Raw genomic sequence first — 115343 nt, forward strand, 5'->3', positions numbered from 1 at the left:
CTGTCCTGGCTATAATGACCGCGCCGCTCATTCTGCTCGTCGCGGCCACTTCGTGGCATGTCATCGAAAAGCCAGTGCTTGCTCTGAAGCTGCGCGCCCGCTCGATAAACCAAAAAACCGTATCGCCGGAGGTGGCCGCATGACCTCCGCGTCGCATTCACTGATTGAAACATTGCTTCGGGCTCAAAGCCAATTTGAGAAGCTTATAAGCAGCGCATCTGAAAACACACCCGCAACTAAGTTTGCAGAAATGGCATTCATGACGGCCGAGGTGTGCATTCTTCTTTCTGAGGCATTTGCGAAGTCGATCGAACACCGCCGAGAAAATCTCCTCAGGGCACTACGAGCGATGGCAGGTATTTTCAGAGGCCTTGAAAGAGCCTCGCTGGAAACGACGAGCAACAGCCCGAACAGGCTCGGGACCGCGTGCGGTCAATGCGAAACAGCGATCTACGCTTTTCTTGAAGCAACCGAGCCTGACACTCAGGGGAGATTGAAATGAGCGCGGCGCCCTGGTCTGGCGCGTTGGCCATCGGGGTCGGCTGGGCCGCGCTCGACGCTCGCCTTGGCAAAAATACGGCACATGCTCATTTGGCACATCAGGTCATACTCGGGCTGGATGGCGCAGTCGTGGTGACGACAAACTCAGAGATAGTAGCCCCGACCGGCAAGGCTATTCACATCCCTGCTGGGCAGACCCATTCCATCGGTCCTGAGGGACGCCTGACGCGCTCGATCTATATCGATCCACGCTTTTCCGGAATTCGAAACGATCAGCAATGCAATCAGCCTGCCTGCCTTTCGGATGATCTATCAGCCGCTCTAGAGCACATCAGCGACATTAATCAGGCGCGCGATTGGGCGAAAAGGTTCGCGGGCCGGTTGCCTGGTTCGGCCATAGATTCACGCCTGCAAAAAGCCCTTGGCAACGTTCGCGCACTCGCCAATCCCGCCGCTCTGGCGCGTGAGCTCGCGCTGTCTCCAACTCGGCTGCGAGAGATCGTCAAGGCGGACTTCGGTGTTCCGCCCAGCAAGCTATTGCAATGGTTGCAATTGCTCGGCGCCGCCAAGGCAATGGAGGCGTCCTCCAGTCTCGCTGATGCCGCGGCGGCGGGCGGTTTTGCAGACCAGGCGCATTTCACACGCCGACTGCAACAATGGTTCGGGGTGACCCCAAAAATTGGCCTGTCGGGTTTGGAGGTGTCCGTCGATGATCTCAGCTGATCCCTCACCCAACGCGGATTGGTCGGCGCGCTTGTCTTGCTCAAGACAAGCGATGCGGGCCCTAAGTATATATACGGAGTAACCAATACCCCCTATGGGTATTAACTCATTTTCGAAGCAACGCATCGCTGTCGCACGAATTATGTGGCGGCAACAACCAAAGAGAAGGAAAACACCATGCGCCTCATCCCCACTGGGCACGCCCTATCCATTTTTCTCGCCATCACGTTTACGCTCTGTATCGCATGGGGGTTGGTCGCACCGCCTAGTCTCCACATGCACGGTGCGTGGGAACAGCTCCTACCCGGATTTGAATTCATTTCGGTTTCAAGCTTCTTCCTCGGCCTCATCGAGTCCTACGTTTACGGCTGGTATATCGCGCTTGTCTTCGTGCCGCTCTACCGGCTGTTCAATCGCCAGAAAGCCTAATGCAAGAACTCCATTAAGGATCAGCCGCCCAACCCGGGCGTTGACCTTTAAGAGTGACACTGAAGCCAAACCCCGGAGGGGCGGATATGACCAATACCGATCATAAACATCACGACCATGGACATCATGATCACCACCACGGGGATGATCATGATTGTTGCCATGGTGGCGGAGACGCCGATGCCGGCGCGGACGGCAAATATGATCTCGTCCCGCAGGGCTACTCAGGCACGGTCTATACATGTCCGATGCATCCAAACGTTCGCGACGTCCGAAACTCCGGGTGCCCGATATGCGGCATGGCACTGGAGCCCGAAGGTGTTGTTGTAGGCGAAGAAGACACCTCAGAACTCGACGATATGACCCGTAGATTCTGGATCAGCGCCATCTTCACCATCCCACTTGCCATTTACGCCATGGGTGACCTGATCCCCGGCAAACCCCTCGAAGGGCTCTTGCCCGCCGGTTGGTCCCAATGGGCTCAATTCGCGCTGGCCGTTCCTGTCGTCCTCTGGGGCGGATGGCCCTTCTTTGTACGCGGCGTTCGGTCGGTACGCACGATGAACCTCAACATGTTCACCCTCATCTCGCTTGGCGTCGGCGTGGCTTTTGTCTTCTCGCTTGTTGCAACCGCTTTGCCAGGCATTTTTCCGCACGCCTTTCGCAATGAGGCCGGCGAAGTCGCTGTATATTATGAAGCCGCTGCGGTGATCACGACGCTCGTATTGCTCGGGCAGGTTCTGGAGCTGCGAGCCCGAAGCGCGACATCGGGCGCCATCCGCGCGCTCCTTGAACTCACGCCGCCAACCGCAAACCGGATCATGGCTGACGGCCAGGAAGAAGAGGTTTCCGTCGACGATGTCCAGAGCGGCGACCGGCTACGGGTCCGGCCAGGCGAAAAAGTACCTGTCGACGGCGAAGTTGTTGAAGGGCGTTCGAATGTCGACGAGTCCATGATCACTGGAGAACCTATTCCAGTCGAGAAAGCAGCAGGGGATCCGATTACCGGCGGTACAGTTAACGGCACCGGATCACTCGTCATGGCCGCGACGCGCGTCGGCGAAGATACAATGCTATCGCAAATCGTACGCATGGTCGCCGAAGCTCAGCGCTCACGCGCGCCCATCCAGAAGCTCGCCGACACAGTGGCCGGCCTGTTTGTCCCGGCCGTCGTCGTGATCGCGATTATCACTTTCATCGTCTGGGCGATTTTTGGGCCTCACCCGGCCATGGCTTTTGCGATCGTCAACGCCGTGGCTGTGTTAATTATTGCGTGTCCCTGCGCGCTTGGCCTTGCAACGCCGATGTCAATTATGGTCGCCACAGGAAAGGGCGCACAGAGCGGCATTCTGATCAAAAATGCTGAAGCGCTCGAGACGTTTGAAAAAGTCGACACGATCGTCGTCGATAAGACCGGCACTTTGACAGAGGGCCACCCCAAACTTGTGACAGTCGAGCCTGCGAGTGGTCTCGCAGAAGCAGACTTCCTGGCTTACGCTGCCGCGATTGAACGCGGGAGCGAGCACCCTCTTGCGCAAGCCATCGTCAACGGGGCCGAAGAGCGCGGCGCAGCGCGCCTGAAGTCGACCGATTTTGAATCAGTCACCGGAGAAGGCGCGCAGGGCCGGGTCGATGGAAAGCTTTTCGCCATCGGCAACGCCAAGATGATGCGCCGGGTCGGTGCTTTTGACGAAACACTGAAAGCCCATGCTGAAACCTATCGCCGCGACGGCCAGACGGTGATGTTCGCCGCTCTGGACGGCAAACCGGCGGGCCTGATTGGTGTCGCCGATCCAATCAAAGAAACGACCCCTGAAGCCATAGCCGCCTTGCACAAGGCTGGCATGAAAGTCGTCATGCTGACAGGCGACAGCCTGGCAACAGCACAAGCGGTTGCACGCCAAATCGGCATTGATGAGGTAGAGGCCGATGTGTCACCAGAAGACAAAAACCGGATCGTGCGCGAACTCCAATCGAAAGGTGCGGTCGTCGCCATGTGCGGCGACGGCATCAATGACGCGCCTGCCCTTGCTCAAGCGGATATCGGAATAGCCATGGGAACCGGTACAGATGTGGCCATGGAGAGCGCCAGTGTCACCCTGGTCAAAGGCGATCTTCGCGGTGTCGCCCGCGCGCAGCGGCTGAGCCGCGCGACGATGGGCAATATTCGCGAAAACCTGTTCTTTGCCTTTATCTATAATTCGCTCGGCGTGCCGGTTGCTGCCGGCGTCCTCTATCCGTTCTTTGGACTGCTTCTCAGTCCAATTATCGCCGCCGCCGCGATGAGCCTCAGCTCATTCTCGGTCATCGCGAATGCGCTGCGACTTCGCTCCGTCAAACTATAATTTCGAAGGAAATTCTTATGTCAAAATGGATTCTTGGTGCCTTGGCCACCGCCCTTTTTGCGCTTGCCGCTGGGTTTTTCGTCTCGGGCGGTTTGGCGAGCCCTGCAAATGCGCAAACCATTACCGTCTATAAAACACCCTGGTGTGGATGCTGTACGGCCTGGATAAAACACCTTCAGCGCGATGGTCTTGAAGTACGTGTTATCGAACGCGAAGACCTTGCGCCTGTGCGGGCCTCGCTGAACGTGCCCGATGAGCTTGCCTCCTGCCACACTGCGTCGGTTGATGGCTACGCGATTGAGGGCCATGTCCCAGCCTCGGAAATTCGTAAGCTTCTGGAAACCCGGCCAGATGCGGCGGGGCTTTCGGTGCCCGGCATGCCAATGGGCTCTCCCGGAATGGAAACGACAAGCCCGCCTGACGCCTATGATGTCATTCTGTTTAGTGCGAAACAGCAAAGCGTATTCGCGAGCTATGTCGGCCGCTTCCCAGCTGAACAGGCGGTCGGGCAATGAAATCCGAAACCTATAAAAAAGGCTCGCTAAGTCTCGCAGGAACCATTGCGATGGGCACCGGTGTCATGATTGGCGCCGGGATCTTCGCACTGACCGGGCAAGTCGCGCAATTCTCAGGACCGGCGTTTCCGCTCGCCTTTTTGCTTGCGGCCGTGGTCAGCGGGTTCAGCGCCTACACCTACATCAAAATGTCGAACAAATATCCGTCGGCCGGCGGCATCGCGATGATCCTTCAAAAAGCCTATGGGCCAACGACAATTGCCGCCGCCAGCGCGCTGCTCATGACTATGTCGATGATTATCAATGAGAGCCTCGTCGCTCGCACATTCGGCGCCTACACATTGCAACTCTTTGATGTTTCGAAAGACAGTATTCTGGTACCCGTTCTGGCCGTCGGATTGATCGTTTTTGCGTTTATAATCAACATATCCGGAAACAAAATCATTGGCGGCGTATCCAAAATTGCTGCGGTCCTGAAAGTTGGCGGCATTCTGATCTTTGCTGGCGCGGCGCTCTGGGCCTCCGACCTTTCTTTTGAAGCAGCCTCCTCGGCCACAACAAATGAGACTGGACCTGCGGGATTCCTCGCCGGCGTCGCCCTCGCCATTCTTGCTTTTAAAGGGTTCACCACGATCACCAATAGCGGCGATGAAGTCAAAGACCCCAATAAGAATGTCGGCCGCGCGATCATTTGGTCGCTGGCGATCTGCCTTGTTGTCTACATGGCTGTCGCTCTAGCGGTCGGGTCCTCACTGACACTTGAAGAAATTGTCGCAGCCAAGGATTTCTCGCTCGCAGAAGCCTCGCGCCCGGCCTTTGGTGATTTTGGCGTGGCGTTTACCGTGATCATTGCAATCATCGCCACCGCGTCGGGACTGCTCGCCAGTGTCTTCGCGGTTTCGCGCATGCTCGCTATGCTGACGAATATGAACCTCATCCCCCACAAGCATTTTGGCATGCCCGGCGGCATCCAGAAACACACGCTTGTCTATACCGTTGTTTTGGCTGCCTTCCTGGCCGCTTTCTTCGATCTTGGGCGGATCGCTTCACTCGGCGCGATTTATTATCTCGTAATGGATATTATTATCCATTATGGCGTGCTGCGCTATTTACGCGAAGATGTCGGCGCCCGCGCCTCTATTCTAGTCGCCGCCATATTATTCGATCTGATTGCCCTTGGCGCCTTCCTGTTCATCAAAGCGACCGCAGACCCTATGATTGTCGTCATCGCGATTGGGTCAATGGCTGCAATCTTTGCTTTCGAAGCGCTCTATCTCGGCCGGATCCGCGGCAAGGAGGCGCCCGATCATGCGCACTCTCACTCGTGATGTAACTGGTCCGCCGGGGGTAAACCTGGTGGTGTTCTGTGAGCGAGCGGTGAGCAGGACTGGGATCCTTATTGGTTTAAATGCGATGGCGCATCCTATCGCGGGGCGTGTGACAACGCTTTCGCGGACCCGGCACACCGCGAGGTTCGCGCCATGATCCTGGCGATTGTCATCTCCGCAGTCACCTTCGTGCTATCCGGCGCGCTTCACTATGCGATTGTCTCAGGCGCATTCCGCCACCTCGGAGCGGCCAGCTATCATCGCGGCCGCAAACTGGTCACTGCGCTTTGCGTCTCGGGGATTGCGCATCTCGCGGCGGCCAGTCTTTACGCCCTCGCTTATGGCCTGGGCCGCGCCCTGGATATAGGTGATCTAAGCGGTGATACGCCGACGACAGCCATGGACGTCTTTTACTTTTCGCTCGTCAGTTACACCTCACTCGGTCTTGGCGACATTGTTCCAACCGGCCATTTGCGCTTCGTCGCCGGTGTCGAGGCGCTGAATGGTTTTCTGCTCATCAGTTGCTCGGCGGCGATGCTGTTTCTGTTCATGACGGAGCAGAGCGGGGAAAGCAGGCAATGAGACCCCCCACACGCGCTTCAATACAGTTACACCTGAAATGTTTGGCGCGCGCCTGCGCCTATAAGGGAAGGAACTCGGCCACGCGTATTATTGAGGAATGGGGGCACAAATGACCAATATGGTAAAACGCTATGGTCTGATCGGCATCGCCATCGTCTTCCTCGCTGCCGCGATTGTCGGCTGGACACAGCTACGCAACCCCCATGAAGAGCGCGGCCATATCGAAGTGTTCGGAAATGTCGATGTGCGCCAGGTCAATCTGGGTTTCAAAGTTCCCGGGCGCCTCGCCGAAATGATGGTCGATGAGGGCGACAAGGTCGCTGCGGGTGCAGTTGTCGCAAAACTCGAGCCGATTGACTATGAAAATGAGGTGAAACTCGCGCAAGCGCGGGTTGCGCGGTCTCAAGCTGCGCTCAACGTTTTGCTCGCCGGCTCCCGACCCCAGGAAATCGCGCAAGCTGAAGCGCAGCTCGCCGAAGCAGAAGCGGCTCTGACCGTCGCTGAAACCACCCTGTCGCGACAGGAGTTTCTTGCCGAGCGAGATATCGCCTCACACCAGGCACATGAGGAAGCCGAAGCGCGGCATGGCGCGGCCATTGCGCAGCGTGACGCCGCCGCAAAAAGCTTGGAGTTGGCGCGCATTGGACCGCGCTCTGAGGATATCGATCAGGCGCGTTCGGTGCTGGCCGCCGAACAAGCCGCTCGCGCCCTGGCTGAGCAACGCGTCGCCGATACGATGCTGACCGCCCCAAATGAAGGCATCATTTTGACACGTGTTCGCGAGCCGGGCGCAATCATCGGCGCAGGGGAAACCATTTATACCTTAACCTTGACCTCGCCGGTCTGGGTGCGCGCCTATATTGAAGAGCCAGATCTTGATTTCATCCAGGCCGGTATGGACGCTGAGGTGCGCACCGACTCCGGACGCGTCTACACAGGCCAAATCGGGTTCATTTCGCCGGTCGCCGAGTTCACGCCAAAGACGGTCGAAACCCGGTCATTGCGAACCAGCCTTGTCTACCGCGTGCGCATCATCGTTGAAGATCCAGAACACCGCCTGAAACAGGGCATGCCGGTTACAGTCATGCTCAGCCCCGACCGGGATGTTTGAGCGTGCCGGGCCCGCTGATCCAGATAGATCAACTCAGCAAGCGCTTTGATAAGGGCGCCCTTGCGGCGCTCGATTCTGTTACGGCCCATTTCAATGCAGGGGAAGTCACTGGTCTGGTTGGTCCCGATGGGGCTGGAAAAACCACATTGCTGCGTCTGATCGCAGGCTTACTGGTTCCCTCAACAGGTAAGATCACTGTCAACGGTCTGGATCCTGTCACGGATAGCGGAGCGGTTCACCGGATTGTGTCCTATATGCCCCAGCGGTTTGGGCTCTACGAAGATCTGAGCGTCCAGGAAAACCTGACGCTGTACGCTGATCTGCGGTCAGTTATAGGGTCAGACCGCGAAGAGGCCTTCGAGCGGCTTTTGGGATTTACAGGCCTCGCACCTTTTACAAACCGGCTGGCTGGAGCGCTTTCCGGCGGTATGAAGCAAAAGCTTGGCCTTGCCTGCGCCCTCATCAAGAAACCCGACTTGCTGTTGCTTGACGAACCAAGCGTTGGCGTCGATCCGATCTCCCGGCGAGAGCTTTGGCGCATGGTCTATGAACTGGTCGATCAGGGGATTGGCGTCGTCTGGAGCACGGCCTATTTAGATGAAGCTGAACAATGCGCCCGCGTGCTGCTCCTGAATGAAGGCGCCTTGCTTTATGCAGGCTCGCCGCAAGACCTCACAGACCGGGTCGCCGGTCGCACCTACCAGATCCGGCATATCGACACCGATCGCCGCGAAGTCCTAAGCGAAGCAACAAAGCTGGCAACCGTGATTGACGGCGTTATCCAGGGAAGCCGCGTGCGTCTGGTCATGGCCGAAGGTGCCGATCCGCCAAATCTCGCGCCGCTGAACGCGGGCCTAGCAGCTGAAATCTCGCAAATCCCGCCGCGGTTTGAAGATGCCTTCATGGATCTGATCGGCGGTGGATTTCGCGCGACCTCACCTTTTGCCAATCGAGAGGATAGCGCCGAACATACTATGAATCAGGTGGTCGAGGCGCGTGCGCTAACGCGGCGGTTCGGGGATTTCACAGCTGCTGATAATATCAGCTTCGAAGTGGGGCGCGGTGAAATCTTTGGCCTGATTGGACCCAATGGCGCTGGCAAGTCGACCACGTTCAAAATGCTGTGCGGTTTGCTCCAGCCGAGCGAGGGCTCGGCCCGTGTGGTTGGCCTTGATTTGCAAAACGCCCCAAGCAAGGCGCGCGGCCGGATCGGCTATATGGCTCAAAAATTCTCGCTCTATGGCGATCTTAGCGTTCAGCAGAACCTCGATTTTTTTGCTGGTGTTTATGGCCTGACAGGCAAATCCCGCAAAGACGCCATCTCTCAAATGATTGAGACGTTCGGGTTTGCTGACAGGCTGGATGTCAACGCCATGGGGCTGCCGCTTGGCTATAAACAACGCCTGGCGCTCGCCTGCGCGGTTATGCACGAACCGGATGTCCTTTTCCTTGATGAGCCGACATCCGGTGTTGATCCACGCACCCGGCGAGAGTTCTGGACCCATATCAATGCGATGGTCGCCAATGGCGTCACGATCATGGTGACAACGCACTTCCTGGATGAGGCGGAATATTGCGATCGGATGGCGCTTATTTATCGCAGCAAGATGATCGCCAGTGGCTCACCTGATGAGTTGAAAGACCGCGCCCGCGCAAGCGGCATGATGGACCCAACGCTTGAGGACGCGTTCATTGCGCTGGTTGAGCAGAGTGATCGAGAGCGCGAGGCGGGATGAAGGACCGCGAACCCCTTGCGCTGCGGTGGCGACGTCTGACCGGCCTGATCGTAAAGGAGTCGCGCCAGGTTCTGCGCGACCCGAGTTCCGTCTTGATCGCGGGCGTGATGCCGCTCTTGCTTCTCTTCCTGTTCGGCTATGGCGTAACCTTTGATCCACGCCAACTTGATGTCGCATTGGTGGTTGAGCAGCAGTCATCGGAAACTGCGAGCTTCCAAGCCTCGCTTGAAAACTCAACCCTGTTCGAGGTCGAAACGGGCCCGGATCGTCGCCTGTTCGAGCGCGCGCTGACACTTGGCGAATTGGATGGGTTAATCGTACTGCAAGCTGATTTCGCGGAGAAAGCGTTTCGGGCCGAAGGCGCGCCTATTCAGGTTATCGTGGACGGCGGTGATCCGAACACGGCATATCTGGTCAGTGGTTATGTCGAGCTCCTATGGGCCAACTGGCTGGAACAGGAATGGATCAGCCGTGGACGACCGGCCCTGGCGCCAAGTGTGCAGCTGGAACCGCAAGTCTGGTTCAATCCGGAGATTTCGAGCCGAAACTATCTCGTGCCAGGATCGATTGCGATCATTCTGACAACGATTGGCGCGCTCCTCACCGCCCTGGTCGTCGCACGCGAATGGGAGCGTGGCACGATGGAGGCATTGCTCGCGACGCCGGTTGGTATCTTGGAGCTGCTGATTGGCAAACTGGTGCCATACTTCCTGCTCGGGCTGGGCTCCATGGCGCTCGCGGTCATCACAGCCGTGCTTTTGTTCGGCGTGCCGTTTCGGGGTTCGCTCGCCGTGCTCATTCTGTCCTCATCGCTCTTCATGCTGTGCTCGCTCGGTCAGGGCCTTCTGATCTCTACCTTGACCCGCAACCAACTGGTCGCCGCGCAAACCTCAGTTTTAACCGCCTTCCTACCGGCTTTCTATTTTTCGAACTTCGTATTCGAAATTGACAGTATGCCGCTCGCATTGCGCCTGATCAGCTATGGCGTCCCCGCCCGATACTATGTCTCGACCTTGCAAACTGAGTTTCTCGCAGGCGACGTCTGGAGCGTTATCGTTCCGGATCTGATTGGGCTCGGCGTGTTTGCGCTCATCATCTTCGCTCTCACGGCGCTGACCACGCGCACGCGTCTGGAATAGCGGCATGTTTCAACGCATCTGGTCTCTCATTATCAAGGAGCTTCTCGCCAGCGCCCGCGACCCGCAAACTCGCTGGGTCGTGCTGTTTTCGCCGCCTTTCCTTCTGGTGATTTACGCCTTCGCCATCACCCAGGAAATCTCCAGCGTCACGCTCGGCGTGTACACCCAGGATCGCGGCGTCGAGGCGCGAGAACTGATCAGCAGATTCGAGGGTTCACCGACGTTTGAAGAAATTCTCTATCTGCGTCGCGACGCCGATATCGCCGCGGCAATTGATTCTCGTTCGGTCGATTTGGTCTTGAGGATCGGTCCGGACTTTTCCCGGCAATTGGAGCGCGGTGAACCAGCGAACGTACAGCTCATTCTGGATGGCCGCGCCTCCAACGCCGCCCAAATCCTTGCAGGTTATTCTGGGCGGATCGTCCAGGATTTCAACGAAGATCAAGCGACCGCGCTCGGTGTGCCGACCCTCACCAAGGTCGTGACCCGTGTTTGGTACAATCCAAATCTCGATCCGCTTTGGTCAGCCGTACCAGCGCTGTTTGCCGTCCTGACCGCGATTGTCGGGTTCATGGTCTCGGCCCTGTCCATCGCACGCGAGCGCGAACTTGGTACATTCGAGCAGCTGCTTGTGTCGCCGCTCAGGCCAACAGAGATTCTGATCGGCAAGGCGGTGCCGGCTCTGATGATCGCCCTGGCAAGCGCGACAGCAATGCTGATCCTTGGCTGGCTGGTTCTGGATGTTCCCCTGCGCGGGTCTCTGCTTCTGCTTTATGCCAGTATGATCATCTATCTCGCCGCGATCATCGGGATTGGTCTGTTTATCTCTTCGCTCGCAGCAACACAGCAACAGGCGATCATCGGTCTTTTCATCTACATGATGCCAGCTGTCCTATTGTCAGGGTATGCAACCCCGGTCGCCAATATGCCCGATTGGCTCCAAGCTTTGAACGAGTCCAATCCGATCATGCATTTCATCGTGATCAGCAAGGCCGTCTATATGAAGGACGCGCCAGCTGAACTCTTCTTCCACCATACCTGGCCCATGGCGGTTATCGCTGTCGTGACCCTTACCGCAGGCGCCTGGCTGTTTCGCAGGCGCGTGTCCTGACCCAAAATTAAGCAATCAAGAGGACCAAAAATATGTGCCTATCAGCAGAAGTCAGTTTCATCGCCGCCGCAGGGCTTATCCCGGCAGGCGCGCTTAGCATGCGCCAGGCCTGGCGGGGCGACCGGCGTTATTTGCCACTGGCAACCCTGCCACTCCTGTTCGGACTGCAACAGCTTGCTGAAGGCGTTGTCTGGGTTGCCGGCGCCGGCCAGAATACCGAGCTCATTGCCACCGCTTCACTCAGTTATATGTTCTTTTCCTGGCTCGCATGGCCTGTCTGGATCCCGGTCTCGACTTTCGCCTTGGAGCCGGCGAAGCGAAAGCCCTACTTCCTCATATTCGTGATTGTCGGCGCGATGCTCGGCGCCTTGCAATATGTGCCTTACTTCGCGCATGCGGATTGGCTCAACACGCGCTTCCTCTCGCACGTGATCATCTATGAAGGTACTGAGCTGCTGGACTTTGTTGGCCGCCGAGAAGTCACTTATGCAATCTATATATCGGTCGTGATCTTGCCGTTGTTGCTATCATCCGTGCGCGGTGTGCGTATCTTCGGTTTTCTCGCGTTTGGCGTTCTCATCACAACCTATACGTTCTTCGCATACGCCTATGTTTCGGTCTTCTGTTTCGGCGGGGCGGTCATGTCATCCTATCTGGTCTGGATGATGTACCGGGGTGACGGTTCGAAACACGGCACACGACCTCAAACAACACCTGCGTGAGCCAGAAGTGATGGCACTCGACCCATTCGCCATTGCCGGCATTGACACCGCCCGCCTGACACGCGTGAGCAGTCGTTTCGAGCCGCGTTTGGCGTCCGCAGTGTCGGCCCGTGTCGCAAAATGCAGGAAATAGGTGCATCGCTTTTTTAGAGTGGGTGAAGACCGGCGCCTTCTGAGCCCCCCTCAGAAGGATAGCTCAACGCCCATCAGGAACTCAAACGGCTTTCCCGGGCGAAGACCGGCCGGGTCTATTGAGGCAACATACACGTCGTCAAAAAGTTTCTCGGCCTTTACCCGCACGCGGATGCGATCCGTCAGGTCACTCCATATTGCAGCATCCGCCACCCAACGCGCCTCGATGAGTTGCGCCGCCTCGATTGCGCCCTGCCCGGCGCGCCCGTGCATCGGACACATAGTTTGCCGACAGATCCCTACCCCAGCGATTGGTCTCGACACCTGCGTTCCATGTCAGCTGTTTGTCGGACACATAGGGTAACTTGTCCCCAGCGGCGACATAATCCCACGGTACATAGTCGCGCTCGAAACGCCGCTGGAATTTTGCATCTGTGAGCGTATAGACGAACCCTGGCGGAAGGGCGAATTCTACCCCCAAAAGGGTTGCCGCATCACAGCTGGCAGTGGCTTACATGGACTTGCACGCTCACTTCACCGCCATTGAACGGGTCACCAAAGTACAGTCGTCGCCGAACGACGCCGTGCAGGTTCCGATAGTCGCTGACAATCCGGATACGGGACATGCTCTCTTATATGATCAGCTCAGTGCGCAGGCTCGCATCCGCAACGAGGCGCCGCTGCAATCCCGGTTCAACCTGATATGCCAGCGCGAACACATCGGGCATACGGGCGGGCTTGCCGGTGGAAAGCGCGATACAGACATATTTGGATGCGCCCAGAATCAGTGTTTGATGATCATCTGCCCGCACGACCTGGAAGTACCGATTGGCTCGCAATCTGCCATCATTGAACGTTATCCAGTTTGCGATGATGACCCCGTCGCCAAGTCGCGCAGGCCGCTGATAAACCAGCCTAGTTTCCCGAACCGCCATACCTCGGTCCAGATCGACGCACGCTTCAGCGGGCAGTCCAACCGACGCTGAATGTTCCATGGCGCAGTCATTCATCCATTTCAGATAAACTGCATTGTTCACATGGCTGAACGCATCAATGTCTGACGCAGCGACAGTCAAGCGAGATGTGAATGCGTCGGAAAACAGGAGGCCGCTCTGCTGATCGACAGGCATGACTTCTACCTCCCTCTTCGCTGAATATGATCATGTGCTTCCGCGGCGTTCAATTCGCGCGTCGAATTTCCGGTGCGGACATAATATTTCGAGGTATCCGACAAGACGAGAAAGACTGGTTCTGCGGCGCGCTCTACGAGCACCCAGCATATTGTCATGTCGTCGATCTTCAGGAACCGGCACCTGATCAGCGTGCAAGCGACACCCCCCAGATACGTCTTTACGATCCCCGTCAAGGCGCGCTCAAATTCATCAACTGACGGCTGCCGAAGCGTTTTAAGATCCTGTTCAATTCCGGTCAGCTCGCCTGCATCTGTCACGCCGATTAGGAGACGACCGCCTTCATGGTTCATCAATCCAGCGATTGTCTTGGCAATGACTTGCTCAAGACTTCTATTGGTCCTCGATTCATTGATATCCCACCGCAAAGTGGATTTGAACTCGGTGAATTCGTTCTCACCTCCGGCAATGACACTTGGCAATGCCGTTTGGAGATCCTCAAGGAGTCCCTCAGCTTTACGCAACTGAACAGAGAGTGCACGTGTCAGAACGGCAAAGACCATTCCGATTGCCGCGCCGAGTGCAGCGAAAATGCCATTCATAGCCATGAGATGGTAAACTGGCGCGCCACTCACCCGCTCCCAGGCAAATCGGCCAAAGTCAGAATATTCGGGTGAAAACAGAGCGCCATACTCCATCCACAAGACGAGCGTAATGATGGGGTGAAGAACAATGACCCCTATGATCGCGCCCATGGCGGCATAAAGAAGAAAATGCCGTACAGGACGGTAAAGTCCGATTCCTGAGCGTCCAAGAGCAAGACGGCGTGTCAAACTGATTCCTCTCTCAGGCCGCGAACCGAGTTGATGATGAGGGTGCCAGCCGCACCTGCAACAATCGCCTCGATATCCTTCAATGCACCGATCGCTGCTTTTGCGCCGCTATGGCGCACAAACGCGCAGGCAGCTCTGACTTTTGGGCCCATTGATCCTGCCGGGAACTCATACGTGTCCAGAGCATCAGGCCCCGCTTCTATAATGCGCCGCTGTGAGGGTTGCCCCCAGTCGACATAGACCGCATCGACATCGGTCGCCACGATGAAGAGATCCACTTCAAGTTCGCGGGCCAGCAACGCGCTGGCAAAATCCTTGTCGATGACGGCTTCAACTCCCTTGAGCCGACCATCTTCTCCCCGGATTGTCGGAATCCCCCCTCCACCGGCGCAGATAACAATTACGCCGCGGTCGAGCATCCATTTGATTGGATCCAGTTCAAGAATTTTCTGAGGTTTGGGCGACGCAACAACCCGGCGCCAATCCTGACCATCCGCTTTGATCTGCCATTTTTTTTCGGCCGCAAGACGTTCTGCATCAGCCCGGGAATAAACCGGTCCGACAAATTTGCTCGGCGCGTCAAACGCCGGATCAAGCGTATCGACCTCGATCATGGTGAGCAGTGTCGCGATCTCTTTGTCCCCTTGCAGGCAGTTTCGAAGCTCGCGCTCGATCACGTACCCGATCATGCCCTCGGTCTCGGCGCCGAGAACATCCAAAGGGAAGGCTTCGTCTGGCTTGTAGGCCGCCCCTTGCAGTGCCAGCAATCCGACCTGGGGCCCATTGCCATGCGTAACAATCAGTTCGTGATTCCGAGCCAGGGGGGCAAGCGCGCTTGCTGCAATTTTTACATTGGCGCGCTGGTTTTCGACCGTCAGCGCTTCACCGCGTTTCAAAAGGGCGTTTCCGCCAAGGGCAACCAGTATACGCATGGATCAACCGCCGATCGTGGCCACAAGAATGGCCTTGATCGTGTGCAGCCGGTTCTCGGCCTGTTCGAACTGGATTCCCGCGGGCGATTCAAAGACCGCGTCAGTAACTTCCATTTCGGATATCCCGAATTTCTCCAGCATGTCCCGGCCGACGTCGGTTTCTGCATTGTGGAATGCCGGCAGGCAATGCATGAATTTGGTTGTCGGCTTGCCTGTTGCCGCCATCAAATCGGCATTGACCTGATAAGGCCTGAGCAATTTGATCCGTTCTTCCCAGACCTCGGCTGGCTCGCCCATCGACACCCAGACATCAGTATTGATGAAGTCACAGTCCTTGACGGCTTCGACCGGGTCTTCGGTGATCGTCAGCCGGGCTCCATACCGGGCTGCCAGCTCTTTGGCAGGCTGCAAATAGTCGTCGCTTGGCCAGAGGCTCCCGGGCGAAGCGATGCGGACATCCATACCCATCAGACACCCGGCGATCATGAGGGAATGACCCACATTGCTATGGGCATCGCCGACAAAGGCGTAGGATATGTCGCGGAGCGGCTTGTCGGCATGTTCGTGCATCGTCATCAGGTCCGCCAGCATCTGGGTCGGGTGCCATTCATCCGTCAGACCGTTGAATACGGGCACGCCCGCATAGGCGGCAAGTTCTTCGACCTTTCCCTGCCCAAACCCGCGATATTCGATCGCATCGTACATTCGCCCAAGGACCCGAGCCGTGTCCTTCATTGATTCCTTGTGACCGATATGCGAGCCGGACGGCCCGAGATAGGTAAAGCCTGCTCCCTGATCCATGGCCGCAACTTCGAACGCACACATCGTACGCGTCGAGGCCTTCTCGAAGATCAGGCAGATATTCTTGCCTTTCAGGCTTTGGTGTTCGATGCCGGAATATTTCGCGCGTTTCAGATCACGCGACAGATCGAGAAGATAGCGCATTGCGCGCTGGTCGAAATCCAGCAGTTTCAGGAAACTGCGTCCTTGAAGATTATAGGCCATTATACGTCCTCATCATGAATATACGGGTGCCAAACGGGCACTTAAAAATCGACCGGATCGCGCCAGACCGGGCAGGTCATGCAATGGCCGCCGCCGCGGCCTCGCCCGAGTTCGGATCCACGGATCGTGATCACTTCGATACCGGCTTTGCGCAGGAGCGTGTTGGTCGATGTGTTGCGGTCGTACGCGACAACGACCCCCGGTTCGAGGGCGACGACATTGTTGCCGTCGTCCCATTGCTCGCGCTCCTGATTGTAGGCGTCGCCGCCCGTTTGAACGATGTTCAGCTTTTTGAGCCCAAGCGCCTCAGCCGCTATCACAAAAAGGTGACGGCTCTCCTTTGTGACGCATACGTGGTCGGGCTTGTCGCAGGGTTGCAATGTATAGCATTGGATCTGGTCGCAAACCTCGACAAAAGCCGTCGCGACATCCCGGTCACAATGGGAAAAGACCGTGTCCAGGTGCATCGCGCTGCGTGCGCGCGGCATCTGACAGGCGATGACACGGGTCGCGGCCCCGTTTTTAAACAAGGCGCGCGCCACTTGTCCAACCGCCTGCGGGCTGGTGCGTTCGCCCATCCCGATAAGGACAGTGCCGTTGCCCCATGGCATGACGTCGCCGCCCTCCAGCGTCGCGGGGCCGTGATCGGTATCCGGATCGCCCCACCAGACTTTGAAATCACCGTGTGCAAATGCCGGGTGAAATTTGTAGACAGCGGCGACGAGCAGCGTTTCGGGCCGCCGCGCGGGCCAGAACATCGGGTTCAATGTCAGGCCGTTGCCGATCCAGCAACTATTGTCGCGCGGGAACTGCGTGTTTGGCAGTGGCGGTATGACAAATCCGTCCGGACCCAGATAGCTGCCGAACATGTCAGTGGCCTTAAACGGCAGGTCATGAACGGCAATTCCGCCTATCAGAAACACCGCCAGTTGATAGGGGGGAAGTTCGCTCAGCCAGGCGCGCAACTCCTCCGGCATGCCGACGCCGACCTGGTCGTCGGTCACCCGCCGGTCGAGGATCCAGTTGCGGGCCTCAGGCATCGCGACAATCTCACTCAAGAGGTCATGAAATTCGTAGACTTCAACCCCGCGATTGGCCATTTTCATGCGAAAGTCGGCATGATCGGTTCTGGCTTCCTGCACCCAGAGAACATCATCGTAGAGCAACGCATCGGCGTTTGCGGGCGTTAGCCGTGAGTGCGCGAGCCCTGGCTGACAGGTAATGACTTTGCGCAGCTTGCCGATTTCAGAATGTACACCGAAGCCTGTCATTGGAGAGGTCCTTTCAAAAACACGTTGAATTGCGGTTCAGTATGCGGCGTTGAAGACTGTGCCCGCTCAGTTGATCAGGGTTGCGATCGTCAGAGACCCCATAACCAGGACGACCAGCCCGAGCAGGAGCGGCCACATGAACCGGAGCCAGCGCTGGTAGGGCACACCGCCAATCGCGAGTGCTCCCATGACGACCGCAAAGGTCGGGTTGATGAGGTTCACCAGCCCGTTCGCCGACTGATAGGCGGTCACCACAAGCGAGCGGTCAACGTCCGAGAAATCGGCAAGCGGTGCCATGATTGGCATGCTCAAGACGGCAAGACCCGAGGACGATGGTACCAGGAAGGACAATCCAAGCTCTATCCCGAACATGGTGTTGATGAACCCGATGGGCCCGAGCCCGCTCAAGGCGCCTTCGCCCGCATGCAGGATCGTGTCCGTCATCTTGCCTGCGTCCATGATCACCACGATTCCGCGTGCAATGCCGATTATGAGCGCCACGCCGAGAAGGTCTTTCGCGCCCGCCATGAAGGCGTCGATAAAGCCCTCTTCACCCATCCAGGAGGCGACCCCGACAAGGATAGATGCAGCGATGAACAGGGCCGACATCTTGTCCATCCACCAGCCTTGCGAAGATACGCCCCATATCATGATGGCGAAGGTCGCAGCGAAAATGATCAGGGTCAGGATTTGTGATCGTGAGAGCGGCGCGTCCGGATCATGGCCGTCGCTCTTGAAGCGGGCAGCGATTTCGTTTTTCTTGTCGGCGATGATCGATTTGGAGGGATCTGCTCTCACCTTGACGGCGTAGCGCATCACGTAGGCCGAACAGATCGCCCAGCCTGTTACCAGAATGAAAACCCGCAGGGTCAGCCCGTCCGTAAACGCGATGCCAGCCGCGTTTGAAGCGATAACCGTGGCGAACGGGTTTATCGTCGAACCGAGGACGCCGATCCCCGCCCCGAGCAGGATAACGGCAACGGCGACGACGGCATCAAACCGGGCGGCCAGCATGACCGGTATCAGGAGCCCATAAAAGGCGAGCGATTCTTCGGCCATGCCATAGGTCGTGCCGCCAACAGCAAAGAAGGCCATAAGGATCGGGATCATCCAGATCTCTCGCCCCCTCAAGGCCGACATGCAGCGTTCGATTGCATGATCGATGGCGCCTGTCCGGGTCACAACGCCGAGAAATCCACCGATGATGATCACGAACAGCGCGACATCGATAGCCTGCGCTTGATTGCTGTCCGGGTTATAGAACCCGCCAATCGGTGCGAGAAATACATCGACAATCCCTTGCGGGTTGGCATCAACGGTTTCGTATGTCCCTGGAATCGGTACCTCACGGCCCAGTTCCGCATTCTCCGCTCGCTGATATTGCCCTGCCGGTACAATCCATGTCCCCAACGCAACGAGGGCAATGAGCGCGAACAGGATTGTATAGGCAGTTGGAAACTTGAAGCCCTTCGATGGGGCCTGTGCATCGTCCGTTTCAATTGAGTCTGACATGTTTTCAGCCCCTCTCCTAGAATGCGACGGATGCGTAGAGCATGAAGTGAGACCAGGTCTCATCACCGCCCGTAAATTGTTTGGCGCCGTCGCCCGGCACCATCACAGCGGCTGCCGCCGACAGGAACAAGCGATCGGTCGCCTGCCAGTCGAGGAAGATATCGACTTCGTCTCCGAACGCCTCATCGTCCACACCGATCTGGCCAGGTTCATCCAGAGTGAAATTGAGCCAGGAAGCGGTCAGCGACACGGTGTCAGTCAGCGTGGCAGAGCCTTTGACCATATGGGTTTTCTGGTTGGAGTTCCCGAAAATCCAGTTGCCCGTGATCTCACCCTGATACCATTGGCCGTAATCGGTGAAGCCGTAGGCGAGCGGTACGAATTCTTCATTTTGCGGCGTCGACGGATCATCGCCTGTGACGACGGCGTAGCGATAGGTGATTGTCGGCTCAAACGGCAAGCTATCGAGCTTGTAGCGGCCTTGAAGGTAGCCGCCTTGGCCCTCATAGAAACCGGCCCCTTCCTGCAGGGCGTACTCGCCAGAAAATGTTAACCGGTCAGAGACGTCAATCGCGGCGCGCACATCGTAGGTTTTCAGTTCCTCGGCTGTGTTTGCGGTGACCGGGTCATCAAAATGGGCAACTTCGACATAGGTTGCGCCAATTGAGGCGCGCTCGGAGATGTCATACTCGGCATTGACCCCGCCGACATGCGCCTTGATACCGGCCCGGCCCGGATTGTTGCCAAGCCAGAACCCTTCCAGCAGCAGATCTCCTTGCTTCAGGCGAACGAGGCCGCTGCTGCGCGACGCCGAACGGGCACCCAGGTAGAAGCCGCCTCGGTCGCCGCCATCACGGCCACCATCCTTGATCAGGAAGCCGGTACCAATTTCATAGTCAAAATCGCCGCCGATGACCTCGAAGAAATCATCTTCGCCAAGTTCTGCCTTCCAGCCGACATAGAGCTTTTCGAGCGTCGCCTTGCCGGGGTCGCTGATCCCGGCGGCGAAACCTTCTGCGCTCTCGCCGTATGTCTTCGTCCCGACAGCAGACAGGCCGGCTGACAATTCCCCCCCAAATACATTTTTCAATGTCAGGTACAGTTGCGGCTCAACTGCGAACTCCGCCCATGTGCTTGTATCGACACCGATGTTCGCTTCGGGCTCTCCAAACCAGGGATTGCTTTGCGCAAAAACGACTGTGGCTGCGTCGAGACCAACATCAATGGCGACAACGTCACTGTCGTAGAGATTGATCTGGGCCATGGCTGGAAGGGCCGCAACGCCGAGTCCAATAATTGACAGAAGCGCTGTTCTGCAGGCAGGGCCCCGGGGACAATGCGCACGCACGTGTGAGTGAGGCGTATACGTGTCGGCCTTGAGGTTTCTCATCATCGGTGTCTCCAATGCGCATGGGACCAAGCCTGCCGCAAATGGGAGCGATCAGCCTTTATGGTGATACGGCATGGACGCCACCTTCCCTCACTCATTACACCGGGAACTTACACAGCCGCCGTTTTTCAATACAGTTGAAACATTCAATACTGGCGGGTTTGCTCCGCTCTAGGGTCGGGTGATGACCAAGTTACCAGCTCCTAACTACACGCCCGCACTCGGCCCTCATGGTTCGATAGAACTTTATGATCGCGCCATTGCTCTCCTGACCCGTGAGAAAACATGGCGAGCCAGGCTGCTCGTCGCTTTGGCCCCCAGAGGCGGAGAGACAATCATCGATATCGGCGCGGGCACTGCGAGCATGGCGTGTCTGATCAAAACAACGCAGCCTGGCATTCGCATGATCGCAATTGATCCGGACCCCGACATACGAACGATCGCCGAAGCGAAAGCGGTAAGAGCTGGAGCCGCTATCGAATTCGTAACCGCGATGGGCGACAAAAAGATTGACCACATTGTCCGGCCGGGAAGCGCGGACAAGATTCTGATCAGCCTCGTGCTCCACCAGTGCCCGGTCTCTGTTAAAACAAGTATCCTCGCAAACGCTTTTCGCCTCCTCAAACCCGGTGGCGAGTTGCTGATCGCTGATTACGGTCGGCAGCGCTCAATACCGATGAAGCTTGCTTTCAACCTGGTCCGCCTGACCGATGGCTATGCCGACACCAGAGCCAACAAGGACGGCCGGCTGCCCGAATTCATGCGGGGTGCGGGATTTACGCATGCCAAAGAGCAGAGCGTCACGCTCACGCCGACCGGATCGATCTCCATCTATTCGGGCACCAAACCCTAGGCTCACTGCCAGGCGGTTTGGCGCCGCGACGTACCGATCTTGCAACGCACACGCCTCGGTCCACGCCATCACGGTTTCAATAGAGCGCCGATCCAATACCGAGGGCGGCATTGGTCTTCGCGATGGATTTTTGTGAATCTGTCGAAAGCCCTGTCAGCGCCCTGATCGCATCAATCGTTTCCGGGATGACGATCGCCTGATTGTCGACCATATAGGCATAAAAGAGTTCATTATTCTGAATCGTAACCAGGTCTTCCCAAAGAGCGACTTCGTATAGGTTGTCATTTGGACGTTTCAGGTCGGCCATGAGTTCCTTGACACTGTTTATACCCGTCAGTCCGTCGTCCAGTCTGACCATGGCGATACGCGTCGAAGAGTGAAATGCCGCCAATACCTCCTCTCGGTCGGCGGCGCGCGACAGTTCAACGTTCCAATAATGCAGATGCGCAAGTGTTTCCGGCACCTTGACCGCCATCGTCACGACATCGAAATCCGGATCGACGCTTTGGGCATCCGGGCCTTGATGGCTTGGAATGCTTTGTTCCGGGACTAGCGTGTTCATGATGCCGCTCTGATGGCTTTCCCAGGGATCGGTGGCGCGGCGCAAAAGCGTGCCGCGCGCCTTTTTGAGCAAACCTGCCCGTTTCAGCGCGCCGAGCGTTCGAACAATCGACGTCGTGTTGCAGGAGACAATCCGCGTTTCATATCTGCCCACAGCGCTGTCAAAATTCGATTCGGCGACGAATGAGTGCTCGGTAAGGGCGTGGGGTTCGCCACCTTGTACAATGAATCTGAGCCCCCGCTTTCGGAAGAGAGCAACATTTCCGGTTGCAACATGTTTCGGTGTGCAATCGACGACAATATCTGCCTCGTCCAGGAGGTCATCCAAATTGCCTGACAGTACTATACCCGCTTTGCTCATCGATGTGTGCGCCTTTGGGGTTGCCGCAAAGACTCGATAGCCTCGCTGGTTCGCGACACGCAGCCGCCAGTCAACAGATGTATCAGCGATGCCTGCCAGCTGCATATCGTCCTGGCGTGTCACGGCATCGGCAACGCGTTTGCCGATGACACCGTAACCGTTTACGGCGACCCGGATTGACTTGTCAGACATGCTCTTGCTCCTTCAGTGACAGATTTTTCTGCGTTGCGACCAGGTTTTGCGGCTCGCCCGCTAGATACGTCTTGATGTTCTTGATTGTGGTTTCGGCAATGCGGGCGATGGCTTCTCGCGTATTGAAAGCGGAGTGAGGTGTCACGATCACATTGGGCATTCGCAATAGAACCTGGTCGGCAACCAGGGTGCGCAGATCATCTCCGTCACAATCAACCGAACAGATCAGCTCTGCCTCTTCGCGAAGCATGGGTTCATCAGGCAGGACGTCAAGTCCGGCCGCCGCCACCTTTCCGCTCTTTAAAGCCTCGATGAGCGCATGGCTATCGACCACGTCGCCGCGCGCCGTGTTGATGATTACGACACCGTCCTTCATGCGCATGAAGGCGTCCGCAGATAGGAGATGACGGGTCTGAGGCGTGGACGGCACGTGCAGGGATATTATGTCTGCGGTCGTTAGGAGGTCGTCAAAAGTCCGATAAGAAAAGCCCTCGCGCGTCGCAAAATCGGAATCCGGCACGATGTCAAATGCACAAACATGCATGCCAAACCCGTGAGCAATGCGGACAACATGCCGCCCGATGGCGCCGGTGCCCACCAGGCCTAGTGTCTTACCGGCGAGATCGAAGCCCGTCAGTCCGGCAGGAGAGAATGGCCCTGAGCGAGCGCGCTCCACCGCCTCGAGCAAGCGATGGCTGAGTGCAAGGAGGAGGGCGAAGACATGTTCGGCGACGGTATTTTCGCCATAGACCGGCACATTGCAGACACGAATGCCGCGTTCGGCGCACAGGGCGGTGTCAATGTGGTCAAATCCTGTCGATCGCGTCGCGATCAATTTGAGCGCTGGCAGCTGATCCAGAACCGCACGATCGATGGCCGAATTTATGAAGGTGGAAACAATTTCGGCATCAACGAAGGCGCCGGCATTTCCGGCCGAGAGAGCTTCATCTGTCAGTCTCAGACTGTTGCCTGGCTTCAGACTGTCAAACGTTGCCGCGTCTCGCGGCTCTATTTCGAAAAACGCAATTTGCATCACTCTGAACCATGCTCCTCGATGGCGACAACCTGTACGAAACTGAAGCCGGGCCGCCGCGGATTCAGCGCGTTCTTTCGCAGAGGCAACCCAGGCGATCGGGGGCCTTCCCGGTGCGAACTGGCTCATTTGGCTCAAAGTAAATGACGGTTTTTTCCGACGCCTGTGCTCAGCATGTTTCATGAAAGACTAATACAGATACGCGGCAGTGGTCCGGCGCACTCATACGCAGACGAAATTCTTCACGAGGCATGATGCTGCGCAGAACTGATCACCAGCCCCCATCGCGGGAAAAGCGCTCTTGGTTTCATACAACGCGAATAGTTTGCGCTTGTCAGGATACCTTGATCTATTGACGGCCTGGCCAAGGGGTGAACCCCAACCAGACGTATCTGACTGTGTGGATAAAGCCCCTTTCATTCCAGATCCGAAGGCAGCCACCGCAGACGCCGGCCATCTGCCTGCCGATTCAAGCGCGTCGACACGGCATGCTGCGCTTGCCGTTTTCGCAGCCATGTCCATCGCTTTTATCTGGGTTAATTCTCCGGCTGTTGGGACCTACGATTTTATCCATCATACGCCTTTCTCGATTCAACTCGGAGAGGTCGGGCTGTCCAAACCACTTGTCGATTGGATCAATGAGGGCCTGATGGTCTTCTTCTTCTTTGCGGTCGGGCTCGAAATCAAACGAGAAGTTTTGGTCGGCGACCTTGCATCGCCGCGCAGGATCGCCCTTCCCGCGATTGGCGCACTGGGCGGTATGCTCGCCCCTGCTGCAATCTATCTGATGTTCAATGCGGGTAATCCGGACACCGAACATGGCTGGGCGGTACCGGTCGCGACCGATATTGTACTCGCACTCGCCGTCTTGTCGGTACTTGGTGCCCGCGTTCCGGCCAGTCTGAAAGTCTTCCTGATGGCGCTCGCCGTATTCGATGATTTCGGAACGCTGGCTGTCATCGCGCTCTTCTATACTGAGGGGGTGAGCCTCGTCTCGCTGACTATGGCTGGTTTCGGCCTTGCCGTCCTGATCGGGTTCAACCGAATGCGCATTTCAAATATGACGCCCTATGTCCTGATAGGCATATTTGTGTGGGTCGCGGTTCTGGAATCAGGCGTGCATGCGACCATTGCCGGTGTCCTCGTGGCCTGGACCATTCCGCTTACAATCAATGGGCGCCCCGTACTTGCGGTCATCGAAGCGGGCATGAAGCCATGGGTCGCTTATGGGGTTGTCCCGATCTTCGCCTTTTTCAACTCCGGCATTCACTTGGCGGGCATAACGCCATCCTCCCTGCTCGGACCCGCCAGCCTCGGCGCCGGGCTGGGCCTTTTCCTTGGCAAGCCGCTTGGTGTATTTGGTGCGGCCAGCCTGGCTGTCTGGAGTGGGTTAGGCAAACGACCTTTCGGCGTCAGCTGGCTGCATTTGCTCGGCGCGTCCTTTCTGGCGGGGGTTGGGTTTACAATCAGCCTGTTCGTGGCGGCGCTCGCATTCGATAGTCCAACCGCTTTGCAAGGGGTCACTTTGAGTGTGATCATCGGGTCCACGCTTTCGGCGGTGACCGGGCTTGGCCTGCTTGCTGCCGCCAGACAAAGGCTCCAGCCACTCAGACCCGATGAGACATTCGCTCGATGATAATGTTGCTGGTGCGCCCTTACTGGCCATTTGCGGCGATGCCAATCGTGTTGCCACCCAATTGGCGTCCCCACCGATGAAGACCTCGTACGGCTGAGCCGGATGCGGTCGCAGGCGTTCAAATCGACCACACAATCACCTGAAATATTTGGACCGCTTGCAAGCCAGGATACACCGACCTGCCAGCTGGGATAGAAACGATATCCGAATATTGGGCGCAATCCTGCAATGATTCCTTAGGTGGCGTCGCCTTCGACTTGGCACGTTCACTCCGAGGGCGCGAACGGCTGCGGTCCCAGCCTCGTGAGTGAGTCTAGAATGGGTCTCGCAATGTCGCGGAAGCGCCTGCGGGCTGGACGTCTTGTTTCGTTTAGCTGCAAAAAAACTGAAACGTGTAATGCGCGGCCAAGGTCTGCGTCTGTTCGTCTTGCAGTCCTATTGGCTGCGATGTGGCTCGGACGGCGAACCACATCACAATACAGGAAAGTTTAAGATGAACTCTCACCAAAGTCCCCGCCGGCAAACTTCCGATGGCTCAAGCCACTCCTCCCACACTTTACCCAAGGTCTTGACCTGCGTCATATCCAGCCTTGGGATTGGCCTGTTTGGCGTGGGACTAGGTGCAATCGTGGCACCTTATATCGCAGAAACCGCTGCGCTGATTGCCCTTCTCGGACTGACGGTTCACCTTGTCGCCTTGATCCGCAGCGTTCGCCACAGACGCCCAGGCATATCCGATCAGCAACTTTGGCTCACAGCAATCTATCTAAGCTGCTGGACCATACTGATCGTGCTCACTTTACGCCTGTTTAAGGTTTGGTTTTGATGGATCCTGGGCAATTGATACCTCATTGAAGGAATACGGAGCGGCCATGACGAGGCGTTCAAAGTTGACGAGAAAGAGTGATTGCGCGCGTCTTTCGCTGAATGTCGCGTCTGCTTGCGGGCGGCAAAGTCCAAAAAGCGCAAGGGGATTGGTTTGAGCCAGGATATCAGGGACCGACAATATCAGGCGGATTTGACGGTAATATCGTGCAGAATATCGCCGGCATGCGCAAAGTGATCGGCCGCATTTGAGAGGTGGCGATAAATTTCCCGACGCTTGAGCGTCTCCATGACAAAGGAAACCCCTTTCAGGACAGAGTCGCAGCTCGCCTTATCGTCCGGTTCGAGCAAAGGTCGTAAATCCTCACTGAGGTCCTTGCGTCGCGCCGCCAAATCGTTGGCATAATGCTGCGGGCTGAATAATTCGGCTATCGCTCGCCGATAGACTTTCTCAACGTGACGCTCGGTCTTGCGAACAGCGTTTGCGGCGCGTTCCGCTTCCCCCGGATTGGTTTTCAGAACACTGAATCCGCGTTGCAGTGATCTGGCGCCCTGCAGCAGCAAGTCAGCCATTTCAGCCATAGGCTTGTCGGGGCTCACTCCAAGAACATCCATCTCCCACACCGAGGTTTTGGCATAGTTGAGCCCATCATCGATAGCGGTAATCGCGCGGTAGATGTCTTCACGATCATAGGGCGTTGCGAAGGAACGGTTCAGTATATCGATGTTTCTTGCTTTCAAACTGTCGCCTTCGTGTTCGAGCTGGCGAACCCTGTCGGCAGCGGCTTGGTCCCCCGTCATCATGAATTCAGCAAAAACCTCCATCCCCTGCACGACGAGTTCACATTGATCATTGAGCAACTGATGAAAATCTGGCGTGCGCGGAAACAGTCCGTTCAAAATCCGAACAAGGCTCGGAGGACGCTTAACGTCACCTGGGCGTTTCGACATCATACTTCCTTTCTCGCGTGCCCCGAGGGCGTCCTGCTAAACGATTGCGCCAAGCGCTTGCATAAGAAGATACAGCGCGATCGATATCGCGGCTGCACCGGGCATGGTAATCAGCCAGGCGCCTATGATGTGCTGCGCCGTGCCCCAGCGGACCGACTTTGGACGCTCAGATGCACCGATGCCCATTATGGACGTGCTCACGACCTGAGTGGTTGAAACCGGCGCGCCCGTCATGGACGCGGCCAGAATCAGGCTTGCCGATGCAAGCTGGGCATCAAGCGCATGAATGGGTCTGACTTTGTAGATCCCGAAGCCGAGCGTTCGAACGATCCGCCAACCACCTGAAAACGTGCCCAAAGTGATGGAAGTTGCGCTTGCGAGGATCACCCAAATCGGCACGGTGAACTCTGCATTGACGCCGCTGATCACAAGTAACATGGCGATAATCCCCATCCCCTTTTGAGCGTCATTCGTACCATGAGAAAAGGCGAGCGCTGCGGTCGCCACCCATTGAAATCCGCGCAAGTTACGATTGACGGCCGGACGAGCGCCGCGCAGCGCAAATCTTACCAAGCGGTGGATAATCCAGCCGAACAGAAATCCGAGGACTGGCGAAATAAGCAGCGCACCCAGGACCTTGGTGACGCCGCTCACGCGCCCTGCGTTCAACTCGGACATCCCCCATACGACATGCTCTGGTCCGGCAGAAACCAGCACAGCCCCAACCAGACCGCCTACGAGCGCTTGAGAAGAGGATGCTGGCAGTCCGAACCACCAGGTAATTAAATTCCACCCGATTGCGCCCCCCAAGCCTGAAAGCACAATCGTGAGCGACGCGATATTCTGTAGATCAGTGACATCAATAAAGTTGCCGATCGTATTGGCAACGGCTGTTCCACCCAGAACAGGGCCAAGAAAGGTGAATACGGACACAAGTATCGCGGCTTGTATTGGCGTTGCTGCTCGCGAGGCGACAATTGTGGCAAGCATATTCGCGGCGTCCTGGAGGCCATTGGTATAATCATAGGCCAGCACGATCAGAATTCCGGCGATCAACAAGACAAGAGTGTTGGTCATCGACCCGCCCGCAGGATTTAAGAGACTGAAGACACAGCAGCTGCGCTGCGCACACGCCACAATCGCTTCCCTGTCGCGGGTTCGTTTGGCCGGGAGAGACAGCTCATTCTGCGGCAGTCAACCGGATCTGGCGATCGTCGCAAGATCTCGATTTGGTCAGGCCGAGATCTATGCGCGCCAGTGTCCGGCGAAGTCGCACAGCTTCTGGTGTATGGCCGTCCCCGCGACGTTCCAGCTTTGCCAGTTTCTCCCGGAAGATTGGCACATAGACCATGATGACTGGTCGCCCGTCACATTGATCCTGACTGTCTGTCATCTGGCGGCCTCGTGGTCGGCGATCGACGCGGAAAACGGATTGTCGCGTCTGCGATAGGGTGATCAACATCAAACGGATGCAAACGTTTGAGTTTACTCTGATATGATACGCATATGACGCGCGAGGCCCTCATACGTTACAGTTCCAACTGTTTGGACCGAGCTGCGGCCGCATCGAAAATCAGCCGAACGGGCTGCTCTGACATTTCCATGCTGGCAAGAGTCCGGGTCGAGAGTGCGCCCCTGTTCCAGGTTACAGCGTTTAGCATCGTGTGCTGGAAGACGAAGTGAATCATCGATGCAGGGCTGCAATGGTTTTCTTTGTGGCCTGCAAGACAATTGTTTCATCGGGAACGGCCAGGGCCTTGTCCGTCTCCGGACAATCAATCGATTTGATGATATGCCGGATCGTATTCAATCGCGCCTGGCGCTTGTCGTCGGTGTGAACGGCAAACCACGGCGCGTGCGTCAAGTCCGTACGACGCAGCATGTCATCGCGCGCAGCCGTATAGTCATCCCACTTTTCGAGTGCGACCGCATCAATCGGGCTTTTCTTCCATTGTTTGAGCGGATCTTTATCACGGTCTGCGAGGCGGCGCGACTGTTCAGGCTTGCTTATGTCGAGATAGTATTTGAGAATCTGGGTTCCGTCGCCAACCAGCATTTTTTCGAACGCGCCAACATTGTCATAAAACGCTTCAACCTGGTCATCACTGGCAAATCCCATGACCCGTTCCACCCCGGCGCGATTGTACCATGACCGATTGAACAGGACGATTTCTCCATCGGCTGGCAAATGCGACGCGTAGCGTTGGAAATACCAGCTCCGCGTGTCCCGGTCTGACGGCTTTCCAAGCGCAACGACGCGCGTCTCTCGCGGACTGAGATGTTCGGTGATCCGCTTGATGATGCCGTCTTTGCCAGCCGCATCCCGTCCTTCAAATATTATTAGTATACGATGGTTATGCGCTATTGCCCGTCGCTGAATTTTGACAAGCTCAATCTGCAGGTCACGCAAGTCATGTTTGTAGACTTTCTTGGAGCGTCCTGCCTCTTTTTTGTCATCTCTGGGCATTGGCGAACGGTCTTTCATCATTTACGGGCGACACCTGTCGAAGGGGGCCACGCGCGGGCTCAGTCCGATACAGATAGTCGCGTGTCAGCGGCACAGCATCCTGGCGTTTGGCGAGTTGAAGCTGGAAGACGTTGTGGACGCCATGCCGGAATGACAATTCACTGCACACGAGGTAGAAATCCCACATACGTACAAAGCGATCATCATAGAGCGCTTTGGCCTCGTCTGCTCGCGCGAGAAACCGTGATCGCCAGGCTTTGAGGGTTTCTGCATAGTGCAGGCGCAGGATTTCAACATCGAGGACCATCAGGCCGGCTTTTTCGATCGCAGGCAGGATTTCAGATAGCGCCGGTATGTAACCGCCTGGAAAAATGTGGCGGGCGATCCATGGATTCGTCGCTCCCGGTCCTGGGGTCCGCCCAATCGTGTGAATGAGCGCCGTGCCGTTATCTTTCAGGCACGTCGCAATCTGATCGAAATATTCGCGATAGTGCGGCACACCGACATGCTCAAACATGCCTACCGAGACGATACGGTCATAACGCCCGGTCAGATTGCGATAATCCTGAAGCTCGAACTCCACTCTGTCGCTGACGCCCATGTCGTCCGCGCGCTCGCGGGCAAGGCAATGCTGCTCGCATGACAGAGTGACCCCGTGAACACGGACATTTTCACGGCCGGCAAGATGTAAGGCCAGTCCGCCCCACCCGCATCCGATATCGAGCACAGTGTCGCCCGGTTTCAGGCACAGCTTGCGTGCGACATGATCTTTCTTGAAGCGTTGTGCATCGGCCAGAGACGTCTCCGGGTCAGGGAAGTAGGCGCATGAATACTGCATGTCCTCATCGAGGAAGAGGCGGTAAAGATCGTTGCCGATATCATAATGGTGCGCGACATTTCGAGCCGAGCGTGCGCGTGGATTGAACTGCGCGACCGCCCGAAACGTCTTTCTGAGGAATGCCGGTAGCGAGGCACTCGGGCTGCCATCAGACAATATATTCGTCCAGAAAATATCCAGCAGATCATAAAGGTCGCCCGCTTCCAGCACCAGCCCCCCCTCCATATAGGCCTCGCCGAGCTGCAGTTCCGGATCGAGCAGGATGCGGCGAAGCCATGCTTCCGATTTGATTGCGATACGGATCGGGCTAACGCAGTATGAGCCGAAGAGGGACGTCGCGCCATTTGGAAACGTGACTTCCAGGCATCCTTTGCGAATAGATCGGTCAAGCCGGCTCCTGGCGATTGCACTCCAAAGGCTCATTGGGAAAATCCTTCTCGTCTGGCGCAAGCGCAACGTCCGGCGCTCACCACATACTCTGATACGGGTAAGACGGCCCGGCCCCTGAACCATTACACTCAGGGCCCAGCGCCATATTAAAAGTGACCGAAAATCCGTTCGCGCTTGAGGGCGATTCTGGCGGCGTGCGTATCACACTCCTCAAGCCCCAATATACGTGGAACCGCTTACGAATATGACGTCCGACCCAAGCCCTTCAGAACGGCGCAAACGAGCCATTGAAGCTGCGCTCATCGAGTCGCATCAGGACATGTTTCGGTTTCTGAAGCGAAAATTGCGCAACGATGCGGATGCCAAGGATGTGCTGCAAGAATTCTATGTTAAGGCGCTGACCCGGTTTAATGATCTTAAAGATGAAGACCGGCTTCGAGGCTGGTTGTCTCAGATTCTTCGTTCGACAATCGCTGATCATTTTCGAGCAATGACGCGCTCAGACAAAGCGCTGGAAACCTATGCGGCAGAGGCTGCCCTCCTGTTCGATGATGATGAGATCGACTTTGTTATTTGCGCATGCCTATACAAAATGTTGCCGACACTGAATCCCGACTACGCGGATCTGATCTGGCGGGCTGACCTTATCGGTGAAGATCGCTCTGTGATTGCTCATGATCTCGGCCTGTCTGAGAATGCGCTTCGAGTGAAACTTCACCGCGCACGCCGGGCCATGCGCCAGCGCCTGGAACAGGCCTGCCTGACCTGTATCGAACACGGCTATTTTCAATGCGCCTGTCCGGGCGCTGAAGACTTGCGAAAACGCGTTGAAGCGACCGCCTTGTCCATACCTCCGGGCCAGGTTGTTCCTTGATACGTTTTCGCAGCGGCGGGGTGTAACGCCGCTCCGGTTCGCGCGTCTTTGTTTTCAGGTCCGCAATAGGCGGTTTTTGCTTGTGCTCGCCGAGCCAGGACGAAATTGAAGAGAAGGAGATCGCCATGAACCGTGTCAAGAAAAGCGCCGTCCAAACGCCCAAAGCCAAAGTCAAACCGCCCGTCAAAAAGGGCTGTTGTTGCGCAGGCGGCTCGAAGCCGGGCCGAGGCAAGGAAAAATCGATGCCAGCGCTAAAAAGCGCTGGTGACGCAGCCTGACCCTTTCGTTCTCAATCGCCCCCTTACCGCGAAAGCCTCAAGCCATGCCAGATGATCAACGTATGACAGCTAAAAAACCCCGCAAAGCCAAACGCTCTGATCCCAAAAAGAAAGCGTCCAAGAGCGCCCGCCGGGCGCAATCAAGGCCGGAGTCCGCAAAGCCCATTCAAGCCTCGTCCCGGCCCAGCCTGCCAGACGCCGCTGCTTATGGGGTTGATCTCATGCAGAGACAAACTCTGTTCTTTGACGCGTTGCGCCAGCGCGCCAACACAATGCTCGCCCATGAGCGAGACGGCATGCCACCTGTCTTGAAGTTCAAGTATGAGCTCGTGGCGGACGCAGCGACATTTGAACCTGCGTGCAATTATCAACTTCTAAAAATACTCGAGATTGGCGATATCTGCCTCGACGATTGTCTTGATCCAGACAAACCACCCGTGATCATTATCGATCCCCGCGCGGGTCATGGCCCCGGCATTGGCGGATTCAAAGACGATTCTGAAGTCGGCATCGCTCTACATGAAGGCTACCCCGTATACTTCGTCGTGTTCACGCCTGACCCTGTTTCCGGTCAAACGCTAGCCGATGTGTTGGCGGGCCTGCGCCAGTTTGTAGAACTCGTGGCCGAGCGACATGATGGCGAGGCGCCAGTGCTCTATGGCAATTGCCAAGGCGGATGGGCGGCGGCACTTCTGGCGGCTGATTGCGAAGGCCTTGCCGGACCGATTGTGATGAACGGGTCACCGCTCTCCTATTGGGCCGGTGAACCCGGTGCCAATCCGATGCGGCTTGCGGCAGGATTCCTCGGAGGGGCCTGGATCAATCACTTCTTGTCTGATCTCGGAAATGGCCGGTTCGATGGCGCCTGGCTGGTCCAGAATTTCGAAACCCTCAAACCTGAAGGGGCAATCTTCCGGAAATATGCCGATCTGTTTGAAAACGTCGATACAGCCGCCGACAGGTTCCTGGATTTCGAGCGTTGGTGGGGCGGCTTCTACCGCCTGAGCCGCGAAGAGATTCTTGCGATTGTCGAAAACCTCTTTATCGGCAACCGGCTTGAAAAAGGTCTGGTGAAACTCGGGGCCCATTGTGAGATTGATTTAAAACAGATCCGCAATCCTCTCGTCATCTTCGCCTCACATGGCGACAATATCACCCCGCCACATCAGGCACTTGGTTGGATCCCAGCGGTTTATGAGACGACCGAGGCACTCATCGCAGCCGATCAACGCATTGTCTATCTGATCAATCAACATGCCGGGCATCTCGGCATCTTTGTATCTGCGAGTGTCGCGCGCCTCGAACATCGCGCGATGCTGGAAAACCTTTCCGATATCGAAGCGCTGGAGCCTGGGCTCTATGAAATGAGGATCGATAATCCGACCGGCGATCCTGATTGCGACCACGACCAGTACATTGTGCGGTTTGAACCCCGCCGGGTTGAGGACCTGGTATTCGAAACCCAGCCTGAGGCATTTGAGCGTGTCGGGCGTCTGTCGGCGCAATTGGAGACGGCTTATTCGAACTTCGCCAGCCCGTGGGTGCGCGCCTGGTCTAATCCGGTCACAGCAGAGCTTATGAAATGGTCTCATCCGATGCGGGTGACACGCTACATGTTCTCAGAACGGTTCAATCCAGCTATGGCGATGACCGCCGCGTTTGCACCCATGGTTCGCGCCAATCGAAAGGCTGTCAATGAGGACAATCGCTTTCGCACAGCTGAAAAGATGGGCGTCGACTGGATCGAGACCGGCCTGACCCGCATGCGCGAGTCTCGCGATGCCGCATCCGAACTGGCCTTCAGCTGGCTCTATGACTGGCCCGTATTGCCTGAACCTATAAAGGACGAGGCGGCAAAGAAATGAGCGCCCTCGACACCCCCCAGCGCGAAAGTCATCGCGTCCTCACCGTCAATAGCGGGTCTTCAAGCCTGAAAATCGCGCTCTTCCGGGTCGGAAACGACGTGGTCAAGACAATGTCGGGCGCCGTCACCGGCATTGGCGCATCAGAGGCGAGAATGTCAGCTGAGACCGCTTATGGCGACACACTTTGGGACGAACGCACCTGCTGCATCAACCACCCCGTTGCGCTGGAAACCTTCTTTCATGAGATGGCCGCTCATGTCGATCTCGGCGGCATTTCTGCGGTGGGACACCGGGTTATGCATGGAGGTCCCGACTACACAACGGCCCAGCGTCTGACTCCGAGAGTCGAAGCGGATCTGCGCGAACTGATTCCATTGGCGCCGCTGCATATGCCTGCAAACCTTGATGGCATCGTTGCCACGCGCCTGCGTTTACCGAATGCGATGCAATATGCCTGTTTTGATACGGGCTTTCATGCAGACATGCCGATCGCGGCCCAACGCACAGGACTGCCGCCTGCGATGGAAGACAGATATGTCCGCCGGTTCGGCTTTCATGGCCTCTCCTACGCATTTATTGTCTCAGATCTTGCCGCCCGCGCCGGTGAGGCGATGTCCAGGCAACGTCTGCTGGTTGCGCATCTCGGTGCGGGCGCAAGTATGGCCTCAATCGAGAATGGCCAAACCATAGATACAAGCACGGGATTTTCGGCGCTTGCGGGACTGCCCATGGCGACCCGAAGCGGCGATGTCGATCCCGGGCTGCTCTTATACCTCATACTGGAAAAAGGCTGGGCCCCATCAGTCTTGCACGACCAGCTTTATCATGGCGCAGGCTTGCTTGGGCTTTCGGGTCTGAGCGGTGATGTAAAAACTCTGCTCAAAACAGACGACCCGCGCGCGAGCGACGCGCTTGCGCAATTTGCCTATCAAGCTCGCAAGCAAGCTGGCGCACTGATCACCGCCATGGGCGGTGTTGACCGGATCATCTTTACCGGCGGCGTTGGCGAACACGCGCCCTCGATCCGCGCCGCCATCTGCGAGCCACTTAGCGATCTCTATGGAATAAATTTTGACACCCGAGCAAATGATCTGGGTGAAACGTGTATTTCAAAGCCGGACAGTTCGGTGATTGTCGAAACGGTTCACACTGACGAGGCGATGATGATCGCCCGTTACGGACGCGCGATGCTTGAAGCCACCCCAGTGCAGATAGAGCGCCGGGTCTCATGACTGGTTTTCGAGATTTTGCCGACCTCAAGACCGCTGCCGACTCAGGACCGCCCGTGAAGGTCGCCATTGTCTGTGCGGCGCAACGAGACGTCCTACTCTCGGTCGACGAAGCCGTTAAGCGCGGCTGGATCCATCCAATCCTGATCGGCGACCCTGATGCGATCAAGGCCGAAGCCGAGGCGGCAAATCTCACATTCCATCCCGATCAGGTCTTGCCCGCCTGGAATGAGGCAGAAGCAGCCCAACGCGCAGCCGGTTTACTGAAATCGGGCAGCACGCATGCCGCCATGAAAGGCCTGATCCATACCGACGTCTTGCTAAAAGAACTGCTCAACGCCAATGCTGGTCTGCGTCAGCCTGGAGCGCGGGTCAGCCATGTCTTTCTGGCGGACATTCCAGCCTATCCGAAACTGCTTGCGATTACAGATGCCGCAGTCAACATCGCCCCGGATTTGGGCGCGAAAGCCGCTATCCTGCAGCACGCTATCGATCTTATGGTTTCTATTGGTATCGACCAGCCCAAAGCCGCAATCCTTTCAGCAATTGAGACTGTCAATCCGCTGATCAGTTCCAGCCTTGATGCCGCGGCACTCTCGGTCATGTCCCTGCGCGGTCAGGTGCGCGGCGCAGTCGTTGACGGACCGCTCGCCTTTGACAACGCAATTTCGCTTAAAGCCGCGGAAATCAAAGGCATTGCCTCGCCTGTGGCTGGGGATGCCGACATTCTACTCGTCCCAGATCTCGTTTCTGGCAATATCCTCGCTAAGAATCTGGAATATATGGCTGACGCCACGCTGGCCGGTCTCGTCCTCGGGCTGAACGCACCCATCGTCTTGCCATCGCGTGCCGATCCGGTGAACGCACGGCTCGCAGGTCTGGCGCTGGCGCGCCTTAGCCTAGCCGCAAAGGACCGCAAATCCGCGACGCGAGACAAAGCCCCGGTCTGGCCGGTGCACGCAACGCGCAGCTCACCTTTACCGGAAGCGGACTGCTGCCCGCCCAGCCATCCCACGCCAACCTCCCCCACATCACTCAATGGAGACGCTCATGCCAAGTCATGACCCCGTTATCTGCGCGCCAGTGCGCACCGCCATCGGCGCCTTTGGCGGTAGTTTGAAAAACGTCCCGGCGTCCGATCTTGGCGCTATAGCGATCAAGGCCGCTCTGGAACGGGCAGGACTTGCACCGGATCGGGTCGATACCGTTATTATGGGCCAGGTTCTGCAAGCCGGCGCCGGAATGAACCCGGCGCGTCAGGCAGCGATAGGTGCGGGTCTTCCTGTCAACGTCCCCGCGATGACCGTCAACCGGGTCTGCGGATCCGGCGCGCAGGCGGTCATAACCGCCGCGCAAGACGTCATGCTTGGCCACGCGGCGTGCGCCGTCGCTGGCGGCATGGAGAATATGGACCAAGCCCCGTTTCTGCTTGGCAAAGCGCGTTACGGCTATCGTCTGGGCGACGGGGCGCTCATTGACAGTCTTCTTAGGGACGGGCTGAACGATGCCTTTTCCGGCGAGCATTCCGGCTGGCATACCGAAGACTTAGCCGAACAGAACCAAATCAGCCGTGCCGCTCAGGATGCCTGGGCGTTGCGTTCGCAAAGCCGGTTCTCGAAAGCCCAGAGTGACGGTCTTTTCGACGCCGAGATTGTGCCCGTTGAGATGAAAACCCGTAAAGGGATTTCGGTATTCGATCGGGACGAGCACAATCGCCCGGATACGACTCTAGACAGTCTTGCGCATCTGAAGCCGGCCTTCCGAGAGCATGGAACGATCACAGCCGGGAATGCTCCCGGATTGAACGCGGGCGCTGCTGCAATGATCGTTGCTGACCGGGCCTGGGCAGAGACAAACCAGCTGCAGCCTGCGGTCCGGATTGCCGGCATGGGCGTCGGCGCCGTCGAACCCGGACTGTTCGGCCTTGGTCCTGTACCTGCTGTGAAACAGGCATTGGAGCGGGCCGCCTGGCCACTTGCATCGGTGGAACGGGTCGAAATTAACGAGGCCTTCGCGGCCATTGCCGTCGCTTTGGTCGGCGAGCTGGGATTCTCCGAGGACATAGTGAATGTCGAGGGCGGCGCCATTGCACATGGCCATCCAATCGGCGCGACGGGCGCTGTTCTGTCCGTACGGCTGATCCATGCCATGCAACGAGACAATCTTAAGCGCGGCATCGTCACCCTCTGCATTGGCGGCGGACAGGGCGTCGCGCTCGCGCTCGAACGTATCCCATCCTGACCCGGCGCATCTCCCCCCAACTGCCCCGACGCCGGTTAACAGGGAACGCCGTCTCTCACGATTGCCTCCGTGAGGGACGGCGGCTTTGGCTGCGTATTATTCTGCAAGGAGCTGGATGTGAGCACACCCGATTGTGATCTTCGCGGAAAAACCGCACTGATTGTCGGCATTGCGAATAGTGATAGTCTGGCCTGGGCGGCGGCCACGTCCCTTCGCGGTGCAGGCGCGCGCCTGGCGATCACCTATTTGAACGAGAAGGCTCGCCCGCATGTTGAACCTTTAGCGAGAAAGGCAGATGCAGATCTCATTCTCGAATGCGATGTCACCAAACCTGGATCGCTGGACGCTGTCTTAGACGCGGTCGCAGCAAAATGGGATCGGCTTGATCTTGTCTTTCACGGGATTGCAAGTGCGCCAAAATCTGATCTTCAGGGGCGTTTGACAGACTGTTCGGCCGACGGTTTCGCAGCCGCCATGACGGTGTCTTGCTATTCGCTCCTTCATATGGCGCGGCGGGCTGAACCATTAATGCGACGCGGCGGCTCTCTGATCACGCTCAGTTTCTATGGCTCAGAAAAAGTCGTTGATCACTATAATGTCATGGGCCCGGTCAAAGCTGCGCTTGAAAGCGCTGTACGCTACCTTGCCCATGAGCTCGGACCCGCCGGCATCCGCGTCAATGCCATTTCCGCCGGACCCGTTGCGACAAGAGCCGCGTCTGGCCTCACCCATTTCGAAGAATTGCTAAACGAGGCCGCAGCCAAATCACCGCTGCGACGAACAATCGATGCCAGCGAAGTCGGAAAAGCGGCTTTGTTTTTGGCCAGCGATCTGTCCAGCGGCGTGACCGGTGAAATCGTTCATGTCGATGCCGGGTTCCATATCGATGGCATGATTTTTCATTGAGAAGAGAAACGATGATGACCGTAGAAGACCCTGTTTGCCGCAACACGATCCCCCTCGAAAACGCTCACGCGTCAGAGGAATATGGTGGATGGGCCTATTTCTTTTGCTCTAACCGTTGCCACACAGCTTTCAAACTAAATCCCGAACGCTATGCAGACGCGCGCATTCCCGCCGCCTTCAGCGCGCCGAGCGACGCCTCTCACCCATCCCGCAAAGCATGACTTAGCAGACAAAGACCCTCCACCATGGATCACTCCACCCACGCCCCCCCCTCTCGCCACGCGCCTCATGCCGGTCACGGACAGAAAAAAACGGACCCGCATGGCGGCCACGACCATGAAGGCATGATTGCCGATTATCGCCGGCGGTTTTGGGTTGTGCTGGTGGCCACGATCCCCATCCTCGCTTTGGCGCCGATGATCCAAGGCTGGCTTGGCCTCGAAGATGCCTTGCGGTTTCCGGGTGACCGTTATGTGCTGGCAGGGCTTTCAAGTCTTGTTTTCTTCTATGGCGGTTGGCCGTTCCTGAAAGGGTTTTTGCAAGAGATCACCGCCCGCGACATCGGTATGATGACGCTGATTTCGGTCGCGATTACGGCTGCTTACGCCTATTCCATCGGCATGGTCGCAATCGGCAGTGATGAGACCTTTTTTTGGGAGCTCGCAACCCTGATTGCGGTGATGTTGCTCGGGCACTGGATCGAGATGAAATCGGTGCTTGGCGCTGGGCGCGCCTTGGAAAAACTTGCAAGCCTGATGCCGGATGAAGCCCACCTGGTGGCGGATGACGGCAGCGTAATCGATGTGTCCGTTTCGACGCTGAAAGGCGGCGAACATCTTCTGATCAAGCCAGGCGAGAAAGTCCCAGCTGACGGGATCATTGTCAGGGGCGAGTCGTCTCTCAATGAATCCATGCTCACCGGCGAGTCCAAGCCGATTTTCAAGACCGTGGAGACCGAAGTGATCGGCGGATCAATCAATGGCGAAGGTTCGCTAACAATCCGGGTCGACAAGACCGGTGATGAGACTTTCCTGTCGAGCGTCATCAAGCTGGTTAAGGAAGCCCAAGCCAGCAAATCCAAAACCCAGGATCTCGCCAACACGGCGGCCAAGTGGCTGACTTTTATCGCACTTGGCGGAGGCCTATCGACCGTCTTGTTCTGGACCCTGTTCACCGATCAGGGATTTGGGTTTGCTATGGCGCGCGCCGTTACCGTGATGGTCATCGCCTGCCCGCACGCGCTTGGTTTGGCTGTGCCGCTTGTGGTTGCGCGCTCGACCGCGATCGCGGCCACCAATGGATTGCTCATTCGGGATCGGACGGCATTCGAAGAAGCGCGCAACATCAATGCCATCATTTTCGACAAAACCGGCACGCTGACCAAGGGCGAGTTTGGGATCACCGATACGCTTGTTTTTGATACGACATTCACTGAGAGCGATATCGTCGCCTACGCGGCGTCTATTGAAGCTCATTCTGAACACCCAATCGCCCAGGGGATCGTTCGCGATGCGCCGCAGGCATGGGGTGTCGACAAGTTTAAGGCGATCCCTGGCAAAGGTGCAGAAGGCCTCGTTAAGGACCGCGACGTGAAAGTCGTCAGCCCCGGCTATTTGCGCGACCAGGGTCTTGAAATGGATGATCCCCGGTTCGAAACCCTGAGCGCGCAGGGCAAGACAGTCGTCTTCGTGCTCATTGATGACAAGCTCGCTGGCGCAATCGCGCTGGCCGATATCATTCGTGAGGAATCCGCTAAAGCCATCCTCATGCTTCAGGCCATGGGCATTCAGTGCATCATGCTCACTGGCGACAATCAACAGGTGGCGGAATGGGTCGGCCAGGAAATCGGCCTCGACGAAGTGATTGCCGAAGTATTGCCGGAAGAAAAAGCCGCTAAAGTCCGAGAGGTTCAGTCCCGCGGTCTGATCGTGGCGATGACCGGTGACGGTGTGAACGATGCGCCGGCGCTGGCTCAAGCGAATGTCGGGATCGCAATCGGTGCTGGCACGGATGTCGCGATCGAAACCGCCGACATTATTCTTGTCCGGTCCAGCCCGTCAGATGTCGTAGCGATCATTGAACTCGCTCGCGCGACCTATAATAAAATGATGCAAAACCTCGCTTGGGCGACCGGCTACAACACGTTCGCCATTCCAGCGGCAGCGGGCGTGTTTTTCCCCTGGGGCGTAATCCTCACACCCGCGCTTGGGGCGGTGTTCATGTCGGCGAGCACCGTGATCTGCGCCATCAACGCCCAACTCCTCAAACTGTCTCGATCCCGGGTGTCGACATGACAGTGCGAGGTTTTGTTCCGGGTTTCGGATTTTTGACGCTCTGCCTCAGAGCGCTCAGCATCGGAGCCCTCCTGCTCCTGGTCCTGGTCCTGGTCCTGGTCCTGGATCATGCCGGGCATTTGAGCTGGCAAGACTGGCTGCTGATCGTTTTTATTTTTGCGGCGCAACTAACCGGTTTGAGGCCTTCAGGCCGGAGCCGCGTAACAAACCCATCATCGTCAACCCGCGGATCCCGTCCGTTCTGATCCCGCCATAGGAGCAATCGCCGTGCACAACCATTCTGATCATGACGACCATCAGCCAAAAGGCAGCCGGTTTTGGCTGCCGCTTTTGGTCTTCGCCGGAGCGATCGGGTTTCTTTTATTCTATGAACACCGCGCTCACATTCCCGCTGATGCGGTCTTCCTTGTTGGCTTCCTGCTTCTTTGCGGCGTGATGCACCTCTTCATGCATAGCGCGATGGGCGGCCATGGAGGCCACGGAAGCCATGGAGATCGGCGCCCTTCCCAACTCGATGAGGAAGATGACTGGAGGACAAGGCGATGAATGAGAACATGGCCCATTCTGAATATGGCCTCTGGTTTCTGGTGATCCTGAACTCTGCCATCTTTATCATTTTCGCGTTCAGTTTCGCCAAACCATCCAAGTCAAAAGACTGGACGTCATTTGGAGCGTTCAGCGCTTTTGTGATCGCTCTTTTTACCGAGATGTATGGATTCCCGCTTTCGATTTACTTCCTCTCTCCGTGGCTTGAATCGCAGTTTCCTGATGTCAATTGGTTCGCCCATGACTCAGGGCATTTCTGGGAGATGATTTTCGGCTGGCAAGGCAATCCGCATTTTGGCCCATTCCACTTCGCAAGCCTCGGCTTCATTTTGCTGGGCTTCAGCGTTCTGTCATGGGGGTGGCCGATCCTGCACGGGGCGCTGCGCAGCGGCAAGCTCGCCAAAACCGGCATTTATGCCCGCATGCGCCACCCGCAATATGCCGGCTTCGTGCTGATCATGTTTGGTTTCCTGCTGCAATGGCCGACCATCCTAACCCTGATCATGTTCCCGGTTCTTGTCTTCATGTATGTCCGTCTCGCTCTGAAAGAGGAGAAGGACGCCGAAGCCGCATTCGGCGGCGAGTATCGCGCCTACGCCGCGGTCACTCCGCGCTTCTGGCCGCGTTGGGGAACGCTAGCCGTGGTCGAGAACGAAAGCTGATGCTCTGGCTGTCCAAAGCAGCAGCGAAAAGGCGCAAAGGATTCTTTGTGTTCAGTTTGGCCTTTGCGTTTATACTAACAACCTTGGCGCTTGCACCGAGCGTCATGCCCGGCGCTCTGCCATTTTTGAAACCACTGACCATCGACACCGATCCGGAAAACATGCTGCCTGCGGATGCGACGGTGCGCGTACGCAATGGTGAGCTTAAAACAGTCTTTGATATTTATGATTTTGTCGTGGTTGGCGTTCTCAACGAAACGCACCCTCAAGGCGTTTTTAACGCCAAGGATCTCGCCAACGTAAAAACTCTGACAGACTATGCCAAAACGCTAAGCTACGAACAAAGGGCTGGGACGTTTGCGAACGTCATAGCCTCAGACATTATTGCGCCCTCGACCGTCGATAATATTGAAACGGAAAGTTTGGGAGCTGTTTCGTTCACCTGGCTGATGAAAACCGCCCCCTCAACCGATCAAGAGGCCGCGCTCATCCGTGATCGAATGCTCAAAATCCCTATGTACAAGGGTACGATGATCTCGGACGATGGAGCGGCGTTGGCGCTCTACTATCCGTTAAGCGAAAAAAGTATATCCCACGCCGTGGCGCAGGATCTACAAGAACTGATAGATACGTTCGAAAACACCGGCGCAGTTTATCATATTACTGGGTTGCCCGTTGCCGAAGACCGGTTTGGCTCTGAAATGTTCTTCCAGATGGCCGTATCTGCACCGCTGGCCATGCTTTTTGTTTTCGGACTTTTGTGGCTCTTCTTTGGTCACGTACGGATCATTCTGATCTCACTCCTTGCGGCGATGGCTTCTGTGATCTGCACAATGGCTTTGCTCGTTCTGTCAGGACAAACCATTCACATCATGAGCTCGATGATCCCGATATTTATCATCCCAATTGCGGTGCTCGATGACATTCATATCCTGTCTGATTTCTATGATAAATATACGCCCGAACGCGATCGACTGGAGATTGTAAATGAAGTTATGGCGGACCTTTGGCGCCCGATGTGGTATACGACGCTGACAACGGCGGTGGGGTTCGCCTCGCTCATGTTGACACCGATCCCGCCCGTTCAGGTCTTTGGATTGTTTGTGGCAATCGGTGTGTTTGTTGCCTGGTTTTTCACAGTCACACTTTTACCGGCCTATTTTATGAGCCTGCCAGACAAGGCGTTGGCAGATTTCGGCGCGCTCCAGACATCTGAGCGCGCAATTCGTGATCAAAGCTGGCTTGGACGGTTTTTACGAACCGCAGGCCCTTTTGCCGGTCACCGCGCCAAGTCCATTATTGTATTAAGCCTCGCGCTGGTCGTGTGGGCTGGCATTGGGATTGTGAATATCAGTGTCAATGACAACCCGATCAAATGGTTTGAGACGTCAGACCAGATCCGCGTGGCTGATCGCATCATTAATGAAGAGTTCGCTGGTAGTTATATGGCCTACTTGCATCTCAGTTCTGATAGTGCCGTCAACGATGAGCCTTTCAAGGCTCCAGAGACGCTTCGCTATATTGCCAAAATGAGCGCTGATCTTGAGGCTGAGAGTAACGTCATCGGCAAGGTTTCTGGATTGGATGATATTGTATCGACGGTCTATCGTGAACTATACAATGATCCTGCAGCTTACCGTATTCCCGATACCAGGCCTGCGATCGCGCAAACCCTGCTCATGTACGAGAACTCACATCGCCCAGATGATATTTGGACTTTCGTCACGCCAGACTTCCAAGATGCCGTTTTGTGGTTTCAGCTCAAAAGCGGCGACAATACAGACATGGCGCAAGTGGAGAAACTTGTCGGTGACTACCTGAACCGCAACCCTCCACCGCGCACCTTAGCGTCCGAATGGTTTGGACTGACTTATATCAATCTCGTCTGGCAAGATGAGATGGTGACCGGCATGCTCAAAGCGTTTCTGGGGAGCTTCATAGTTGTCTTGATACTCACTTCGCTTCTGTTCCGATCTTTGAGCTGGGGAATTATGGCAATGATTCCGCTCGCCCTTACCGTCGCAACGATCTACGGCGCGGTTGGATGGGCCGGTATGGACTATGATATGCCAACCGCCGTACTTTCTTCGTTGTCACTCGGGTTAGCCGTAGACTATGCAATTCACTTCCTCGCTAGGACACGAGAAATTTTCCGAAGACAGCAAGCATGGGAACCAACGCTTCGAGAGATGTTCGAGGAGCCGAGCCGGGCGATTTCTCGAAATGTCATCGTCGTCGGAGTTGGTTTCCTCCCATTGTTGGCTGCAAATCTTGTTCCCTATCAAACAGTTGGCATCTTGATTTCAAGCATCCTGATCCTCGCAGGCGCGGCGAGCCTGATCCTCTTGCCAGCTCTGATTTCTGTTTTCCAAAAACCACTCTTTCACCGCGAAAGGATAACAGAATGAATAAAGCCGCTCTGGTCTTCTTGATTATTGTAAGCGCTTTCGGACCACCAGCCCATGCGCAGAATACCGATGCGAATGACATCGCACGACAAGCGGAAAAGACTGCATTTTATCAGGGCGAAGATGGCCGTGCGCGTGTCTCTATGCAAATCATCGACAAACAGGGACGTACGAGATCGAGGGATATCACGATCCTACGCAAAGACGAAATCAACGATAATTCTGAATCAGGCGATCAGCGATTCTTTGTCTACTTTCGTGCGCCTAGCGACGTTCGCGATACTGTATTTTTGGTTTGGAAACATCCACAAGCAGATGATGATCGCTGGCTATATTTACCAGCGCTGGATCTGGTGCGCCGAATTGCGGCTGGAGACGAGAGATCAAGCTTTGTTGGATCTGACTTTTTCTATGAAGACGTATCTGGGCGAAGCGCTGAGGAAGATACACACGTTGTCCAAGATACAACTGAAACCTATTATATCTTAAAGAGCACACCAAAAGATCCAAATCGCGTGGAATTTGCCTATTATATTTCCTACATCCACAAAGAAAGCTACTTACCCGTCCAAGTCGAATATTATCAGTCTGACCATTCGAAATACCGCGAGTACACGGCAGAGGCGGTTGAAACCATTCAAGGGTTTCCAACTGTAACACGTGCAACGATGAAAGACCTCGCGGATGGAGGGCGGACAACACTTACCTATAGTGACATTCATTACGACATTGATCTTAGCGACGACATCTTCACGGAACGATATTTAAGAAATCCACCGCGGCAGTTCTTCGGCGAGAATTAAGAAATGTCACTCCGTACGATCTTTCTAATAGGCTTCCTCTTAGCCTTGACTTCGCGAGCCGGTGCGGTGCCGCCGCTACCAGAGGGGTTGAAGCCTCCAATCGAAACTGAGAGAGACGCTGCCCGAACTCAATCAGAGCCGGACTTGCCTGAAGGATTGATCAATCTCGACCTTAAAGAACCGCCGAAGGCTGACTCTGCTACCGAGGTAGCCGCGACAAAACCAGATTGGCGTCCAAGCGCGTTTATTGACACGCGCCTTGGTACCAGGTTGCGCGACCCGATCGATCAAGAACAGCTTTCGCTCGCAGAAACGCGGCTACAACTGAAGGCGGTCCGACGCTGGAGTAATATTACCGCAACAGTTGCGGTCGATATTCTCGCCGATGCAATCAGTGATTCGAATACGCCTGATTTGAATACGGGTGAAGGATTTGTCGATTTACGCGAGGCGAACGTGCTTTGGCGTCCATTATCTTGGATCGATATCAAAGCGGGCCGGCAGATATTAACTTGGGGTACTGGGGAATATTTATTCCTCAACGATCTCTTCCCGAAAGATTATAACTCATTTTTCATCGGGCGCCCCGACGCCTATTTGAAGGCACCTTCGGATGCGGTGAAGGTTTCTCTGTTCGGTGATATCGCTAATCTCGATATTGTCTATTCGCCGCAATTCGATTCCGATCGATTTGCGGATGGAGCAAGACTAAGCGTTTTTAACCCATTTCAAACTCAAGTCACTGGGAATAGATCCATAATAGAAAGCACACGACCTGCTGATGTATTTCAGGACGACGAATTGGCTGCGCGCATCTACCAAACAATTGGTGCCTATGAAGGCGCGTTGTATTTTTATAGCGGCTTTTGGAAAAGCCCGCTTGGATTTTCGTCAAATGAATCTGCGCTGCGACACAACACGCTGACATCATATGGAGGCAGCATACGCGGCCCAGCGAAGGGTGGTATCGCCAATTTAGAAGTCGCCTACTATAACAGCACAGAAGACCCAAGCGGTGACGAACCGTCAGTTCCAAATTCCCAGGTTCGGTTCCTTTTGGGGTATGAACGTGAATTGGCGAAGGACTTTACCGGTGCAGTTCAAGTCTACTTGGAACAGACAATTGATTACGGTGCTCTCACGCAATCGATACCTGTCGCGGCTCTGCGCCCAGATAAAACAAGACAGGTTGTGACGCTCCGCGCTCGAAAGGTCTGGCCTGAGAATCAAGTGACCGCTACAATCTTCGCAGCGTTCTCATCAACAGATCAAGATGGGTATATTCGCGCGAACCTCAACTGGAGTATCACCGATAACCTAACCCTGGAGGCCGGTTCCAACATCCTCTATGGCGCGCAGCAAACAACCCAGTTTGCTCAGCTCCAAAGCAATTCAAACATTTTTGTTGCCGCTCGCTATGGCTTCTAAAGCGCCGCACATTCATGACGATAGCCAAGAGGCTCAGAGAGCGAGGTCTAATAGATCATTTGGACTCGTCCTCGCGGGCGGCGGTGCGCGCGGGATGGCGCATGTTGGAGCCCGTGATCCAGCCCCGTGATCCACAAGACGTGCTCGACGAGCTTGTCTCAGCAGGTATTAATACAAGTTTCGAACACTGCGGCGTAAGGCAAGGCGTTGTTTTCGACAGCCAGACCAAGCCTCGTCGCGTGCATGGCGCACGGCCTTTGTTCTACTTGCTGAGGCGAGGTCGCGCAGACGGCAGTTTGGACCGCGCGCTTCTCGAACAAGCCCTCGCGGCTGGCGTGGAGGTTCGCTTCAATGACCGCGTAACACAAACATCCGGCGAGATGGTGCTTGCTGGAGGGCCGCGGCGCGCCGACATTATTGCAGTCGGAAAGATCTTCGATACGGATATGGCGGATGGCGCTTGGCTCGCATTGGACCCTGCGCTAGCGCCAAAAGGGTACGCCTATTTGCTTGTGCATCGGGGACGAGGGACAGTGGCAAGCTGCATGTTTACGGGCTTTCGCGACCAGGCATCACACCTTTCCGAGACATTAGCGTTCTTCGAGCGTCATGCCGGATTGTGTATGAAGAACCCTCAGCCGTTTGGCGGCTTCGGTAACACCCGCTTGCTCCGCACGGCGCTGCAGGGCGGATATCCCGTGATCGGTGAACATGCCGGCTTCCAGGATGCACTGGCCGGCTTCGGATTGCGCTACGCTATTCGGTCAGGTCGATTGGCCGCTGAAAGCATGATCCATGGAACCAGCTATAGACAGGCTTGGCGGAAAACGCTCCAGCCAACGCTTAGAACTGGCGTGGTCAATCGCTTCTTGTTCAATATCACTGGGCGTCGCGGAATCGATTTCATGCTTGGACACCTTGCCCGCGCCGACACAGGCGAGGCCCTCAGGCGAGCATACCGCCCGTCAACTCTAAAACGTCTTCTATTCCCTCTGGCGCGGCGCCGTTTTCGAGCGCCGCTCGCAGACCCCAGCTGCACCCATGAAAATTGCGACTGCATCTGGTGCGAGCATGGCACCCACAATCAGTCACCCAACTCTTGAGTGCAATTTTTTTAGCATGCCTTCGACCGGGCCTGCACGATGGAATCAAGGTCCGCGTATCTCACGAATGGCGAAGCATTGAGCTGCTGTGATATTTCGTCGAGCGTTGGGCGTGGTATTCTGTCATCCATGCGAGGGTCGTAAATCAGCAGCGCTTCACCAGAGTATGCGACTCGATCCAGCGCCAATCCGCGAAACGCTGATTTGTCTCGCGCCCAAACGCCGAATGCCTGAACAGCGCGCTCGCGCTGGGGGCGGTAAAGCGCAAGAATTTCAGCTAATCCCTCATCCGCTTTGAACTTCACGATGAACACGTAGGATCTGCCGGGATGAAGTTCAGCGCCATCGGCAGGTCCTGCCGCCAGATCAGCGCGTTGCAGCTCGCCGTGAAATTGGTTGGCATCGCCGCCGCTACGGGCCGTCCCTGAAAGACTCAAGCCCGTCAGGGCAAGCAGGCAAAGTACAAGAAAGACGATCAGGTGTGAGTTTTCCAATTGGCGTTTCATTGTCTGTCGCTCTTGGTGCCAAGCGCTCCAACTCGGTTTCTCAAATCGAGATCGTCACTAAATCATCAGTCAGATAGACATAGTCTGGGACAGGCAGATTCAGCGGTGCCGGTCCCTTTCTGATCCGCCCGGAAATGTCATAGTGCGATCCATGGCAGGGGCAGTACCACCCGCCATAATCTCCGACCGCGCCCTGATTTGGGCCTACAGGCACACAGCCAAGATGCGTACAGACGCCCGATGTAATCAATATAGCGGGGTTGAGCGTGCCATCACGGCGGGGCCTAAGACGGGCATCATCTGTTTCCGGGTCTGGCAATCGGTCGAAATTAACGGCGTTGGCAGCGGCGATCTCCGCTTCAGTGCGTCGGCGAATAAAAAACGGCTTACCGCCGATCAAAACCCGGATTTCGCCACCGACCGGAATCTTCGAAACGTCGACATCCAAGGAACTCGACGCGCGTGTGTCGCTCGCCGGATTCATTTGATCGACAAGCGGCCAGGCCGCCAGTCCCGTTCCAATAGCTGCGGCGGCAGTCGTCGCAATAAAGATAAAATCACGTCGTTCAACTTCTGTGGGAACGGAGTCTGACATAAAAATACTCCCTGAAATTCTCATCATTGGAACAGACGCCGGGCACGCTGTGTCCATTACAGGTGCAGCTGCGGCGTCCCATGCAGCGATGAATATATTGCCGCGCCCCATATTGGCTTTGGGGGGAGCATGGGACGCGGCAAGTTCAGAGCGAGATCGAGCGAGAGGGGAGGGCTAATCTCATTCTGCTTCATTGTTCGTCGAAGCGAACAATTTTTGGTCCGGGCTTTCACAGTTGGGGGGGACGTAGTGCGAAGGCCCGGGACCAAGGCGGCGGCGCCGAAGAACGACACCCGAACACGCCTTATTCTGTGGCAACCTCCTCCTCGCCCGTCATCAATGGGCAGTGCTCAGCTGGATCATGGCCCATAGCTTCATGTTTGGCCTCGCAGTCTTCCGCAGACATTGGATGATCACCAGATGCGGCATGCATTTGGTGGCCATCTGCGCCATGCTCCATCATTTTATCCATGTCCATCGCCATGCCGCCCTCGCCCATCATGGGTTTGTCGCGACCCATCATGTGATCGCCGCCATGATCCATCATATGACCTTCAGCCATCTTACCTTCCATATTGGCCATGCAGCCCTCCATACCTTCCATGCCTTCATGACCAGCCATGCAGGTTTTGGCACTGGCGGGGTCCGTCTCCGCCTCAACGGCAGGTGTTTCGCTTTGATCATGTGTCTTGTGGCCGTCTTGAGCCAAGGCCATAGGCGACAAAGCAAAAACAGCGGCGACGGTGATCCAGATCGGTTTCATGAGGGGTATCCTTTTTACAACTGTTCGAACCCAAGGGTATTGGGCACTTGCAACGTATTACGCAGCACACAGGCGGCGCCCTCATAATTGGCTCCACTCTTTCAAGTGTTTCACCGGAGCCCTGGTTTGATTGTCAGCCCCCGCATTCTCGCAGCCATCGTCATGGTCTTATGGGCCTCCTGCTATCCGCTCATCACGCTGGGGCTCGCTTATGCACCTCACCTGACCTTTGCAGCCCTGCGCGCTGTTCTGGCTGGTAGTGTTTTAATAGGTGTCGCCGCTCTGCGCCGAGCCGCGTTGCCTCGCGGGTGGACCGTTTGGGGCTGGATCACGCTTGCTGGTCTTGGAATGACCGGCATTGGCTACTTCGGGATGTTTCACGCCGCGGAGTTTGTATCACCTGGTCTTGCGACCGTGATAGAAAGTCTCCAGCCGTTGATCGCCGCCGTGCTCGCTGTCGTGTTTCTGCGCGAACGTCTTGGACCGATTGGCTGGTTTGGGCTTTGCCTCGGCGTCGGCGGCGTGGCGCTCATCGCCATACCGCGCGTACTGGCCTCGGGCGGGGGGTCAACAGCCTTCGGTCTGGTCCTGGTAATTATGGCGACGAGCGGCGTCGCTGTAGGTAACATCGCCATTAAGTCATTAGCGATGCGCGTCGATGCGGCGATGGCGATGGGGTTACAGCTTTTGGTTGGAGCGATCCCGATCTCAATTTTGGCGTTCGCGACCGAATCCCCAACGGCCATCGACTGGTCGGCGCAATTCATAATTTCACTTCTTGGACTCGCCCTGCCCGGGACGGCGCTGGCCTATTGGTTATGGCAGGTGACTTTGCAGTCGCTGGATGTATCCAAGGCGGCCGCATTTAGTTTTCTCGTTCCGATCATTGGCGTTTCGATTGGCGCGCTATTCTTCTCAGAGCCACTGACGATAAATGTCATTGGCGGCGGCGCGCTCGCTGCCATCGGGATCTATCTCGCATCGCGCCCGAGGTCCGAAACGTCGCCGCTAATGTCTGCTAAAAAAGAAGCCTAATCGAGCTTTTCGACCTGTTCCTGCAAGATTTTCCGGGCGCGGTAGACCCGTGTTTCCACCGCCTTGATGGAGACACTAAGTATTTCGGCCACTTCACTTTGGGGCATGTCTTGAAGGACCTGCAGCGTAAAGGCCTGCCTCAACTTATCTGGCAGCGCGTCCACCATTTTCGAGACACGGTTGAGCTCATCGCGGTGCTCATAATCGTCTTGAACATTTTGCGAGTGGTCCGCGATATCGGGCCGATCCGGGCTCTCCAGAGGTGCTGCTTGAAAGAAAAAGCTTCGCACGGCGCGTTTACGGCCATGATCACGAACTTTGTTGAGCGCAATGTGGTAGATCCAGGTCGAGAACTTCCGCGACGGGTCATAACGGTCAATCGAACGCCAGGCTGCGGTAAAGGCTTCCTGCAGCACATCATAGGCGTCTTCATTGCCACGCATCGAGCGTTGAACGTAGCGGTAGAGCGGTTCCTTGTAACGGCGCATAAGCTCGGTGAAAGCGCGTTCCTCGCCCCCCGCTGCGGCTACAGCAAGCTCTGCATCTGTTCGCTCTGTGTTGTGCACGTGTATATGTCTAAAGCTCCGTCAGTGCTCGAACGACTTCTGCGTCAAAGACGATCGCTTGTTCCTCGGTAAGGATCTCGCGCATCTCAAACACATGCTCGATAGTGACTTTTTGCATCTCCCCCATGGCTGTGTGGAAATCATCGATCGCCGCCTGAACAGCGGGCGAATAGGATTTGTCGGCCTCCATAGCGCCAGCAAGTGCCAAGTTGGCCGCGCGAAGCTTTTGTTCCAGCTCAGCCTTTCTGGCCGCGAAACGGTGTTCGATTAGCTCGAGTTCTGCTTCCTGATCCGCTGAGAGATCCAAGTCGTGATGGACCAGCTCATGCAAACCAGAAGCTGTTTCGACCGGATGCGTTACAGACCAGTTTCCAGCGACAAACACGCCGGTCATGCCCGCGCACAGGGCTAGGAAAACGACAATGATCCAGTGTTCTAGTTTCATTACTCCTCTTACCTCAGAAGCCCGGAAGGGGCATATGGGGCGTCAACAGAGAAGACCGAAAAATCGCTCGGCGATGACTGGCTGGGCGCCCCGAACAATCCGACCAAAAGGCCGATTGCAACGGCAAGCGCAACCGCCGCGGTTCGACTTACTGCCGGTGTCGCAAAAAGGCGTCTGTCTGTGGCAATCGCTGCGGGCGAAGCTGGGTGTCCGGCTGGGTTGCGCGCGTCAATCCGCTCCCAAACCTCGGCTTCGAGATTGTGAAGGTCGCGATCAAGGGGCGCCGCCTTCAGATCTTTGATGAGCGCGTCTAGGTCATTTTTCATGGCACTCTCCTTTCGAGAAGCAAATTTAGGGAGGACTACGTATTGTCATATACGCAGCGGCTATCGCGCTCCCTTAAAAACATTGATTAAAGTCAATATGCACCGATCGCGCGCCTGACAATGCCGATCTGCATGTGAGGGATGATACCTGTCGACACGTAGAAATTGGCAATCTGATCGCATTTTCGCAAGAGACGCCAATGACGCAAGAACTGGACATCCCGAAACCAACCACAGCTCCAAACTGGCGGTTGTTACAGTTCTTTTTCGCCTACATTCTGATTATCGCGGTCGCAAACTTGATCTGGGAAATCGCCCACGCGCCGCTTTACACGATCTGGATTGATGGGACACGCGCCGAGATCGCATTCGCGATTGCTCACTGCACATTTGGCGATGTCCTAATCGCCGGGTCTTCGCTATCGCTCGCCTGGCTCATCGCGGGGCGCCGTGGATGGCCAGACAAAAACTATTGGCGAGTCGCAGGTTTAAGCCTCCTGATCGGACTGACCTATACAGTGTTCAGCGAATGGCTGAATATTTCGATCCGCGAAAGCTGGGCCTACCGCGAAGCAATGCCGACGATCGGACCGCTCAACACCGGGCTGTCGCCGCTCTTGCAGTGGCTGATCATCCCCAGTCTGATCTTTGCCTGGCTGAAAAGCGCGATGCGTCGGTGACGGTTCGCTAAAGTGTCGCACCTCATACCCCAAGGGGGCATAAGGGGTGCCCGGTCTGGCCGCGTAACCATCCGACAACGACGCCTATTCCTCCCCCAATATTCCAGCGGCGTCCAACGCAATAAGGAGAACATCATGCGTTCCAAACTCGCCGGACTGCTCATCGCGACAAGCAGCTTGATCGCGCCCGCCGCACTCGCAGACGTTTATAATCTGGAGATCGACCAGTTTGAACGGACGGTCGATGGCAAGACGCTGACCGGCGTCAGCATCAACGGGACGAGCCCTGGCCCTCTACTGCGACTGCGTGAAGGCGAAGACGTCACCATCAATGTCACCAATACACTCGATGTAGATACCTCGCTTCACTGGCATGGGATTATCCTGGACGCTGGTATGGATGGCGTTCCGGGGATCAGTTTTGACGGCATCGCGCCGGGCGAGACCTACACTTACAACTTCACCGCCAACCAGTCAGGCACCTACTGGTACCATGGACACTCTGCGCTGCAGGAACAGGAGGGCGTCTTCGCGCCCATCATAATCGAACCGGCACAGCCGGACCCCTTCGAGTATGATCGCGAGCATGTGATCATTCTCGCCGACTGGCTGAACGACAGTCCCTACAAAGCGCTCGCCAATCTCAAGAAGCGCTCGAACTATTACAATTACAATCGCCGAACCGTTTTCGACCTCTGGCGTGATTGGACAAATGCTGATGGCGGCGAAAAGACCGACGTCATCCAGGAGCGACTGGCGTGGGGCCGGATGCGCATGGATCCAACCGACATTGTCGACATTACCGGCTACTCGTTTCTGGTGAACGGTGAAACGCCTGAAGACAATTGGAGCGGTCTTTTCGAACCGGGCGAGAAAGTCCGTCTCCGGTTCATCAATGCTGCCGCCATGACCTATTTCGACGTCAAGATTCCGGGACTCAAAATGACAGTGGTCCAGGCCGATGGTCAGAACATCGAGCCAGTCTCGGTTGATGAGTTCCCGATCGCTATCGCTGAAACCTTCGACGTTATCGTCGAGCCTGAGGCGGGACAATCATATACGATCTTCGCCGCTGCAAAGGACCGATCAGGATATGCCCGCGGCACACTCAGCGAGACACCCGGCGCCGAAGCGGCGATCCCGGAACTTGGGCCCCGGCCAGAGCTGACAATGGCAGCGATGGGCGAAGGCCATGCCAGCCACGGCGCGATGGCTGATGGTGAAGCTGCCGGCATGGATGAGATGACCATGGACATGAGTGGAGACGCCCATAGCGGACATGGCGAAATGCCTGCGATGGAGCAAGGACAGAAAGTCCTCACCTATGACGATCTCCGCGCGCTCACGCCATATACGGACCGGCGAGCTCCAGATCGCGAGGTCGAGCTTCGTCTCACAGGGAACATGGAACGGTATTTCTGGTCGATTAACGACGTGAAGTTCGGTGACGCCGGCCCGCTGGAGTTTAATTACGGCGAACGCGTTCGTATCACATTCAAGAATGAAACCATGATGGAGCACCCGATGCACCTGCATGGATTGTGGATGGATCTGGTGAATGGCGAGGGCGACATGGCGCCCCGCAAGCACACGATCACGATCCGGCCAGGTGAAACTATCTCCGCCGATGTAACCGTCGATGCCACCGGATCCTGGGCCTTCCACTGCCACATTCTCCAGCACGCCGCGACCGGCATGTTCCGGCAAGTCGACGTCATTGGCGGCGCTCAATAACAAACACCCATAAGGATAAAACAGATGAAACCCAATTTCCTGATCGTGGGTGCGCTCGCCATGGCGACCGCCCTGCCGGCCCTCGCAACCGAAGGTGACCCGGTCTACAATTACACGTTGATCGAAGCCGATATTGCCGAGATTGATGATGAAACCGTCGGTGCCTTTGATGCCCAAGGCTGGGTCGGCGGTGATTATAATCGCTTTTGGTGGAAGACTGAAGGTGAGTTTGCCGATGGCGACTTCGAGGACGCCGAGGTCCAAGCGCTGTATTCACGCTACATTTCAAAATTCTGGGATGCGCAGATTGGTGTGCGCTACGACCTTGAGCCTAAAGGCGAGACCTATGGCGTTATAGGGCTGCAAGGTCTTGCGCCCTACTTCTTCGAAGTTGATGCCGCCGCCTTTGTCTCTTCGAGTGGCGATGTCAGCGCCCGATTTGAAGCCACGGGCGAACTTTTGTTCACGCAACGCCTGATCCTCGAACCCGGCATTGCGCTAGATTTCTATGCCGAAGACGATCCGTCCCGGCAGATTGGTTCGGGATTAGCGACGGCGGAATATAGCGCTCAATTGCGCTATGAATTCACCCGTGAATTCGCACCTTATGTCGAGCTTGCCTATGAAGAAGCCTATGGCGACACCGCTGACTTTCAACGATTGGAAACCGGCAGCGCGGATGACACCGTTTTTAAAGTCGGCTTGCGAACCATGTTCTAGCGATTCTTAGGAGGCAGCGTTTCTATTGGCGACTCCGGACCGGCAATCAATCAGCAGACGGAAGCTAAGGCCCGCATCGAAGGATGCGGGCCTTGACCTGAGCCCTTCGGCTCCCTCGTTTATTTCGAGAGTCTGACCCTTTCATAGTCCAAGGTTTGATGTCTGGCGAGCGCGCCGGGAGTGGAGCCCCCGACAAGCTCGAGCGACCGGCGCGCTGCGGGCGTCAGCCCGCCCAGCGATGAGTGAGGCCGGTGATGATTGTAATCGTGCCGCCAGCGCCCCAGTACCTTTCTGGCGTGGGAGAGACTGTCGAAGACTTCCTCGTTGAGGCATTCGTCACGGAGCTTGCCATTGAAGCTCTCGACGAAGCCGTTCTGCTGCGGCTTGCCCGGCGCGATGTAGTGCCAGGCGATGCCGGTCTCGTTCTGCCATTCCAGGATGGCGCGCGAGGTCAGCTCGGTCCCATTGTCCGAGACGATGGTCTCCGGCCGGCCATAGAGGCGGATGCAGCGATCAAGCTCCCGCGCCACACGCGCGCCTGACAGGGAGGTGTCGGCCACCAGTGCCAGGCATTGCCGGGTATAGTCGTCGATCACGTTCAGCATCCGGAACCGCCGCGCCGGACCGAAGACATCAGACACAAAGTCAAGGCTCCAGCGTTTCGATGGACCGTCCGGGACAGGCATCGGCTCGCGCGTCCCGGTGGCGCGCTTGCGTCCCCGTCGTCGCTTCACCGCCAGGCCTTCCTCCCTGTAGAGGCGCCTCAGCTTCTTGTGGTTCATAACGATGCCTTCGCGTTCGAGCATCAAGCCGATGCGGCGATAGCCGAACCGGCGGCGCGTTGCCGCGATCTCGCGCATACATTTGCGGATCTCCGGATTATCCGGCTCCGCTTCTCGCCTGACAGTCTTCGGATCGACGCTGACCAGTCGGCAGGCGCGACGCTGGGAGATGTCATGATCCGACATCGCTCCGAGCGCCGCCACCCGCTTCAACTGGGGCGTCGTCAGTACTTTCCCAGCAGATCCTTCAGAACGACATTATCAAGCATCGCATCCGCCAGAAGGCGCTTCAATTTCGCGTTCTCACCCTCCAGCGTCTTCAGCCGGCGGGCATCGGACACGTCCATCCCGCCGAACTTTGCCTTCCATTTGTAGAAGGTGGCCGAGCTGACGCCATGACGCCGGCAGACATCCGCCGTCGACATGCCGCGCTCCTGTTCCGCCAGGATCGCGATGATCTGTTCTTCCGTGAATTTGCTCTTGCGCATTGTCTGTCTCCATAACGACAGACTCTCAATTCAAATGCGGGACCAATCGGGGCTCAGGTCAATACCCGCGTTGAAGCAACGCCTTAGCGACACGCTTTTCAGGCGCGGCCAATGAGCCTTGTTTTGATCGCTTAGCCATTTCAAAAAACTAGCACAGATCTCTTAAGAGTTGATTTTTTGATTTTCTTCAACTCGTCCGAGTTGCGGACGATTTGGCTAATTGAACTCAGATTGGCGCTAAATCGAGAGGCAGCGATGAGCGCCCTAGTTAGAGCGTTTGGTGTGACTTCGCACCATTATCCGAAAACGAAGCATGCCAGATCATCAGAACTGATACACCGGCGCAAACCCGCCGCCGCTGGTGCGGAAGTTGGTCGTCTGTCCCTGATAAACGCGGGCAGCCAACAGCAGTGTTTTCCCGGCATAAGTGTAAAGCCGAACGTCATACTTCAGTGTTACCGGCTCTTGGTCGACAGTTACAGCGCGCACCGTCGGCGGGACCAGGGCTTGAGCAATATAATCCCCTTCCAGGATTGCCGACCAGACGCGTTTCGTCAGCTTGTCACCACGATAAGCAGCACGGCTGCCAAAACCCGCGGCGGGTTTAAAGAAGTATCCTCGCCGCGTCGCCCAAAGCTCATCAGCGACGTCTTCGGTAACGCGCCGCGTATCGGGGATCGCCGCAAGCACCTGTCGGTCTGCGTCATCCGCGCCAAACGATTTAAGCGAATCTGGATCGCTAAGCCAAATCAGGTTTCGTTTGTTGGCATAGAGCGCGTGGTGGCGCGGCGCCGGACTGATAACCACCGCCTCGTCGAGGAGCGCGGCGCGCAGATGTGCATGACCTGGCTCGGACAGATCAAAATCCGTTAGCCGATTATAGACCATGTCGATAGCTCTTCCACCGTGCGCAAGATCGCCGTTCTCATAGGTGAGCGCCTCGGGGTCAAGGATGAGGGTTTCGATGCCGTTGCGGGCCAACAAGTCTCTCGCGAGCACCATGTCCGGATAGAGATACTGCCCAGATGCGTCCTGATCGAGAATAGCCAACCTGCCCGGACGGCCCTCCCGTCCCGTCGCCTGCCACTCAGAGATGAAGCTTTCAACAAGGACTGCATCGATTGCGTCCGAATCCGCGAGACGCGCATCTCCGCAAGCCTCAGCATGTTTCGCCGCAGCGCGCTGGAGCTCGCTGACCAGGAAGGCTCCGCCGGCATTTGTATTTATCTCAATGAGTTTGGGTCCGTCTTCAGAGATGTGAAAATCGTATCCCATGAACAGACCGCGTGCGCCGGTCTGAGCGCTGAAAATATTATCATTTGAGCGTGCCAGGGCGACCTCTTGATAAGACGTCAGGGATGCCACCGCTTCAATTGCAGACACTTGCGCCTGCATCGCCCGCAGGTCCGATGGTGAGACAAAAACGGCCGTGGCCGCAAATAGATTGGGCCGCGCCGCCAGAAGCGCCGAGAGCTCATCATTGCCGGCATGATCCAAAATGGCTTCATCAAGATCGGCCCTGCCGAGCGTCATGCAAAAGCAGGACTTGTTGAGGGAAATCAAATCACTTGCGCCAGGCAGTTCGCAGGTTTTATCGCACCGCATCAAAACCCCTTTCTGGGCGAGACTGAACCATCACACTCATCGCCTTTCTCCTGCTTATAGGCTGCGTTTCTGGACCGCGAAAGCCAGCCTGAATCCACGCAAATCTGATCGTGAGGGTTTGCCCGCCACGCGCCGTATCAAGACTGCTCACCTGATTTTTGATGCGCGAACTGGCAGGGGGATATCGACGATCATGACAGAACAATGGACCAGCGGATATGGCGTGATCGTCCATGATACCGAGACGCAGCAGCGACTTCAGAGTATCTTGCAGAACGCCGACCGCGGGCTTTTGGCGCTCACACAAACCGAGGCCGCAGACGTGTTCTCGGCGACGGACAGACTCGCGAATGCGGCAATGTGGCTCATCGCGCACATGTCATATGCACGTCGCGTCGACCTGTCTGGCGCACCCCTGAAGGCGGGGGATTTCAAACCCTCGCCAGAAGGCCATATGGGCGGATCGTTTAACATGGCGATCGCATTTGCAGGCTATCTCGCCGCCAATGCGTTGAGTGGCCATACCCGTGCTTGGACCCTTGGGCAGGGTCATTGCGTCGCTGCAATTGAAGCCATCAACGCACTCACAGGCGATGTCTCAGCCGCGCAGCAAGGGCGCTATGATCGCAGTGAAGCAGGCCTTTCCCGGCTCGTCAGTGACTTTTACGGCTATGCGATCACCCCCGATGGCCGCCCCGGCGTGCCGCTCGGCAGCCACGTCAACCCGAATACAGCTGGCGGGTTGTCGGAAGGCGGGTATCTTGGATTCACCAGCCTGCAATATATCCACATGCCATTGCTGGGCGAGCGCCTTGTCGCCTTTCTGAGCGACGGCGCTTTCGAAGAGCAGCGCGGATCCGACTGGGCGCCGCGCTGGTGGCGCGCCAGCGATAGTGGTTTCGCCGTGCCTGCGATGGTGCTGAATGGCCGGCGGATCGAACAGCGTACCGAAATCAGTCAGGAAGGCGGACTTGATTGGTTAGTCAAGCATTTGACCTTAAGCGGGTTCGACCCAATCATTGTCGATGGCCATGATCCCCTCTCTTATGCATGGGGCATATTGGAAGCGGAGGCCCGGCTTTCAAAACTGAGCGATACGGACGGCCCCTACCCCGCGCGGCTGCCTTATCTGATTGCGCCCTGCATCAAGGGTTTTGGGTTTCCAGGGGCTGGGGGAAATAGCGCGCACAATCTCCCACTGGAAGGAAATCCGCGCACCAATAAGGGCGCACGCGTGCTCTTCAATGAAGGCGTACAAGCGCTCTACACACCGCCTGACATGCTTGATGATGCGGTCCGGACCCTAAGCGTCCACAAAATACAAAACCGCATGTTGGAAAGTCAGAACGCCCTCGCCGTTCGCAAGGTTTCTGATCCCGTATTGCCTAGGTCAGACGCGCGTTCGCTCGGCACCCCCCGCCCAAATTGCGCAATGGACGCGATCGATCAGTGTTTCACCGAAATTGTGCGCGCCAATCCGCATTTGCGGGTCCGCGTTGCAAACCCTGACGAGCTTCGCAGCAACCACATGCCGCTGACGCTCGAGATGCTCAAGCATCGGGTCAATGCGCCTGAGCCCGGCACGCCTGAATCCAAAAATGGTCGCCTCATCACGGCGCTGAATGAAGAGGCTGTGATAGCTGCAGCCCTTGGCAATAAGGGCGGGCTGAATCTCGCAGTGAGCTACGAGGCCTTCGCCATGAAGATGCTCGGCGCGCTGCGCCAGGAGATTATCTTCGCGCGTCGACAGAAAGAACTCGGTCAAATTCCGGGCTGGATCAGCGTCCCGCTTATTGCAACTTCGCATACTTGGGAAAATGCCAAGAATGAACAATCCCACCAGGACCCGACACTGCCCGAAGCGCTGCTCGGAGAAATGTCGGAGACCGCTCGGGTGATCTTCCCGGTCGACGCGCCAAGCGCTGCTGAAGCGCTGCGCAACATCTATCGTGGGCGCGGCGAAATCGCCTGCCTCGTGACACCGAAACGAGATGTCCCAAACCTTCTATCCGAAGAGGAAGCCGAACACGCGCTGGAAAATGGAGCGCTCCACATCGCCGGTGATATCATGGCAGCCGACATTCAATTGGTCGCGATCGGCGCTTATCAGGCTCACGAAGCCCTCGCCGCATTCCAGCGACTCACTGAACGCGGCGTGCCATGCTGTGTCACCTTGATCCTTGAACCGGGCAGGTTCCGCATGGGACGCGACGCAATGGAGCAGGCATTCACAGCGAGCGAAGACAGGCTTGAAGCCCTTTTCCCGCGCGGGCTGGCAAGAGTGCTGCTGACGCATACGCGGCCCGAACCGATGACGGGTGTGCTGAGACGACTGGATGGCGGGCCGGAACAATTGCGCGCGCTCGGCTACATTTCTCGCGGCGGAACATTTGATGTCGCAGGCATGCTGTTCGCCAATCGCTGCACCTGGGCTCATACTGTCGATGCCGCCATGGCGTTGCTGCCGAAAAAAACTCTCGATCTCCTTTCGGAGGATGAACGGCGCGCCATTGATGGGCAAGGCGATCCATCCGCTCTCGAGCGCTCAAAACCTGTCCTGCGCCGGGAGCACGCATCATGACCCTCACCCTGACCAGTCTTGGCGGGGCTGGAACCGTGACCGGCTCACGCCATCTTCTTGAATATGAAGGTCAGCGTATACTGATCGATTGTGGTCTGTTCCAGGGCTATAAGGCGTTGCGCCAGCGCAACTGGGCGCCCTTCCCGATTGATCCAAAATCCATCGACGCCATTGTCCTCACGCACGCCCACATTGATCATAGTGGTTATCTGCCAAAACTGGTCAGAGAAGGTTATCGCGGTCCCGTTTATTGCTCGAGCGCGACCAAGGATCTTTGCGGAATCCTGCTGCGCGACAGCGCGTATATTTCAGAACGAGACGCCGAGCGGGCCAACCGCCTTCGCTACACCCGCCACAAACCGGCTCAGCCACTTTATACGATCGCCGACGCCGAAGCGGCGATTGAAAAGCTCACCCCAATCGACTTTCACCAGGACGTTCATCTCGCGATTGGGGCCGATATCTATTTACGCCGCGCCGGGCATATTCTTGGGGCATCGACCGTTGAAGTCCGTTGGGGCGGCAAAACCATTATCTTTTCTGGTGACCTTGGCCGCTATGACGACCCTTTCATGTTTGACCCTGAGCCGGTGCAAAATGCCGATTACGTCGTCATAGAGTCCACCTATGGAGATCGCACTCATCCGAAGCTCGATCCCATGGAACAGCTGGGTGACGTGATTGCACGCACCGCCAGGCGCGGCGGGACAGTGGTTATTCCAGCCTTTGCGGTCGGGCGCGCTCAACTCATTCTCTACCATATCTGGATGCTCAAAAAAGCGGGACGGCTCGAGAATGTCGCGATCTATCTCGACAGCCCAATGGCGATAAACGCAACTGAACTTCTCTGCACACACCTCGATGATCACAGATTTGCGCGGCAGGTTTGTGAAGAGACTTGCGCGATTGCGACTTATGCGCGTGACGTCGACGCTTCAAAAGCCATTACCAATGATCTGATGCCAAAGGTTGTGATCGCAGCGAGCGGTATGATCACAGGCGGCCGCGTTCTGCACCATATTCAGGCATTTGGTGGAGACCGGAAAAATACGATCCTGTTTGCTGGATATCAGGCCGGTGGCACGCGTGGAGACAAGATTCTCAAGGGCGCAAGCAAGGTCAAAATGTTCGGCCACGACGTTCATATCGGCGCCGAGATCGCCAGCCTGCCCGCTTTGTCAGCCCATGCGGATGCCGACGAGCTGATCTCCTGGCTTGGCGGCTTTGAAAAGCGTCCGGCAAAAGCATTTATTGTTCACGGCGAACCCGATGCATCAGAGGCGCTAAGCACGCGTATGCAGGATGAGCTCGGCTGGCGCACTGATGTTGTTGCCATCGAGAAGGCCTATGAGCTTGGAAGCGGCGACGAATGACGCAGGATAATCAACCCCACGCCGCCACGACCCTGTCCGCGCGACGCCTGAAATGGCATGCTCAGGACGAAGCGATCATTCTAATGCGGACCGACTGCCCGGTCTGCCGTTCAGAAGGACTGACGTCGCGCGCCCGTGTGCTGATCAGTTGCGACGGGCGGGACGTGGTCGCGACCCTGCACCAGATCGACGATGATTGGCTGGCCCTTAGCGAGGCTGGTCTTTCTGAAGCGGCTTGGAGCCGGCTTGGTGCCGAGCCCGGCGCAGATCTTAAAGTCAGCCACGCTCCAACGCTTCGGTCTCTCTCTGATGTGCGTCAACGGATGACCGGCAAACGGCTGCCAAGCGATGGATTTGACCGGATCGTGACTGATATCGCCGCCGGACTGTATTCTGATATTCATCTGGCCGCCTTTATCTCAGCCTGTTCCACGCTGAGCCTCGACATAGACGAAATCACCTCGCTGACCGGCGCCATGGTGAACGTCGGAGAGCAACTCGACTGGAATACCGACATGGTCATCGACAAACACTGCGTGGGCGGCCTACCCGGAAATCGCACGACGCCGATTGTTGTTGCGATCTTGGCCAGCCTGGGTTTGACGGTCCCAAAGACCTCCTCGCGCGCCATCACATCGCCCGCCGGAACTGCAGATACGATGGAGACGCTCACCCAAGTCGATCTGTCACTGCCAGACATCAGGCGGGTTGTTGAAACGGAAGGTGGATGCCTTGCCTGGGGCGGCGCGGTCCAGCTCAGCCCGGCCGATGATATTCTCATCCGCATTGAACGGGCCCTCGACATCGACGCCGAAGGTCAGCTGATCGCGTCTGTTTTGTCAAAGAAGATCGCCGCCGGCGCGAGCCATGTGGTGCTCGACTTGCCCGTCGGACCAACCGCTAAACTGCGTAGTGCTGCCGGTGCCCGCGCCCTTGCCCAGCACATGACGATCGTTGCACGTGGGTTTGGCCTCAAGACCCATTGCGTGTTCAGCGACGGGCTCCAACCCGTCGGGCGCGGCATCGGACCGGCGCTCGAAGCCTGGGACGTGCTCAGGGTCTTGCAAAGAAGCAAAAGCGCGCCGCCAGATCTTCGCGAACGGGCGCTGACGCTGGCTGGCGCCGCCCTTGAACTTGCGGGCCGTGCCAAACCGGATACCGGAGCGGCCATGGCTCAGGACGCGCTCGACAATGGATCTGCCTGGTCGAAGTTTCAGGCCATATGCGCCGCTCAAGGCGGTTTGCGCGAACCACCACGCGCAGCGCAAACTGCGCCCGTCGCGGCAATTCGGTCAGGGGTCTTGAAAGCAATCGATAATAGAAAGCTCTCCAGGCTCGCAAAACTTGCTGGTGCTCCCGAACGCCCGGCCGCTGGTCTGACCGTTCACAAACGCCTAGGCGAACAAATCACGATTGGTGAGCCGCTTCTCACCATCCACGCAGAGGCGTCGGGCGAGATCGACTATGCCATGAGCTACGCTCACGCCAATGCCGGCCTCTTCACCATTGAGGGTTAACCCATGACGATTTACATTCCGCTTCCCGGTAATGAAGCTATGGCTTCTGAGCTTGCCAAAATCACAAGTTCTGAACTTGGCACCCTTGAACACCGCAGATTCCCGGACGAAGAGACCTATGTGCGCCTCACCTCAGATGTCTCTGGAAAAGCAGTCGAACTGGTTTGCACGCTCGCCCGGCCTGACCCGCAATTGCCAGGACTTCTTTTTGCCGCTTATACAGCGCGCGAGCTTGGCGCCACATCGGTTGGGCTGATTGCCCCCTACCTTGCCTATATGCGTCAGGATAAGAGATTTTCAGACGGCGAGTCTGTGTCATCAGGACACTTTGCCAGATTGCTCTCAGGTGCGTTTGAAAGGGTGGTCACCGTCGATCCGCATTTGCACCGCATCCACGATCTCAATGACGTTTTTTCAATCAATACAAAGGTTGTGCACGCCGCCCCGGCACTGTCCGATTGGATCAAGGCCCATGTCGACAAGCCGCTCATCATTGGCCCGGACGCTGAGAGCGAGCAATGGGTGTCCGACGTGGCCGACCGAGCGAGCGCCCCGCATCTTGTGCTCTCCAAAGTCCGCCATGGCGACCGCAATGTAGAAGTGACAGCGCCTGGCCTTAAAAACTGGACCGGCCATCAACCCGTTCTTGTCGACGACATTGCCTCTTCCGGGCGAACCATGATGGAAGCGGCCCGCCACTTTGAGACCGCTGGCTTTGCAAAACCGGTCTGCGTGATCGTCCATCCGCTCTTTGCCGGCAATGCCTATGAGGACCTTAAGTCTGTCTCGACACGTGTCGTATCGACCAATGCGGTCCAACATGCCTCAAATGAGATTTCGATCACGCCCTTACTGATCGGCTAGCCGCTGCAAAGAGGGCGCGCAGTTTGACCGGTCCCAACGGTCTTTTTGATAGAAATCAAACCGGCAGGGTCGCCATGCTTTATCAAACAAACCGGCTTTGGAAAAAAACGCCTGACCGTGTCACGGTCAGGCCTTCATGGAGTGTGTCATGAAACACAAAGCTACACGTCTTATCTCAACCTTGCTCACCACTTCGTTACTCCTGACGAGCATTGCCGCAGCTGAAACCCCAAACCCTCAGCTGGAAAAAGAACCAGCGGCACACATGACAGAGCGCGACGGCGTTCGACTGCACCTTGGCCTACGCAGCAGGATGCAAGAACACGATCTTGACGGTGACAGTCTACTCAGCCGCGCAGAGTTTGATGCCTGGCACAGCGCGAATTTCGCGCTGATGGATGCCGATGGCGACGGTCTGACGCTTGAGGATTTTCAAGGCGCGCAGCTCGGACCAGGCCCCTATGGCGCCGGCCATCATGCGCGCCGGGCGAAAATGCGTGAGCAGGCCGACCTGCGCAAGAAAGCACGTTTCCGACTCATGGACAGCGACGGCGACGGTGTTGTGACCCTCAGCGAGCATGACGCATTCACCGAGCACGTCTTTCTGGAAGCAGACGCCGATGATGATGGGTATCTCACTTTTCAGGAGCTCCAGCAGCACAATCGCGGCATGTAAGGCATACCAATCGGTTAAGTCCTACTGACCTCGGCGACAGTATTGCCGAGGTCAGCAACCCGTTTTCAGAGCAACGCCGCTATTGAGCCCGTTTTAGCTACTCGCCTTAACACCGAATGAAGCAAGCTTAACATCGCACTAAAATCCGCAATACGCATACGCGGCCGCCAGTTCGTCCCCCTAGTGCATGATCTACATCCCGATGTTTCTTTGCATGAGTCGCATCCATTTTGCAAAAAGTCTGACAAATCAATCCACGACCCACGCGCGAACGGATGAGCGGTTAGGTTGTGCTTTTATCTTCACGCCGCCCTTCAAAACCTGTCAGTATCGTCAATTTACTTGCCACGTGTATTTCTGAGCTTAAAAGCGAGCGCTGATGAAAACGCTGGCCAGACGCTCAGTTCGGCTTGAGGAAGATAAACGGCGCTGGCTCATCCAACGCCCAAGGATATTCGTCATCACCGGCGATATCGTCCCAATATAATTCGCCGGTTTCGCAGCCTTGATGAACTGGGAAATCCCTCGTCAACTACGCATCGCTTGGGCTGGGCGATATCTATCCAACCGGACATTCACGGTTCCTGGCCGGACTGGAAACACTCAATGGTTTCCTGCTGATTTCGTGCTCGGCATCATTCATTTTCCTCCTGATGCGAAACCAAATGGATGGTCCAATTACAGGCGGAATTCAAAAATCGGATTAACTCGGAACCTGTTCACACACTTCTCCGTTAGTCGTGGAAATACCCCACCACTGTATAAGGAGGATGTTGAAAGTGGATATGAAGAACAGTTATTGGCGGTTTGGCGCAATGATCATCACATCGATGATCGTGATGTTTGGGCTGATGTACCTCAACACCTATGCGTGGGAGCATGTTCGCTGGAGCGAAACGCGCTTCTACATGGCCTTCATCATGGGCGCCGCGATGGCCGTCGTGATGCTGAGCTTCATGCTCAACATGTACAAGGACAGCCGGATCAATTTCGGCATTTTCATTGGCGCTGCGGTCGTGTTCGTCCTGGCCCTCTGGCTGGTGCGGAGCCAGAGCACTGTCGACGACCGGTCCTACATGAAAGCGATGATCCCCCACCACTCCATTGCCATCATGACAAGTGAACGCGCCGGCATCGAGGATGTCCGTGTGCGCGAGCTTGCCGACGAGATCATCACGGCGCAGCGCCGCGAGATCAAGGAAATGGAATGGCTGATTTCCGACATCGCGGAAAATGGACCGGCATCGACGGAAAGAGAGGCGGCGAGCCGCCCCGTTCCCCCCTTTGAAGGCACGCTCAATCCAGACGACGCTGCCGGGGCAGCCATCGCGGAGGACTAACGCGCCTTCCACGTCCAGTCAGACCCATTCGATCCCGAAAAGGAGCGAAACAGAATGAGACTTGAAAAGATCAAGACACAGGGCCTTGCCCACCTTTCCTACTTCCTGAGCGCCGATGGCGAAGCTGCGGTCATCGATCCGCGGCGTGACATCGACATCTATCTGGACCTCGCCCGTGAGGAAGGCTCTGTCATCAAGCACGTCTTCGAAACCCACCGGAACGAGGACCTGCTCTCAGGCGCCCCTGTCCTGAAGGAAGAGACTGGCGCAAAGGTCTGGCACGGGCCGAACCCTGAAAAGCCGATCCAGTATGCAGCCGAGACGCGGGAAGGCGACACGTTCGAGATTGGCGGCGCGCTCCTGAAGGTGCTTGAAACGCCCGGGCACACCGACGACAGCCTGTCCTACGTGCTTTATGACAAGAGCTTTGAGGAAGGCCCGGTTGGCGTGTTCACGGGCGATGCCCTGTTCATTGGCGATGTCGGGCGCACGGACTTCTATCCCGACCGCAAACGCGAAGTCGCCGGCCTGCTCTATGACAGCCTGGAGAAACTGTTGGGGCTCGGCGACCAGTGCCTCGTCTATCCCGCGCATGGCGCCGGTTCGGTCTGCGGCTCCGGCATGGCCGACCGGGAGTTTTCCTCCATCGGCCATGAAAAGCTCAACAATCCGAGCCTGCAGATCGATGACCGGGAGGCTTTCATCGACGCCAAGGTAGCCGAGAACCACTACATCCCACCATACTTCCGGCGCATGGAAGAGGGCAATATGGAAGGCACCGAAGCCGCGCCGCCGGCGCCCCGGCCCGCCTCCCCGGCCAGGTTGCTCGATCCGGGCGATGCGGTCTGCCTCGATGTTCGCGGCATTTTCGACTTTGCCGGCGGACACCGCACGGGCTCGCTCTGCATCCCGGATGACATGCTTGCCGCCTTCGCGGGCTGGTTGCTGCCAGGCGACAAACCGGTGCTGCTGGTGGCGCGCGATGACGACCAGGCGGTCGATGCGGCCACCACGCTTCAGCGGATCGGCTTCGACAATGTGAGCGGATTTGTCAGCGGCGCCATGCCCGTGGCGGTCCAGAACGGCCCGCTCGACACACTCGACTTCGTCGATACCGAAACCGTCGCCGCGCGCGTAGACAACCCGCCGGCTGGCTGGACCCTGCTCGATGTCCGGGCCATCGACGAATATGAGAGCGGCCATATCAAGGACAGCAAGCACGCTTATGTCGGCAAGCTGCCTGACGCGGCCAGTGACCTCGACCCGGACAAACCGGTCACGACCATGTGCGGGAGCGGTGCACGTGCCACGATTGCCGCCTCGCAGCTCATGCGGAAGGGGTTCTCGAACGTCGATGTCTATATCGGCTCGATGAAGGCGTGGAGCGCGGCGGGAAATGCCATTGAGTGATGACTGTCAGTCCATCTTGGGCTGAACCTTTCGTTTCTGACGCATAAAGAGACTGGAAATTGCTTCACGAGGTCCCCATATGGATACCCCGTATGGGGTATTTGCCATGAAGACTGAAACCAAAGAGGCCGCGACCCGGAGGCTTGCCCGCATCGAGGGACAAGTGCGCGGCATCACGAAGATGGTGTCCGACGATCGGTATTGTATTGATGTCATTCGTCAGGTGCAGGCTGTGAAGGCCGCGCTTGTCGGCCTCGAGGCCGTTATCCTGGATGACCATATCGCAACGTGTGTGGATCATGCCCTGACCGGAAGCAATGTCGATGACCGGCGTGAAAAGGTCGAGGAACTTGTTGCTGTGCTTGGTGGCCGCAAGAAGTAGCGGCCTCACAGTTTGTTGAAATGAAAGTTTTAATCTTTTCACGTATTTGAACAATGATGCAGTTTGTGACCCGCCTCCTGACACTGTTTGCCGCTGCCTTCATGGCGGCTCATCCGGTCATGGCGTGTCCATTGATGGTCGGGACCTCCGAAACCGCGCCGACTGAAATGAGCAGCAATCACCCCTGTCATGACATGGCGATGGAAGCCATGGCCGACACCGGGCATACAGATCAGGCATCATCGTCTGATTGCCCCGCGGGATACGACTGTGCACCCATGCTTATCCAGGCGCACAGTGACGCCAATCCAGTTGCACCTGTTGCGAATGTAGACGCAGAATTTGCTGCGGTTCTCGCTAACCCACCAAAGGCATTCCTGCCAGAGCGCGAAACGCTAAAGACCGGGCCTCCACCTCGGCTGGATATCGTCCAGCACACGCCAATATCGCTAAAGCAGCGCTTCCTGAATTGAGAGCGATGACCTGCGGCCGCCACAGCAGCCCGTCGTCATCGCTTCTCACAATTCAGAAGAGCCCGTTTTATCATGCCCCACATTTCAAGAATGCTGCTGGTCGCAGCGTTTGCCGCTGTGCCCCTGGCGGCGGTTGCCAGCGCTCAGAGCTTTGCCGAGCTTGAAGCCCGTCTCGAGGCCCATCCAAGCCTCTCCGCTCTCGGTTACGATGCCGAAGCCGACCGGGAGCGTGCCGTCGCCTCAACCGCACTCCCGGACCCCGTCGTATCCCTCGGGATCAACAACTTTCCGATTTTCGATCCCTCGTTCGACAGTTACTTGCCGACCAATAAAGCCGTTGGTATTCGGCAACAATTTCCGAGCTTCGCGGGCCGTGAAGCCCGCGCCGGTGAAGCCCGGGCGATGTCAGCACAGACCGAGGCGGTTCGCGATGCCCGTTATGCGGCCTTGCGCGCCGAACTCATCGCTTTTCTCGCTGACAAGACTAGACTGACCAGGCAGAGATCCCTCGCCGAAGCGCGAAACGCCAAATATGACGAGCTTGTCGACATTGTCGAGGCCGAGATCGATGCGGGCCGCCCGGCCGTTTACCGCCTTGCCGAAATTGAAAGCGAACGGGCAGAAGTTTCCCGGACGCTTGTTGATCTCGATCGGCAGGAAGCCGAGACCGATGCGCGCCTGATCGAACTCGTCGGACTGGTCCCTTCAACCGGCCTCCCTCCCCTGACTGAAAGAGACTGGTCCGGCGCAGCGCTTGAGTTCCACACCGTACGCATTGCCGACGCGGCCGTCCGCGTTACCGATTACGGTATCGACGTGGCCCGCGCGGCCTGGAAGCCAGAATGGGGCGCCCAGCTCACTTATCAACAGCGCGATGAAGGCGCGATGTTCGCGGGGGATGACTGGGTCTCCGGTATGGTGACTTTTACGGTTCCGCTCTGGGCCGAAAGGAAGCAGGCGCCGAACTTGCGCGCCGCAAAGGCTGAGCGGGCCGGCGCCGAGCAACGCTACCAGGCTGCCGCACGGAATGCGGCGGCCCAGTATGCGTCCCGGGACGCCATTATACGCGCGGCCGATGCCAGTATCGACGTGCTGCAGGTCAAGATTGCTGCCGTCGAAGACGAAGTCGAGGCCCAGCTGATTACTTATGAATCCGGTGTTGGCGGTTATGCGCCGATCATCGACGGCGAGATCGCTATTCTCAAACTCCGGGCGGAAATCGAAGCTGAAACGGCCCGCAAGGCCGCTGCGATCGCACGCCTGAATGCCCTCCTGGTGACACAATGAAAAAGACATTCCTGATAATGGGCACCGCATCTGCCGCCCTCTTGCTCGCCGCATGCGGCGCACCGGGCGGATCACCGGGCGGCCAGGGTGAAAAGCCGAACGCCTTGAGCGAGACGCAACAATACACCTGCTCCATGCACCCGCACTATATTTCGACCGATCCGGACGGCACCTGCCCGATCTGTGGCATGGACCTGGTGCCTGCCGACAAGACCCAGGAACCGACGAGCTCAACAGGGGAAATCCTTTACTACAAGCATCCCATGGGCAAGCCGGACACTTCGCCCGTTCCGAAACAGGATTCCATGGGCATGGATTACATCCCGGTTTATGCCGATGACACCGGATCGGGCGTGGCCGTCTCGCCGGAAATGATCCAGACCATGGGGATCCGGACAGCACCTGCCGAGACCAGGGATTTCAGCCGTGTACTGAGAGCCTTCGGCACGGTCGAGACCAATGAACGGCTCGAAAATGTTACCGCGTCGCGGCTAGAAGGCTGGATTGAGAATCTGGCGGTCAATGCCGAGGGCGACACCGTCCGCCCCGGCAGTCTCCTCTACCGGATCTACAGTCCGGACCTGATCGCCGCGCAGAAGGATTATCTGAACTCGTTCAGGATCGGCAACGAAGCGCGCATCGCGTCGGTTCGCCAGCGCCTGCGCTCCCTTGGCATGCAGAATGCGGCCATCGACCGGCTGACCGAAACCCGCCAGGTCATTGAACGTGTTCCGGTTTACGCAGAAGCCGGCGGCACGGTTGCCGAGCTCCAGGTCCGCAATGGCGACTATGTCAAACCCGGCACGCCTATATTACGCCTGCAATCCTATGCCGATGTCTGGGTCATTGCCTCGGTGCCGGAGAGCGATTTGCCTCTGGTGGAAACAGGCATGCAGGCCGAACTCGATTTTCCGAGCGCGCCCGATGCCCCCGGTAAAGGCCAGGTCGACTATATCTATCCGACAATCGACCCGAAAACCCGTACAGCCGACGTCCGGATCGAAGTGGACAATGTGTCGGGCTATCTTCGCCCGGGCGCCTATGCGGACATAAGGCTGAATATCGGCGGCCGACCGCGTCTTTCGGTTCCAAGTGAAGCCATTCTGCTTGGTAGCGAGGGCGCCCGTGTCGTCATCGCCGAAGGCAATGGCCGCTTCTCCGGACGCGCCGTGCAAACCGGGATTTCGGCCAATGGCCGGACCGAAATCCTGTCGGGTCTGGAAAGTGGCGACATGGTCGTCGCCAGCGGGCAGTTCCTGCTCGATAGCGAAGCCAACCTGAAAGAAGGTCTTGCCAAGCTGGAAGCTCCGGATGCGAGCGCGGCCAGTCCGGAAACACCGCTCTCCGATATTCCGGTGGACAGTAAAGCCCTCGCCGAAATCGATCACTTCACTGACATGGCGCTCTACTTCCACGAGGCCCTGAGAGACGGGTATGACATCGATCCGCTATTCGTGGACCCGGCGCTCGCCCTGGTGCCAGTGCTGCGGGACCGTTACGCGAACACGAAACTGGCACCGGTCATGGATGCTACGCAAACCGCTCTCGCCGCCGCGCAGGACGCCACGGACCGCGAAGACCTTGCCACACAACTCTCAGACCTGGTCGAGGCCTTGAAACCCTGGCTGCTGGAAGGCGCACCTCAGCATTACAGCGAGGCTGGTCTGGTGCTCTACCGGGACACCGCAACGGGCCGGTACTGGCTGCAGGAAGAAGCGAAACCAGCCAATCCGTACAGCGCAGATGGAGCCGAACGGATTGACTGGCCCAACCCGATGGCCGGCATGTCGATGACGACCAATGACGGCGAGACTGGCGCTGACCAGGCCCCTGGGCATTCGGGGGACAGTCATGACTGAACGAAACGACAGAAACCTCGCGGGGCAAGACCCCTCCAAATCATGGGTGGCAAAGCTGATCTCCTGGTCGGTTTCCAACCAGCTCATCGTCCTCATGCTCGCCGCTGCACTGGCTGTGACCGGGTGGATGGCGATCCAGCGCACGCCGCTCGATGCAGTGCCGGACCTGACAGATACCCAGGTCATCATTCGCACCGATTTTCCGGGCCAGAGCCCGCAGATTGTCGAGGACCTCGTCACCTATCCACTATCGACGAACCTTCTCGGTCTGCCGAAGACCAAGGACGTGCGCGGCTCCTCAATGTTCGGCACCAGTTTTGTGTATGTCATATTTGACGATGATGTTGACCTCTACTGGGCCCGCTCGCGCGTTCTCGAAGCCTTGTCCCGGCTGGGATCCGAACTCCCGGAAGGCGCCGTACCCCAGATCGGACCGGATGCAACCGGCGTTGGCTGGGTCTATCAGTATGCCTTGGTCGACAAGACCGGCAAGACCGATCTCGCCGAGCTGCGTTCACTGCAGGACTGGTTCCTGAAACTTGAACTCGCCGGAGTGGAAGGGGTCTCTGAAGTCGCTTCGGTCGGCGGTTTTGTCCGGGAATACCAGGTGCTACTCGATCCCAATCGCCTGAGAAGTTACGACCTGTCGATCACCCGTATCCGTGACGCGGTCCGCGCCGCCTCGAGCGAGGTCGGTGGCCGCGTGCTCGAACAGGGCGAAACGGAATATGTCATCCGCTCATCAGGCTATGTCGATGAGAAACTTGATCTCGAACAGGTCGTGGTCAAGGCAGAGGATGGCACCCCCGTCCAGCTGAGCCATGTCGCCCGGATTGTCGAAGGCCCGGCCCTCCGGCGCGGCATTGTCGAACTCAATGGCGAAGGCGAAACTGTGTCCGGCATCGTGGTGATGCGCGATGGCGAGAATGCGCTGTCGGTGATCGAACGTGTGAAGGAGAAACTTCATAGTCTCCAGCGCGGGCTGCCAGAAGGCGTCGAGATTGTCACTGTGTATGACCGCGCGCCTCTCATCGAGGGTTCGGTCGATTATCTGAAAGACAAGCTGATCGAGGAAGGCTTCGCGGTTGCTCTCGTCATTCTGATCTTCCTCCTCCATGTACGGTCGTCTCTGGTTGCCATCATCACCTTGCCGCTCGGAGTGCTCGGCGCGTTCCTGATCATGTCCTGGCAAGGTGTCACAGCGAACATCATGTCACTTGGCGGGATCGCCATCGCGATCGGCGCCATGGTCGACGCCTCGATTGTGCTTGTCGAGAATGCCAGCCGGAAACTGGCGGATCTGGGACCGAAACCCGATCCGAGCGTGCGCCACCAAGCGCTGGTCGAGTCGGCTCAGGAAGTCGGCCCCGGCATATTCTTTTCACTCCTCATCATCACGGTCTCCTTCCTGCCGGTCTTTGCCCTGACCGGTCAGAGCTTCAGGCTCTTCAGTCCTCTCGCCTATACCAAGACCTATGCGATGGCCTTCGCGGCCATCCTGTCGGTGACACTTGTCCCGGTTCTGATGCTGTACCTGATGCGGGGTCGGTTCCGGCGCGAGGAAGCCAATCCCCTGAACGCCTTCTTCGTCTGGGCCTACAAACCGCTGCTCCATCTAGCCCTGAGGTTCAAATGGATCACGGTCGCCCTTGCGCTCGCGCTGACGGCCACCGTCATCGTGCCGGTCCAGAGGATCGGCTCGGAATTCATGCCGGCCCTTTATGAAGGCGAGCTCCTCTACATGCCGACCACCCTGCCCGGCGTGTCATCCACCAAGATGCGGGAGATTCTTGGCCAGACAAACCGCGTCATCAAGACCGTGCCAGAAGTCGATCATGTCTTCGGCAAGGCCGGGCGCGCCGATACCGCAACCGATCCAGCGCCACTCACCATGATCGAGACCTGGATCAAGCTGAAACCGAAGGAGGATTGGCGGCCAGGTGTGACGGTCGAGGACATCACCGATGAGCTCGATGCCAAGCTGCAAATGCCCGGCCTCGTGAATTCATGGGGCTATCCGATCAAGATTCGCATGGACATGGTTTCAACAGGTGTGCGCACGCCCATTGGCATCAAGGTTACGGGCGATGATCTGACAGAGATTGAGACCATTGCCCGGGACATAGAAGCGGCCATTTCGGACGTACCCGGAACGCGCTCGGCCTTCGCCGACAGGGTCATGGGCGGCAAATATCTCGAGATCACGCCGGACAGGGGCGAACTCGCCCGGCGGAATATCGACATGGCAGCCTTCCAGTCCGTGATCCAAACCGCCTTGGGCGGCATGACGCTCTCCCAGTCTGTCGAGGGCCGGGAACGCTATGACATCATCCTGCGCTATGATCGGCCATTTCGTGAGAGCGCCACAGACCTGGAAGAGATACTCGTGCCCGCCCCGTCCGGCGCCCATATCCCTCTCAGCGAACTGGCGGACATTTCCTATACGGAAGGCCCGCCAATGATCCGATCAGAAAATGCCAGACTGACTGGCTGGGTTTTCGTCGACATCGCGGACCGGGATATGGGCAGCTATGTTGCAGACGCCAGACAGGTCATTGGCGACGCCGTCGACCTGCCTGCGGGTTATGCGGTGGAGTTCTCCGGCCAGTATGAACAGATGCAGGAAGCGAATGCGCGGCTTAGAATCGCCATTCCAGCTGCAATTGCACTGATCTTCCTGCTGCTGATGCTACATTTCGGCCGGCTCGACCGGACCCTGATCATCATGGCCAGCCTGCCTTTCGGTCTGGTCGGCGGAATGTGGGCCGTCTGGTTGGCAGGCTACAATCTGTCAGTAGCCGTCGCGGTCGGTTTCATCGCCCTGGGCGGCATCGCGGTCGAGACAGCCGTCGTGATGCTGCTCTATATCGACGCGGAAGTCCGCAAGGCGAACCCGTCTGACAGGAGCCAGCTTTTCGCAGCTGTCAGCAAGGGCGCGGCCATGCGCGTCAGGCCGAAGTTGATGACGGTCACGACCATTTTTGCAGGTCTTGCCCCGATCTTCCTGACCGACGGCCTCGGATCGGACGTCATGCGCCGGATTGCCCTGCCCATGCTTGGCGGCATGGCCTCAACCCTCATCCTCTCCCTGATCGTGATCCCGGCCATCTACTACATCCGGGTCGGGCTGCAGATTCCATCAGATTTACCCCGGGCCGAACCGGATAACCGGGCCGGCTCATTCACCCCCGAAGGAGAAAAACCATGACGAGACACCTGTTGAAAATTCCGCTTTTGTTTCCACTGCTTCTGAGTGGCGCCATGCTGCCGGCGGCCGCGCAGGATCGCTCATCAGGCAGAATGATGATCGACGGCGGCATGATGGGTGGCGGCCTGTTCGGCACGGTGTTCATGCTGCTTGCTGTGCTCCTCCTCCTGCTCGGGATCGCTGCCCTCATCAAATATCTGAGGTCGAAATAATAGTCCCGTATCCATCCACCCTATTCCCCCGTCCCGGCGCGCATCGGGGGCCTCTGTTGAAAGCCGCGCCAGACAATCAAAAAGGAAGAAAACGATGAAAACCCTCGTCAGAAAGACAGCAGTCACAGGCGCAATCCTCGGACTGGCCCTGATCGGTCCGGCGCTCGCCCAGGACGCCGGCATGAAAATGGACAGCATGAAAGACATGGACATGTCCGGCATGAGCTGCTGCGGCGACATGGCGCCCGGCTTTGGCGTCATTAACGGCGTCGATCTGGATGCCCGAACCGTCAATATTTCACACGATCCGATCAAGAAGATCGGCTGGGGTGAAATGACAATGGACTTCGAGGTCGGCGGAATGGTTGCGCTCGACAAATTCGAGAATGGCGACAACGTCCATTTCATGCTCAAGCAGGACGACAGCGACAATTATGATATCGCCATGATGATGCCGATCGGCGGCGATCCGGATGCTTTCAAGCAATCCATGATGTCGATGATGAAAGGCAAAGGCATGATGGACTGCAACATGGGCGGACAGGGATCCATGTCCGGCATGTCAGGCAAGGATCATGACGACACCGATCACTAGCCGGTCCTCTGTTTAAAGCAAAAAATTCGTAAATCAGGTTCCGGCCGCGTTCCGCGGCCGGAATGCCTGCGTCTCCCGATTAGTTCACCAGGAAATCCCAATGACTCAAAGAATTCTGATTACCGCCTTCTTGTTAGGTTCCGTTACCCTGACAGCCTGCAGTGACCCCGAAAGCCGAACGCCGCCAGCATCCGGCCCTGCGGAGCAGACCAGGCCTGAACCGTTCGAACAGGCAGATGAAGCTATGCCCGGCGATACTGGACGGGCCACGGGCAGGATCTCATCCCTTGATCGCGACGACGGCCGGGTCACCATCGACCATGGCCCTTTCGAAGGCATCGCCATGGGCGCGATGACCATGAGTTTCGCTTTAATGGGCGATGTTGAGCTGACTGACCTCTCTGAAGGCGATGACGTGATCTTCCAGGTCAAACGGGGCCGGGACGGTTCTCATCGCATCATGGAAATTTGTAGCATTCCCGCGAATGGCCCCGGCTGCCCGGATCTTGAAACGCTTCATCGGGACATCCCTCCAGGTCCGTAAGGCGGCATGCTCCGACACCGTTCTCTAACGCGTAACAGGAATGACGACAATGACAAGAACAAAAATAGCACAGACCCTGAAAGAGGATGGTTTGTCCGGCGTGGCCCGCCGCGTCCATGCCGGCCTGATTTTCAGATATCATGAGACATTCAACTCAAGGTTCGACACGATACATGCGATCGACACAAGAACCTCCGTCGCGCTCGAAACGCTTGATTTCGAGCATCAACACAAAGCGCACGCAATCGACTATGAACCGACCCCTATAAAGCTTGTCGAAGCCCTGCTTAAACCCAGTCGTGCGCGTGCCAGCTCGACGACGTTTCTGGATCTGGGCTGTGGCAAGGGACGCGTTCTGATCAAGGCGGCGGAGCTTGGATTCGATCGCCTGATCGGCGTGGAATTTGCTGGCGAAATCGCTGAAGCTGCCCGGTATAACCTCGGACAGGTTTTCAGATCATCTCCCGGGATTTCATGGACGATCATCAGTCAGGATGCGGCCACCTACAGTCCGCCCGAAAGTGACCTGATCGTTTTTCTGTATAATCCTTTCACCCAGCCCGTCATGGAAGGGGTCGTAAACTGGATAGAAGCCCATATTGATCGCGGCTATCGCGTCGAAATCATCTACTACAATTCACAGTGCCGATCCTTGTTTGATGACTGCAACCGGTTGAAAGTGACACCGTTTCCATGGCTCGTGAAACTCCAGCTGCGCTTCCTGAGCTGGCACGCCGCCGTGAAATATCTTTCCGTAGCAGGCGACAGGAATGAATCATATCGAGGAACGGAGCGACAAGTCTGATTGATCCGCCTCCCCGGAAACCCCAGGGCTGGCGAGGCCTTGTTGCGTTCAATGTCGATCTTAGCCTGCGCAGCACGAAAGTTTCGCCACGTCCTTGTCGAAGGTTTGCGCCGCCAGCTTTAGCCCTTCAACAGTTGTCAGGTATGGGAAGATCGTCTCGCCAAGCGCCTTGGTCGTCATAGCGAACTTCAACGCCATGGCGAGCGTTTGGATCGTGTCAGACCCTTCGGGTGCCGCGATCTGGCCGCCCAGCAGGCGGTCGGTCTTCGCATCCGCGACCAGCTTGATGACGCCGCGGGTATCGCGGGCGGCGGCGGCGCGTGCCACGTGGTCCAGCGTCAGCACGCTGGTCTTGACGTCATGACCGGCCGCCTTCGCCTGCACCTCGGAAAAGCCGACGCCGGCGACCTGCGGATCGGTGAACACGACCCAGGGCATGGCCCCATTGTCATAGCGCAAAGCCTCAAGACCAAGCGCATTATTGACCGCCACCTTGGCCCCATAAGCCGCCATGTAGACGAACTGATCGCGATCGGTGACATCGCCCGCCGCCCAGACGCCCGGCCGCGTCGTGGCCATGTCGGCGCCGACCTTGATCGATCCGCGCGCATCGGTCTCGATGCCGAACTCGCGCAAGCCGAGGTCTTCGGAATTGGCCACCCGGCCTGTGGTCGCCACCAGCCGCTCTGCGGTTAGGGTTTCGGGCGTTCCACCCCGTTCGATCGTCAGCGTGACGCCGCCATCGCCCTGCACCACCGAGCGGTAGGCCAGGTCAGTCTCGACCGCGATGCCCTCCGCTTTCAGCGCTTCGGTCAACACCTCGCCCACTTCCGGTTCAACGCCGGGTAAAAGACGCGAACGCGTGACCAGTGTAACCTTGACGCCCAGCCGCGACGCCATCTGCGCCAGTTCACAGCCAATATAGCCGCCGCCCAGTACCAGGATGCTTTCGGGCTGATCGGGCAGGCTGAGAAGGTCCCAGGAATCGAGCGCCTCCACGGTCTCGATCCCGTCAATTTCCGGCAAGAAAGGGCGCGAGCCGGTGGCGATCAGAACCTTCGGTGCAGCGATGATCCGCCCGCCGACCTCAATCCCGCCTTCGATCAGGCGTGCGGCACCTTTCTCAATATAGGTGATATTCTCATAGGAAGGCAGCAAATCGATATATTTTTTCTGGCGCATTTCGTCGACCAGTTCGGCCGTCCCCTTGACGACCGCTGACCAGTCCACGCTGTGCGCACAGGGCTCAATGCCCGGAAACCGTGCTGCCGATATGCCGCCATGCACCGCTTCGCCGGCCCGTATCATCGCCTTGGATGGCACGCAGCCGACATTGACGCAGGTACCGCCGATGGTGCCGTGCCCGACCATGGCCACGCGCCTGCCGGCCTCGGCCGCGCTAATCGAAGCCGAAAACCCGGCCGAGCCAGCACCTATGACGATGAGGTCATAGCTGTCGTCGCCGTTTTTATTGACGGAGCAGCAATCGCCTGTCTTTACGGTTTGATTCATTATTTCTTCCTCCGCTTGCGACCGGGCACGGCGACGCGGCCTCGATCAAGTATTCAAAATCACACCATCGACCCGATGTCGGAGGCGTGGCCGGGATCAGGTTGGGGCCGCTGTCGCCGCATTCGCCTGCGGCGAAGACCGCGGAATCGCTCGTACGCATCGATGTGTTCACCTGGATGCCCCGCCGAGTGCACTCGGCGCAGGCAGCTTCAAGGTTCAGCCTGTCCATTTTTGGTACCCGGCCGGGGCTGAGGCACATGCTCATTGATGCAAAACAAGAAGGTGTCGCAATGACGGTACCGGCCAGGCCCGTTATCAGCAGTTTTCGGTCAGTCCATTTTGACATCAAAGTGAAAGCCTTGTGTGAAAATCTGACGATGTATGCGAACATCGACTGGCAGGTGCCTCATCAGGATATTCCAGATGCTGCGTGTTCAACCGTCCGTAACGCTTGCCGGGTATCCTACATCGGTTGAAGCCGCAGCGATCAGCACAGGCGTTGTCGCCGCCGTATCGTAAACCACTTCTGCGGTCCTGGCCGCATAATCGATATCGACAGATTTAACGCCCTCGACACGCATCATCGCTTTCCTGACAGCAATCGGACATGTCGCGCAGGTCATGTTTCCGATCGTAAAACGGGCTGTCGCCTGTTCGACCTCCACCGAGGCATCCGGAGCATTCTGCGCGCCGGCGACTGCGAGCCCCCCCGCGAGTGCCAGACCTGCCAGTCCGGCGATCATCCATGTGCGTTTCATACTTGTCTCCCTGGCTAGTAAAATAACGGTGCCCATACATCGATGGTCAAGGCCGCCAGCACGACAAGCGCGCCGCTCCACAGGGCGACCTGCTTGACGACTGACGACTGCAAACGGGCGCAATAGCTACCATCCTCGCAGACACTGGTTTTTCGAAAATAGACATCCCAGAACCCAGCCGCGAGAAATCCGATCGCGACCAGAAGAAAAAGGGGCTTGTAGGGTTCCAGCGCCGTCAACTGGCCAATCCACGCTCCGGAAACACCGAGACTGATCAGCACAAGCGGCACGATGCAGCAGGATGATGCAAGGAATGCCCCCAGCATGCCACCGGCAACAAGCCACCTTGAGCGACGCTCATTTGCTGGGCTGTTTTCCGTACCTGCCATGACCAGCTGTTCCCATTGCTTTATTGATCATGATCACGTTACGCTCTGTAGTTGGTACAGACACAAGTGGGTATTTCATCATGGCCATCACATCGCCGCGAGCAGCACTCAAACGGGCTGAACTGGCCGGGCGGCTCGGCTGCAATCTTGAAACGATCCGCTATTATGAAAAGATCGAATTGCTGCCCGAACCAGCCCGCACGGCAAGTGGCCACCGGCTGTATTCGAATGAAGATCAGGTACGACTGCGTTTCATATTGCGAGCCCGCAGCCTCGGCTTCTCCGTGGAAGATGTACGCTCGCTACTTGGCATCAATGATGGCAGGCCGAGCTGCGCGGAGGTCAGGGCGCTGGCAGAAGCACATCGGGGCGATATCCGTAAACGCATCGCCGATCTGAAGCAGATGGATCGACGGCTCGGCGAGATCATGGCTGGTTGCACCGGCGCTGAAACACCCGATTGCGCACTCACCGACAAACTGTTCGAAGATAGCTGACAAAAGGGGCTCCTGCATCTGCCGGAGATGCAAATGATGGACATCCACGACACCATCACCGCTCCGCATCGCCTCAATGACGGTACCGATGTCAATGTCCGGCGGACTGCCTAGCCACAACATGTGGATCGGCCCGCCGATTTCGCGGAACGACAGGCAGAGAATGTTACCGCGATACCGATCGTCACGAACGGATCGAACAGTATTCAGTCATAGATGAGGATGAGCGCGTCGCCCGCAACCACGGCTACAGATGCGAGTGCGTCGGACAGATTGTGAAGGAGGAGCGCCCGGATATTCACGCTCCCATTCTGCACCGAATAGATCAGGAGGGCTGTAAGCTCTGCAATGACCAGCGCAACACCGCCAAGAATAACGATCGTCCAGCCACCAACGGCGGGCGGATCAGTGATCCGTATGACAGTCTTATTGACCAGATGGCAATGGAGACCCGACGATCATCGCTCGCGGGATCAAGATCGTCATGATCATGTGCGTGGCTCAGGATCGGCCTCCTCTTCCAGCACCTTGCGCTTGCACTCGAGATACGCGCGTCGCCGCGCGTGTACCGCGTTTTTTACGCGGCTCTTTGGTGGTATCAGGCCGCATTCCTCCTGCACCTTGGCCGACTGCTCACTTGAAAGGGCCCCCATCACGTTGTCGAGACTCTCGCAGCCGGCCAGGGCTGCGAGAGAAACGGACATGACCGCGAAGCGAAGTTCACGATGGATGAACATGCTCGGCCTCCAACAAGGAATGGTGCGCGTCGGGCTTTGGTGCGAACCAGCGGTGAAGGGCGGGTAGCACCAGCAAAGTTAGCACGGTCGAGGAGACCAGCCCGCCCATGACCACCGTGGCCAGTGGCCGCTGCACTTCAGCACCGACACCACTTGCGAAGAGCAGCGGCGCAAGGCCGAGCGCCGTCGTAAGGGCGGTCATCAGCACAGGACGTGCCCGCAAGCCTGCCGCCTCGACGGCAAGTTCATCGCGACCACGGCCCTCCCTGGCAAAATCATCCATGAAACTGACCAGCACCATGCCATTGCCGAGCGCGATACCGAACAGGGCAATAAAGCCGACCGTCGCAGGCACCGAGATCGGCAGGCCTGCAATCCAGAGCGCCATCGCCCCGCCGGTCAGCGCCAGCGGAATGTTGAGCAGGATCAGGATGGCCGATTTCATGCGCCCGAACGTCAATAGCAGGATCAGGAATACGATACCGAGCGTGATCGGGATCACGACCGCGAACCGCGCATTCGCTTCCTGCTGGAGTTCGAACTGTCCGCCCCATTCGACGCGATAACCAGCCGGCAGGTCGAGCTGGCTGGCGACCGATTGCTGCGCATCAGCGACATAGCTGCCAATATCGCGTCCTCTCACATTGAGCTGAACGGTGATGAATCGCTCACCATTCTCGCGCGTGATCTGACGTGGACCGACAATCTCCCTGATGTTTGCCACGCTTTCGAGTGGAACCCGTGCGCCGCTGGACGATTCCAGAATAATCCGTCCGATGGCCGCGGGCGTGTTGCGGTCCTCTTCGGCATAGCGCACGATGACGGGAAACTGGCGCACTCCCTCAAAAACGGCACCAGCCTCTGCCCCGCCGACGCCGGAACGCAAGGCATCGAGCGCCTCCTCCACGCTCAGTCCATACCGGCCGAGCGCAGGACGGTTGAGCGAGACCACAAGCTGCGGCGCGCCGGTGATCTGATCGGCCTGGACGTCGGTCGCCCCAGGAATTTCCTGAAGAATGGACTGCAAGTCCTGCGAGCCTTCGAGCAGGACCTCCGTATCCGGACCGAAGATCTTGACCGCCAGCTGCGCCTTTGTGCCGGTCAGGAGCTCATCAACCGACATGGCGATTGGCTGGCCGACATTAACCCTGACGCCTGGAAAGCCGCCGAGATTCTCGGAGATCGACGCCCGGAGTTCATCCGGGCTGATGCCATTGCGCCATTCGCTTCGGGGTTTGAGCGCCACGAAGGCCTCGATACTGTTCACCGGGTCGGCATGCGCGCCGACTTCCCCACGGCCGATCCGGCTGACAATGGAACTGATCTCGGGGAAGGCTTCAAGCAGTCTTGTCTCGATGCGGGTCGACGTTTCCTTTGCTTCGGTTAGCGAGATGGACGGCGCCATCGTCACACGCAACAGGACATCGCCTTCCTCCAGCGCAGGCGTGAACTCCGAGCCAAGGCGTGTCGCTGAGAGGCCCCCAACCAGAAGCAGGACGCCTGCTAGCCCGACCGCCGCGAGACGTCGCCGGACGAAGAAGGCCGCAAGCGGCTTGATCAGCGAAACAAGCCGGCTGTCGCTCTCCTGGCTATTGCTCTTGGGCGGACGCATGAGGCCGAGCGCCATCGCCGGAGCGATGAGCGCGGCATAGATCAGCGACCCTGTCATGGCGAGCGCGGCAGAAGCGGCGAGCGGCCGAAACGTCTTGCCTTCAGTGCCCTGTAGCGAAAAGAGCGGCAGGAAGACGATGATCACCACGGCGACGGCAGCAATTAGCGGCGCGATCACTTCGGCGCTCGCTCGCGCGACCGTCGTGCGGCTATCTTCACCCTCGCGTCGTTCGCGCAAGCCGCGATCCACGTTCTCGGCGATGACGATGGCGCCGTCGACCATCATCCCGATGGCGATCGCTACCCCGCCCAGCGTCATCAGATTGGCCCCGATGCCGAGGGCCTTCATCGCGATGAAGGCAAAGCCGACCGAGAAGGGAATAGCCATGACGACAACAAGACTTGGCCGCCAGCCGCCGAGGAACAGGAAGACGATGACGGCGACCAGGAGCGCGCCCTGCCAGAGCGCGGTCGTCACGGTCGCAGCCGCCTTTTTCACCAGCGTGCCCTGATCATAATACGGAACGGCTTTGACGCCATCCGGAAGCGACTGGTTGATCTCGTCGAAGCGCGCCTGAGCGTTCTCGATCACCTCAGACGTGTTTGTGCCATAAAGTTTCAGGACGAGACCGGCGACGGTCTCCCCTTCGCCATTGGCAGTTGCGAGCCCCTGCCGGACGCCGCCGCCGATGGCGACTTCACCGAGGTCGTTGACGCGGACGGTTCGTCCATCCACGGTCTTGACCGGCGTTTCACGCAGATCATCGAGGGAGCGAGCGAGCCCGACCCCGCGCACCGTGTACTGTTCGGCGCCAATTTCGATGAATTGCGCGCCGGCCGTCCGATTGGCGCTCTCCAGGGCGGCAATCACCTCGCCGACGCTGAGGTCATAGGATGTCAGCTGATCGGGATCGAGGCGGACCTGGTACTGCTTCTCGAAACCCCCTAGTGACAGAACCTCCGTCACCCCTTCAACCGACTGGAGCGGATACTTGATCATCCAGTCGGCAATCTCGCGCAGCTCAACCAGCGACCGCTCGCCGGTCTCATCGACGAGCCGATAGTACATGATGATACCAAGGCCGGTCGAAATCGGCCCCATCTTGGGTGTGCCGAAACCGTCGGGAATGGCGTCGGCGGCCTCGCCGAGGCGCTCACCGACGACCTGGCGGGCAAAATAGACGTCCGTGCCGTCCTCGAAATAGATATTGATGACAGACAGGCCAAAATTGGATGTCGAGCGGATCTCGTCGACCTTGGGGAGGCCGGACATGGCCGTCTCGATCGGATAGGTGACATAGCGTTCGACCTCTTCGGGCGACAGGCCTTCAGTTTCGGTGAAGACTTGGACCAGAGAAGGTGAGGGATCGGGAAAAGCGTCGACAGGCAGGCTGCGAAAGGCAAACAGCCCCCCGATCGACAGGGCGAGTGCGGCAATGGCGGCAAGCAGCCGGCCACCCGCAAGGCGGTGCATCAAATTGATCATTTTGCGGGTCTCCTAGTGTGCGTGGCCGTCGCCGAAAGCGTCTTTTTCAAGCTGCGCTTTCAGGGTGAAGGCGCCCTCGGCAACGAATGCTTCGTCGGCCTCGAGCCCGGAAATGATCTCGGTATAGCTGCCTGCACTCTCTCCTGTCCGGACCTCGCGCGGTTCGAACCCGTCATCCGTCGGGACGAAGACCGACATCCTGTCTTCAACACTGACAATCGCATCGGAGGGAACGCGCACGACGGGGCGCCCCTCTCCCGTGTCGATCCGCGCCGTTACGAACTGACCGGGCTTCAGCCTGTGTTCGGCATTGTCGACAATGACCCGCGCGGTCGCGGTGCGGGATGCCTCATTGATGACAGGCAGGACATTTGAAATTGTCCCTTCGGCCAGGACGCGGCCATCTTCCTGCTGGAAGGTCACGGTCTGGCCTTCGCTGACCTTGCCGAGATCTTCCTTGTAGACGGCGATGTCGGCCCAGACGACGCTATCATCGATGATGACAAAGATGGGCGCGCCGCCAGCCGATACGGTTTCTCCAAGAGAAACGCTCCGCTGAATCACCTCTCCGGCAAGGGGAGCCGTCACATAGGCTTGTGCAAGCGACCCATCCGCAGCCTCATTAAGCTTGTCCAGTGTGCCATGACCAATGCCGATCGCATGAAGCCTGTTTTCAGCAGCTTCCCGGCCGGCATTGGCTGCGGCGAATGCCGCACGCGCCGACTGCAGATCGGCCTCGGCGGTGATTTTCTGCTCCCAGAGGTTTTCCTCACGCTCAAGCTCGGCTTGCGCGAGGCGCTCGGCGCTCAGGGCATTCAGATAATCGGCCTTTAGGCCGGCGAGTTCACGACTGGTCAGCCGGGCAAGCGTGGCGCCGGCTTTCACGATATCGCCTTCGCCTGCATAAAGTTGGGCAACGGTGCCCTCGACCTGTGGCGAGACCCTTGCGACACGGTCCGCATCGAAACGGATCTCGGCCGGCAGTTCCAGCTGGCCCGAAACCGCTCCGGTCTGGGCTCGCCCGGTCCGGATACCGGCAGCTTCCGCCTCCTCGGCGGTCAGCTCGACATGATCGCCGCCTTCACCTTCGTGTTCGGTATGACCGCCTCCTTCTTCATGTCCCTCATGATCGTCGCCATCGGCCTCATCATGGCTTTCATGCTCCTCATCACTACCGTCTTCGTGGTCGTCATGGCCATCTTCGGCTTGTGGGGGCGTCCGGTTTGCACCAGACGAATCGGAGGCGTCATTGCCGCAAGCACTAAGATACAAAAGCGCTGGCGAAAGCAGCGCCGCATAGAATAAATTCAGTTTCATTGGATCTCTCCTTCGAACGGCGCGGCGCCAATCAGCGCACGCAACCGCAGCGTGTATGTCTGGAGCGCCAGCCGGGCATCGATAACGGCGGCGCGGGTTTCAATCAGACTGCGCCGCGCATCGAGCGTGGCGGTCAGGTCGAACTTGCCAACCCGGTAGCCCTCTGCCGCAGCTGTATAGGCTTCTTCTGCGAGCGGCAGCGCTTCGCCCTCGAGACGCTGCAAGCGGGATTTTGCGGCCCGGACCTGCGCGGCAAGACTCGCTTGCTCGGCCCGCAACCTTGCCTCAACAGTCTGTGCTGATAGCTCGGCACTCTGGGTACGTAATCCCGCCGCCCGCGTTGCGTCCTGATTGCGGTCAAAGACCGGCAAAGGAACACTGACACCCGCCAGAAACGCGCTATCGCCCGTGTCCTCAAATCTTCGGACACCAGCCGATACGGTTATATCAGGCCATGCGCCGGCGCGGGCCCGGTCCGTCGCCGCGCTACGAGCCGTCGCTCCGGCCTTAGCCGCCGCAAGTGACGGATGAACGCCAGAATCTGGTTGAGCCGACCCACCCGCCGGATCTGTTACGATTTCCGCAGTGCCAGACAAGACAAAGTCGATCTCTGGACTACCCCAAACGGACGCAAGCGCTAGCCCTTTGGCTTCGACCTGGCCCCGCGCACCATCCGCAACCGCCTGAAGCGCTGCTGCTTCAGCCCGCGCGCGCAGCAACTCAGGCGGAGCCGACGCTCCAGCGTCCACGCGGCGCTGGACGACGCCGGAGAACTCGGATGCGAGATCGGCTGAGGCCTGAGCGACCTCGGCCATGTCGTAAGCGGCACGAAGTTCCAGATAGAGTTCCCCTGCGAGTTTCTGAGCTTCCAGGCTTCGTACAGAACATTCGGCACTCGCCAATGCGGCTTCAGCTCTGGCGGCCCGCTCGGAAAGTCTTCGTTTATCGCCAAGCTGTAAGGTCTGCGCCACTACCAGGGTCGTCTCGTAGGCATTGAAGCCTTCAAGCGATCCGCTGCCGGCAAAGTTCTCGGTTTCGACAGACAGAGATGGATTAAGCCAACGGCTCGCCTGATCGGCGTCGGCCGATGAAGCTTTCGCCTCGAGAGCCGCCGTCAGAACTTCAGGCGAAGCATTGGCGGCGCGAGCAATAGCCGCGTCGAGCGTCAGTGGTCGGGATTGATCATAGTCAGTCGCGCTGACATAGACAGAACTACACCCTTGCGCATAGGCCGTACCGGCCATGACCGGCAGGGCGAGCGCGGTGATCGCGCTGCATATAAGAATTTTCATTTTTGCTGGTTTCCTCGTCCAGATTCAACGACAGCGAGGCCGTAGCCACGCAAAATAATCCTGTGTCGTTGGTCTAGGCACGAGGAGGACGGTAAAGACCGTCTGGGCGGAGGTTCTCGAGAAAAGAACCGCCAGGCAACAAATGTCTGGTCTGTACGGCAGACTTCGGAGCGCCGCTTAGATCGCCGCCGCCTATCAGATGGAAATGACAGCTTCCGCACTGATGCGCGGTATGGTCATGACCTTCATGCGATGGCTCCTTATCAGAGACATCTTGGGCTAGCTCACTCGCAGAACATTCCTCTGCGGCCTGATCGCCCGGATGCATGATATCCGCCGCAGCCGTCATCGGCGCAATAACAAAAGCTATCGCCATCACCATGACGAGCAACCTTCGTAAACACGTTATGACTTGGAACGGAAACATGATTGCTGGGCTAGCTACTTTCTATTGCGATCGGGTAAACAGGCTCACTCTCTTTTTAACACCTCCAGTCAATGGAGGGTCAAGCGCCTTTTGACGGAAGCCCTGCAAGCACCTCGGCGCCATCATGCTGTTCGTGCAAGCAATTCTCGTGCTGGCCAAGGGCAGCGAGCACAGAGCAGGATCCGATCTTGCCGCCTTCGCAAGCGCGGATCATGCGTTTGAGCTCGGCCTCGAGCGCCTCCAATTGGGTCAGCCTGCGGCGAACCTCGTCAAGCTGGCGACGTGCAATCTGGTCAACCAGGACGCACTCCCTGCCTGGCTCTACCTGCAGCGAAATCAGTTCCCTTACCGCTGAGACGGGAAACCCCAGATCCCTTGCATGACGAATAAAACGGAGACGCTCTACAGAGTCCCCTGCGTACAACCGCTGTCCGCTTGCGCTGCGTTGCGGCTCGTCGAGCAGGCCAATGGATTCATAATAGCGGATTGTCGTGACTTTTACGGCCGTCGCCCCTGACAGTTTTCCGATCGTCATCAAGGCCATGATAGCGCCCCTTGCCCCTCTAGTTACTGTAGACTGCAGGAAATAACCCTGACGGCTGAAAACACAAGCGCAGGAGGCAACATGAGTGGTGATACGACAATCCAGATACTCGGCATTGCCACAGGTGGCGCAGTTGCTGTGATTCCTATTTGGTCTGCAGCGTTCCCCGCGCAGAGAATTTGGCTCCCGCAGCGTTATTCGCGTTTCGTGGCACCAATCATCTGGAAGGGTACGATCACGAATTTCGGAGCGGCGCTGTCGATTGGGGCTTCAGGTAGGGCAACCGCTCCCGTACCCTGCTGGGCGATATTCGGCCTCGGGTTTGCCCCTCTCATCATCGCGAATATGGTGGTTTGGCGCGCAGATTTCCGGTTCGGTTTCGACAAGACACCAGGAGCCAAGGGCACACTTGCCACCACAGGGCCCTACCGCTACTCCAGCTATCCTCAATACGCTTGCAATACCAAGCTTTCTAACGGAGACGCTTCGATAAAATTCTTACGGTGCATCTCCCCTCACAGACAACGGTTGGTAAAATCATAGGATGGGTAGCGAAGACTTGAAAATCGAGACGTCAGACGAGCGCCGAACTCTTCAAATCGTACTATGGCTAAACATACTCATAGCCATTGGCTTTTTTGTCACAGGCTGGTTCGGCGACTCCAATGCCCTCCTGGCGAACGGGCTGGATAATTCCTCGGACGCGATTGTGTATGGCTTGAGCCTGCTTGCACTTACACGTTCGCAGATCTGGAAACGCAACGCCGCTCGACTGTCAGGTGGAATGCTTCTTGTATTTGCCGTCGGCGTCGCCGGCGACGCAATCCGTCGATACTTTGAAGGATCTGAACCCCTCGGTCTCATCATGCTGGCAATGGCCGCGATTGCAGGTGTTGTAAATCTGATCTGTCTCTGGCTTTTGAAAAAAATAGAAAAGAAGGATGTAAACCTGCGAGCCGCTACAACATTTAGTTTCAATGACTTCATCTCGAATGGGGGGATCATTCTCGCGGGCGTAATCGTACTGTGGACTGGGTCCAACTGGCCAGATCTGCTTGTCGGATTGGGAGTCGCGGCGATTGCGGTATATGGTGGAATCGATATTCTGCGCGATGCGCATGCTGATAAGCATCAGTCAGGATGATGCCCCAAACCCGGAATGAAACAAGTGCGTAAAACTCTCAAAATGGTCCGCGCGCAGCGTCATTGGGCCTCGCATGATGGGTTCCCAAACGTTACCGTAACAAATACCTACTCGATCAACTTTCTATTCCGGCATTGAATTTGCTTTCCCTGTTGAGTTGAATCTCTCTTGGGGAACGAGGACAAATGTCCCGGCTGGCAGATCATATAAGTGCTTATGACTACACATGGTTGTTGTCAGACAGCAGATGGGCCTGGGAGTTCCTGCGCCGAAACCGACGATTTCTTGAGGACTCGTCGCTTCCTTCTGCCAGTGAGCTTAGTTTCGCTCCCGCCTGCCATCAGATCACCCTCGTGCGCCCTAGAGCCTCTCAGGCGCTTGCTGAGCGATGGGGGCTCGCCTTCTTCCCGGATCCAGAGGATAGCGGCCTTGAAGCCGACGCCTTCTGGTCGGGAGGTCTCTATCCGAGGCGGGTTCACATGCAAGTTTCTCCGAGTGGTCCTAATGAATCCTGTGAATTCTATGATCGCACTGTTGGCATCTGCAGGATCACGCACTTCACCGACCTCGCCGGCCGCGAACAATTTCTTCTCAAGGGAAATGGCTGCGTCATTCAGGTGTTCTGCACGGGCATGTCACTTCTCGCCCGCGAACCTGTCAAGCTTAGCTTCATCATCGACAGTCTCGACGAATTCCAGGCCAAGCTGAAAACGCTCCAGCGCGCCCAGCGTGTCTATGACCCGCAAGCAGAGGCGGATATCCCGGAATGGACTCGCCATTCCTTGGCCCTTCGCAATGCACTGGTCGCACTCGATTGTCATGATGCCCAACTCTCATATTTTGAGACGGCGCGGTTTATATATGGCGAAGAACGGGCCCGCGAAGCTTGGCACAGCCCAAGCCGAGCGATGAAAGACGAGATGAGACGTGCCCTTGCCCGCGGCCGTGACCTGCGGGACGGCGGTTATGCAACGCTTCTCGGACCCGTCGAAAACGCGCTTCTTTTAGCCTGAAGTAGAATTTTGGCACCTCTTTTGCAGCACCCGCTTGTGAAGGAGGCACCTGATGAGTCCCGCCGACACACCCTCGGTCCGTATTGATCTGGATGACTACGCCTATACTTGCCGACTCTCCAGAAGTCGCTGGGCTTGGGAATTTCTTCGGCGAAATAGCGAATTCAGGCAAGCCGCCCTGCGGGCTGGCGACTCACAGATATCTGAAAAGCCAGCCTGTCACGGCATCCGGCTGCTCCGGCCGCTATGCGACCAGATCGACGCTGAGAAATTCGGCTTGGTTTTTTTTCCCGACATAGACGCGAATGGCTACGAGGCCGACGTCTTCTGGATCCCTGCCCTCTATGCTCGCGCCCTGACCATGCAGGTCGTACCGCGTCATCCGAGCGAGCGCGACGATATTTTCGATCAGACGATCAATGTGTGTGAAGTCACCCACCTCACAGATCGCGTCGGCCGGGAATACCTGATGATCCGTGGGCACGGCCACAGCATCCAAGTCGCTTGTTCTGGTCTGTCACTACTCAGCGTCGAACCCGTCCGCATGAAACTGATCATCGATAATGTGTCGAGCATGGACGAAACACTTAAAGTCATCGGCAAGGCTCAGCGTATTCTTGGCAAGGACGATCCGAGTTTCAACGACACCTGGACACGCTCATCGCTTGCGTTTCGCAATGCGCTCATTGCGCTCGATGCGCATGAGACCGGTCTAACTTATTTTGAAACCGCTGCCATCATCTATGGCGAGGATCGCGCCACCGAAGCCTGGCAGAGCCCCAGCCGGGCCATGAAAGACGAAATGCGCCGCGCCCTCGTGCGAGGACGTGAACTCCGGGATGGCGGATACAGGGACCTCCTGACTGCACAGACCTGAGCAGATCCAATTTGGCATCAGACCTTGATCCGGCGATCACCCCTCGCTGACGCGAGGGGGCTGTTTCGCGGGCGGCACGCCGCCAGCGGCCCGGCTCGTCTCCGGACCTCTGGTCTGCCCTTCCGGGCAGCCCAGCGGCATGCGGGTGTCTCGCCGGTGATCGCGCCAGCCTGCGCTTCCCACTGACAAGCAGAGGGGTCGGAGGCTGCTCGGCCTGCATGAGCATTATGAGGCCGCTGGCTCAGGGGGCGTTCGGGTCGTTCAGCCATTTCCCGAATACGGTCACATCCTGGGCTTCATAACCGAGCGCCCCGTAGAAGGCTTCGGCATCGGCATTGCCGATGCGGACCATCAACTGGACTTTTCCGACATTCCGGCTTGCGAGCCACAGCTCGGCTTCGGCCATCATTTCGCGGCCATGACCATGACCCTGTCGCTCCGGTTCGACGGCGAGATAGTAGATCCATCCCCGGTGCCCGTCATGCCCGACCATAACTGACGCGATCAGATCATCCTCCCTGTAACCCACCATCAGCGTCGCTTCGCGGCTACGCACACACAGATCGATATCGGCCGACGGATCGTTCCACGGCCGCGTCAGGGCGCAGCGTTCCCATAGCGCAATCACAGCGTCGCGGTCCTGCTCGCGATAGGTGCGGATGTGTAGGCTCATATAGTCTGTCTTGCGGGATTCGGCTCGGTTGGCGCGTCCCGCGGCCTGCAACCGTCCGCCCGGCGTCCAGGACAATCTCCCTCTCAGACGGAGGTGGGCGGACGACCGGTCTGCCCGGACCCGCCGCTTGCGCAAGGCGACGGGACTGAAGGCGTCTTGAAGCGGTCTCAGCGTCCTACCTTTCCGCCTTGCCCAACCGGCTAACAGGTCCGGCCTGCCGGCCTTCTCGCCGCCCACCCCCGCCTGATGCGGGAGGGACATTTGGGCGGGGAGACGAGACTGACGCCATGACCACACCGCAACCTTCAGCCCCCCTTGCGGCAGACGCTGCACCCACATCTCCAGACCGGCCCCGTATCTATGTGGCCTGCCTTGCCGCCTACAATAATGGCTGCCTGCACGGGCGCTGGATCGACGCGACGACACCTGATGAGGTGATGGCCGAGGTTCGCGCCATGTTGGTGACGTCGCCGCTGCCGGACGCCGAAGAGTGGGCGATCCATGACTATGAAGGCTTCGAAGGCGCGCAGCTTTCCGAATATGCGAGCTTCGGGACAGTCTGTAATCTGGCCGATTTTATTGCCGAACATGGCAGGCTCGGCGCGCTGGTCCATCGCCATTTTGGCGACGACCTTGAGCAGGCCGTGGCGGCTTTCGACGATTACGCAGGCTGCTTTTCGAGCCGGGCAGACTTCGCCGAAGAACTCCACCGCGACACCGGGACGGAAATCCCCGCAGCCCTCGAATACTATATCGACTGGTCAGCGCTCGCCCGCGACATGGAGCTGAATGGCGACATCATGGTGTTCGAGACAGGGTTCGAAGACGTTCACGTTTTCTGGACGCGTTGAACGCCATGACCTTCACCCAGCACTTCAACACCTACGCCTGCGAAGGCGATACGATCAGCTGCGAAGCCGAGGGCTTCACGGTCACGGCCCGGATTGTTGCCGACGATTGCCCCGACGCGCCGGACCAGCGGCAGGACGGATTCTGGCCCTCGCTCTACAAGGACGCGCCCGGTTTTATTGGGCCGGGAAACGGATTCCGCCAGCGCTTCGCCGAGGCGCAGGCCAAGGCCGAAGCCGTGATGGAAGCATGGCGCAAGGGCGAGTGGTTCTATTGCGGGATCGTGCTTTCGGTCGAGCGCGACGGAATCGAACTGGATCACCACGCCGCCAGCCTCTGGGGCGTCGAGTGTAATTATCCCGGCACGGACAATTGCTACCTCACCACTGTTGCGAACGAGCTGTTATCCGAGGCGCTGGACGCAGGCCGCGCCGCTGCGGCCCGGCTTGCTGCGACCGTGACGGGCTGGGCTTCGACATGAGCGTTGCCCGCACCGTCACTGAATTGCTTGGCCCAAGGCCGCGCATGACGCTCGTCATTGCCGAGGCCCAGGTCGCCGAAATCTGGGTCGAGGGCCGCGCGCCCCTGATCACGATCCGCGACTATGACTGGGGCGAGACCGACCCAGAAGCCTGCCGCGACAGCGAGGGCTTTCCCTTCACCAAGATCAACTGGAGAGGCCCTGCATGGGCGCTGGGTCTCTCGCTTCACCCGCCAGAAAAGGAGACCCCCATGGCACAGCCCGACCTTAGACACATCCCGCTCGACGAGCTTCGGATTTCAAAACTCAATATGCGTCATGGACGAAAGAAACCGGACGTGTCCGACATCCTGCCATCAATCCGCGAGAGCGGTTTGCGGCAGACTTTGCTGGTCCGCCGCGAGGGCAAGTATTATGGCGTCATCGCCGGACGCCGCCGCTTCTTCGCGTTGAAAGAAATCGCCAAGGAGACAGGCGAGACGCCGCTGGTCCCCTGCGCGATCATGACCGAGAAGGATGCGGCGTCCGCGATTGCCGCCTCCGTCATCGAGAATGTCGGACGCCTGCCAGCGACAGAAATGGAGCAATATGAAGCGTTCAAACGGCTGCATGAGGAAGGCAAGGCAGTGGAGGATATCGCCGCCTTCTTCGGCGTGACCGAGCTTATGGTGCGGCGTGTGCTCGCGCTTGCTTCGCTCGCCGAGCCGATCCGCAAGCTCTACGCCGAGGACGAGCTGGACCGTGAAACGATCCGCGCGCTGACGCTCGCCACGCCCGACCAGCAGGCCGAATGGCTTCGCCTCTTCGAGAGCGAAACCGAACGCGCCCCGATGGGCCGGTCGTGCAAGGCATGGATAACGGGCGGGACCACGATCACCACCGACAAGGCCTTGTTCGATCTTGATGCCTATGAAGGACAGGTCACTGCCGACCTCTTTGGCGAGCATGGCGTCTTTGCGGATGCGGATCAGTTCTGGCAGGCACAATCCGCCACGATTGCCGAGCGGGTCGAGGCCTACAAGGAAGACGGCTGGAGCGATGTCATCTGCCTTGAGCGCGGGGCGTATTTCCACCGCTGGGAATATGTCCAGTGCGCCAAGGAAGATGGCGGGAAGGTCTTCATCGAAATCCGCCATGACGGGACGGTCCAGCTCCACGAGGGACAGCTGACCTCCGCCGAGGCCCGTAAGCGGCAACAGGGTTCGAAAGGTGACAGCGACGCCGTTCCGGCAGCCGTTCGGCCAGAAATGTCCGGCCCGCTTGCGGAATACATCCTGCTTCATCGCCACGCTGCTGCTCAGGCGAGTTTGGCCACATCACCCGCGATTGCTCTCCGCTTGATGGTCGCGCATGCGATGGCGGGGAGCGCGCTCTGGGACGTGCGTCCTCACGAGCTTCGCGTCCGGAAAGATGAGACGCAAGCGAGCGTCGAAGGCTCGGCATCTGTGGCTGCACTCGCCGAAAAGAAGGTTCAGACTGACGCCCTGTTCAAGGCGCTGAACGTCAATCCGGCCCTTCGCCGGAACGGCGACGACTACCGCGTGTGCGAGCTTTTCACTGCGCTGCTCGCCATGTCGGATGAAGAAGTCCTGACGGTTCTGGCAAGTGTCATGGCCCGGGCGCTCGAGGCCGGGAATGGCATTGTCGAAGCCGTCCTGCATGTCTGCGGCACCGACCTTTCGGCGGCGTGGAAGCCCGACGATGTGTTCTTCGATCTCACGAAGGACAAGCGCGCCATCAATGCGATGATCGGAGATATTGCGACCCTGTCGCTCGCGGAATCGTGCCGCGCCGAGACGGGCAAGGCGCAGAAACAGGAGCTTGCGAACCGGATCAGCGGGGAGGGTTGCGAGGCCAATCCTGACTGGCGACCGGGCTGGATGCAGGTGCCACCGACCCGCCTTGTCGACGGGGCCGGATCACCGCCCGCCGATGCGTGGACACGGATTGCGAGCCTGTTCGAAGCGGGGGCGGAAAACGCGTCCGATGAGACGCCTGAGCATCAGGACGCTGCCTGAATAATCGTCTCCTGTTCAGCCAGCTTGAGGAGCCGCCCGGTGCCTGTCACCGGGCGGCTTTCCGCTTTCTGAGGCTGGGGATTGTGGCTCCGATACCTGGGCGACCCATGAAAATGCCTTCAAAAAAAATCGCGCGTCTTGAGGTCTCGATGGACAATCGAGACGCGTGTGATGAGGGGTCTGATTTCTTCCCGAAAAGCGTGTCACTGACCCCTTGTTTCCGTCTTTGCCTTGAAGACCTGGACGCGGACTGAGCGGCCATGAAACCGCCTGCGGCGAAGAAATTTCCCCGCCGCTTTGCGGCTCCTCGCGCAGCAAATTTCATCGCCCCAGGCGGTGCTCCGCATGCGCTTCGCCCCTATCGGGTTCTAGCCGCTCAGCCCCCGTCCGGGCGGTCCGGCGTCGACGGGGACAAGGGGTCCCCGGGAGACACGCCAAGGAAAGAAAAGGAGACCCCTATGGCAAACGCACTCGGATATGTCAGCGAGACCAAGTCCGGCTTTGAAGGCACCCTCGCAATGATGAACCTCTCTGCCGCAATCCGCATCGAGAAGAATGCAGAAAAGACCGAAGAAGGACATCCGGACTACCGCATCTATGCCGGTGAAACCTCGACCGAAATCGGCGGCGGCTGGATGCGCAAGTCGAAGGCATCGGGACGCGACTATGTCTCGCTGACGCTGGCAGACCCGCAGATCGGACCGCGCCGGATTTTCGCAAACCTCGCCCCGGTCAAGGGCAAGAAAGGCCGGCACGTCATTCTCTGGAACGCGCGCGACTAGGGTAGATCACAGCCTTGCCAAGCCGCTCCGGAGACACCTCCGGAGCGGTCTTCTTTCATACCGAAAGGGTCTGCAACGAAGGTGCTGATACGCCTATCAGCGCTGCATTCTAACGTGAGGGTTCTTTGGGGATTCAAGGGTGTCGCGAGCGTGTGGTGCAAGTTAGACACTCTTAATCTGAGGATGAGTTGGCAGTCTGTCAGGGCTTCGAGTTGCGTAGAGGAAAGGAGAAGCAACGCTATGACAGAGACAAATAGAAGTGGAGAGGAGCTTCGACCCAAATCAAACCTCCCAACCCCGACCGAATGGATGAACACGGATGAAACCGCTGACCATCTCGGCCTCAAACCGAAGACCCTGGTCAATATGCGTTCGCTGGGAACAGGCCCGGTTTATCACAAGATCGGCGCCAAGGTCTGGTATCGCGGCAAGGACATCATCGCTTACACCAATGGACGTAGGTTCATGGGGACAGGCCTTCGCGATGAGTCGTAGAATCGCGTTGTTAGGCATGGGATGCGGGCTAGGCCTCATGGTCTCCGCCAGCATTATCAACCGGTCCGACTTCATCTGGAACCGGACGGAAAGCATGCCCAAGGGCCTTTACTTTGTTGACCGGTCGGCGCGAATTTCGACAGGCGATCTGGTAGCGTTTGCGCCCTCGGATGAGGTTCGACATTGGCTGAACGATGAGGGAATTGTTGGCGCCGACTGGCCCTTGTTGAAGCATGTTGCGGGCCTGTCCGGTGACGAGATTTGCAGATGCGATACGCAGGTCTCCATCAACGGGATCACATCTGTTGATGCGCTCAAAGTAACCGAGTCCGGCAGCGCCCTTCCCGCCTGGCAGGGCTGTCAGACCCTCAAAGCCGGCGAAGTTTTCCTGCTCAACTCTCATCCCCTGTCAGTCGATGGACGATACTTCGGCGTTCAGGACGGCGCGCGCATCATTGGCGTCGCCAGGTCCGTATGGACTTATGGCGACCGGTCGGCTGAGGTTCAGGCGACCGTCAAAGCGATAGATAGCGGGACGGGAATGGATTCTGTGTCCCGGAGGGCAAGATTAAGGGAGTGTCACCCGGCGACACTTAACCCATTGTCTGCACATCCTTTTTTGTGTGACCCGGCGCCGGAAGACGGGTGCACGGATTTGCAATCCGCTGCGCGCTAGGAGCCATGAGCGACGATTTCGACTTCGTTCCTCGACTCGGGAAGATCAGGTCGCAGGGCAAGGTAAAGACCCAGCTGAAGCGGCTGAAACGTGTCGTCGCGAAGGGGCGGCTTGGCAGCCGTGGCCGCAAATCCCTGGCACCGGGCGCTGTGCGTCATGCAGGGCGTGGAAAAGTACAGGCCGCCCTTGCTGGCCATTGGTCAAACCAGCGGGCCCGGCGCGTAATTGTGAAAGTCCATATTGCGCGGGCAGGCCCGACCGGCGCGGCGAGTTTTACAAAGCACGTCGCCTACATCCGCCGCGAAGGTGCCGGGCGCGAGGGCGAGCGCGGAAAGCTCTATGACCGGAGCGTCGATGAGGCCGATGCTAAATCGTTTAACGAACGCGCTTCTGAAGACAGGCGGCAGTTCAGGCTGATCGTCTCTCCGGAGGATGCCGAGCGGATGAAGGATCTGACGCGGTTCACGCGGGAGTTCATGAGCCAGGTCGAGAAGGATCTCGGCCGCCGGCTCGACTGGGTGGCTGCCAACCATCACGACACAGCGCAGCCGCATGTTCATATCGTGATCCGCGGCGGCAATGCGCGAAATGGAGAGCTGCTGATGGACCGCAAGTACATCACGCACGGATTTCGGGCGCGGGCGCAGGAGCTCGTAACGCTCGAGCTTGGCCAGCGGCGGCTGCGGGAAATGGCTGCGGCGAGGTCGAACGATGCCGAACGTGAGGCGCTTACGGCGATCGATCATGACATTGCGCGGTCGCTGACCGATGGTCGTTACACACCAGAGAGTGAACGCGGCGGATTATCGAGGTTCGATGGTGCGGTCGTTAAGCGGCGTCTGCGGTTTCTGAAAACGCTCGACCTTGCGGCACGACACGAGAATGGCAGCTGGGCTATGCAAGACGGTTGGCAGGATACGCTGCGGGCCCTCGGCAGGCGCGGAGACATGGTTCGGTCGCTTGCCAATCTTGAGGGCCGGAAAATCGATGCGTCGCGTCTCCATGCCCTGTCCCGTGATCTGGATGCCGCTGGCGAAATCCTGGGAAGACTTGCGACCACTTTGCCGGGTGATGAATTGCGGAACGGCACGACGGCGCTGATCGAAGGGCTCGACGGGCGGGTCTGGTCAATCGAGATGACAGAACAGGAAGCGGTTCAATTGCCGAAGGCAGGCGGGATTGTTTCAGTCGGACGGAAGACGATCGAACCAAAGCCTGCAGATCGCACAATTGCGGCAATCGCAAAGCAGAATGGTGGGGAGTATTCTGAGGAACTGCACCAGGCCGCAGACCCGACGAGTTCGTCGGCGTTTCGGCTTGCTCACAAGCGTCGGCTGGAGGCGTTGCGGCGCCTCAGTATTGTTGAGCGAAGGAGTGATGGCAGCTGGAGCATTCCGGCGGACTTAAGGAAGCGCGCGCTGGATGCTGATGCGAGACAGCGGAGCTTTTCCATCAACGTCCGGTCGTGGTTGCAGGTCGAAGCCCTGGTTGAACGCGAAGCCGAGACCTGGTTGGACGGGATCGACAGTCAGGATATCGAAGCGTGGCGCGGGGATTTTGCACGGGAGGTGAGGTCTGCTGTTCAGGCACGATCTGCCTGGCTAGGCCGGGAAGGCCATGAATTTGGACCCGATGGGCGGCTTTCGGGTGACGCTATCGTTCGACTTCGCAGAGTGGAAATGGAGAAGATGATCGCGGCTGAGGAAACGCGTCAGGGTAAGGCATTTGTGCCGCTCGGTTCTCAGCGAGGCTTTCAGGGGGTCTACACTCGGAATGTCGACTTGGCTCAGGGACGATTTGCGGTCGTTGAAGGCACTGATGGATTTGCGCTAGCGGCATGGTCTAAGCGAAATGCGTTGTGGCGTGGCAAGGAATTGGTTTTGGAGCGGTCTGGAAGCTCGGTTCAGTGGCGGCTGGCGAAAGGACGTACAATCATTCGCTGAGTTTCTTCGTGCACAACATTTTGAGCCTGACCGAACCGGAGATGGGTACAAAGAAACAAGCTCCAGCAATTCGCGAACAACAAACCTCACGAACCAACCAATTAAGTGCATTGACGCCTGATCCGTTGGATTATCGAAGGTGATTGCAATAGTCGAGACGGACAACTATCAGCACGACTGAGAGGAGTTGCCACGGACGATTAGCATAGAAGGCAGCTAATTGAAAAAGCTATCCATCACCTCGAGCACAAACCGTGATAGCACGGTCAGAGAAACGTTGAACTCTCAGTAAAAGATCCGACGATAGCAAATGCGCTTCATTGCCGATGGACCAGACATACCCGATGATCTGCTTTGGGCGCAGGACGAAGGCCGAGTTGTTTTCTTCTGTGGAGCGGGAGTGTCCAGAGCACGCGCAGACCTGCCCGACTTCAAACGCCTTACAACCGACGTTCTGCACAGGTTGGGGGCAAAGCATGACAGTCCAGCTAGACGCCTATACGAGGTCGGTCAGTCCGTCGAAGATCAGCATAAACTATCTGGTGTCGTTACATCAGATAGGGTTTTTGGCCTGCTGGAGCGAGAGTTCACACGAACTCAGATTGAAGCCGCAGTCGCAGAAGCGCTATCGAGCGTCGGCGAAGTTGACCTCGGTGCTCATCGAACCTTGCTCAAACTGAGCACCCTGCTAACCGGACAGATTCGTATTGTAACGACGAACTTTGATCGGTTGTTTGAGACGGCCGGGAAGAACCTGATCACATCGACTCGGTCAAATCTTCCTCACATAGCTTTCAATGAGGCGGACTGGGGCATCGTACATCTTCATGGTGTCGTTGACAAAGACTATCGCGGAGCAACACAGGATGGGTTCGTCCTTTCAAGTGCTTCATTTGGCGATGCCTATCTCGCGGCGGGTTGGGCACGGGAGTTCGTTAAAAATGTACTTGATAGGCATGTCGCCGTGTTTGTCGGCTATTCTGCTGACGACCCCCCGATCCGTTACTTGCTGGAAGGACTAAGGCAATCCGATGCCTCGCAAGGACGGGCTTATGCATTTCAGGACGCGAGTGATCCTAAAGCAATCGCCGAGTGGGACGAGAAAGGCGTTGATCCCATCCTCTACGACACACACAGCGGATGCGGGCATCGTACTCTATGGGACAGTCTTGAAGTTTGGGCAAAGCGCTCAGTCAACCCATCGAAGTGGCGATCCAAAACACTAAAATCTGCGGCACGAGGACCACGAAGACTGACCCCTGCGGAGCGAGGCGCAGTTGCCCATATCGTTCGTTCGACGGCGGGAGCAAAAGCATTCGCTCAGTATAGCCCGCCGCTCCCATCTGAGTGGCTCTGCGTGTTCGACCCCGTTATTCGATATGGGGAGCCTGCACCAGAAGACGGCTCCTATGATAAAACGAAAAACATAAACCCTTTCGACCTTTACAAGCTGGATAGCGATCACCCGCCACGAAAAGAAGAACAAGGTGGGATGCGGGTAGGCCGTATTCCGCCGGAAACATGGGATGCATTCTCCCCTACGCCTAAGGATCTCCGCAGTATATCGCATGACAATGTAACTCACCTGCGTGGATACTATGCGGATGAAGTGCCACGCCTCCCGCCACGCATAGACTACTTAGCTGATTGGATAGGTCGGGTTGCATATGAACCTGCATGCGCTTGGTGGGCGGGCCAGCAGGGCAATATCCATCGTCGTGTAATGGATGGCGTCGATTTCTCACTGTTTCGCAAACAGGAGGAGGGAACCAGTCAGGCGGTTCTCGACGCCTGGCGCGCGATAAGGGAATTTCATTCTTTAAAAGCCGACAAGGATAAGGCCTATGCGCTCACGCTACACACGGGAAATACAGGATGGTACGAATCGCTTGCACGGGAATATGCGGACATATTCAGTCCATGCCTAAAACTAACAAATTACCGCCGTCGCCCCGTTCCGCCCAAACTATCCAAAAAACTTAAGACCTCCGACCTTGTGCAAGTTGAGGTGGACTATTCAGAAGGGATTCGTCAGGTCGCAGTTCCGGATGAGTATCTTCCAGCGCTACTGCCCAAGTTGAAATCTTCACTGGAGTTTGCCTGGGACCTTGAAAGTCGCCGCTCGTCGTGGGTGGACATTTGCTCTATCGAGCCTGACGAGCCGAACGAAGATGAGGGAGATTCCAGCTTTCATCGAAGCTACAAGCTCTCCGGGCACGTGATCCTCTTTACGGACCTCTTCAAACGTATGGCGGCTATCTCACCCGCGCAGGCGCTCGCCTTGCTCAGAAGTTGGCCGACTGGTGGAAGAATGTGGGAACGCTTGCGCGTTTGGGCATTCGGGAATTTGGATATTGCACCTGCAGACGAATTTGCTGACGTTTTGTTGGCGTTGAGCCGTGATGCATTCTGGCCGTTCAAAGGTGAGCGAGATTTGCTTCTCGGACTGTCAAGGCGCTGGAACGAGATTAGCATCGAGAAGCGAAAGCAAATCGAAAAGCGTATTCGTGCAGGTCGCGCGAAGACCAAGCGCGGGACAAGAGATGATCAGAAAGCCTACGTCGCTCATTCTGTTCTGCGACGACTGATATGGCTCAACACCCAAGGGTGCTCGTTCACATTTGACCTCGACAAAGAACTCGAACTTCTAAGAAAGGATGCCCCCGACTGGAGTGACACATATGCGCAAAGCGCCGCAAGTGCTCACGACGGAGGTGGTGGAATGGTCCGCATCGATACGGATTTTGGTATTTTAAAAGGCGTCGAAAGCGCAGATATCATTCCAATGCTTCTGGATATGAATCGAAGGCCTGTGGGTAAGTTGGTCGAGTACCAACCTTTTAGCGGCTTAAGCGCTGCTGAACCCCGGAGAGCACTGGATGCGCTGTGTGCACGTCTTTCAAGCGGCCATTTTGAAGAGGAGTTTTGGGACAAGTTCCTTCGGGTGGAAAATCGGAAAGGTGACACAACTGCCTTTCGCAAAGAGATTATTGCCGCTCTATGCAAGCTCTCAGCAGAACAGTTTTCAAGCCTGTCTCACTCCGCTTCATTCTGGTTTGAATCAGTGGCTCCCGCTCTCCTGAGCGATGCCCCAGAGAGCTACCAGAAACTTTGGGCGCTATTTGTTGAAACTCTGAAGCAGTGCAACACTGCTGGACAGAGTGCAATAGTCGACACAGAACGTAAGCGTGACTGGGTGAGTGCGGCGATAAATTCTTCCCCCGGAAGGCTGGCCGAAATGCTGGTGAGCGTTATTGGCGATAAGGAGTTTGAAAAAGGCGAAAAACTTCCTGCATCCTGGAAACGAAGCGCCGAACAACTTCTTGCCCTGCCTCAAGACACAAGAGCATTTTGCATTTGTGTGTTCTGCCTGCGCATTCGTTGGTTCAACTATGTTGACCCATCATGGACGCAAGACAACCTCCTTTCCGTCCTGCAAGATGGCTATGATGACTGCCGCGATGTTGAAGCATTCTGGGCTGGCGTGTTCAGTAGCGGCTCCATTCCACAAATACCTCTCTACACTACGCTCCGCCCCCACCTTGAAGCTGTTGTGCGAACACAGGAGGACGATGAGAATAGGAATTCCGAATTCCTGGCTGTTTTCTTTTTGTCGGGGTGGAAAACAACAATCGACGGAAAACGTGTGGTTTCCAACGAAGAACTACGTTCTCTGATCATCGAGGGGAGTGATCGGTTCCAGAGCAACATTCTATGGAGAATAGACCGTTTCTCACGTAAACAAGAAGAATGGTCGGAGGATTTGGTCGAATTCCTTCGCAACGTGTGGCCGAAGCAAAAATCATTGCGCACCAGTAAGATGTCAGCACGCCTTGTAGAGTTGGCTCTAGCTCAGAAAGACAAATTTCCGGAAATTGCAGAGATTGTAGCAACCCTGGTCACAAAAGTCGGCGATGATCGGCTTTTCATCCCCGAACTCCGTAAAAGCGATGAAACGATTGCCGGACAACACCCAACCGCCATGTTGACCCTGTTGTATGCGGTCCTTCCCGATGACAAGTCACGATGGCCTTATGGGGCTGAAACTGCTTTGTCAGTTCTTGCAGAAGCCGATCCCTCGTTGCGATCCGATTCTCGCCTTATCGAACTTAGTCAACGATTGTAGACGCTCTGAGATAGGCAAACGTGGCCAGGCCGCTCTTCTGCATCCGAGAGAAACAACAAGAAGACAGCGCAGGTTCATTATTGGCGGAGATACCACACTATGTTGTCTTCCGGCGGCACTTTTGACGGTGCAATCAAGGTCGGATCACGTTCGTTGTAGAGACGAGCGAACTCGGCATCGGAAACCTCTCGATCCTCGGTGTCTTTAAAGTCGAAAAAGCCGATGCCCTGAGGCAGGAAGTTGATCGAAAACATCGGGCTGACAAGCGGGCATTGGGGAAGATAATACTTCACCAGGAAGGGGTCGGCTTCACTGTCCTTCTTAATGAAACGGTTTCCTTTCGTGCCAGGCAGCATCCATCTGGCCGCCCCGTCAAATCCAAACTGTACGCGGATTATCGACGCCAAATGCTGCAAAGCGCTGAGGGCGTCTTCACGCAACGTTCGATACGTCTCAGGAGAAAAGTGAACAGAACGGTGCCGAAGTCGTTTTAAGGCGCGGAAATCGGCGGTGACGCAATCGGCTTGAAAGATATCCCAAGCCTCAAGAGTGCTGATCGCAACGTCCCAATTATCAAACGAGTTTTTCCTAGCAACCTTTCGGTATTGCTCTGTGCCACTGAACTCGTCCCTCAGGTCCAATATCATATGATTGAGCATACGCTCTCCCAAAGCACAGGCGGCCAGAAGCGCGGGATAGTAATACCCATGATAAAACGCGTACCGTGCCTGATGGTACAATGGGTTGTGATACGAAACGATGGAAAATGGTGCTGATCCGCAGTCTCTAACATTCTTCAACTTCATATCGAAGTTGTGGTCACCAAGTTCCTTGCGAAGGCTCGCCTCAAGACTCTCCCTATTTGTGCGCCATTGCGCCTTTATCTTCTCTTCCCATGAATCTTGAATTTCCGTGCGCAACAACTCGGCGCGCGTGTCAAAGTCAAACGGATAAACCAAATACCTCTTCATCTTCTTAGTTCTTAGCTGTTGTCCTGTCAGGCATATGCGACGCATCAACCCGGCGATGAATCAACGAGACCAATGACAACAAATCCGTCGCATCATCCTTGCTCATGTTCCAATTCTTGCGAGCTTCGTGCGCGGTGGGATTCCGAAACATCCCGAATGTTCCTTTGACGAGGTTGGCAAAACCCTTTTGCTCAGACCTTTCGCTTTCTGTTTTAAGCGGATTTATCGCGAGCATTGGCGGGTTACCGCATAGTGCCCGGTCAACGAGAACGCCTCCATCGTCTTGCAAGCCCGTTCTGGTACGAAGCTTGTCACCGATGCTTTTCGTCGCCTCTAGGACCGCGTGAAAGTAATTGTCCGCGAGAAGCTCTTCCTTGCAGAAAGCCAACACATCAGGATGAACACCGCGATCTTTCAGATCAGCGCGTAGATCATTTGCGCGCCGCCGGGCATCTGAGATAGTGCTTGCCGTTGTTGTTGGAACCAATTTACCCCGATCATCCACCAGCATCCCCGAGAACAGCAAAACGCCATTGAGGTTTCTGCGGAGGGTCTCAAACCTTTCCGGCGATCTCATGTATTTGACCGGCGCCATCGCTCTACGGATGAACTCAAGTACGTTAGTGCGATTTTGCTTGCGGTTCTGCACTTCAGCGAAAGCGTTATATATCCGCTTCCATTTGGTGCCCGGTCCAGGATCAACCATTCGGCACTCGACGATCAGCCGATCAATCTCGCTGTTCGTTAAGCCGTCTTCTGTATCCCCCAGAGCTTGCGCAATCGCCTCAAGTTGGGATTGGGGCAGTGTTCTGCTTTCGCTCTCTTTTGCTTGATCCATGGCCATACTTATACCCAGGCCAGAACAATTGAGGAACAACAAATTGCGTTGGACATTAAGCAATCGCTCTGAACCTAGCCAGTCCTTGCCCCGCGTCCCCGAGACCTCTGGTTCCCTGGAACTCCTCAAGCTCCATGTCGCTTGATGTAGCTTGGCGGGCAATTCTCCTACCGGTTCTCAATCGGACGGGCGGATCATGACCCCTACCAAATTCCTCTTTGGCCAATTTCTTCTGACGCTTTTCCTGATCACCTGTTCGGTGTGGATTGCGACGCAGTGGGTGGCTGGGGTTCTAGACCATCAACCTCGTTTGGGCGGAGCCTGGTTCGAAGTGGCGGGTCAGCCGGTCTACAAACCCTGGCGGCTGTTCCAGTGGTGGTATGCTTATGATGCTTATGCCCCAGACGTGTTTGCACGGGCCGGTGTGATTGCCTCGCTCGGTGGAATCGCCGGGATTGTGATGGCGATCATCGCATCGCTATGGCGGGCAAGACGCGAGAAGAATGCGACGACTTACGGCTCGGCGCGCTGGTCATCGGTTCGGGATGTTCGGCAATCTGGTCTGCTGGGTTCGTCAGGTTTGGTGCTGGGACGGTTCAAAGGGCGCTATCTCCGGCACGCTGGCGCAGAACATGTCATGGCCTTTGCGCCGACACGGTCAGGCAAGGGTGTGGGGTTGGTGATCCCTACCCTTCTTTCCTGGACCGGCAATGCCATCATTCACGACATCAAGGGAGAGAACTGGGCGCTGACCTCAAAGTGGCGATCGAGCTTCTCTCGCTGTGTCCGTTTCGATCCGACGGATTTGTCGAGTTCGCGGTTCAACCCATTGCTTGAAGTGCGGCTCGGCGCGCACGAGGTTCGCGATGCGCAGAATATTGCGGACATACTCGTCGATCCGGACGGCTCCCTGGAGCGACGTAGCCATTGGGACAAGACGGCGCATTCACTGCTTGTTGGCGCCATCCTGCATGTTCTTCACGCCGAGGACGACAAGTCGCTTGCGGGCGTGGCGACGCTGCTCTCTGATCCGACCCGGCCGATCGATGACACGCTGGAGCGAATGCTTGAAGCGAACCATCTCGGAAGCCGCGACCGGCCAATGACGCATCCGGTTGTGGCGGAAGCAGCGCGTGAGCTTTTGAACAAGTCCGAGAATGAAAAGTCGTCGGTCGTGTCGACGGCGGTTTCATTTCTGGGACTCTACCGCGACCCAATCGTTCAGCGGGCGACATCCGGTTCGGATTGGCAGATTGAGGATCTTTTTCGGAGTGGGAAACCTGCGTCATTGTACTTGGTTGTTCCGCCCTCTGATCTCTCGCGAACCAAGCCCTTGATGCGGTTGATCCTCAATCAGATTGCACGGCGGCTTTGTGAAGAGTTGCCCGATGGGCAAGATCGCCGGCAGACGCTGCTTATGCTGGATGAGTTTCCGGCGCTCGGACGGCTCGACTTCTTCGAGAGCTCGCTCGCCTTCATGGCGGGCTATGGGATCCGCGCCTTCCTGATTGCTCAGTCTCTGAACCAGGTAGAGAAGGCATACGGGCAGAACAATTCGATCCTCGATAATTGCCATGTCCGGATCGCGTTCGCGACGAATGACGAGCGCACCGCCAAGCGTATTTCCGACATGCTCGGAACCACGACGGAGCAGCGAAACCAGAAGAATTATACTGGTCACCGGCTCGCGCCCTGGCTCAGTCATGTCATGGTCTCGCAGCAGGAAACACAGCGTCCGCTCCTGACACCCGGCGAAGTGATGCAGATGCCGGCCGATGACGCGCTGATCTTTCTGGCGAGCCATCCACCGATCCGCGCGAAGAAACTCCGCTACTATGAAGACCGGAATTTCACCGAGCGGGTCGGTGCTCTGCCGAGTGTGGCTGCCAGTGCCAATACATCGTGGTTTGGCGGATATCATCAGTCTGGTCCGTCGCCCTCTAACGACGATGCAGGTGGGCTGGCGCGGTCCGTAGGCCCTGACATCGGCGATGAGGATGAGGCCACGCAGGATATTGCGGCGGAGGAAGAACGCGCACCGCAGCAGCGTGGTAGCATCCAAGACCAGATTGCGCGCTACTACCTGCATGCCCAGGAAAATGGCGGACGGGAGATCTAGGACATGGCGCGCAATCCCAGGCTTCATATCCGCGTCTCCGAGACGAACCATCGCAAGGTGAAGCAGTTCTCTGCAGAGCATGGCGTCCACGTCGGCACCTTGATAGATGAGGCGCTGACCCTGCTGTTCACGCCGCCTGAAGATCGGCCCGATGCGGCGATCATCCAGCGGCTGGAGCGCGTTGAAGACCAGATCGAGAAGCTGGAGACCGGAACAGCGTTCCAGACGGACCTCTTGGTCGAATTCATCTTCGAATGGCTGAGGCAGCGGCCGGGCAATAACCCGTTCGAAACGCCGGCGGATGCAGCTCGTGCGCGAAGCGAGCTCGAAGCGCTGACCAAACGCGTCGTCGACCGCTCCAACCCGCATATCTGGAACTAATCGTTGCAGGACCGGCTAGCTTGCATACTCGCGCTTAACCTGGAACTGTTCCCGTAAGTGCCGCGCCGAGCCAGGGGAACGGATCATGACGCCCATTTCTTGGTGTGGCCGCGCATTCGAGGTATCGGCGGATAGCCAATTGAGGCTGGTTATGATCCCATGATCGTCATCGCGCAGGAGCATCTTCGCATGTACTCTTGGAGAGTAAACGGGGGTGATACTGACGCCCTCGCCCTGGTAGCCATTCCGCACCTCTTGTGAGTCTTCGCTGCTTACAGGCCCGCTTGCTTTTGAATAGAACAGGTTTGTCTGTATACCCCTTGCCCGTGTCGCTGACACCATGGGCAGGATAATTGCTGGCACGGCTGTGACGCCAAGCCTGTGACTAATGACGTCGACTTGCCGCTGCGCATTGTCCCTAGCATCAAGCACGCAATCATCGTGCTCTTCCCCAATCAAGATCTTTACCTCGGAGGTCCCATTCCTAGGTGAGCGGATCGCGAGCGTTCGGGCGAGTTGTAGAAAATTGACGCCAATATCGGTAAAGTCCCGATTTGACGTTCGCACCATTTCAGCCAGCTCGAATAACACATCCGAGACCAGTCGCGGGTCGCGCAAGATAACGGACGCTTCAAAGCTGTCGAAACCGGAATACAGCCAGTTGCACGATCCGATCGTAGCGGTAAAATCACCGCTGCCGTCATCGGCTAAGAGTATCTTGGCGTGAGAATTGGTCGAAGCGTTGTGAATTGTTATGTTGGAATTTAACCCCCAGTTCCCTAACTGTATGCGTAACCTTTCCGCTTCGGCCCTCGAACTGGCGGCCTCCGTAGCGCTGTCACCCTGCCCCCAGAACACATGGATCTTTGCACCGCGATTCACTGCTGCCCTGAAATCCTCTTGGAGGGCGAGGAAAGCCCCCTCGCGCAGGAACGTGGTATGAATAACCACTAGTTTCCGAGCCTTGCGCAGCGTCCGTTGTATTAGGCTACGGTGATCAGCTCCGCCTAGGACATAATCCGCATGCCTCACCGCCGTATGACGGACCGGCCGGACTTGTTCCTTGTCCGGTGCAATTATCTTGACCTGTTTGGCCGCCCCATCTGCTTTTGCCTCGCTTGGCACTCTACTGGCTGCTTCAAGTATCGAACCATTCAGTCCGGCTGCATCTCTGGGCAAGCCTTCAACATTATCCCCCCGCACGAGGAATACTGCCAGCCTATCCAAAGGAGGATGGACTGATGGCTTTATTCGAACGACATCTTCATCTTCCCGAACCAACGCCCGGATCAGTGGCGCTGTATGGCCAAAATCAGTATTGCTGATATCTGGCTTGGAGACTTCAACTGCAACTTTCGCTTCTGCAAATTCGCGCCATTCATCGGGTCGCATGAGCTTGAGTTCGCGCTTGTTGAGGACTTTGCCCGACACTAGATCCACTGCAAAGCTCAGCCGCCTGGTTTTCGTTTCTGTCGTGAATGGCAGATCTTCATACATTGCTACAGTCCGTCCGCGGTCCGTCGCGGAAAAGTGGACTTCGCTTGCAGCTTGGCTCAACTCGACCCATCCGGCCCTCATTAGCCGGATGAGTGCTTCGAGTGCGACCCGCCGAGGCATGTTGCCCGCCCGCGACATATCGCCGGCGGACTGGGCCTTCTGGCAAATCGCTTGGAGGATTAGGTGCTCGACTGCATTCCAGCGCCGACCGCTCTCAAGTTCAAACTCGTATGACTGCTGCAACATGGGCATCGCAACATAGACGGGCCGTTTCATGCCTTGATATCCTCGATCCGGACGTCCCTCACCCTGTGCTGTCCGCTTTTGCCCAACTTGCCGGTCACTTCCAGGTAGGTTCTCAGGAAGGCAGCGTCCTGCCTGGATTCCAATCCCAAAGGTTCTGAGATTGTCTTCAGGAACTCACGGCTTCCCACAAAAACTAGGCGCTCCCGGGCTCGGCTGAGTAGGACATTGAACCGGCGCTCATCAGCTATGAATCCCAACGCACGGCGGATTGTTGCTGCCCGGTTGTTCCTCACAAGTGAGAATACGACCACGTCTGCTTCGTTCCCTTGAAAACTATCGACAGTTGCCACCCAACCACCATCTGGCAAGACTGACCGGAATTGCTTGAGGGATTGCTTGGCATTTTCCGAGTCGTTGATTTCGCGACGAATTAAACGGACCTGCTCCAAGTAAGGGGTCAGCACCACAAGCGAGGGTAATCCCAGCCGGTGCTCCTGGACCGAAAGGTTTGCGATAGCTTCAAGGACGACTTGACATTCCGAGGGGTTTGTAAATCTCGGCTCATGTTCAAACCGGCCCGCACCGATTTCCGTCCTTTCATATGGCATATTGAGTGAGACAATAGGTGCAGATGGCAACTTCGACGGGTCCTTGGTTCCGATCCAAGACTCATTTCGCTTCGCTGAGACCTCCCTTCGCCCAGACGTCACGAGCTTGTTATCATAGAAACACTTCGACACGACTTCACAGATCGCAGGGTGCATCCTGTGCTGTTCCGTCAGCGCCCCTCCGGTCTTCCGGCCCGGCCTCCCTGTTGATTGCCGGTCGATCTCGTCCAACAGGATAGACTTGAACAGCGAAAAGGCTTGAGCGGCCTGTCCGCAGGTTTTCTCCATTTCTTCGACTGAATTCCCAAGGCGTACTTCAATCTCGTCGTCAAGGAGGTGGGCCACGCTGCGGTCCAAGAGCGAAGGCAGGGATACAACTATTTCTTTCAGCCTGGAGGGGTCGCCCAGCAACCTGTCCACTTCGCGCGTGCCGAATGGCGGGAGTTGCTTGTGGTCACCAATTAGCAAGCGCCGGTGGGACAACATCATTGGTGAAAGAAGCTCACTTCCGGTGGCCTTTGCAGCTTCCTCAATGATTGCCCAATCGAACTGGGCATGCTCATCCAACAGCGTCGCCAAGCTTTCAGAGTTGGTGGTTGCCAAGACGATGTTCGCAGACCTGAGAATAAGCGCCTCAAGCGCACGTCCTTCCCGCTCGCCGCTCCCCGATCCCGACGCACAGTCCTGCAGGCGCTGCTCGACTTGACCGGAAGCAACACTGATCAAGCTGGAAGACGTAATACCAGTCGCCAATTTTTTTCGCACACTGTCAATATCGTAGTCGGAGGGAGGACTCCGGTTGAAACGAGACTTGCACCTGACAGTAAGCGGCTGTTCTTCACCAGATTCCTGCCAACCCGAATGGAACTCATGCAGCAAATGATCTAGCGCGTGATTGCCTTGGGAGCTCACCAATAGCCTCGAAGTCTGGTCGCCCCTGAAGCGGCGTTCCAAGAGATCTCTCAGCAGGAAAGTCTTCCCAACCCCCGGCGGCCCCTGGAGCGTGAACAAGGGCAATACCGAGAGGATATCCTCGAGAGCCCTTTGTTTGGGTAGATCCAGTTCTTGGAATGAACTGTCCTTTTTCACCCGCTCATGCGTATCCGAGATACGGCTCCTGGGATCAACCAGGGTTCCAACTAGCTCGGTGTGCTCGCTTAAGAGTTGCAGCGCCTTGGAGCGCCTTTGCAACTGCGTAAAGGTCCCGACCAGGTCCAAGGGTTGCAGGTACCCTTTCCGGCCTGGAATATTGACCCCCAACTGTTCCGTAAATGTATATAGCGGATCATCAGCCGGCTCTTCAGAGAGATGCGCAAATTCGAGTTCAATGTTTGATTGGCTGGTACGCCCAATATTGAGCGACTCACTGAGAATCCAACCATCACTGCTGTCCAATTCCTCTTCGGCAAGCGCTTGCGCGAGGCGTTCAGCAGGATGTTCCATACCCAGGGCGCTTGAGAGCCGCTCAAGCGACGAATCGCGCCTGTATTTTAGGCTGATAGTTCGCTCTTGGGATTGGTGGGATACAATTTCGACTGGAAATGCGAGAGTGGCGGCAAGCGCCACATCGATCGCGTGCAATAAATGGAATCCGGTTACCAGGCGGTCGGATGGACTCGAGAAGTCCTTGTCCGAGCTGTTGAGGGTCGAAAACAGCGTCTCCCAATCCGGTGCCTTGTCGATCACCCTGTCAAACGCTTCATGTGCTTTCCCGATATCAAACAGCCTCAACGCATCTACGCGAATTGGCACTTCGACTTCGGACGGCTTTATGAGTTCTCCTTTCGGAATGCCTTTTGACACAAACGCCATGCGCCAGCTCGGGGTTCGCTTCCTCGAATCGAATTGGCGCAATTCAAAGGCAAGCTCCCTGCCCTTGAGCCAGAAGCGCTTACGACCATCATGCTCCGTGGAAACAAGCATTGCACTCGGGGACAGATCGTCGCTGATCCATCTCAGCTGTCCATCCTTGTCGTCCATTTCCACTTCCTGCGACGACGCTTCCCTCACTGTCCTTGAGAGAGGGCTTGTTTGCGACAAGTTGAAGACAAGGAGCCAGGACGCTTCATTCGCGACCGAGAAGGCTTGAAGGTTAGTAATTATTTCCTTGATGCGTTGCCGGACTTGGGAGCTATTGAAATTGTCGAACAGGCCGGGGGCTCGCATGTCCCTCAGCAGGCGCACTTCGGCGGCTGTTATGTGCTCATGGACACGATGGTCGGCGATCTTGGGGTCACCGAGTCGCTGCTCTTCAATGTTGAACAGGCGGGCAATCAAGAGCGCCAAGTCATGCCAATCCCTAGCAAAGGAAATTACGCCACTATCACCCAATAAATCGTCAAGCTTCTTGTCAGTAGTGCTGCTCAGCCTGAGGGACCATTCGAAACCAGTCAGCTGGAAGTCGGGTTCATCCCCTGCGGACGTCAAGATAGCCCATTCGTCTAGGTTGCGATGAACTATTCCCTCTTTGTGGAGGATCCCGATCCCATCCACGATACAAAGAACATTTTTCCAAATGCGGATGCGGTTTTGGGGTTGGGAGAGCCCGCGCAACCACGCGGCGCGTGAACTTGTACTTTCAAGGAACACTTTCAGTGGGCGGCGTTGGGACGGGCTAAGAACAATATAATAAGAGTCCTTGTCAAATCCGGCTGCAGCAACCTGGCAAATCAGTTCGCTAGCCCCCGGATAGCCGGCGAGCCGATAGAGCTGCCGGAGCTCGTGTTTCCAAATCTCCACGAGATCTTCGTCACCGGCTTTTCGTCGCCACTCGCGAACAATGACTTCATCTCCAGCCGGTGAAAACCCTTCCAGTATTCCCGCTCGGCCACTTCTTGCGTCGGGCGGGACGAGGTATGTCTCGCCAAGCTGGTACCTGTCGAGAAACTCAATTTTTTTCCTTCGCTTTGACGCCGCTTTAGCCAATGAAAGTCGCCTTTGTTGTTTCAACCCCTAGGTACCAAGATTCTCCCGGGTATTCTTCAACTCATTTTCCACAACGCCACAGCGTTGGCAAAACTTCGGCGTAGATACTGGCCCGTTTGGGCTCCTTCCCTATCCTTCCCCATCCTTCGGTCCCCTTCTAGCCCATCTGTGCAGCGACCGGCAACGACGTGATCTTGGTCTCATCAGCGATGAGGACCACGCCCTGCCATGTCTGCCATGCCCCAGCCCAGCGAGACCGAGACCCGCCGCACGGCGATGCTCCGCACCGCCTTTGATGGGCCGGTTGGGGCAGCACTCGCAGCGCCCGATACAATCGAGATCCTCGCCAATCCCGATGGTTCAGTCTGGGTCGAAAAGGCGGGTTTTGGTTTGCGCCGTGCATCCGAGACGCTCGGCCGCGCTGAACGCGAGCGGATCATCCGGCTTGTCGCCTCCTCTGTCGGGGAGGCCTGCGACCGGGCCTCACCCATTGTGTCGGCCGAACTGCCAGGCTCCGGCGAACGGTTCGAAGGCATCCTGCCGCCAATTGCCGAAGCGCCCTGCTTTGCGATCCGCAAACCTGCCGGTTGTCCGATTGCTCTTGATACATATGTCGAGACCGGCGCGCTGACACCCGCTCTCTGCGCCGGACTGCGCCAGGCGCTGGAAGACCGGCTTAACATTGTTGTCGCGGGCGGAACCTCGTCGGGCAAGACGACCTTCACCAATGCGCTCCTGTCTGAGCCCGCTCTGGCAGACGACCGGATTGTCATCCTGGAGGACACCCGCGAACTCCGTTGCTCAGCAGAGGACGTGACTCAGCTCAGGACGCACCGGTCCGGCATCACACTCCGCGATCTCGTGCGCTCAACCATGCGGCTCCGACCTGACCGGATCATCGTCGGCGAGGTGCGCGGCGGCGAGGCGCTCGATCTCCTCAAGGCCTGGAATACCGGCCATCCGGGCGGGATCACCACGCTTCATGCAAACTCAGCCTCCGGCGCACTCACGCGGCTCGAACAGCTGGTCGAGGAAGCGACGACTGCCCTTCCCCATGCCCTGATTGGCGAAGCGGTCGACGTGGTCGTCTTCATGTCCCGCGCGAGCGGCGCGCGCCGCGTCGAGCAGGCACTCCGGATTACCGGCTTTGACGGCGCCGAATACCGGACCGAGCCGCTGGCTGCCCCTTTTCTCAACATTGTCAATTAAGGAGACCGACCGATGTTCTACGACCAGATAAAGGCCCTCAACCGATCGCTTCACGCCGGCGTACTGCTGGCTTCGGTGAGCGTGTTATCGCTCCCCGCCCATGCCGCGGGCACGGGCATGCCCTGGGAAGGCCCACTCGACCAGATCCTGTAATCGATCGAAGGCCCTGTCGCCCGGATTGTCGCGGTGATCATCATCACGCTGACCGGGCTGACGCTCGCATTCGGCGAGACCTCTGGCGGATTCCGCAAACTGATCCAGATCGTGTTCGGCCTGTCGATCGCCTTTGCGGCCACATCGTTCTTCCTGACCTTCTTCAGCTTCGGCGGCGGCGCGGTGCTCTGATGCTCGATGGCTACGAGATCCCCCTCCACCGCTCGCTCGCCGAACCCATCCTGATGGCCGGCGCGCCACGTTCGGCCGCCATCGCCATCGGGACCCTCGCGGCAGCTTTGGCCCTCGGCCTCCGGCTCTGGATACCGGGGCTTGTGGTCTGGGTGGCGGGACACTCGCTAGCCGTCCTCATGGCCCGGTCCGATCCGGATTTTCTCCCCGTCGCAATCCGGTCTGCCCGTCACAAGGAACATCTTTCATGCTGAACCTTTCCGAATACGCGGCGAAACCGGCACACCTCTCAGACTACCTCCCCTGGGCGTGCCTCGTCGCGCCGGGCGTCGTCCTCAACAAGGACGGCGCCTTCCAGGCAAGCTTCCGCTATCGGGGCCCCGACCTTGAAAGCTCGACAGAAGCCGAACTCGTTGCAGTCACTGCACGGGTCAACAATGTTCTCCGCCGGTTCGGGTCCGGCTGGGCGCTCGTCTTCGAAGCGGTGCGGGCGGAAGCCGTATCGCTAGAGGAAAGCTCTTTTGAATGCCCGGCAGCCTGGCTGATTGAGCAGGAACGACGCGCAGCCGCCGAAGAGACCGGCGCCCAGTTCGAGAGCGCCTATTATCTGACGCTGCTCTGGCTCCCGCCGGCCGATGCGACGGGCCGGGCCGAGAAGGCGCTGATCGAGCGGCCCGAGAAGCGGGATGGTGAGGACTGGCGCCAGCGGCTCGAACATTTCCAGACACGCGCCGCGCAGACGCTCGATCTTCTTGCGACGGCCCTGGATGAGATCCATCCGCTCTCGGATGAAGAGACGCTTACCTATCTCCATGCCTGTATATCGTCGAAACGGCACAACGTGTCGGTTCCGGAACTGCCAGTTTTTCTCGATGCGGTGCTCGCCGATGAAAGCTTTGCAGGCGGGCTGGAGCCGCGGATTGGCGAGGCGCACCTCGCGACGCTGACCTTGCTGGGCTTTCCGGCCTCGACACTGCCCGGCATGCTGGATGAACTCAACCGGCTTGGCTTCGCCTATCGCTGGACAACGCGATACATCGCGATGGACAAGGCCGAGGCCGAAAAGCTCCTCGCCAAGAAGCGGCGACACTGGTTTGCGAAGCGGAAATCCGTCGGCGCGGTCCTGCGGGAGACACTGTTCAACGAACAGGCCGCACTTCTCGACAATGATGCCGACAACAAGGCCGCCGATGCCGATGCAGCGCTGCAGGAACTCGGCTCGGATCTTGTCTCCTATGGCTATGTCACGACCACGCTGACCTTGATGGGGTCCTCGCGTGAAGAAGTCGAAGAGCGCACACGCGCCGTGGAGCGCGTGATCAATGGGCGCGGGTTCACGACGATCCGCGAGACGCTGAACGCCGTCGAAGCCTGGCTTGGGTCTCTGCCGGGGCAAGTCTATGCCAATGTCCGCCAGCCGATCCTGCATACGCTGAACCTCGCTCACCTTGTGCCGATCTCGTCGGTCTGGGCCGGCGATGCGTGGAATGTGCATCTAGCAGATCGCGCCCTGATCGAAGCGCAAACCGAAGTCACGACACCGTTCCGGCTCAACCTGCATGTCGGCGATGTCGGACACACGTTGATTGTCGGGCCGACCGGGTCCGGCAAATCGGTGCTCTTGTCGCTCCTGGCATCGCAATGGCAACGCTACGAGGACGCGCAGGTCTTCGTGTTCGACAAGGGCCGTTCGGCGCGCGCGATCACACTGGCCATGAATGGTGCCTGGCTGCCGCTTGCCGGTAAGGAACGCCCCAGCCTGCAACCGCTCGCGGACATCGACACCGATCGCGGCGCGAGTTTCGCGGCTGACTGGCTGATCGGACTAGTGGAAGCCGAAGGCGTAACGATCACACCCGATCTCAAATCCACGCTTTGGGAAGCGCTGAAATCTCTGGCTTCGGCCCCCCGCGCCGAACGCACCCTGACGGGGCTCTGCCTCATCCTCCAATCGGACACGCTGAAAGCGGCCCTCCATCCCTACACGCTGGAAGG

Annotated in this window: 103 protein-coding genes and 4 pseudogenes (2 of these 107 only partly in view); 71 read left to right on the plus strand and 36 right to left on the minus strand. The window is 57.4% G+C overall.

Annotation, left to right across the window (positions count from 1 at the left end):
• The 13 genes from D1223_RS15975 to D1223_RS16035 all read left to right on the plus strand — a co-directional run.
• Window positions 1-143, plus strand: partial view of an acyltransferase family protein gene (locus tag D1223_RS15975; RefSeq protein ID WP_233350154.1) — the end only. It extends 892 nt beyond the left edge of the window; only the last 143 of its 1035 coding nucleotides appear in the window; its start codon lies off the left edge, out of view; its stop codon occupies window positions 141-143.
• Window positions 140-502: a hypothetical protein gene (locus D1223_RS15980; protein ID WP_119377426.1), complete on the plus strand. Its 363-nt coding sequence runs from the start codon at window positions 140-142 to the stop codon at window positions 500-502. Before D1223_RS15975 ends, D1223_RS15980 begins: the two co-directional genes overlap by 4 nt.
• Window positions 499-1224 carry a helix-turn-helix domain-containing protein gene (locus D1223_RS15985; RefSeq protein WP_119377427.1) on the plus strand — a complete coding sequence of 242 codons (726 nt, stop codon included), beginning with the start codon at window positions 499-501 and terminating at the stop codon, window positions 1222-1224. Before D1223_RS15980 ends, D1223_RS15985 begins: the two co-directional genes overlap by 4 nt.
• A 177-nt stretch (window positions 1225-1401) precedes the next feature.
• Window positions 1402-1653, plus strand: a complete 252-nt coding sequence (locus D1223_RS15990) for a DUF5676 family membrane protein (RefSeq protein ID WP_035552474.1) — start codon at window positions 1402-1404, stop codon at window positions 1651-1653.
• Between the two features lie 86 nt (window positions 1654-1739).
• Window positions 1740-3998 (plus strand): copper-transporting P-type ATPase, encoded by a 2259-nt coding sequence (locus tag D1223_RS15995; RefSeq protein ID WP_119377428.1) that lies wholly within the window; start codon window positions 1740-1742, stop codon window positions 3996-3998.
• 17 nt (window positions 3999-4015) lie between these two features.
• On the plus strand, window positions 4016-4513 hold the full coding sequence (locus D1223_RS16000; RefSeq protein WP_084396985.1) for a DUF411 domain-containing protein: 498 nt from the start codon (window positions 4016-4018) through the stop codon (window positions 4511-4513).
• Window positions 4510-5841, plus strand: coding sequence for an APC family permease (locus D1223_RS16005; protein ID WP_119377429.1), 1332 nt, complete (start codon window positions 4510-4512; stop codon window positions 5839-5841). The genes D1223_RS16000 and D1223_RS16005 overlap by 4 nt, the downstream gene beginning before the upstream one ends.
• 153 nt (window positions 5842-5994) lie before the next feature.
• Window positions 5995-6423, plus strand: coding sequence for a potassium channel family protein (locus tag D1223_RS16010; RefSeq protein ID WP_084396980.1), 429 nt, complete (start codon window positions 5995-5997; stop codon window positions 6421-6423).
• 109 nt (window positions 6424-6532) lie between these two features.
• Window positions 6533-7534 carry an efflux RND transporter periplasmic adaptor subunit gene (locus D1223_RS16015; RefSeq protein ID WP_158588520.1) on the plus strand — a complete coding sequence of 334 codons (1002 nt, stop codon included), beginning with the start codon at window positions 6533-6535 and terminating at the stop codon, window positions 7532-7534.
• A gap of 2 nt (window positions 7535-7536) precedes the next feature.
• The gene (locus tag D1223_RS16020) at window positions 7537-9270 is read left to right on the plus strand and encodes an ATP-binding cassette domain-containing protein (RefSeq protein ID WP_119377431.1); all 1734 of its coding nucleotides are present in this window, start codon (window positions 7537-7539) and stop codon (window positions 9268-9270) included.
• A complete protein-coding gene (locus D1223_RS16025; RefSeq protein WP_035541835.1) occupies window positions 9267-10409 on the plus strand; it encodes an ABC transporter permease in 1143 nt (380 codons plus the stop codon). The genes D1223_RS16020 and D1223_RS16025 overlap by 4 nt, the downstream gene beginning before the upstream one ends.
• A 79-nt stretch (window positions 10410-10488) precedes the next feature.
• Window positions 10489-11520 carry an ABC transporter permease gene (locus tag D1223_RS16030; protein ID WP_233353207.1) on the plus strand — a complete coding sequence of 344 codons (1032 nt, stop codon included), beginning with the start codon at window positions 10489-10491 and terminating at the stop codon, window positions 11518-11520.
• Window positions 11521-11552: 32 nt separating this feature from the next.
• The gene (locus D1223_RS16035; RefSeq protein WP_119377432.1) at window positions 11553-12242 is read left to right on the plus strand and encodes a DUF6629 family protein; all 690 of its coding nucleotides are present in this window, start codon (window positions 11553-11555) and stop codon (window positions 12240-12242) included.
• Between the two features lie 183 nt (window positions 12243-12425).
• Here D1223_RS16035 and D1223_RS16040 read toward each other — a convergent pair whose 3' ends face one another.
• The 8 genes from D1223_RS16040 to D1223_RS16075 form a co-directional block, all read right to left on the minus strand.
• Window positions 12426-12647 carry a hypothetical protein gene (locus D1223_RS16040; RefSeq protein WP_119377433.1) on the minus strand — a complete coding sequence of 74 codons (222 nt, stop codon included), beginning with the start codon at window positions 12645-12647 and terminating at the stop codon, window positions 12426-12428.
• Between the two features lie 359 nt (window positions 12648-13006).
• Window positions 13007-13504: an acyl-CoA thioesterase gene (locus D1223_RS16045; RefSeq protein ID WP_119377434.1), complete on the minus strand. Its 498-nt coding sequence runs from the start codon at window positions 13502-13504 to the stop codon at window positions 13007-13009.
• A gap of 5 nt (window positions 13505-13509) precedes the next feature.
• Window positions 13510-14337, minus strand: coding sequence for an AlbA family DNA-binding domain-containing protein (locus D1223_RS16050; protein WP_147372879.1), 828 nt, complete (start codon window positions 14335-14337; stop codon window positions 13510-13512).
• Window positions 14334-15269 carry a carbamate kinase gene (gene arcC / locus D1223_RS16055; protein ID WP_119377436.1) on the minus strand — a complete coding sequence of 312 codons (936 nt, stop codon included), beginning with the start codon at window positions 15267-15269 and terminating at the stop codon, window positions 14334-14336. Before arcC ends, D1223_RS16050 begins: the two co-directional genes overlap by 4 nt.
• Before the next feature lie 3 nt (window positions 15270-15272).
• Window positions 15273-16274, minus strand: a complete 1002-nt coding sequence (argF, locus tag D1223_RS16060; RefSeq protein WP_045656388.1) for an ornithine carbamoyltransferase — start codon at window positions 16272-16274, stop codon at window positions 15273-15275.
• Window positions 16275-16315: 41 nt separating this feature from the next.
• The gene (locus tag D1223_RS16065; RefSeq protein WP_045656389.1) at window positions 16316-17545 is read right to left on the minus strand and encodes an arginine deiminase; all 1230 of its coding nucleotides are present in this window, start codon (window positions 17543-17545) and stop codon (window positions 16316-16318) included.
• A gap of 66 nt (window positions 17546-17611) precedes the next feature.
• Window positions 17612-19057: a YfcC family protein gene (locus D1223_RS16070; protein WP_119377437.1), complete on the minus strand. Its 1446-nt coding sequence runs from the start codon at window positions 19055-19057 to the stop codon at window positions 17612-17614.
• A 16-nt stretch (window positions 19058-19073) separates the two neighbouring features.
• Window positions 19074-20321 carry an alginate export family protein gene (locus D1223_RS16075; protein ID WP_045656391.1) on the minus strand — a complete coding sequence of 416 codons (1248 nt, stop codon included), beginning with the start codon at window positions 20319-20321 and terminating at the stop codon, window positions 19074-19076.
• A 310-nt stretch (window positions 20322-20631) separates the two neighbouring features.
• Here D1223_RS16075 and D1223_RS16080 point away from each other — a divergent pair, with 310 nt between their 5' ends.
• Entirely contained in the window at window positions 20632-21300 is a 669-nt protein-coding gene (locus tag D1223_RS16080; protein WP_045656392.1) for a class I SAM-dependent methyltransferase, read from the plus strand.
• Between the two features lie 76 nt (window positions 21301-21376).
• Here D1223_RS16080 and D1223_RS16085 read toward each other — a convergent pair whose 3' ends face one another.
• Both D1223_RS16085 and D1223_RS16090 read right to left on the minus strand, forming a co-directional pair.
• Window positions 21377-22414 carry a type II glyceraldehyde-3-phosphate dehydrogenase gene (locus D1223_RS16085; protein ID WP_119377439.1) on the minus strand — a complete coding sequence of 346 codons (1038 nt, stop codon included), beginning with the start codon at window positions 22412-22414 and terminating at the stop codon, window positions 21377-21379.
• Window positions 22407-23576: a hydroxyacid dehydrogenase gene (locus D1223_RS16090; RefSeq protein WP_233349726.1), complete on the minus strand. Its 1170-nt coding sequence runs from the start codon at window positions 23574-23576 to the stop codon at window positions 22407-22409. Before D1223_RS16090 ends, D1223_RS16085 begins: the two co-directional genes overlap by 8 nt.
• A gap of 328 nt (window positions 23577-23904) precedes the next feature.
• On the opposite strand from D1223_RS16090, the gene nhaA reads away from it, so the two are divergent.
• Complete coding sequence (gene nhaA, locus D1223_RS16095; RefSeq protein ID WP_045656395.1) at window positions 23905-25083, plus strand: Na+/H+ antiporter NhaA; 1179 nt, start codon at window positions 23905-23907, stop codon at window positions 25081-25083.
• A 1008-nt stretch (window positions 25084-26091) separates the two neighbouring features.
• On the opposite strand, the gene D1223_RS16100 is transcribed toward nhaA, so the two are convergent.
• Window positions 26092-26862, minus strand: a complete 771-nt coding sequence (locus tag D1223_RS16100; protein ID WP_233353209.1) for a DUF47 domain-containing protein — start codon at window positions 26860-26862, stop codon at window positions 26092-26094.
• 33 nt (window positions 26863-26895) lie between these two features.
• On the minus strand, window positions 26896-27936 hold the full coding sequence (locus tag D1223_RS16105; RefSeq protein WP_119377440.1) for an inorganic phosphate transporter: 1041 nt from the start codon (window positions 27934-27936) through the stop codon (window positions 26896-26898).
• On the opposite strand from D1223_RS16105, the gene D1223_RS18770 reads away from it, so the two are divergent.
• Window positions 27929-28309, plus strand: a complete 381-nt coding sequence (locus D1223_RS18770) for a hypothetical protein (protein ID WP_147372881.1) — start codon at window positions 27929-27931, stop codon at window positions 28307-28309. The two genes, D1223_RS16105 and D1223_RS18770, sit on opposite strands and share 8 nt — an antisense overlap.
• Before the next feature lie 234 nt (window positions 28310-28543).
• Here D1223_RS18770 and ppk2 read toward each other — a convergent pair whose 3' ends face one another.
• Both ppk2 and D1223_RS16115 read right to left on the minus strand, forming a co-directional pair.
• The gene (gene ppk2 / locus D1223_RS16110) at window positions 28544-29347 is read right to left on the minus strand and encodes a polyphosphate kinase 2 (protein WP_119377441.1); all 804 of its coding nucleotides are present in this window, start codon (window positions 29345-29347) and stop codon (window positions 28544-28546) included.
• Complete coding sequence (locus D1223_RS16115) at window positions 29313-30587, minus strand: SAM-dependent methyltransferase (protein ID WP_119377442.1); 1275 nt, start codon at window positions 30585-30587, stop codon at window positions 29313-29315. The genes ppk2 and D1223_RS16115 overlap by 35 nt, the downstream gene beginning before the upstream one ends.
• A gap of 211 nt (window positions 30588-30798) precedes the next feature.
• Here D1223_RS16115 and D1223_RS16120 point away from each other — a divergent pair, with 211 nt between their 5' ends.
• From D1223_RS16120 to D1223_RS16190, 15 genes are all read left to right on the plus strand, one after another.
• Window positions 30799-31428 (plus strand): RNA polymerase sigma factor, encoded by a 630-nt coding sequence (locus tag D1223_RS16120; protein ID WP_119377443.1) that lies wholly within the window; start codon window positions 30799-30801, stop codon window positions 31426-31428.
• A gap of 125 nt (window positions 31429-31553) precedes the next feature.
• The gene (locus D1223_RS18890; RefSeq protein WP_158085701.1) at window positions 31554-31706 is read left to right on the plus strand and encodes a hypothetical protein; all 153 of its coding nucleotides are present in this window, start codon (window positions 31554-31556) and stop codon (window positions 31704-31706) included.
• Between the two features lie 221 nt (window positions 31707-31927).
• Window positions 31928-33571, plus strand: coding sequence for a DUF3141 domain-containing protein (locus D1223_RS16130; RefSeq protein WP_233349723.1), 1644 nt, complete (start codon window positions 31928-31930; stop codon window positions 33569-33571).
• Window positions 33568-34803, plus strand: coding sequence for an acetate/propionate family kinase (locus tag D1223_RS16135; protein WP_119377444.1), 1236 nt, complete (start codon window positions 33568-33570; stop codon window positions 34801-34803). The genes D1223_RS16130 and D1223_RS16135 overlap by 4 nt, the downstream gene beginning before the upstream one ends.
• Window positions 34800-35864, plus strand: coding sequence for a bifunctional enoyl-CoA hydratase/phosphate acetyltransferase (locus D1223_RS16140; protein ID WP_084398727.1), 1065 nt, complete (start codon window positions 34800-34802; stop codon window positions 35862-35864). Before D1223_RS16135 ends, D1223_RS16140 begins: the two co-directional genes overlap by 4 nt.
• The gene (locus D1223_RS16145) at window positions 35851-37041 is read left to right on the plus strand and encodes an acetyl-CoA C-acetyltransferase (protein ID WP_084398738.1); all 1191 of its coding nucleotides are present in this window, start codon (window positions 35851-35853) and stop codon (window positions 37039-37041) included. The genes D1223_RS16140 and D1223_RS16145 overlap by 14 nt, the downstream gene beginning before the upstream one ends.
• Window positions 37042-37158: 117 nt before the next feature.
• Window positions 37159-37947 carry an enoyl-ACP reductase FabI gene (gene fabI, locus D1223_RS16150; protein ID WP_119377445.1) on the plus strand — a complete coding sequence of 263 codons (789 nt, stop codon included), beginning with the start codon at window positions 37159-37161 and terminating at the stop codon, window positions 37945-37947.
• Between the two features lie 14 nt (window positions 37948-37961).
• On the plus strand, window positions 37962-38168 hold the full coding sequence (locus D1223_RS19305) for a YHS domain-containing protein (protein ID WP_084398737.1): 207 nt from the start codon (window positions 37962-37964) through the stop codon (window positions 38166-38168).
• Between the two features lie 24 nt (window positions 38169-38192).
• Window positions 38193-40241, plus strand: a complete 2049-nt coding sequence (locus D1223_RS16160) for a copper-translocating P-type ATPase (RefSeq protein WP_084398725.1) — start codon at window positions 38193-38195, stop codon at window positions 40239-40241.
• 267 nt (window positions 40242-40508) lie between these two features.
• The gene (locus tag D1223_RS19310) at window positions 40509-40787 is read left to right on the plus strand and encodes a DUF2933 domain-containing protein (RefSeq protein ID WP_084398724.1); all 279 of its coding nucleotides are present in this window, start codon (window positions 40509-40511) and stop codon (window positions 40785-40787) included.
• Window positions 40784-41449 carry a methyltransferase family protein gene (locus D1223_RS16170; protein ID WP_084398723.1) on the plus strand — a complete coding sequence of 222 codons (666 nt, stop codon included), beginning with the start codon at window positions 40784-40786 and terminating at the stop codon, window positions 41447-41449. Before D1223_RS19310 ends, D1223_RS16170 begins: the two co-directional genes overlap by 4 nt.
• Entirely contained in the window at window positions 41449-43857 is a 2409-nt protein-coding gene (locus D1223_RS16175) for an efflux RND transporter permease subunit (RefSeq protein WP_119377448.1), read from the plus strand. The genes D1223_RS16170 and D1223_RS16175 overlap by 1 nt, the downstream gene beginning before the upstream one ends.
• On the plus strand, window positions 43854-44660 hold the full coding sequence (locus D1223_RS16180) for an outer membrane lipoprotein-sorting protein (RefSeq protein WP_119377449.1): 807 nt from the start codon (window positions 43854-43856) through the stop codon (window positions 44658-44660). The genes D1223_RS16175 and D1223_RS16180 overlap by 4 nt, the downstream gene beginning before the upstream one ends.
• Before the next feature lie 3 nt (window positions 44661-44663).
• Window positions 44664-46088: a hypothetical protein gene (locus D1223_RS16185; protein ID WP_119377450.1), complete on the plus strand. Its 1425-nt coding sequence runs from the start codon at window positions 44664-44666 to the stop codon at window positions 46086-46088.
• 101 nt (window positions 46089-46189) lie between these two features.
• Entirely contained in the window at window positions 46190-47191 is a 1002-nt protein-coding gene (locus D1223_RS16190; protein ID WP_147372883.1) for an NAD(P)/FAD-dependent oxidoreductase, read from the plus strand.
• Between the two features lie 11 nt (window positions 47192-47202).
• On the opposite strand, the gene D1223_RS16195 is transcribed toward D1223_RS16190, so the two are convergent.
• From D1223_RS16195 to D1223_RS16205, 3 genes are all read right to left on the minus strand, one after another.
• Entirely contained in the window at window positions 47203-47697 is a 495-nt protein-coding gene (locus D1223_RS16195; RefSeq protein ID WP_119377452.1) for a hypothetical protein, read from the minus strand.
• Between the two features lie 40 nt (window positions 47698-47737).
• Window positions 47738-48292 carry a ubiquinol-cytochrome c reductase iron-sulfur subunit gene (gene petA / locus D1223_RS16200; RefSeq protein ID WP_084396435.1) on the minus strand — a complete coding sequence of 185 codons (555 nt, stop codon included), beginning with the start codon at window positions 48290-48292 and terminating at the stop codon, window positions 47738-47740.
• A gap of 304 nt (window positions 48293-48596) precedes the next feature.
• Window positions 48597-49055 (minus strand): hypothetical protein, encoded by a 459-nt coding sequence (locus D1223_RS16205; protein ID WP_119377453.1) that lies wholly within the window; start codon window positions 49053-49055, stop codon window positions 48597-48599.
• 126 nt (window positions 49056-49181) lie between these two features.
• Between D1223_RS16205 and D1223_RS16210 the strand changes: the two genes are divergently transcribed.
• Complete coding sequence (locus D1223_RS16210; RefSeq protein WP_084396437.1) at window positions 49182-50090, plus strand: DMT family transporter; 909 nt, start codon at window positions 49182-49184, stop codon at window positions 50088-50090.
• Here D1223_RS16210 and D1223_RS16215 read toward each other — a convergent pair.
• Window positions 50087-50656, minus strand: a complete 570-nt coding sequence (locus tag D1223_RS16215; RefSeq protein WP_143435289.1) for an RNA polymerase sigma factor — start codon at window positions 50654-50656, stop codon at window positions 50087-50089. The two genes, D1223_RS16210 and D1223_RS16215, sit on opposite strands and share 4 nt — an antisense overlap.
• Before the next feature lie 10 nt (window positions 50657-50666).
• Complete coding sequence (locus tag D1223_RS16220) at window positions 50667-51101, minus strand: Spy/CpxP family protein refolding chaperone (RefSeq protein ID WP_119377454.1); 435 nt, start codon at window positions 51099-51101, stop codon at window positions 50667-50669.
• Between the two features lie 526 nt (window positions 51102-51627).
• Here D1223_RS16220 and D1223_RS16225 point away from each other — a divergent pair.
• The 3 genes from D1223_RS16225 to D1223_RS16235 all read left to right on the plus strand — a co-directional run bounded on the left by D1223_RS16225 (window position 51628) and on the right by D1223_RS16235 (window position 54561).
• On the plus strand, window positions 51628-52107 hold the full coding sequence (locus tag D1223_RS16225; protein ID WP_084396440.1) for a hypothetical protein: 480 nt from the start codon (window positions 51628-51630) through the stop codon (window positions 52105-52107).
• Between the two features lie 135 nt (window positions 52108-52242).
• Entirely contained in the window at window positions 52243-53841 is a 1599-nt protein-coding gene (locus tag D1223_RS16230) for a copper resistance system multicopper oxidase (protein WP_119377455.1), read from the plus strand.
• Between the two features lie 60 nt (window positions 53842-53901).
• Window positions 53902-54561: a copper resistance protein B gene (locus tag D1223_RS16235; protein WP_158586662.1), complete on the plus strand. Its 660-nt coding sequence runs from the start codon at window positions 53902-53904 to the stop codon at window positions 54559-54561.
• A 119-nt stretch (window positions 54562-54680) separates the two neighbouring features.
• On the opposite strand, the gene D1223_RS16240 is transcribed toward D1223_RS16235, so the two are convergent.
• Both D1223_RS16240 and D1223_RS16245 read right to left on the minus strand, forming a co-directional pair.
• Window positions 54681-55831 (minus strand): IS3 family transposase gene (locus tag D1223_RS16240; RefSeq protein WP_119377456.1). Its coding sequence is split into 2 segments (ribosomal slippage): window positions 54681-55573 and window positions 55573-55831, totalling 1152 coding nucleotides; the frame shifts between segments, so codons are not numbered across the junction.
• A 324-nt stretch (window positions 55832-56155) separates the two neighbouring features.
• Complete coding sequence (locus tag D1223_RS16245; protein WP_233349717.1) at window positions 56156-57394, minus strand: hypothetical protein; 1239 nt, start codon at window positions 57392-57394, stop codon at window positions 56156-56158.
• A 235-nt stretch (window positions 57395-57629) separates the two neighbouring features.
• Here D1223_RS16245 and D1223_RS16250 point away from each other — a divergent pair, with 235 nt between their 5' ends.
• From D1223_RS16250 to D1223_RS16330, 17 genes and pseudogenes are all read left to right on the plus strand, one after another.
• On the plus strand, window positions 57630-60017 hold the full coding sequence (locus tag D1223_RS16250; RefSeq protein WP_084396443.1) for a phosphoketolase family protein: 2388 nt from the start codon (window positions 57630-57632) through the stop codon (window positions 60015-60017).
• A complete protein-coding gene (locus tag D1223_RS16255) occupies window positions 60014-61390 on the plus strand; it encodes an MBL fold metallo-hydrolase RNA specificity domain-containing protein (RefSeq protein WP_035551724.1) in 1377 nt (458 codons plus the stop codon). Before D1223_RS16250 ends, D1223_RS16255 begins: the two co-directional genes overlap by 4 nt.
• A complete protein-coding gene (locus D1223_RS16260; protein ID WP_119377457.1) occupies window positions 61387-62907 on the plus strand; it encodes a thymidine phosphorylase family protein in 1521 nt (506 codons plus the stop codon). The genes D1223_RS16255 and D1223_RS16260 overlap by 4 nt, the downstream gene beginning before the upstream one ends.
• A gap of 3 nt (window positions 62908-62910) precedes the next feature.
• Window positions 62911-63771 (plus strand): ribose-phosphate pyrophosphokinase, encoded by an 861-nt coding sequence (locus D1223_RS16265; protein ID WP_035551721.1) that lies wholly within the window; start codon window positions 62911-62913, stop codon window positions 63769-63771.
• A gap of 148 nt (window positions 63772-63919) precedes the next feature.
• A complete protein-coding gene (locus D1223_RS16270; protein ID WP_158586663.1) occupies window positions 63920-64447 on the plus strand; it encodes an EF-hand domain-containing protein in 528 nt (175 codons plus the stop codon).
• A gap of 521 nt (window positions 64448-64968) precedes the next feature.
• Window positions 64969-65154: pseudogene (locus D1223_RS19315) on the plus strand (ion channel); the annotation flags it as partial.
• A gap of 78 nt (window positions 65155-65232) precedes the next feature.
• Window positions 65233-65787 carry a DUF305 domain-containing protein gene (locus tag D1223_RS16280; RefSeq protein ID WP_034827488.1) on the plus strand — a complete coding sequence of 185 codons (555 nt, stop codon included), beginning with the start codon at window positions 65233-65235 and terminating at the stop codon, window positions 65785-65787.
• Between the two features lie 54 nt (window positions 65788-65841).
• Window positions 65842-67197 carry an MBL fold metallo-hydrolase gene (locus D1223_RS16285; RefSeq protein WP_119377458.1) on the plus strand — a complete coding sequence of 452 codons (1356 nt, stop codon included), beginning with the start codon at window positions 65842-65844 and terminating at the stop codon, window positions 67195-67197.
• 106 nt (window positions 67198-67303) lie between these two features.
• Complete coding sequence (locus D1223_RS16290) at window positions 67304-67579, plus strand: metal-sensitive transcriptional regulator (protein WP_034798806.1); 276 nt, start codon at window positions 67304-67306, stop codon at window positions 67577-67579.
• 56 nt (window positions 67580-67635) lie between these two features.
• Window positions 67636-68052 carry a hypothetical protein gene (locus D1223_RS16295; protein WP_233353211.1) on the plus strand — a complete coding sequence of 139 codons (417 nt, stop codon included), beginning with the start codon at window positions 67636-67638 and terminating at the stop codon, window positions 68050-68052.
• 72 nt (window positions 68053-68124) lie between these two features.
• A complete protein-coding gene (locus D1223_RS16300) occupies window positions 68125-69339 on the plus strand; it encodes a TolC family protein (protein ID WP_199288225.1) in 1215 nt (404 codons plus the stop codon).
• The gene (locus D1223_RS16305; RefSeq protein ID WP_233353212.1) at window positions 69336-71198 is read left to right on the plus strand and encodes an efflux RND transporter periplasmic adaptor subunit; all 1863 of its coding nucleotides are present in this window, start codon (window positions 69336-69338) and stop codon (window positions 71196-71198) included. The genes D1223_RS16300 and D1223_RS16305 overlap by 4 nt, the downstream gene beginning before the upstream one ends.
• A complete protein-coding gene (locus D1223_RS16310) occupies window positions 71191-74406 on the plus strand; it encodes an efflux RND transporter permease subunit (protein ID WP_119377461.1) in 3216 nt (1071 codons plus the stop codon). Before D1223_RS16305 ends, D1223_RS16310 begins: the two co-directional genes overlap by 8 nt.
• The gene (locus D1223_RS16315) at window positions 74403-74618 is read left to right on the plus strand and encodes a hypothetical protein (protein ID WP_119377462.1); all 216 of its coding nucleotides are present in this window, start codon (window positions 74403-74405) and stop codon (window positions 74616-74618) included. Before D1223_RS16310 ends, D1223_RS16315 begins: the two co-directional genes overlap by 4 nt.
• Before the next feature lie 94 nt (window positions 74619-74712).
• Window positions 74713-75213, plus strand: a complete 501-nt coding sequence (locus D1223_RS16320) for a copper-binding protein (RefSeq protein ID WP_084396453.1) — start codon at window positions 74713-74715, stop codon at window positions 75211-75213.
• Between the two features lie 100 nt (window positions 75214-75313).
• Entirely contained in the window at window positions 75314-75757 is a 444-nt protein-coding gene (locus tag D1223_RS16325) for a copper-binding protein (RefSeq protein WP_233349712.1), read from the plus strand.
• Between the two features lie 49 nt (window positions 75758-75806).
• The gene (locus D1223_RS16330; protein ID WP_158588521.1) at window positions 75807-76562 is read left to right on the plus strand and encodes a class I SAM-dependent methyltransferase; all 756 of its coding nucleotides are present in this window, start codon (window positions 75807-75809) and stop codon (window positions 76560-76562) included.
• A 60-nt stretch (window positions 76563-76622) separates the two neighbouring features.
• Here the strand turns inward: D1223_RS16330 and merA are convergent, their stop codons facing one another.
• Genes merA through D1223_RS16350 form a run of 4 tightly spaced genes read right to left on the minus strand, consistent with a single transcriptional unit; the run spans window position 76623 to window position 79221 of the window.
• Window positions 76623-78074 carry a mercury(II) reductase gene (gene merA / locus D1223_RS16335; protein ID WP_119377464.1) on the minus strand — a complete coding sequence of 484 codons (1452 nt, stop codon included), beginning with the start codon at window positions 78072-78074 and terminating at the stop codon, window positions 76623-76625.
• On the minus strand, window positions 78031-78465 hold the full coding sequence (locus D1223_RS19090) for an FAD-dependent oxidoreductase (protein WP_119377465.1): 435 nt from the start codon (window positions 78463-78465) through the stop codon (window positions 78031-78033). The genes merA and D1223_RS19090 overlap by 44 nt, the downstream gene beginning before the upstream one ends.
• Window positions 78466-78508: 43 nt before the next feature.
• Entirely contained in the window at window positions 78509-78832 is a 324-nt protein-coding gene (locus D1223_RS16345) for a heavy-metal-associated domain-containing protein (protein ID WP_013301497.1), read from the minus strand.
• A gap of 14 nt (window positions 78833-78846) precedes the next feature.
• The gene (locus D1223_RS16350; RefSeq protein WP_034813607.1) at window positions 78847-79221 is read right to left on the minus strand and encodes a mercuric transporter MerT family protein; all 375 of its coding nucleotides are present in this window, start codon (window positions 79219-79221) and stop codon (window positions 78847-78849) included.
• 80 nt (window positions 79222-79301) lie between these two features.
• On the opposite strand from D1223_RS16350, the gene D1223_RS19095 reads away from it, so the two are divergent.
• Complete coding sequence (locus D1223_RS19095; RefSeq protein WP_034798637.1) at window positions 79302-79718, plus strand: MerR family transcriptional regulator; 417 nt, start codon at window positions 79302-79304, stop codon at window positions 79716-79718.
• A gap of 9 nt (window positions 79719-79727) precedes the next feature.
• Here D1223_RS19095 and D1223_RS19320 read toward each other — a convergent pair.
• The 6 genes and pseudogenes from D1223_RS19320 to D1223_RS16385 all read right to left on the minus strand — a co-directional run.
• Window positions 79728-80134 (minus strand): annotated as a pseudogene (locus tag D1223_RS19320) (cation transporter); the annotation flags it as partial.
• 72 nt (window positions 80135-80206) lie between these two features.
• Window positions 80207-80455 carry a hypothetical protein gene (locus tag D1223_RS16365; RefSeq protein WP_084391405.1) on the minus strand — a complete coding sequence of 83 codons (249 nt, stop codon included), beginning with the start codon at window positions 80453-80455 and terminating at the stop codon, window positions 80207-80209.
• Window positions 80439-83552 (minus strand): efflux RND transporter permease subunit, encoded by a 3114-nt coding sequence (locus tag D1223_RS16370; protein WP_084391404.1) that lies wholly within the window; start codon window positions 83550-83552, stop codon window positions 80439-80441. The genes D1223_RS16365 and D1223_RS16370 overlap by 17 nt, the downstream gene beginning before the upstream one ends.
• A 12-nt stretch (window positions 83553-83564) precedes the next feature.
• The gene (locus tag D1223_RS16375) at window positions 83565-84869 is read right to left on the minus strand and encodes an efflux RND transporter periplasmic adaptor subunit (RefSeq protein ID WP_018149441.1); all 1305 of its coding nucleotides are present in this window, start codon (window positions 84867-84869) and stop codon (window positions 83565-83567) included.
• Window positions 84866-86161, minus strand: coding sequence for a TolC family protein (locus tag D1223_RS16380; protein ID WP_018149442.1), 1296 nt, complete (start codon window positions 86159-86161; stop codon window positions 84866-84868). The genes D1223_RS16375 and D1223_RS16380 overlap by 4 nt, the downstream gene beginning before the upstream one ends.
• A 506-nt stretch (window positions 86162-86667) precedes the next feature.
• Complete coding sequence (locus D1223_RS16385) at window positions 86668-87132, minus strand: MerR family transcriptional regulator (RefSeq protein WP_084333203.1); 465 nt, start codon at window positions 87130-87132, stop codon at window positions 86668-86670.
• A 544-nt stretch (window positions 87133-87676) separates the two neighbouring features.
• Between D1223_RS16385 and D1223_RS16395 the strand changes: the two genes are divergently transcribed.
• The 4 genes and pseudogenes from D1223_RS16395 to D1223_RS16405 all read left to right on the plus strand — a co-directional run bounded on the left by D1223_RS16395 (window position 87677) and on the right by D1223_RS16405 (window position 90166).
• Window positions 87677-88276, plus strand: a complete 600-nt coding sequence (locus D1223_RS16395) for a cation transporter (protein ID WP_013301506.1) — start codon at window positions 87677-87679, stop codon at window positions 88274-88276.
• Between the two features lie 185 nt (window positions 88277-88461).
• Window positions 88462-89289 carry a DNA -binding domain-containing protein gene (locus D1223_RS16400; RefSeq protein WP_084391402.1) on the plus strand — a complete coding sequence of 276 codons (828 nt, stop codon included), beginning with the start codon at window positions 88462-88464 and terminating at the stop codon, window positions 89287-89289.
• Window positions 89290-89341: 52 nt separating this feature from the next.
• A pseudogene (locus D1223_RS19105) lies at window positions 89342-89491 on the plus strand (transcriptional regulator domain-containing protein); the annotation flags it as partial.
• A gap of 75 nt (window positions 89492-89566) precedes the next feature.
• The gene (locus D1223_RS16405) at window positions 89567-90166 is read left to right on the plus strand and encodes a DNA -binding domain-containing protein (protein ID WP_233353236.1); all 600 of its coding nucleotides are present in this window, start codon (window positions 89567-89569) and stop codon (window positions 90164-90166) included.
• 241 nt (window positions 90167-90407) lie between these two features.
• On the opposite strand, the gene D1223_RS16410 is transcribed toward D1223_RS16405, so the two are convergent.
• Complete coding sequence (locus tag D1223_RS16410) at window positions 90408-90839, minus strand: GNAT family acetyltransferase (RefSeq protein WP_084391416.1); 432 nt, start codon at window positions 90837-90839, stop codon at window positions 90408-90410.
• A gap of 287 nt (window positions 90840-91126) precedes the next feature.
• On the opposite strand from D1223_RS16410, the gene D1223_RS16415 reads away from it, so the two are divergent.
• The 8 genes from D1223_RS16415 (at window position 91127) to D1223_RS16445 (ending at window position 102209) form a co-directional block, all read left to right on the plus strand.
• A complete protein-coding gene (locus D1223_RS16415) occupies window positions 91127-91690 on the plus strand; it encodes an antirestriction protein ArdA (RefSeq protein WP_084391400.1) in 564 nt (187 codons plus the stop codon).
• A gap of 5 nt (window positions 91691-91695) precedes the next feature.
• The gene (locus D1223_RS16420; RefSeq protein WP_084391399.1) at window positions 91696-92169 is read left to right on the plus strand and encodes a hypothetical protein; all 474 of its coding nucleotides are present in this window, start codon (window positions 91696-91698) and stop codon (window positions 92167-92169) included.
• On the plus strand, window positions 92166-94187 hold the full coding sequence (locus tag D1223_RS16425) for a ParB/RepB/Spo0J family partition protein (protein ID WP_084391398.1): 2022 nt from the start codon (window positions 92166-92168) through the stop codon (window positions 94185-94187). The genes D1223_RS16420 and D1223_RS16425 overlap by 4 nt, the downstream gene beginning before the upstream one ends.
• A 458-nt stretch (window positions 94188-94645) precedes the next feature.
• Window positions 94646-94969, plus strand: a complete 324-nt coding sequence (locus D1223_RS16430) for a DUF736 domain-containing protein (protein WP_013301513.1) — start codon at window positions 94646-94648, stop codon at window positions 94967-94969.
• 240 nt (window positions 94970-95209) lie between these two features.
• Window positions 95210-95464 carry a helix-turn-helix transcriptional regulator gene (locus D1223_RS18895; RefSeq protein ID WP_013301514.1) on the plus strand — a complete coding sequence of 85 codons (255 nt, stop codon included), beginning with the start codon at window positions 95210-95212 and terminating at the stop codon, window positions 95462-95464.
• Window positions 95465-95501: 37 nt separating this feature from the next.
• Complete coding sequence (locus tag D1223_RS19325; RefSeq protein ID WP_407647008.1) at window positions 95502-96140, plus strand: S26 family signal peptidase; 639 nt, start codon at window positions 95502-95504, stop codon at window positions 96138-96140.
• A 5-nt stretch (window positions 96141-96145) separates the two neighbouring features.
• Window positions 96146-98083: a DUF3363 domain-containing protein gene (locus D1223_RS16440; protein WP_084391396.1), complete on the plus strand. Its 1938-nt coding sequence runs from the start codon at window positions 96146-96148 to the stop codon at window positions 98081-98083.
• Between the two features lie 310 nt (window positions 98084-98393).
• Window positions 98394-102209: an SIR2 family protein gene (locus D1223_RS16445; protein ID WP_119377467.1), complete on the plus strand. Its 3816-nt coding sequence runs from the start codon at window positions 98394-98396 to the stop codon at window positions 102207-102209.
• Window positions 102210-102286: 77 nt separating this feature from the next.
• On the opposite strand, the gene D1223_RS16450 is transcribed toward D1223_RS16445, so the two are convergent.
• Both D1223_RS16450 and D1223_RS16455 read right to left on the minus strand, forming a co-directional pair.
• The gene (locus tag D1223_RS16450) at window positions 102287-103180 is read right to left on the minus strand and encodes a hypothetical protein (RefSeq protein ID WP_119377468.1); all 894 of its coding nucleotides are present in this window, start codon (window positions 103178-103180) and stop codon (window positions 102287-102289) included.
• Between the two features lie 4 nt (window positions 103181-103184).
• Window positions 103185-104018 carry a TIGR02391 family protein gene (locus D1223_RS16455; RefSeq protein WP_084393399.1) on the minus strand — a complete coding sequence of 278 codons (834 nt, stop codon included), beginning with the start codon at window positions 104016-104018 and terminating at the stop codon, window positions 103185-103187.
• Between the two features lie 196 nt (window positions 104019-104214).
• Here D1223_RS16455 and traG point away from each other — a divergent pair, with 196 nt between their 5' ends.
• Window positions 104215-106137, plus strand: coding sequence for an IncP-type conjugal transfer protein TraG (gene traG, locus D1223_RS16460; protein WP_084393375.1), 1923 nt, complete (start codon window positions 104215-104217; stop codon window positions 106135-106137).
• A gap of 3 nt (window positions 106138-106140) precedes the next feature.
• The gene (locus D1223_RS16465) at window positions 106141-106518 is read left to right on the plus strand and encodes a hypothetical protein (protein ID WP_084393374.1); all 378 of its coding nucleotides are present in this window, start codon (window positions 106141-106143) and stop codon (window positions 106516-106518) included.
• A gap of 15 nt (window positions 106519-106533) precedes the next feature.
• Here D1223_RS16465 and D1223_RS16470 read toward each other — a convergent pair whose 3' ends face one another.
• Both D1223_RS16470 and D1223_RS16475 read right to left on the minus strand, forming a co-directional pair.
• A complete protein-coding gene (locus D1223_RS16470) occupies window positions 106534-108291 on the minus strand; it encodes a phospholipase D-like domain-containing protein (protein WP_119377469.1) in 1758 nt (585 codons plus the stop codon).
• The gene (locus D1223_RS16475) at window positions 108288-111794 is read right to left on the minus strand and encodes a DEAD/DEAH box helicase (RefSeq protein WP_084393372.1); all 3507 of its coding nucleotides are present in this window, start codon (window positions 111792-111794) and stop codon (window positions 108288-108290) included. Before D1223_RS16475 ends, D1223_RS16470 begins: the two co-directional genes overlap by 4 nt.
• A gap of 228 nt (window positions 111795-112022) precedes the next feature.
• Between D1223_RS16475 and trbB the strand changes: the two genes are divergently transcribed.
• The 4 genes and pseudogenes from trbB to trbE all read left to right on the plus strand — a co-directional run.
• Window positions 112023-113003, plus strand: coding sequence for a P-type conjugative transfer ATPase TrbB (trbB, locus tag D1223_RS16480; protein ID WP_084393371.1), 981 nt, complete (start codon window positions 112023-112025; stop codon window positions 113001-113003).
• A 12-nt stretch (window positions 113004-113015) separates the two neighbouring features.
• Window positions 113016-113348, plus strand: a pseudogene (locus D1223_RS16485) (TrbC/VirB2 family protein).
• Window positions 113348-113602: a VirB3 family type IV secretion system protein gene (locus D1223_RS16490; protein WP_084393370.1), complete on the plus strand. Its 255-nt coding sequence runs from the start codon at window positions 113348-113350 to the stop codon at window positions 113600-113602. Before D1223_RS16485 ends, D1223_RS16490 begins: the two are co-directional and overlap by 1 nt.
• Window positions 113596-115343, plus strand: partial view of a conjugal transfer protein TrbE gene (gene trbE / locus D1223_RS16495; protein ID WP_084393369.1) — the 5' portion only. The gene runs 691 nt beyond the window's last position; the window shows 1748 of its 2439 coding nt (coding positions 1-1748); the start codon lies at window positions 113596-113598; its stop codon lies beyond the right edge, outside the window. The genes D1223_RS16490 and trbE overlap by 7 nt, the downstream gene beginning before the upstream one ends.

The sequence above is a fragment of the Henriciella mobilis genome (assembly GCF_003576285.1).
Lineage (GTDB): Bacteria > Pseudomonadota > Alphaproteobacteria > Caulobacterales > Hyphomonadaceae > Henriciella > Henriciella mobilis.

What these genes read in the sequence shown, in the direction of transcription:
- D1223_RS15980 (WP_119377426.1), top strand. Translation starts at nt 140, where the DNA reads ATGACCTCCGCGTCGCATTCACTGATTGAAACATTGCTTCGGGCTCAA.
- D1223_RS15985 (WP_119377427.1), top strand. Translation starts at nt 499, where the DNA reads ATGAGCGCGGCGCCCTGGTCTGGCGCGTTGGCCATCGGGGTCGGCTGG.
- D1223_RS15990 (WP_035552474.1), top strand. Translation starts at nt 1,402, where the DNA reads ATGCGCCTCATCCCCACTGGGCACGCCCTATCCATTTTTCTCGCCATC.
- D1223_RS15995 (WP_119377428.1), top strand. Translation starts at nt 1,740, where the DNA reads ATGACCAATACCGATCATAAACATCACGACCATGGACATCATGATCAC.
- D1223_RS16000 (WP_084396985.1), top strand. Translation starts at nt 4,016, where the DNA reads ATGTCAAAATGGATTCTTGGTGCCTTGGCCACCGCCCTTTTTGCGCTT.
- D1223_RS16005 (WP_119377429.1), top strand. Translation starts at nt 4,510, where the DNA reads ATGAAATCCGAAACCTATAAAAAAGGCTCGCTAAGTCTCGCAGGAACC.
- D1223_RS16010 (WP_084396980.1), top strand. Translation starts at nt 5,995, where the DNA reads ATGATCCTGGCGATTGTCATCTCCGCAGTCACCTTCGTGCTATCCGGC.
- D1223_RS16015 (WP_158588520.1), top strand. Translation starts at nt 6,533, where the DNA reads ATGACCAATATGGTAAAACGCTATGGTCTGATCGGCATCGCCATCGTC.
- D1223_RS16025 (WP_035541835.1), top strand. Translation starts at nt 9,267, where the DNA reads ATGAAGGACCGCGAACCCCTTGCGCTGCGGTGGCGACGTCTGACCGGC.
- D1223_RS16035 (WP_119377432.1), top strand. Translation starts at nt 11,553, where the DNA reads ATGTGCCTATCAGCAGAAGTCAGTTTCATCGCCGCCGCAGGGCTTATC.
- D1223_RS16040 (WP_119377433.1), bottom strand. Translation starts at nt 12,647, where the DNA reads ATGCACGGGCGCGCCGGGCAGGGCGCAATCGAGGCGGCGCAACTCATC.
- D1223_RS16045 (WP_119377434.1), bottom strand. Translation starts at nt 13,504, where the DNA reads ATGCCTGTCGATCAGCAGAGCGGCCTCCTGTTTTCCGACGCATTCACA.
- arcC (WP_119377436.1), bottom strand. Translation starts at nt 15,269, where the DNA reads ATGCGTATACTGGTTGCCCTTGGCGGAAACGCCCTTTTGAAACGCGGT.
- argF (WP_045656388.1), bottom strand. Translation starts at nt 16,274, where the DNA reads ATGGCCTATAATCTTCAAGGACGCAGTTTCCTGAAACTGCTGGATTTC.
- D1223_RS16065 (WP_045656389.1), bottom strand. Translation starts at nt 17,545, where the DNA reads ATGACAGGCTTCGGTGTACATTCTGAAATCGGCAAGCTGCGCAAAGTC.
- D1223_RS16070 (WP_119377437.1), bottom strand. Translation starts at nt 19,057, where the DNA reads ATGTCAGACTCAATTGAAACGGACGATGCACAGGCCCCATCGAAGGGC.
- D1223_RS16075 (WP_045656391.1), bottom strand. Translation starts at nt 20,321, where the DNA reads ATGGCCCAGATCAATCTCTACGACAGTGACGTTGTCGCCATTGATGTT.
- D1223_RS16080 (WP_045656392.1), top strand. Translation starts at nt 20,632, where the DNA reads ATGACCAAGTTACCAGCTCCTAACTACACGCCCGCACTCGGCCCTCAT.
- D1223_RS16085 (WP_119377439.1), bottom strand. Translation starts at nt 22,414, where the DNA reads ATGTCTGACAAGTCAATCCGGGTCGCCGTAAACGGTTACGGTGTCATC.
- D1223_RS16090 (WP_233349726.1), bottom strand. Translation starts at nt 23,576, where the DNA reads ATGAGCCAGTTCGCACCGGGAAGGCCCCCGATCGCCTGGGTTGCCTCT.
- D1223_RS16100 (WP_233353209.1), bottom strand. Translation starts at nt 26,862, where the DNA reads ATGATGTCGAAACGCCCAGGTGACGTTAAGCGTCCTCCGAGCCTTGTT.
- D1223_RS16105 (WP_119377440.1), bottom strand. Translation starts at nt 27,936, where the DNA reads ATGACCAACACTCTTGTCTTGTTGATCGCCGGAATTCTGATCGTGCTG.
- ppk2 (WP_119377441.1), bottom strand. Translation starts at nt 29,347, where the DNA reads ATGATGAAAGACCGTTCGCCAATGCCCAGAGATGACAAAAAAGAGGCA.
- D1223_RS16115 (WP_119377442.1), bottom strand. Translation starts at nt 30,587, where the DNA reads ATGAGCCTTTGGAGTGCAATCGCCAGGAGCCGGCTTGACCGATCTATT.
- D1223_RS16120 (WP_119377443.1), top strand. Translation starts at nt 30,799, where the DNA reads ATGACGTCCGACCCAAGCCCTTCAGAACGGCGCAAACGAGCCATTGAA.
- D1223_RS18890 (WP_158085701.1), top strand. Translation starts at nt 31,554, where the DNA reads ATGAACCGTGTCAAGAAAAGCGCCGTCCAAACGCCCAAAGCCAAAGTC.
- D1223_RS16130 (WP_233349723.1), top strand. Translation starts at nt 31,928, where the DNA reads ATGCAGAGACAAACTCTGTTCTTTGACGCGTTGCGCCAGCGCGCCAAC.
- D1223_RS16135 (WP_119377444.1), top strand. Translation starts at nt 33,568, where the DNA reads ATGAGCGCCCTCGACACCCCCCAGCGCGAAAGTCATCGCGTCCTCACC.
- D1223_RS16140 (WP_084398727.1), top strand. Translation starts at nt 34,800, where the DNA reads ATGACTGGTTTTCGAGATTTTGCCGACCTCAAGACCGCTGCCGACTCA.
- D1223_RS16145 (WP_084398738.1), top strand. Translation starts at nt 35,851, where the DNA reads ATGCCAAGTCATGACCCCGTTATCTGCGCGCCAGTGCGCACCGCCATC.
- D1223_RS19305 (WP_084398737.1), top strand. Translation starts at nt 37,962, where the DNA reads ATGACCGTAGAAGACCCTGTTTGCCGCAACACGATCCCCCTCGAAAAC.
- D1223_RS16160 (WP_084398725.1), top strand. Translation starts at nt 38,193, where the DNA reads ATGGATCACTCCACCCACGCCCCCCCCTCTCGCCACGCGCCTCATGCC.
- D1223_RS16170 (WP_084398723.1), top strand. Translation starts at nt 40,784, where the DNA reads ATGAATGAGAACATGGCCCATTCTGAATATGGCCTCTGGTTTCTGGTG.
- D1223_RS16175 (WP_119377448.1), top strand. Translation starts at nt 41,449, where the DNA reads ATGCTCTGGCTGTCCAAAGCAGCAGCGAAAAGGCGCAAAGGATTCTTT.
- D1223_RS16180 (WP_119377449.1), top strand. Translation starts at nt 43,854, where the DNA reads ATGAATAAAGCCGCTCTGGTCTTCTTGATTATTGTAAGCGCTTTCGGA.
- D1223_RS16185 (WP_119377450.1), top strand. Translation starts at nt 44,664, where the DNA reads ATGTCACTCCGTACGATCTTTCTAATAGGCTTCCTCTTAGCCTTGACT.
- D1223_RS16190 (WP_147372883.1), top strand. Translation starts at nt 46,190, where the DNA reads ATGTTGGAGCCCGTGATCCAGCCCCGTGATCCACAAGACGTGCTCGAC.
- D1223_RS16195 (WP_119377452.1), bottom strand. Translation starts at nt 47,697, where the DNA reads ATGAAACGCCAATTGGAAAACTCACACCTGATCGTCTTTCTTGTACTT.
- petA (WP_084396435.1), bottom strand. Translation starts at nt 48,292, where the DNA reads ATGTCAGACTCCGTTCCCACAGAAGTTGAACGACGTGATTTTATCTTT.
- D1223_RS16205 (WP_119377453.1), bottom strand. Translation starts at nt 49,055, where the DNA reads ATGAAACCGATCTGGATCACCGTCGCCGCTGTTTTTGCTTTGTCGCCT.
- D1223_RS16220 (WP_119377454.1), bottom strand. Translation starts at nt 51,101, where the DNA reads ATGAAACTAGAACACTGGATCATTGTCGTTTTCCTAGCCCTGTGCGCG.
- D1223_RS16225 (WP_084396440.1), top strand. Translation starts at nt 51,628, where the DNA reads ATGACGCAAGAACTGGACATCCCGAAACCAACCACAGCTCCAAACTGG.
- D1223_RS16230 (WP_119377455.1), top strand. Translation starts at nt 52,243, where the DNA reads ATGCGTTCCAAACTCGCCGGACTGCTCATCGCGACAAGCAGCTTGATC.
- D1223_RS16235 (WP_158586662.1), top strand. Translation starts at nt 53,902, where the DNA reads ATGGCGACCGCCCTGCCGGCCCTCGCAACCGAAGGTGACCCGGTCTAC.
- D1223_RS16250 (WP_084396443.1), top strand. Translation starts at nt 57,630, where the DNA reads ATGACAGAACAATGGACCAGCGGATATGGCGTGATCGTCCATGATACC.
- D1223_RS16255 (WP_035551724.1), top strand. Translation starts at nt 60,014, where the DNA reads ATGACCCTCACCCTGACCAGTCTTGGCGGGGCTGGAACCGTGACCGGC.
- D1223_RS16260 (WP_119377457.1), top strand. Translation starts at nt 61,387, where the DNA reads ATGACGCAGGATAATCAACCCCACGCCGCCACGACCCTGTCCGCGCGA.
- D1223_RS16265 (WP_035551721.1), top strand. Translation starts at nt 62,911, where the DNA reads ATGACGATTTACATTCCGCTTCCCGGTAATGAAGCTATGGCTTCTGAG.
- D1223_RS16270 (WP_158586663.1), top strand. Translation starts at nt 63,920, where the DNA reads ATGAAACACAAAGCTACACGTCTTATCTCAACCTTGCTCACCACTTCG.
- D1223_RS16280 (WP_034827488.1), top strand. Translation starts at nt 65,233, where the DNA reads ATGAAGAACAGTTATTGGCGGTTTGGCGCAATGATCATCACATCGATG.
- D1223_RS16285 (WP_119377458.1), top strand. Translation starts at nt 65,842, where the DNA reads ATGAGACTTGAAAAGATCAAGACACAGGGCCTTGCCCACCTTTCCTAC.
- D1223_RS16290 (WP_034798806.1), top strand. Translation starts at nt 67,304, where the DNA reads ATGAAGACTGAAACCAAAGAGGCCGCGACCCGGAGGCTTGCCCGCATC.
- D1223_RS16295 (WP_233353211.1), top strand. Translation starts at nt 67,636, where the DNA reads ATGCAGTTTGTGACCCGCCTCCTGACACTGTTTGCCGCTGCCTTCATG.
- D1223_RS16300 (WP_199288225.1), top strand. Translation starts at nt 68,125, where the DNA reads ATGCCCCACATTTCAAGAATGCTGCTGGTCGCAGCGTTTGCCGCTGTG.
- D1223_RS16305 (WP_233353212.1), top strand. Translation starts at nt 69,336, where the DNA reads ATGAAAAAGACATTCCTGATAATGGGCACCGCATCTGCCGCCCTCTTG.
- D1223_RS16310 (WP_119377461.1), top strand. Translation starts at nt 71,191, where the DNA reads ATGACTGAACGAAACGACAGAAACCTCGCGGGGCAAGACCCCTCCAAA.
- D1223_RS16315 (WP_119377462.1), top strand. Translation starts at nt 74,403, where the DNA reads ATGACGAGACACCTGTTGAAAATTCCGCTTTTGTTTCCACTGCTTCTG.
- D1223_RS16320 (WP_084396453.1), top strand. Translation starts at nt 74,713, where the DNA reads ATGAAAACCCTCGTCAGAAAGACAGCAGTCACAGGCGCAATCCTCGGA.
- D1223_RS16325 (WP_233349712.1), top strand. Translation starts at nt 75,314, where the DNA reads ATGACTCAAAGAATTCTGATTACCGCCTTCTTGTTAGGTTCCGTTACC.
- D1223_RS16330 (WP_158588521.1), top strand. Translation starts at nt 75,807, where the DNA reads ATGACAAGAACAAAAATAGCACAGACCCTGAAAGAGGATGGTTTGTCC.
- merA (WP_119377464.1), bottom strand. Translation starts at nt 78,074, where the DNA reads ATGAATCAAACCGTAAAGACAGGCGATTGCTGCTCCGTCAATAAAAAC.
- D1223_RS19090 (WP_119377465.1), bottom strand. Translation starts at nt 78,465, where the DNA reads ATGTTCGCATACATCGTCAGATTTTCACACAAGGCTTTCACTTTGATG.
- D1223_RS16345 (WP_013301497.1), bottom strand. Translation starts at nt 78,832, where the DNA reads ATGAAACGCACATGGATGATCGCCGGACTGGCAGGTCTGGCACTCGCG.
- D1223_RS16350 (WP_034813607.1), bottom strand. Translation starts at nt 79,221, where the DNA reads ATGGCAGGTACGGAAAACAGCCCAGCAAATGAGCGTCGCTCAAGGTGG.
- D1223_RS19095 (WP_034798637.1), top strand. Translation starts at nt 79,302, where the DNA reads ATGGCCATCACATCGCCGCGAGCAGCACTCAAACGGGCTGAACTGGCC.
- D1223_RS16365 (WP_084391405.1), bottom strand. Translation starts at nt 80,455, where the DNA reads ATGTTCATCCATCGTGAACTTCGCTTCGCGGTCATGTCCGTTTCTCTC.
- D1223_RS16370 (WP_084391404.1), bottom strand. Translation starts at nt 83,552, where the DNA reads ATGATCAATTTGATGCACCGCCTTGCGGGTGGCCGGCTGCTTGCCGCC.
- D1223_RS16375 (WP_018149441.1), bottom strand. Translation starts at nt 84,869, where the DNA reads ATGAAACTGAATTTATTCTATGCGGCGCTGCTTTCGCCAGCGCTTTTG.
- D1223_RS16380 (WP_018149442.1), bottom strand. Translation starts at nt 86,161, where the DNA reads ATGAAAATTCTTATATGCAGCGCGATCACCGCGCTCGCCCTGCCGGTC.
- D1223_RS16385 (WP_084333203.1), bottom strand. Translation starts at nt 87,132, where the DNA reads ATGGCCTTGATGACGATCGGAAAACTGTCAGGGGCGACGGCCGTAAAA.
- D1223_RS16395 (WP_013301506.1), top strand. Translation starts at nt 87,677, where the DNA reads ATGGGTAGCGAAGACTTGAAAATCGAGACGTCAGACGAGCGCCGAACT.
- D1223_RS16400 (WP_084391402.1), top strand. Translation starts at nt 88,462, where the DNA reads ATGTCCCGGCTGGCAGATCATATAAGTGCTTATGACTACACATGGTTG.
- D1223_RS16410 (WP_084391416.1), bottom strand. Translation starts at nt 90,839, where the DNA reads ATGAGCCTACACATCCGCACCTATCGCGAGCAGGACCGCGACGCTGTG.
- D1223_RS16415 (WP_084391400.1), top strand. Translation starts at nt 91,127, where the DNA reads ATGACCACACCGCAACCTTCAGCCCCCCTTGCGGCAGACGCTGCACCC.
- D1223_RS16420 (WP_084391399.1), top strand. Translation starts at nt 91,696, where the DNA reads ATGACCTTCACCCAGCACTTCAACACCTACGCCTGCGAAGGCGATACG.
- D1223_RS16425 (WP_084391398.1), top strand. Translation starts at nt 92,166, where the DNA reads ATGAGCGTTGCCCGCACCGTCACTGAATTGCTTGGCCCAAGGCCGCGC.
- D1223_RS16430 (WP_013301513.1), top strand. Translation starts at nt 94,646, where the DNA reads ATGGCAAACGCACTCGGATATGTCAGCGAGACCAAGTCCGGCTTTGAA.
- D1223_RS18895 (WP_013301514.1), top strand. Translation starts at nt 95,210, where the DNA reads ATGACAGAGACAAATAGAAGTGGAGAGGAGCTTCGACCCAAATCAAAC.
- D1223_RS19325 (WP_407647008.1), top strand. Translation starts at nt 95,502, where the DNA reads ATGGTCTCCGCCAGCATTATCAACCGGTCCGACTTCATCTGGAACCGG.
- D1223_RS16440 (WP_084391396.1), top strand. Translation starts at nt 96,146, where the DNA reads ATGAGCGACGATTTCGACTTCGTTCCTCGACTCGGGAAGATCAGGTCG.
- D1223_RS16445 (WP_119377467.1), top strand. Translation starts at nt 98,394, where the DNA reads ATGCGCTTCATTGCCGATGGACCAGACATACCCGATGATCTGCTTTGG.
- D1223_RS16450 (WP_119377468.1), bottom strand. Translation starts at nt 103,180, where the DNA reads ATGAAGAGGTATTTGGTTTATCCGTTTGACTTTGACACGCGCGCCGAG.
- D1223_RS16455 (WP_084393399.1), bottom strand. Translation starts at nt 104,018, where the DNA reads ATGGATCAAGCAAAAGAGAGCGAAAGCAGAACACTGCCCCAATCCCAA.
- traG (WP_084393375.1), top strand. Translation starts at nt 104,215, where the DNA reads ATGACCCCTACCAAATTCCTCTTTGGCCAATTTCTTCTGACGCTTTTC.
- D1223_RS16465 (WP_084393374.1), top strand. Translation starts at nt 106,141, where the DNA reads ATGGCGCGCAATCCCAGGCTTCATATCCGCGTCTCCGAGACGAACCAT.
- D1223_RS16470 (WP_119377469.1), bottom strand. Translation starts at nt 108,291, where the DNA reads ATGAAACGGCCCGTCTATGTTGCGATGCCCATGTTGCAGCAGTCATAC.
- trbB (WP_084393371.1), top strand. Translation starts at nt 112,023, where the DNA reads ATGTCTGCCATGCCCCAGCCCAGCGAGACCGAGACCCGCCGCACGGCG.
- D1223_RS16490 (WP_084393370.1), top strand. Translation starts at nt 113,348, where the DNA reads ATGCTCGATGGCTACGAGATCCCCCTCCACCGCTCGCTCGCCGAACCC.